At 28.3% G+C, this 115,343-nt stretch carries 132 protein-coding genes (1 of these 132 running past the window's edge); 122 read left to right on the top strand and 10 right to left on the bottom strand.

All coding sequences use genetic code 11. From position 1 onward, the window contains the following. From smc to BEE63_RS00535, 12 genes are all read left to right on the top strand, one after another. Window positions 1-2,090, top strand: the 3' portion of a protein-coding gene (gene smc, locus BEE63_RS00590; protein ID WP_066019533.1) for a chromosome segregation protein SMC. 1,486 nt of this gene lie to the left of the window's left edge; 2,090 of the gene's 3,576 nt are visible here — the last part of the coding sequence; its start codon lies beyond the left edge, outside the window; it ends in the stop codon at window positions 2,088-2,090. Between the two features lie 34 nt (window positions 2,091-2,124). Further along, window positions 2,125-3,036 (top strand): signal recognition particle-docking protein FtsY, encoded by a 912-nt coding sequence (ftsY, locus tag BEE63_RS00585; protein ID WP_066019532.1) that lies wholly within the window; start codon window positions 2,125-2,127, stop codon window positions 3,034-3,036. Window positions 3,037-3,634: 598 nt separating this feature from the next. Beyond that, window positions 3,635-3,985, top strand: a complete 351-nt coding sequence (locus BEE63_RS00580) for a putative DNA-binding protein (RefSeq protein WP_066019531.1) — start codon at window positions 3,635-3,637, stop codon at window positions 3,983-3,985. An 18-nt stretch (window positions 3,986-4,003) separates the two neighbouring features. After that, window positions 4,004-5,353, top strand: a complete 1,350-nt coding sequence (gene ffh, locus BEE63_RS00575) for a signal recognition particle protein (RefSeq protein WP_066019530.1) — start codon at window positions 4,004-4,006, stop codon at window positions 5,351-5,353. 74 nt (window positions 5,354-5,427) lie between these two features. Next, the gene (gene rpsP, locus BEE63_RS00570) at window positions 5,428-5,673 is read left to right on the top strand and encodes a 30S ribosomal protein S16 (protein ID WP_081312418.1); all 246 of its coding nucleotides are present in this window, start codon (window positions 5,428-5,430) and stop codon (window positions 5,671-5,673) included. A 21-nt stretch (window positions 5,674-5,694) separates the two neighbouring features. Next, window positions 5,695-5,922, top strand: coding sequence for a KH domain-containing protein (locus BEE63_RS00565; protein WP_066019528.1), 228 nt, complete (start codon window positions 5,695-5,697; stop codon window positions 5,920-5,922). Between the two features lie 162 nt (window positions 5,923-6,084). Beyond that, window positions 6,085-6,585: a ribosome maturation factor RimM gene (rimM, locus tag BEE63_RS00560; protein ID WP_066019527.1), complete on the top strand. Its 501-nt coding sequence runs from the start codon at window positions 6,085-6,087 to the stop codon at window positions 6,583-6,585. Beyond that, window positions 6,570-7,298, top strand: coding sequence for a tRNA (guanosine(37)-N1)-methyltransferase TrmD (gene trmD / locus BEE63_RS00555; protein ID WP_066019526.1), 729 nt, complete (start codon window positions 6,570-6,572; stop codon window positions 7,296-7,298). Before rimM ends, trmD begins: the two co-directional genes overlap by 16 nt. Before the next feature lie 124 nt (window positions 7,299-7,422). Then, entirely contained in the window at window positions 7,423-7,767 is a 345-nt protein-coding gene (gene rplS / locus BEE63_RS00550) for a 50S ribosomal protein L19 (protein ID WP_066019525.1), read from the top strand. 175 nt (window positions 7,768-7,942) lie between these two features. Next, on the top strand, window positions 7,943-8,482 hold the full coding sequence (lepB, locus tag BEE63_RS00545) for a signal peptidase I (RefSeq protein ID WP_066019524.1): 540 nt from the start codon (window positions 7,943-7,945) through the stop codon (window positions 8,480-8,482). A 2-nt stretch (window positions 8,483-8,484) separates the two neighbouring features. Further along, a complete protein-coding gene (gene ylqF / locus BEE63_RS00540; RefSeq protein ID WP_066019523.1) occupies window positions 8,485-9,333 on the top strand; it encodes a ribosome biogenesis GTPase YlqF in 849 nt (282 codons plus the stop codon). A 19-nt stretch (window positions 9,334-9,352) separates the two neighbouring features. Then, window positions 9,353-10,117 carry a ribonuclease HII gene (locus BEE63_RS00535; RefSeq protein ID WP_066019522.1) on the top strand — a complete coding sequence of 255 codons (765 nt, stop codon included), beginning with the start codon at window positions 9,353-9,355 and terminating at the stop codon, window positions 10,115-10,117. A gap of 5 nt (window positions 10,118-10,122) precedes the next feature. Here the strand turns inward: BEE63_RS00535 and BEE63_RS00530 are convergent, their stop codons facing one another. Genes BEE63_RS00530 through BEE63_RS00515 form a run of 4 tightly spaced genes read right to left on the bottom strand, consistent with a single transcriptional unit; the run spans window position 10,123 to window position 12,990 of the window. Continuing rightward, a complete protein-coding gene (locus BEE63_RS00530; RefSeq protein ID WP_066019521.1) occupies window positions 10,123-10,485 on the bottom strand; it encodes a YraN family protein in 363 nt (120 codons plus the stop codon). Between the two features lie 56 nt (window positions 10,486-10,541). After that, complete coding sequence (locus tag BEE63_RS21510; RefSeq protein WP_242874893.1) at window positions 10,542-11,027, bottom strand: ATP-binding protein; 486 nt, start codon at window positions 11,025-11,027, stop codon at window positions 10,542-10,544. Next, window positions 10,916-12,598 carry a recombinase family protein gene (locus BEE63_RS00520; RefSeq protein WP_066019519.1) on the bottom strand — a complete coding sequence of 561 codons (1,683 nt, stop codon included), beginning with the start codon at window positions 12,596-12,598 and terminating at the stop codon, window positions 10,916-10,918. The genes BEE63_RS21510 and BEE63_RS00520 overlap by 112 nt, the downstream gene beginning before the upstream one ends. Then, window positions 12,595-12,990: a helix-turn-helix domain-containing protein gene (locus tag BEE63_RS00515; RefSeq protein WP_066019518.1), complete on the bottom strand. Its 396-nt coding sequence runs from the start codon at window positions 12,988-12,990 to the stop codon at window positions 12,595-12,597. The genes BEE63_RS00520 and BEE63_RS00515 overlap by 4 nt, the downstream gene beginning before the upstream one ends. A 292-nt stretch (window positions 12,991-13,282) precedes the next feature. On the opposite strand from BEE63_RS00515, the gene BEE63_RS00510 reads away from it, so the two are divergent. The 60 genes from BEE63_RS00510 to BEE63_RS00255 all read left to right on the top strand — a co-directional run bounded on the left by BEE63_RS00510 (window position 13,283) and on the right by BEE63_RS00255 (window position 54,944). After that, window positions 13,283-13,513: a helix-turn-helix domain-containing protein gene (locus BEE63_RS00510; RefSeq protein WP_066019517.1), complete on the top strand. Its 231-nt coding sequence runs from the start codon at window positions 13,283-13,285 to the stop codon at window positions 13,511-13,513. After that, entirely contained in the window at window positions 13,488-13,646 is a 159-nt protein-coding gene (locus tag BEE63_RS21505) for a hypothetical protein (RefSeq protein WP_157797084.1), read from the top strand. The genes BEE63_RS00510 and BEE63_RS21505 overlap by 26 nt, the downstream gene beginning before the upstream one ends. A 231-nt stretch (window positions 13,647-13,877) precedes the next feature. Further along, the gene (locus BEE63_RS00505) at window positions 13,878-14,210 is read left to right on the top strand and encodes a hypothetical protein (protein WP_066019516.1); all 333 of its coding nucleotides are present in this window, start codon (window positions 13,878-13,880) and stop codon (window positions 14,208-14,210) included. Between the two features lie 15 nt (window positions 14,211-14,225). Next, complete coding sequence (locus tag BEE63_RS00500) at window positions 14,226-14,411, top strand: hypothetical protein (protein ID WP_066019515.1); 186 nt, start codon at window positions 14,226-14,228, stop codon at window positions 14,409-14,411. A gap of 169 nt (window positions 14,412-14,580) precedes the next feature. After that, on the top strand, window positions 14,581-14,748 hold the full coding sequence (locus tag BEE63_RS21500; RefSeq protein WP_157797083.1) for a hypothetical protein: 168 nt from the start codon (window positions 14,581-14,583) through the stop codon (window positions 14,746-14,748). After that, entirely contained in the window at window positions 14,711-14,917 is a 207-nt protein-coding gene (locus BEE63_RS21325; protein WP_139111550.1) for a hypothetical protein, read from the top strand. The genes BEE63_RS21500 and BEE63_RS21325 overlap by 38 nt, the downstream gene beginning before the upstream one ends. Window positions 14,918-14,931: 14 nt before the next feature. Then, entirely contained in the window at window positions 14,932-15,111 is a 180-nt protein-coding gene (locus tag BEE63_RS00495; protein WP_066019514.1) for a hypothetical protein, read from the top strand. Window positions 15,112-15,141: 30 nt separating this feature from the next. Beyond that, a complete protein-coding gene (locus BEE63_RS00490) occupies window positions 15,142-15,462 on the top strand; it encodes a hypothetical protein (protein ID WP_066019513.1) in 321 nt (106 codons plus the stop codon). Between the two features lie 17 nt (window positions 15,463-15,479). Further along, complete coding sequence (locus BEE63_RS21495; protein ID WP_066019512.1) at window positions 15,480-16,805, top strand: hypothetical protein; 1,326 nt, start codon at window positions 15,480-15,482, stop codon at window positions 16,803-16,805. Between the two features lie 19 nt (window positions 16,806-16,824). Continuing rightward, window positions 16,825-17,109: a hypothetical protein gene (locus BEE63_RS00480; protein ID WP_066019511.1), complete on the top strand. Its 285-nt coding sequence runs from the start codon at window positions 16,825-16,827 to the stop codon at window positions 17,107-17,109. Between the two features lie 6 nt (window positions 17,110-17,115). After that, window positions 17,116-17,304 carry a hypothetical protein gene (locus BEE63_RS00475; protein ID WP_066019510.1) on the top strand — a complete coding sequence of 63 codons (189 nt, stop codon included), beginning with the start codon at window positions 17,116-17,118 and terminating at the stop codon, window positions 17,302-17,304. Between the two features lie 75 nt (window positions 17,305-17,379). Next, window positions 17,380-17,766: a hypothetical protein gene (locus BEE63_RS00470; protein WP_066019509.1), complete on the top strand. Its 387-nt coding sequence runs from the start codon at window positions 17,380-17,382 to the stop codon at window positions 17,764-17,766. A 221-nt stretch (window positions 17,767-17,987) separates the two neighbouring features. Next, entirely contained in the window at window positions 17,988-18,632 is a 645-nt protein-coding gene (locus BEE63_RS00465; protein WP_066019508.1) for a hypothetical protein, read from the top strand. A 3-nt stretch (window positions 18,633-18,635) separates the two neighbouring features. Then, the gene (locus tag BEE63_RS00460) at window positions 18,636-19,256 is read left to right on the top strand and encodes a sigma-70 family RNA polymerase sigma factor (protein WP_066019507.1); all 621 of its coding nucleotides are present in this window, start codon (window positions 18,636-18,638) and stop codon (window positions 19,254-19,256) included. Between the two features lie 79 nt (window positions 19,257-19,335). After that, window positions 19,336-19,617 (top strand): hypothetical protein, encoded by a 282-nt coding sequence (locus BEE63_RS00455; RefSeq protein ID WP_066019506.1) that lies wholly within the window; start codon window positions 19,336-19,338, stop codon window positions 19,615-19,617. 24 nt (window positions 19,618-19,641) lie between these two features. Continuing rightward, window positions 19,642-20,016: a hypothetical protein gene (locus BEE63_RS00450; RefSeq protein ID WP_242874628.1), complete on the top strand. Its 375-nt coding sequence runs from the start codon at window positions 19,642-19,644 to the stop codon at window positions 20,014-20,016. A gap of 51 nt (window positions 20,017-20,067) precedes the next feature. Continuing rightward, entirely contained in the window at window positions 20,068-20,415 is a 348-nt protein-coding gene (locus BEE63_RS00445; protein ID WP_066019505.1) for a PrgI family mobile element protein, read from the top strand. A 19-nt stretch (window positions 20,416-20,434) separates the two neighbouring features. Continuing rightward, on the top strand, window positions 20,435-21,208 hold the full coding sequence (locus tag BEE63_RS00440; protein ID WP_066019504.1) for a hypothetical protein: 774 nt from the start codon (window positions 20,435-20,437) through the stop codon (window positions 21,206-21,208). Further along, complete coding sequence (locus tag BEE63_RS00435) at window positions 21,177-23,048, top strand: VirB4 family type IV secretion system protein (protein ID WP_066019503.1); 1,872 nt, start codon at window positions 21,177-21,179, stop codon at window positions 23,046-23,048. The genes BEE63_RS00440 and BEE63_RS00435 overlap by 32 nt, the downstream gene beginning before the upstream one ends. A gap of 15 nt (window positions 23,049-23,063) precedes the next feature. Next, window positions 23,064-25,133: a hypothetical protein gene (locus BEE63_RS00430; protein WP_066019502.1), complete on the top strand. Its 2,070-nt coding sequence runs from the start codon at window positions 23,064-23,066 to the stop codon at window positions 25,131-25,133. A gap of 84 nt (window positions 25,134-25,217) precedes the next feature. Then, window positions 25,218-27,113 (top strand): 3D domain-containing protein, encoded by a 1,896-nt coding sequence (locus BEE63_RS22245; RefSeq protein WP_066019501.1) that lies wholly within the window; start codon window positions 25,218-25,220, stop codon window positions 27,111-27,113. An 11-nt stretch (window positions 27,114-27,124) separates the two neighbouring features. Then, window positions 27,125-27,859 carry a hypothetical protein gene (locus tag BEE63_RS00420; RefSeq protein ID WP_066019500.1) on the top strand — a complete coding sequence of 245 codons (735 nt, stop codon included), beginning with the start codon at window positions 27,125-27,127 and terminating at the stop codon, window positions 27,857-27,859. A gap of 286 nt (window positions 27,860-28,145) precedes the next feature. Beyond that, window positions 28,146-29,492: a hypothetical protein gene (locus BEE63_RS00415; RefSeq protein ID WP_066019499.1), complete on the top strand. Its 1,347-nt coding sequence runs from the start codon at window positions 28,146-28,148 to the stop codon at window positions 29,490-29,492. Further along, the gene (locus tag BEE63_RS00410) at window positions 29,489-30,787 is read left to right on the top strand and encodes an ATPase, T2SS/T4P/T4SS family (RefSeq protein ID WP_066019498.1); all 1,299 of its coding nucleotides are present in this window, start codon (window positions 29,489-29,491) and stop codon (window positions 30,785-30,787) included. The genes BEE63_RS00415 and BEE63_RS00410 overlap by 4 nt, the downstream gene beginning before the upstream one ends. Beyond that, window positions 30,784-31,725 (top strand): type II secretion system F family protein, encoded by a 942-nt coding sequence (locus BEE63_RS00405; protein ID WP_066019497.1) that lies wholly within the window; start codon window positions 30,784-30,786, stop codon window positions 31,723-31,725. Before BEE63_RS00410 ends, BEE63_RS00405 begins: the two co-directional genes overlap by 4 nt. Window positions 31,726-31,743: 18 nt before the next feature. After that, window positions 31,744-32,586 carry a type II secretion system F family protein gene (locus BEE63_RS00400; protein ID WP_066019496.1) on the top strand — a complete coding sequence of 281 codons (843 nt, stop codon included), beginning with the start codon at window positions 31,744-31,746 and terminating at the stop codon, window positions 32,584-32,586. Window positions 32,587-32,662: 76 nt separating this feature from the next. Continuing rightward, window positions 32,663-32,890, top strand: coding sequence for a hypothetical protein (locus BEE63_RS00395; protein WP_242874626.1), 228 nt, complete (start codon window positions 32,663-32,665; stop codon window positions 32,888-32,890). Between the two features lie 29 nt (window positions 32,891-32,919). Beyond that, on the top strand, window positions 32,920-33,345 hold the full coding sequence (locus tag BEE63_RS00390) for a hypothetical protein (RefSeq protein ID WP_066019495.1): 426 nt from the start codon (window positions 32,920-32,922) through the stop codon (window positions 33,343-33,345). Window positions 33,346-33,357: 12 nt separating this feature from the next. Continuing rightward, window positions 33,358-33,930, top strand: a complete 573-nt coding sequence (locus BEE63_RS00385) for a hypothetical protein (protein ID WP_242874624.1) — start codon at window positions 33,358-33,360, stop codon at window positions 33,928-33,930. A gap of 36 nt (window positions 33,931-33,966) precedes the next feature. Beyond that, on the top strand, window positions 33,967-34,617 hold the full coding sequence (gene cpaB, locus BEE63_RS00380; protein ID WP_066019494.1) for a Flp pilus assembly protein CpaB: 651 nt from the start codon (window positions 33,967-33,969) through the stop codon (window positions 34,615-34,617). A gap of 131 nt (window positions 34,618-34,748) precedes the next feature. Further along, on the top strand, window positions 34,749-36,248 hold the full coding sequence (locus tag BEE63_RS22495; protein WP_066019493.1) for a hypothetical protein: 1,500 nt from the start codon (window positions 34,749-34,751) through the stop codon (window positions 36,246-36,248). Between the two features lie 79 nt (window positions 36,249-36,327). Beyond that, on the top strand, window positions 36,328-38,007 hold the full coding sequence (locus BEE63_RS00370; protein WP_066019492.1) for a hypothetical protein: 1,680 nt from the start codon (window positions 36,328-36,330) through the stop codon (window positions 38,005-38,007). A gap of 75 nt (window positions 38,008-38,082) precedes the next feature. Further along, complete coding sequence (locus BEE63_RS00365; protein WP_066019491.1) at window positions 38,083-38,724, top strand: prepilin peptidase; 642 nt, start codon at window positions 38,083-38,085, stop codon at window positions 38,722-38,724. Window positions 38,725-38,742: 18 nt separating this feature from the next. Continuing rightward, window positions 38,743-39,009: a SpoVG family protein gene (locus BEE63_RS00360; RefSeq protein WP_066019490.1), complete on the top strand. Its 267-nt coding sequence runs from the start codon at window positions 38,743-38,745 to the stop codon at window positions 39,007-39,009. A 147-nt stretch (window positions 39,010-39,156) separates the two neighbouring features. Beyond that, window positions 39,157-40,209 carry a ParM/StbA family protein gene (locus BEE63_RS00355; RefSeq protein WP_066019489.1) on the top strand — a complete coding sequence of 351 codons (1,053 nt, stop codon included), beginning with the start codon at window positions 39,157-39,159 and terminating at the stop codon, window positions 40,207-40,209. A gap of 23 nt (window positions 40,210-40,232) precedes the next feature. Beyond that, window positions 40,233-40,526, top strand: coding sequence for a hypothetical protein (locus BEE63_RS00350; RefSeq protein WP_066019488.1), 294 nt, complete (start codon window positions 40,233-40,235; stop codon window positions 40,524-40,526). Window positions 40,527-40,830: 304 nt separating this feature from the next. After that, entirely contained in the window at window positions 40,831-41,433 is a 603-nt protein-coding gene (locus tag BEE63_RS00345) for a hypothetical protein (protein WP_066019487.1), read from the top strand. 383 nt (window positions 41,434-41,816) lie between these two features. After that, window positions 41,817-42,779, top strand: a complete 963-nt coding sequence (locus tag BEE63_RS00340; protein ID WP_066019486.1) for a hypothetical protein — start codon at window positions 41,817-41,819, stop codon at window positions 42,777-42,779. After that, entirely contained in the window at window positions 42,780-43,520 is a 741-nt protein-coding gene (locus BEE63_RS00335; RefSeq protein ID WP_066019485.1) for a restriction endonuclease, read from the top strand. It abuts the gene before it with no gap. A gap of 5 nt (window positions 43,521-43,525) precedes the next feature. Further along, on the top strand, window positions 43,526-43,891 hold the full coding sequence (locus BEE63_RS00330; RefSeq protein ID WP_066019484.1) for a hypothetical protein: 366 nt from the start codon (window positions 43,526-43,528) through the stop codon (window positions 43,889-43,891). After that, window positions 43,888-44,151, top strand: a complete 264-nt coding sequence (locus tag BEE63_RS00325; protein ID WP_066019483.1) for a hypothetical protein — start codon at window positions 43,888-43,890, stop codon at window positions 44,149-44,151. Before BEE63_RS00330 ends, BEE63_RS00325 begins: the two co-directional genes overlap by 4 nt. 75 nt (window positions 44,152-44,226) lie before the next feature. After that, window positions 44,227-44,385: a hypothetical protein gene (locus BEE63_RS21490; protein ID WP_175400818.1), complete on the top strand. Its 159-nt coding sequence runs from the start codon at window positions 44,227-44,229 to the stop codon at window positions 44,383-44,385. 13 nt (window positions 44,386-44,398) lie between these two features. Then, the gene (locus BEE63_RS22240; protein WP_278286396.1) at window positions 44,399-44,524 is read left to right on the top strand and encodes a hypothetical protein; all 126 of its coding nucleotides are present in this window, start codon (window positions 44,399-44,401) and stop codon (window positions 44,522-44,524) included. Between the two features lie 4 nt (window positions 44,525-44,528). After that, complete coding sequence (locus tag BEE63_RS00320) at window positions 44,529-44,879, top strand: hypothetical protein (protein WP_066019482.1); 351 nt, start codon at window positions 44,529-44,531, stop codon at window positions 44,877-44,879. 33 nt (window positions 44,880-44,912) lie between these two features. After that, entirely contained in the window at window positions 44,913-45,509 is a 597-nt protein-coding gene (locus tag BEE63_RS00315; protein ID WP_066019481.1) for a hypothetical protein, read from the top strand. Window positions 45,510-45,530: 21 nt separating this feature from the next. Further along, window positions 45,531-45,734, top strand: a complete 204-nt coding sequence (locus tag BEE63_RS00310; RefSeq protein WP_066019480.1) for a hypothetical protein — start codon at window positions 45,531-45,533, stop codon at window positions 45,732-45,734. 166 nt (window positions 45,735-45,900) lie between these two features. Then, the gene (locus BEE63_RS22235) at window positions 45,901-46,035 is read left to right on the top strand and encodes a hypothetical protein (protein WP_278286395.1); all 135 of its coding nucleotides are present in this window, start codon (window positions 45,901-45,903) and stop codon (window positions 46,033-46,035) included. 433 nt (window positions 46,036-46,468) lie between these two features. Next, entirely contained in the window at window positions 46,469-47,407 is a 939-nt protein-coding gene (locus tag BEE63_RS00305) for a hypothetical protein (protein ID WP_066019479.1), read from the top strand. Window positions 47,408-47,429: 22 nt separating this feature from the next. Further along, the gene (locus BEE63_RS00300; protein WP_066019478.1) at window positions 47,430-47,768 is read left to right on the top strand and encodes a DUF3969 family protein; all 339 of its coding nucleotides are present in this window, start codon (window positions 47,430-47,432) and stop codon (window positions 47,766-47,768) included. A 33-nt stretch (window positions 47,769-47,801) separates the two neighbouring features. Beyond that, entirely contained in the window at window positions 47,802-48,329 is a 528-nt protein-coding gene (locus BEE63_RS00295; RefSeq protein ID WP_066019477.1) for a hypothetical protein, read from the top strand. Between the two features lie 303 nt (window positions 48,330-48,632). Next, window positions 48,633-50,402, top strand: coding sequence for a serine/threonine-protein kinase (locus BEE63_RS00290; protein ID WP_066019476.1), 1,770 nt, complete (start codon window positions 48,633-48,635; stop codon window positions 50,400-50,402). Window positions 50,403-50,699: 297 nt separating this feature from the next. Next, a complete protein-coding gene (locus BEE63_RS00285) occupies window positions 50,700-51,245 on the top strand; it encodes a hypothetical protein (RefSeq protein ID WP_066019475.1) in 546 nt (181 codons plus the stop codon). A 6-nt stretch (window positions 51,246-51,251) separates the two neighbouring features. Then, on the top strand, window positions 51,252-51,431 hold the full coding sequence (locus tag BEE63_RS21485; protein WP_207646927.1) for a hypothetical protein: 180 nt from the start codon (window positions 51,252-51,254) through the stop codon (window positions 51,429-51,431). Between the two features lie 79 nt (window positions 51,432-51,510). Continuing rightward, a complete protein-coding gene (locus BEE63_RS00280; protein ID WP_066019474.1) occupies window positions 51,511-51,801 on the top strand; it encodes a hypothetical protein in 291 nt (96 codons plus the stop codon). 15 nt (window positions 51,802-51,816) lie between these two features. Continuing rightward, on the top strand, window positions 51,817-51,948 hold the full coding sequence (locus BEE63_RS22230) for a hypothetical protein (RefSeq protein ID WP_278326925.1): 132 nt from the start codon (window positions 51,817-51,819) through the stop codon (window positions 51,946-51,948). Window positions 51,949-52,004: 56 nt separating this feature from the next. After that, window positions 52,005-52,697, top strand: coding sequence for a DUF2786 domain-containing protein (locus tag BEE63_RS00275; RefSeq protein ID WP_066019473.1), 693 nt, complete (start codon window positions 52,005-52,007; stop codon window positions 52,695-52,697). Window positions 52,698-52,717: 20 nt separating this feature from the next. Beyond that, window positions 52,718-52,927 carry a hypothetical protein gene (locus tag BEE63_RS00270; RefSeq protein ID WP_066019472.1) on the top strand — a complete coding sequence of 70 codons (210 nt, stop codon included), beginning with the start codon at window positions 52,718-52,720 and terminating at the stop codon, window positions 52,925-52,927. A 13-nt stretch (window positions 52,928-52,940) separates the two neighbouring features. Continuing rightward, window positions 52,941-53,144, top strand: coding sequence for a hypothetical protein (locus BEE63_RS00265; protein WP_066019471.1), 204 nt, complete (start codon window positions 52,941-52,943; stop codon window positions 53,142-53,144). Between the two features lie 90 nt (window positions 53,145-53,234). Continuing rightward, window positions 53,235-53,906, top strand: coding sequence for a hypothetical protein (locus tag BEE63_RS00260; RefSeq protein ID WP_066019470.1), 672 nt, complete (start codon window positions 53,235-53,237; stop codon window positions 53,904-53,906). A gap of 117 nt (window positions 53,907-54,023) precedes the next feature. Then, complete coding sequence (locus BEE63_RS00255; protein WP_066019469.1) at window positions 54,024-54,944, top strand: hypothetical protein; 921 nt, start codon at window positions 54,024-54,026, stop codon at window positions 54,942-54,944. 142 nt (window positions 54,945-55,086) lie between these two features. On the opposite strand, the gene BEE63_RS21480 is transcribed toward BEE63_RS00255, so the two are convergent. Continuing rightward, window positions 55,087-55,230: a hypothetical protein gene (locus BEE63_RS21480; RefSeq protein WP_157797081.1), complete on the bottom strand. Its 144-nt coding sequence runs from the start codon at window positions 55,228-55,230 to the stop codon at window positions 55,087-55,089. A 537-nt stretch (window positions 55,231-55,767) separates the two neighbouring features. On the opposite strand from BEE63_RS21480, the gene BEE63_RS00250 reads away from it, so the two are divergent. From BEE63_RS00250 to BEE63_RS00220, 7 genes are all read left to right on the top strand, one after another. Continuing rightward, complete coding sequence (locus tag BEE63_RS00250; RefSeq protein ID WP_066019468.1) at window positions 55,768-56,664, top strand: site-specific integrase; 897 nt, start codon at window positions 55,768-55,770, stop codon at window positions 56,662-56,664. After that, window positions 56,651-57,274 (top strand): DUF3883 domain-containing protein, encoded by a 624-nt coding sequence (locus BEE63_RS00245; protein WP_066019467.1) that lies wholly within the window; start codon window positions 56,651-56,653, stop codon window positions 57,272-57,274. The genes BEE63_RS00250 and BEE63_RS00245 overlap by 14 nt, the downstream gene beginning before the upstream one ends. Window positions 57,275-57,364: 90 nt before the next feature. Beyond that, complete coding sequence (locus BEE63_RS00240) at window positions 57,365-59,566, top strand: type IA DNA topoisomerase (protein WP_242874891.1); 2,202 nt, start codon at window positions 57,365-57,367, stop codon at window positions 59,564-59,566. Between the two features lie 23 nt (window positions 59,567-59,589). After that, window positions 59,590-60,087 carry a DUF5697 family protein gene (locus BEE63_RS00235; protein WP_066019465.1) on the top strand — a complete coding sequence of 166 codons (498 nt, stop codon included), beginning with the start codon at window positions 59,590-59,592 and terminating at the stop codon, window positions 60,085-60,087. A 25-nt stretch (window positions 60,088-60,112) separates the two neighbouring features. After that, window positions 60,113-60,352, top strand: coding sequence for a hypothetical protein (locus tag BEE63_RS00230; RefSeq protein WP_066019464.1), 240 nt, complete (start codon window positions 60,113-60,115; stop codon window positions 60,350-60,352). Next, window positions 60,339-62,297 carry a VirD4-like conjugal transfer protein, CD1115 family gene (locus BEE63_RS00225; protein WP_242874622.1) on the top strand — a complete coding sequence of 653 codons (1,959 nt, stop codon included), beginning with the start codon at window positions 60,339-60,341 and terminating at the stop codon, window positions 62,295-62,297. The genes BEE63_RS00230 and BEE63_RS00225 overlap by 14 nt, the downstream gene beginning before the upstream one ends. Before the next feature lie 96 nt (window positions 62,298-62,393). Next, complete coding sequence (locus BEE63_RS00220) at window positions 62,394-63,185, top strand: S1 RNA-binding domain-containing protein (RefSeq protein WP_066019463.1); 792 nt, start codon at window positions 62,394-62,396, stop codon at window positions 63,183-63,185. Window positions 63,186-63,300: 115 nt separating this feature from the next. On the opposite strand, the gene BEE63_RS22225 is transcribed toward BEE63_RS00220, so the two are convergent. Together BEE63_RS22225 and BEE63_RS00215 are read right to left on the bottom strand one after the other, a co-directional pair. Then, window positions 63,301-63,423: a hypothetical protein gene (locus BEE63_RS22225; protein WP_278286394.1), complete on the bottom strand. Its 123-nt coding sequence runs from the start codon at window positions 63,421-63,423 to the stop codon at window positions 63,301-63,303. A gap of 5 nt (window positions 63,424-63,428) precedes the next feature. After that, window positions 63,429-64,745 (bottom strand): helix-turn-helix domain-containing protein, encoded by a 1,317-nt coding sequence (locus tag BEE63_RS00215; protein WP_066019462.1) that lies wholly within the window; start codon window positions 64,743-64,745, stop codon window positions 63,429-63,431. 193 nt (window positions 64,746-64,938) lie between these two features. Between BEE63_RS00215 and BEE63_RS22220 the strand changes: the two genes are divergently transcribed. The 15 genes from BEE63_RS22220 (at window position 64,939) to BEE63_RS22390 (ending at window position 80,391) form a co-directional block, all read left to right on the top strand. Then, entirely contained in the window at window positions 64,939-65,070 is a 132-nt protein-coding gene (locus tag BEE63_RS22220; protein ID WP_278286393.1) for a hypothetical protein, read from the top strand. A gap of 170 nt (window positions 65,071-65,240) precedes the next feature. Continuing rightward, window positions 65,241-66,842: a hypothetical protein gene (locus BEE63_RS00210; RefSeq protein WP_066019461.1), complete on the top strand. Its 1,602-nt coding sequence runs from the start codon at window positions 65,241-65,243 to the stop codon at window positions 66,840-66,842. Further along, entirely contained in the window at window positions 66,823-67,461 is a 639-nt protein-coding gene (locus tag BEE63_RS00205) for a hypothetical protein (protein ID WP_066019460.1), read from the top strand. The genes BEE63_RS00210 and BEE63_RS00205 overlap by 20 nt, the downstream gene beginning before the upstream one ends. Continuing rightward, window positions 67,451-70,171: an AAA family ATPase gene (locus BEE63_RS00200; protein WP_066019459.1), complete on the top strand. Its 2,721-nt coding sequence runs from the start codon at window positions 67,451-67,453 to the stop codon at window positions 70,169-70,171. Before BEE63_RS00205 ends, BEE63_RS00200 begins: the two co-directional genes overlap by 11 nt. A gap of 921 nt (window positions 70,172-71,092) precedes the next feature. Further along, window positions 71,093-73,648, top strand: coding sequence for a type III-A CRISPR-associated protein Cas10/Csm1 (cas10, locus tag BEE63_RS00195; protein WP_066019458.1), 2,556 nt, complete (start codon window positions 71,093-71,095; stop codon window positions 73,646-73,648). After that, window positions 73,632-74,183: a type III-A CRISPR-associated protein Csm2 gene (gene csm2 / locus BEE63_RS00190; RefSeq protein ID WP_066019457.1), complete on the top strand. Its 552-nt coding sequence runs from the start codon at window positions 73,632-73,634 to the stop codon at window positions 74,181-74,183. The genes cas10 and csm2 overlap by 17 nt, the downstream gene beginning before the upstream one ends. Next, on the top strand, window positions 74,183-74,905 hold the full coding sequence (csm3, locus tag BEE63_RS00185) for a type III-A CRISPR-associated RAMP protein Csm3 (protein WP_066019456.1): 723 nt from the start codon (window positions 74,183-74,185) through the stop codon (window positions 74,903-74,905). Before csm2 ends, csm3 begins: the two co-directional genes overlap by 1 nt. Next, complete coding sequence (locus BEE63_RS00180) at window positions 74,895-75,788, top strand: hypothetical protein (RefSeq protein ID WP_066019455.1); 894 nt, start codon at window positions 74,895-74,897, stop codon at window positions 75,786-75,788. Before csm3 ends, BEE63_RS00180 begins: the two co-directional genes overlap by 11 nt. 12 nt (window positions 75,789-75,800) lie before the next feature. Continuing rightward, a complete protein-coding gene (locus BEE63_RS00175; protein WP_066019454.1) occupies window positions 75,801-76,940 on the top strand; it encodes a hypothetical protein in 1,140 nt (379 codons plus the stop codon). Beyond that, window positions 76,937-77,695 carry a CRISPR-associated endoribonuclease Cas6 gene (gene cas6, locus BEE63_RS00170; protein WP_066019453.1) on the top strand — a complete coding sequence of 253 codons (759 nt, stop codon included), beginning with the start codon at window positions 76,937-76,939 and terminating at the stop codon, window positions 77,693-77,695. The genes BEE63_RS00175 and cas6 overlap by 4 nt, the downstream gene beginning before the upstream one ends. A gap of 1,277 nt (window positions 77,696-78,972) precedes the next feature. Further along, window positions 78,973-79,125 carry an aspartyl-phosphate phosphatase Spo0E family protein gene (locus tag BEE63_RS21065; protein ID WP_081312414.1) on the top strand — a complete coding sequence of 51 codons (153 nt, stop codon included), beginning with the start codon at window positions 78,973-78,975 and terminating at the stop codon, window positions 79,123-79,125. Beyond that, window positions 79,122-79,322: a hypothetical protein gene (locus BEE63_RS00165; RefSeq protein ID WP_066019452.1), complete on the top strand. Its 201-nt coding sequence runs from the start codon at window positions 79,122-79,124 to the stop codon at window positions 79,320-79,322. Before BEE63_RS21065 ends, BEE63_RS00165 begins: the two co-directional genes overlap by 4 nt. Window positions 79,323-79,454: 132 nt before the next feature. Beyond that, window positions 79,455-79,610 carry a CHC2 zinc finger domain-containing protein gene (locus tag BEE63_RS21060; RefSeq protein WP_081312413.1) on the top strand — a complete coding sequence of 52 codons (156 nt, stop codon included), beginning with the start codon at window positions 79,455-79,457 and terminating at the stop codon, window positions 79,608-79,610. Between the two features lie 5 nt (window positions 79,611-79,615). After that, window positions 79,616-79,813, top strand: a complete 198-nt coding sequence (locus BEE63_RS22395) for a hypothetical protein (protein WP_066019451.1) — start codon at window positions 79,616-79,618, stop codon at window positions 79,811-79,813. A 344-nt stretch (window positions 79,814-80,157) separates the two neighbouring features. Then, window positions 80,158-80,391, top strand: coding sequence for a toxin-antitoxin system HicB family antitoxin (locus BEE63_RS22390; protein ID WP_347464705.1), 234 nt, complete (start codon window positions 80,158-80,160; stop codon window positions 80,389-80,391). 194 nt (window positions 80,392-80,585) lie between these two features. On the opposite strand, the gene BEE63_RS22490 is transcribed toward BEE63_RS22390, so the two are convergent. Then, entirely contained in the window at window positions 80,586-80,681 is a 96-nt protein-coding gene (locus BEE63_RS22490) for an IS3 family transposase (RefSeq protein WP_081312632.1), read from the bottom strand. A gap of 1,407 nt (window positions 80,682-82,088) precedes the next feature. Between BEE63_RS22490 and cbiM the strand changes: the two genes are divergently transcribed. The 6 genes from cbiM to larB are packed head-to-tail and all read left to right on the top strand — an operon-like array spanning window position 82,089 to window position 87,474. Further along, on the top strand, window positions 82,089-83,072 hold the full coding sequence (cbiM, locus tag BEE63_RS00150; protein ID WP_066019449.1) for a cobalt transporter CbiM: 984 nt from the start codon (window positions 82,089-82,091) through the stop codon (window positions 83,070-83,072). After that, on the top strand, window positions 83,069-83,863 hold the full coding sequence (locus BEE63_RS00145; protein WP_066019448.1) for an energy-coupling factor transporter transmembrane component T family protein: 795 nt from the start codon (window positions 83,069-83,071) through the stop codon (window positions 83,861-83,863). Before cbiM ends, BEE63_RS00145 begins: the two co-directional genes overlap by 4 nt. Window positions 83,864-83,884: 21 nt before the next feature. Continuing rightward, on the top strand, window positions 83,885-84,610 hold the full coding sequence (locus BEE63_RS00140) for an energy-coupling factor ABC transporter ATP-binding protein (RefSeq protein WP_066019447.1): 726 nt from the start codon (window positions 83,885-83,887) through the stop codon (window positions 84,608-84,610). A 33-nt stretch (window positions 84,611-84,643) separates the two neighbouring features. After that, complete coding sequence (gene larC / locus BEE63_RS00135) at window positions 84,644-85,852, top strand: nickel pincer cofactor biosynthesis protein LarC (protein WP_066019446.1); 1,209 nt, start codon at window positions 84,644-84,646, stop codon at window positions 85,850-85,852. 19 nt (window positions 85,853-85,871) lie between these two features. Beyond that, window positions 85,872-86,681 (top strand): ATP-dependent sacrificial sulfur transferase LarE, encoded by an 810-nt coding sequence (larE, locus tag BEE63_RS00130; RefSeq protein WP_066019445.1) that lies wholly within the window; start codon window positions 85,872-85,874, stop codon window positions 86,679-86,681. 46 nt (window positions 86,682-86,727) lie between these two features. Next, window positions 86,728-87,474, top strand: coding sequence for a nickel pincer cofactor biosynthesis protein LarB (larB, locus tag BEE63_RS00125; RefSeq protein ID WP_066023100.1), 747 nt, complete (start codon window positions 86,728-86,730; stop codon window positions 87,472-87,474). A 228-nt stretch (window positions 87,475-87,702) separates the two neighbouring features. Here the strand turns inward: larB and BEE63_RS00120 are convergent, their stop codons facing one another. Continuing rightward, a complete protein-coding gene (locus tag BEE63_RS00120; RefSeq protein ID WP_066019444.1) occupies window positions 87,703-88,287 on the bottom strand; it encodes a hypothetical protein in 585 nt (194 codons plus the stop codon). Window positions 88,288-88,498: 211 nt separating this feature from the next. Beyond that, entirely contained in the window at window positions 88,499-89,593 is a 1,095-nt protein-coding gene (locus tag BEE63_RS00115) for a DUF362 domain-containing protein (protein WP_100369853.1), read from the bottom strand. Window positions 89,594-90,035: 442 nt separating this feature from the next. Between BEE63_RS00115 and BEE63_RS00110 the strand changes: the two genes are divergently transcribed. The 22 genes from BEE63_RS00110 to BEE63_RS00005 all read left to right on the top strand — a co-directional run. After that, entirely contained in the window at window positions 90,036-90,734 is a 699-nt protein-coding gene (locus BEE63_RS00110) for a hypothetical protein (protein ID WP_066019443.1), read from the top strand. A 39-nt stretch (window positions 90,735-90,773) separates the two neighbouring features. Next, window positions 90,774-91,673, top strand: a complete 900-nt coding sequence (locus BEE63_RS00105) for a hypothetical protein (protein ID WP_066019442.1) — start codon at window positions 90,774-90,776, stop codon at window positions 91,671-91,673. Between the two features lie 25 nt (window positions 91,674-91,698). Further along, window positions 91,699-92,814, top strand: coding sequence for a DegT/DnrJ/EryC1/StrS family aminotransferase (locus tag BEE63_RS00100; protein WP_066023098.1), 1,116 nt, complete (start codon window positions 91,699-91,701; stop codon window positions 92,812-92,814). Window positions 92,815-92,839: 25 nt separating this feature from the next. Further along, entirely contained in the window at window positions 92,840-93,847 is a 1,008-nt protein-coding gene (locus BEE63_RS00095; protein ID WP_066019441.1) for an ABC transporter ATP-binding protein, read from the top strand. Continuing rightward, the gene (locus BEE63_RS00090) at window positions 93,844-94,635 is read left to right on the top strand and encodes an ABC transporter permease (protein WP_066019440.1); all 792 of its coding nucleotides are present in this window, start codon (window positions 93,844-93,846) and stop codon (window positions 94,633-94,635) included. The genes BEE63_RS00095 and BEE63_RS00090 overlap by 4 nt, the downstream gene beginning before the upstream one ends. 1 nt (window position 94,636) lies before the next feature. Next, complete coding sequence (locus tag BEE63_RS00085; protein ID WP_066019439.1) at window positions 94,637-95,440, top strand: ABC transporter permease; 804 nt, start codon at window positions 94,637-94,639, stop codon at window positions 95,438-95,440. 68 nt (window positions 95,441-95,508) lie between these two features. Next, a complete protein-coding gene (locus BEE63_RS00080; protein ID WP_066019438.1) occupies window positions 95,509-96,972 on the top strand; it encodes a class I adenylate-forming enzyme family protein in 1,464 nt (487 codons plus the stop codon). 76 nt (window positions 96,973-97,048) lie between these two features. Continuing rightward, window positions 97,049-98,674: a B12-binding domain-containing radical SAM protein gene (locus BEE63_RS00075; protein WP_066019437.1), complete on the top strand. Its 1,626-nt coding sequence runs from the start codon at window positions 97,049-97,051 to the stop codon at window positions 98,672-98,674. A gap of 48 nt (window positions 98,675-98,722) precedes the next feature. Further along, window positions 98,723-99,742 (top strand): class I SAM-dependent methyltransferase, encoded by a 1,020-nt coding sequence (locus BEE63_RS00070; RefSeq protein ID WP_066019436.1) that lies wholly within the window; start codon window positions 98,723-98,725, stop codon window positions 99,740-99,742. A 56-nt stretch (window positions 99,743-99,798) separates the two neighbouring features. Beyond that, on the top strand, window positions 99,799-101,457 hold the full coding sequence (locus BEE63_RS00065; protein ID WP_066019435.1) for a B12-binding domain-containing radical SAM protein: 1,659 nt from the start codon (window positions 99,799-99,801) through the stop codon (window positions 101,455-101,457). 37 nt (window positions 101,458-101,494) lie between these two features. Further along, the gene (locus BEE63_RS00060) at window positions 101,495-102,976 is read left to right on the top strand and encodes a class I adenylate-forming enzyme family protein (protein ID WP_066019434.1); all 1,482 of its coding nucleotides are present in this window, start codon (window positions 101,495-101,497) and stop codon (window positions 102,974-102,976) included. 12 nt (window positions 102,977-102,988) lie between these two features. Then, window positions 102,989-103,882 carry an NAD-dependent epimerase/dehydratase family protein gene (locus tag BEE63_RS00055; RefSeq protein WP_066019433.1) on the top strand — a complete coding sequence of 298 codons (894 nt, stop codon included), beginning with the start codon at window positions 102,989-102,991 and terminating at the stop codon, window positions 103,880-103,882. Between the two features lie 13 nt (window positions 103,883-103,895). After that, window positions 103,896-105,056 (top strand): U32 family peptidase, encoded by a 1,161-nt coding sequence (locus BEE63_RS00050; RefSeq protein ID WP_066019432.1) that lies wholly within the window; start codon window positions 103,896-103,898, stop codon window positions 105,054-105,056. 72 nt (window positions 105,057-105,128) lie between these two features. Beyond that, window positions 105,129-105,389, top strand: a complete 261-nt coding sequence (locus BEE63_RS00045; RefSeq protein WP_066019431.1) for a hypothetical protein — start codon at window positions 105,129-105,131, stop codon at window positions 105,387-105,389. Window positions 105,390-105,438: 49 nt separating this feature from the next. Beyond that, complete coding sequence (locus BEE63_RS00040; protein ID WP_066019430.1) at window positions 105,439-107,244, top strand: hypothetical protein; 1,806 nt, start codon at window positions 105,439-105,441, stop codon at window positions 107,242-107,244. A gap of 16 nt (window positions 107,245-107,260) precedes the next feature. After that, window positions 107,261-107,533, top strand: a complete 273-nt coding sequence (locus BEE63_RS00035; protein ID WP_066019429.1) for an acyl carrier protein — start codon at window positions 107,261-107,263, stop codon at window positions 107,531-107,533. Between the two features lie 21 nt (window positions 107,534-107,554). Beyond that, window positions 107,555-109,318: a hypothetical protein gene (locus BEE63_RS00030; protein WP_066019428.1), complete on the top strand. Its 1,764-nt coding sequence runs from the start codon at window positions 107,555-107,557 to the stop codon at window positions 109,316-109,318. 14 nt (window positions 109,319-109,332) lie between these two features. Then, window positions 109,333-111,855, top strand: coding sequence for an excinuclease ABC subunit UvrA (uvrA, locus tag BEE63_RS00025; RefSeq protein ID WP_066019427.1), 2,523 nt, complete (start codon window positions 109,333-109,335; stop codon window positions 111,853-111,855). Between the two features lie 22 nt (window positions 111,856-111,877). Continuing rightward, window positions 111,878-112,141, top strand: a complete 264-nt coding sequence (locus tag BEE63_RS00020; protein WP_066019426.1) for a phosphopantetheine-binding protein — start codon at window positions 111,878-111,880, stop codon at window positions 112,139-112,141. 165 nt (window positions 112,142-112,306) lie between these two features. Further along, window positions 112,307-113,467, top strand: a complete 1,161-nt coding sequence (locus tag BEE63_RS00015; RefSeq protein ID WP_066019425.1) for an NAD(P)/FAD-dependent oxidoreductase — start codon at window positions 112,307-112,309, stop codon at window positions 113,465-113,467. Between the two features lie 29 nt (window positions 113,468-113,496). After that, window positions 113,497-114,186, top strand: a complete 690-nt coding sequence (locus BEE63_RS00010) for a hypothetical protein (RefSeq protein WP_066019424.1) — start codon at window positions 113,497-113,499, stop codon at window positions 114,184-114,186. A 104-nt stretch (window positions 114,187-114,290) separates the two neighbouring features. Beyond that, window positions 114,291-115,343: B12-binding domain-containing radical SAM protein (locus BEE63_RS00005; RefSeq protein WP_139111547.1), on the top strand; the 1,053-nt coding region annotated here is incomplete at its 3' end.

Raw genomic sequence — 115,343 nt, 5'->3', positions numbered from 1 at the left:
TAATTAATCTTGAAAAGCAATATGAAGGTTATAATAAATCTGTTAGAAACTTAATGCAGCATGTTAATAGAGGTTTTATTGATATAAAAAACAACAGCTGCTTTGTACTTGGAGAAATTATAACTGTAAAAAAGGAATTTGAAATTGCTATAGAAATATCATTAGGAGCAGCTATTTCTAATATTATAACTTCAGAGGAAATTACAGCAAAAAAGCTTATAAATTATTTGAAAACAAAAAATCTTGGTAGAGCTACATTTTTACCTTTGAATATTATTAAGGATAGGAAATTAAAATTAGGAAATAATATCAGAAGCGAAAATGGATTTATTGGTATAGCAAGTGAACTTATAGATTATGATAAAATGTTTTTGCCAGCAATTAATTATGTTCTTGGTAGGACAGTTATTGTAGATAATATGGATAATGCGCTTAGAATAGCTAAAATTAATTCATATTCTTTTAAAATAGTTACTTTAACTGGAGAAGTTGTAAATCCTGGAGGCTCCCTTACAGGTGGAAGTGTGTATTCAAAAGCTGCAAGTATAATAGGTAGGAAAAGACAAATTGAAGAAATAAAATTACAAATCGAAAAAATTACAGTTGACATAAAAGATTCTTCGAGTATGATAGACAAGAACAAAAGGGAAGTAAAGAATTTAGATGATTTATGCCTTGATTTAACAGATTCAATTCATGGTGATAATATTGAGCTTGCGAAAATTAAAGAGCGACTTAACTCAATAACTTTTGAAAGTGAAAAATTAAATAGAAATTATAAGATATCTATTGAGGAAACTAATATAATAAAGCAGAAATTAGAAGAAAATTCAAAAGAACTTAAAGTTAAGCAAGAACAAAATGAAAGCTTAAAGTTAAAAGAAACAAATAATAATAAATTAATAGAAGATTTAGAAGCAAAGTTAAGTAGTGAAAGTGAAAGATTAATACTGATAAATGATGATATTACTTCTGTTAAAATTGAAAAGGCCAAAAATGACGAGATAGTATCATCTGTAGGGAAAGAAATTGAAAGATATAAATTTGAAATTAAAAATTCAGTAAGTAAAAAAGATACTTTAAAAAATGAAATAAATACTTATGAGGAACAGGTTTCAAATTTAAAGATTAAAATAAAGGACGATAATGCAAGGATTATTGAAGTAAATGCAATTATCGAAAATATTGAGAAATCTTTTAATAATAGTGAAGATAAAAGGTCAAAATTAAAAAGTGAAATAGAAAAAAGACAAAATGAACTTGAAGAGATAAACTTAGTTCTTGGAAAAATGGAAGGTGAAAATCACAGAAACGATATAAATTTGGCCAAAATGGAGACTGAAAGTGAAAATTTATATGAAAAATTAAATGGTGATTTTAAACTAACTTACTCCGAGGCTCTTGAACTTAAGGAAGATGTAGATAATTTAAATACTTATAAAGCTAAAATTGAAGCTTTAAAGAAAGAAATAAATGCAATGGGTGTAGTAAATGTATCCAGCATTGAAGAATACAAGGAAGTTAAAGAAAAGTATACATTTATGAATGCTCAAAAGGAAGATTTAGATAGTGCCAAGGCAGAGCTTCTCAGCGTTATAGATGAAATGACTTCAAAAATGAGAAGTGTATTTAGTGAAAACTTTAAAAAGCTTAATGAAAATTTTAAGATTACATTTAAGGATCTTTTTAAAGGTGGAAGTGCAGATTTAATATTAAATGGTGACGACGAGTTAAGTTGCAACATAGAAATAAATGTGCAGCCTCCAGGTAAAAAACTGCAGAATATTAATCTAATGTCCGGTGGTGAAAAGGGACTATCTGCTATAGCACTTTTATTTGCTATATTAAAGATGAAACCAACGCCGTTTTGTATATTAGATGAAATAGAGGCAGCACTAGATGATGCTAATGTAGCCCGCTATGCAGAATTTTTAAGAAGATTTTCAAAGAATACTCAATTTATAGTAATAACACATAGAAAAGGAACAATGGAAGCTAGCGATGTTTTATACGGCGTTACAATGCAGGAAAAAGGTGTTTCAAAAGTTATATCGCTTGACTTAGATAGCAGTAAAGAAAATATAAGTTAAAATAATTGTATTAGTACAGGAAGGTGAATAATATATGCTAGGAGATTTTTTTGATAAATTAAAAAGTGGTCTTTCTAAAACAAAAAATGGTTTTACAAATAAAATAACAGATATGTTAAGCTCTACAGTTCGTATAGATGATGATTTATATGATGAATTGGAAGAAATTTTAATAACTTCAGATATAGGTGTGGAAACGTCTTTATACATAATAGATAAGCTCAAGGAAAAAATAAAAGAGAAAAATTTAAAAGATCCTGCGCTTGTAAAAGACTGTTTGAAAGAGGTAATAGTCGATATACTTGGAAATCAAAAAGGGAGCTTAATGCCTAAAAAGCTTCCAGAAACGATTTTGGTTGTGGGAGTAAACGGTGTTGGTAAAACTACTTCTATAGGTAAGATTTCAGCTAGACTTAAATTAAAAAACTTAAAAGTTATAATGGCTGCAGCTGATACTTTTAGGGCAGCAGCTATAGATCAACTTGAAATATGGAGTAAAAGAGCAGATGTTGATATAATCAAACATCAGGAAGGATCAGATCCTGCAGCAGTAGTTTTTGATGCTATTGAAGCTGCTAAAGCAAGAAAAGGTGATGTATTAATATGTGATACAGCTGGAAGACTTCATAATAAGAAAAATCTTATGAATGAACTTGAAAAAATAAATAGAATTATAGATAGAGAATTCAGTGAGTGCGGCAGAAGGACACTTCTTGTACTTGATGCAACAACCGGACAAAATGCCGTAATTCAAGCAAAACAATTTATGGAGGTTTGTCATATAGATGGTATAGTTCTCACTAAGTTAGATGGTACGGCTAAAGGTGGAATTGTAATTTCAATAAAACATCAACTTAACATACCTGTTGAATTTATAGGAGTTGGAGAAGGAATTGATGACCTTCAAGAATTCAATCCTATAGAATTTGTTAATGCTCTGTTCTAAGTATAGTACAATAAACTTTATGAGGCTGTTGCACTAAATAAAAATATTGCGAACTAACATTGATTTGCAACATTAAAAAAATTGTATAAATCTAATGTTGAAAAATCATAAAATCCTAAGAGTTTTCAATAACTCACTAACGTTCAGACAAATTGAAAACTCTAAGTATTTTATGATTTTTCAACCAAGATTTATTAGAATTTTTTTAAATCGTTGCTTCATCAATGTTAATTCGCTTTTGGAGTAAAACAAGGGAAAAATTCCTCCGTACCTACGGAATTTTAGGCATAAATTACATAGATTAAATTAGTAAATTACTATTTAGACAAGTAAACTTTCAATAATTCTACGAAGCTTGCAAAATTTAAATAACCGATTTAGTTTAATATATATATTATTTTTCGCAGAAAAGCGGAGAAAAATTTACCTTGCTTTTATTTAATGTTTCAAAATACTATTACTTCGTAATATTTATAAACTACGAATTATTAATTTTTAATGTAAAATGAAATTTTAGTAATCTTAAGTGATGTTAAGTAAAAATACTTGACATCACTTTTTTTATTTGATATTATAATATCATTGGTCGGTGGTTTATATGGAAGAAAGAATATATTATTCAATACTTTTAAGTACATATGGCACTCTGCTTACAGAAAAGCAGCTGAATGTTATGAAATTATATTATGATGACGATTTATCTATGCCAGAAATAGCAGAATTAAATAATACCACAAGACAGGCTATATATGATTTGATTAAGAGATGTCATAAAGTACTTTTAAATTATGAGCATAAACTTAAACTTTTAGATAAATATCATGAGAATGAAACTATTAAAAAAAATGTGAAAATTAAATTTGACATTTTGAAAAATAAAATTCATGATAAAGACAATATTAAACTAATTAATGACATTGAAAATGAACTGGATTCTTTTAAGTTATAAAGCAAGGAGGGATTTTACTTGGCTTTCGAGGGATTATCTTCAAAATTACAGATGGCAATGAAAAAACTGAGAGGAAAAGGTAAACTTTCAGAAAAAGATATAAAAGATGCTATGAGAGAAGTAAAGCTTGCTCTTTTAGAAGCTGATGTTAATTATAAGATAGTTAAAAACTTCGTTAAAGTAGTAGGTGATAAATGCTTAGGTAATGAGGTTATGGAAAGTCTTACTCCTGCCCAACAAGTTATAAAAATAGTTAATGAAGAACTTACTAACTTAATGGGTAAAAGTGAGAGTAAATTAGAATTTGAGGAGAATGGTATTACAGTTTTAATGGCAGTTGGTCTTCAAGGTGCCGGAAAAACTACTATGTGTGGTAAGCTTGCGCTTAGCTTAAAGAAAAAAAATAAAAAGCCACTTCTTGTTGCATGCGATATATATAGGCCCGCAGCTATAAAACAGCTTCAAGTAGTTGGAAAATCTATAGATATACCGGTTTTTTCTATGGGTGATAAAGTAAGTCCTGTTGATATATCAAAAGCAGCAATAAGTCATGCCAAAGAAAATGGCTTAAATGTAGTTATAATTGATACAGCAGGAAGACTTCATATAGATGAAGAACTTATGAATGAACTTCAAAACATAAAGAAAGAAGTAAATCCAAAAGAAATTTTACTTGTTGTTGATTCTATGACAGGTCAGGATGCTGTAAATGTTGCACAAAGTTTTAATGATAAACTTGAACTTACTGGTGTAGTACTTACAAAGCTTGATGGAGATACAAGGGGCGGTGCCGCTCTTTCTATAAGAGAAATGACGGGAAAACCTATTAAATATGTTGGTATGGGTGAAAAAATGAATGACCTTGAGGTTTTTCATCCTGATAGAATGGCTTCTAGAATACTTGGAATGGGGGATGTACTTACACTTATTGAGAAAGCTCAATCTGCCATTGATGAGAAACAGGCAAAAGAACTTGGAACTAGAATGCTAAATCAGGAGTTTAATTTTGAGGATTTTCTTCAAAGCTTTGAGCAAATGAAGAAATTAGGCCCTATGGGAAAGCTTCTTGAGATGATTCCAGGTGTTAATAGCAGTATGCTTAAGGGTGTGGATATGTCTAAAGGCGAAAGCGAAATGAAAAAATATGAAGCGATTATACATTCTATGACTGTTAAGGAAAGAAGAAATCCGCCTCTAATTAGCTCAAATGCTTCTAGAAAGAGAAGAATAGCTTTAGGCTCAGGAACTACTGTTCAAGAAGTTAATAAGGTACTTAAGCAGTTTGATCAAATGAAAAAAATGATGAAGCAATTTAAGGGAAATAAATTTTCTAAAAAAGGTCTATTTGGTGGTAAAATGCCATTTTAGTATAGATAAAGATTTTTTCTAGTTGAATTTAACTGGAAATCTTATAATCATAACTTTGAAGGAGGTGAGACATAATGGTAAAAATAAGATTAAAGAGAATGGGTGCTAAAAAAGCTCCTTTTTACAGAATAGTTGTAGCTGATTCTAGAAGTCCTAGAGATGGAAAATTCATAGAAGAATTAGGATATTATAATCCAACTACAGATCCTGTTACTTTTAAAGTTGATGCTGATAAGGTGGCTACTTGGATAAAAAATGGAGCTCAACCATCAGAAACAATTAAAAAGCTTTTAAATAAAAGTGGAGTAACAACTAAATAGTAATTTTTGGGGGTGTTTAACATGAAGCAATTGCTAGAGACTATTGCTAGGTCATTAGTAGATTGTCCTGATGAAGTTCAAGTTAGTGAAGTTACTGGAGAACAGTCTATTATACTTGAATTAAAGGTTGCACCTGAAGATATGGGAAAAGTTATTGGAAAACAGGGAAGAATAGCTAAGGCTATTAGAACTGTAATAAAGGCAGCAGCTGTAAAAGAAAATAAAAGAGTTGTTGTGGAGATAATATAAGAGTTAGGGTTTTCTAACTCTTATATTTTTAATGTAATTTTGAAAAAAATGAGTCTAAATTGCATTAAATATTATTTATAGGATATAATTTTAAATATAATATAGATTTTTTATGAGCTGCATATATTAAAGAATCTTATTAGCAGTTCGGAGGTACTTTGAATGGAAGATTTTTTAAGTATTGGACAAATTATAAATACACATGGTGTTCGCGGTGAGCTTAAAATTTATCCTCTGACAGATGATATTAATCGCTTTGATGAATTGGATAATGTCTACATTGATAATCAAATTAGAAAAGTAATTTCGGTAAAAAAACAGCCTAATAAAGTTATATTAAAATTAGAAGGAATAGACAGCATAGATGATGCTGTTAAATATAAAAATAAGTTTATACAAATACCACGTAAGGATTCAATTGAACTTAAAGAAGGGCAATATTTTATTAGTGATATTATAGGATGCAGTGTTTTTGACGAAAATGGTAAATTCTTAGGAAAAGTATATGATGTTATAAGTACAAAAAATAATGATGTGTACTGCATAAAAAGGTCAGGACAGCAAGATTTATTAGTTCCAGCGCTTAAGGACTTTGTTCTCGAGGTTGACATACAAAATGAAAAAATAAAGATAAGGGCTGTTGAAGAATGGTTAGAAGATTAAAGATAGATATACTTACTTTATTTCCAGAAATGTTTGACTTATTCAACTATAGTATGATAGGAAGAGCACAGAAAAATGGTATAGTTGAAATTAATACTTATAATATTCGTGATTACACTTTGGATAAGCATAGAAAAACTGATGATTATCCTTATGGTGGAGGTGCAGGCATGGTTATGACACCACAGCCTGCTATTGATGCTATTAAAGCTTTAAAGAAATTAAATAATGGTAAAGTCATTTTCTTGGGACCAAGGGGTAAAAAGTTTAATCAAGAGACTGCAAAAAAACTTTCTAAGGACAAGGAGTTTATAATATTATGTGGTCATTATGAAGGTATTGATGAAAGAATTTATAAATATATTGACGAAGAATTTTCATTAGGAGACTTTGTATTAACAGGCGGCGAAATGGCATGCATACCAGTAGTTGATAGTATATGCAGAATGATTCCTGGAGTTTTAAAGAGCAGTGAAAGTTACACAGAAGAATCCTTTTATAATGGCCTTTTAGAGTATCCTCAATATACAAGACCTGAAGAATTTGAAGGTGAAAGAGTACCAGAAGTTCTCCTCTCAGGTCATCATGAAAATATTAGGAAATGGCGAAGAAAGCAGGCTTTAGTGATAACTAAAGTTAGAAGAAAAGATTTATTTGATAAGTTTAATATGACTGAAGAAGATAAAAAACTCATGGAATGTGATGAAATATAGAGTAATTTAAATATATTATTGCATTAGATGGAGTTTTATGATAGAATTTAAATGTTATTGTGCAGGCGGTCCTCTGTTTCGAATTGGAGCATGAACGTCAAATATTTATAGGAGGTAATTGCACATGTTAAATGTTATACAAGAAATAGAAGCAGAACAAATAAGAAAAGATCTTCCTAGTTTTAATGTTGGAGACACAGTTAAAGTTGATGTTAAAATTAAAGAAGGCGGAAAAGAAAGAATTCAGGCTTTTGAAGGAACTGTAATCAAAAGACAGAATGGCGGCCTTAGAGAGACTTTTACAGTAAGAAGAGTTGCATATGGAGTTGGAGTTGAAAGAACTTTTCCATTAAATGCACCTATAATTGCTGGAATTAAAGTTGTAAGAAAAGGTAAAGTAAGAAGAGCTAAACTTTACTACTTAAGAAGTAGAGTTGGTAAAGCTGCTAAAGTAAAAGAAGTAAGATAAAAACAGGGGCGTATAGTCCCTGTTTTATTTAAGTAATTTTGCAAAGAATACAGTTAAGTTGCAGCTAGACAGTTGTTCGCTGTGATTTTTTATTTAAGTGATTTTGGTAGAAATATATTTAAATTGTAGAGAGCTTATGTTCTCTACAATTTCATTATTATGGTGGTGATAAAATTTGGTTAAAAGCTTAATTGAGTTTGGAAAATCTATATTGGTAGCAGTTATTGCTGCAGCGTTTATAATTTTATTTGTTTTTGAAACTGTAAGTGTAGACGGAACATCAATGTATAGCACACTTCAAAATAATGATAGATTAATAATTGAGAAGGTTTCTTATCATTTCACTTTTCCCCAAAAAGGGGATATAATAGTATTTAAATGCCCTAGTGATACAAGCAAAAAATTCATAAAAAGAGTTATAGCCGTTCAAGGGGATAAAGTTAAAATTTTAGATGATAAAGTTTATGTTAATGGAACTCAGTTAAATGAAAAATATGCTTACTATATGAATAAGCAAGTTACAGATGATCTTAGAGTTCATAATTTTGATGAAAAGACAGTTCCGCAAAATACAGTTTTTGTACTTGGAGATAATAGATATAATAGTTTAGATAGTAGATTTGAAAATGAAGTTGGTTTTGTAAATAAAAAACTCATAATAGGAAAAGAAGCTTTGAGAATTTATCCTTTTAATAAAATAGGAAAGGTAAGGTAATTATGGTAAATTCAATAAATTGGTTTCCAGGCCATATGGCAAAAACAAGAAGAGAAATAAGAGAAAATTTAAAATTAGTTGATGTAGTAATTGAAATAAGAGATGCTAGAATCGTATATTCTAGTAGTAACCCTGATATAGATAATATATGCAAAGACAAACCTAGGATAATTCTTTTGAATAAATCTGATTTAGCAGAAAAGGCTGTAACAGATAAATGGATAAATTCTTTATCTAATAAAAATGTAAAAGCTATTCCTGTAAATTGCCTTCAAGGTAAAGGATTAAATAGCATAAAATCTGTTATTAACAGTTTACTTAAAGAAAAGCTTGAAAGAATGGCTTCAAAGGGTATTAAGGAGTACACTATACGTGCAATGGTTGTAGGTATACCTAATGTAGGAAAATCTTCATTTATAAACAAAATGGCTAAAAACAAGATTGCTAAAGTAGGCAATAAACCAGGGTTAACTAAAAGTAAGCAGTGGATAAAAACTAATCTAGGAATAGAGCTTATGGATACTCCTGGAGTATTATGGCCTAAATTCCAGGATGAAGTAGTAGGACTTAATCTTGCACTTACAGGAGCAATAAAAGATGAAATAATGGATATAGAAGAGCTTTCATTAAAGCTTATAAAGGTTCTGCAAAAAAATTGTCCTGAAAAACTTATAGAAAGATATAGGATTGATACTATAGATGATGATGCTCTTATCAATATGCAAAATATAGCAGCCAAAAGAGGAGCATTATTAAAAGGCGGAGAGACGGATTACAACAGAGTATCTATAATGCTTATTGATGAATTTAGATCAGGAAAAATAGGAAAAATTTCTTTAGAAAGGCCGTGAAAATTTGGACTTTTTACAAATGAGTTTTAAGGAAATAAAAAATACTTTGGATGATATGGAAGAAGAAAGAAGATTAAGTGCCGCACATTCAATATTAGACGACAGCAGAAAAAATGTTCAATCTTTAGGAAGAAAAATTATAAATGCATACAATAAAAAACAAAATGAAATTACAAGAGTTAGAAAGTTATATGAATTTGATAAAAGGTTTGGAAATATATTAATTGCCGGAGTAGATGAGGTTGGCAGAGGACCTCTTGCAGGTCCGATAGTTGGTGCTGCGGTAATACTTGATTTAAATGTAACAAATGATTCAGATCTTATTTTAGGTATAAATGATTCAAAAAAAGTAAGTGCAAAAAAAAGAGAAGAACTATCTAAAATTATAAAAGAAAAGGCACTTGCATATGAAATAGCTCTTCTGGATAATAACGAAATTGATGAAAAGGGAATAAGCTGGTGCAATAATGAAATATTTAGAATAGCATGCAGTAAACTTAAAGTTAAACCTGAACTTGTAATATCAGATGGATACTCTGTAAAAGGACTAAACATAAGAAATAACTATATTATAAAAGGTGATGCACAAAGTGCAAGTATAGCATGTGCTTCTATAATAGCTAAAGTATATAGAGATGATTTAATGCATAAATTGTCAAAATTATATCCTCAATATGGTTTTGAAAGTAATGTAGGGTATGGTTCCAGAGAACATATAGATGCAATTAAGGAATATGGCGTTTGTCCAATACATCGTATGAGTTTTTTGAAAAACATTATATAATTTATTTAAAAAGCATTTGGTATAAAGTTTAATTCATAAGAATCATCTTGATAATTAAATACTATTTCTATTACATCGAACCTAAAATTATAATTTGATAGTCTTTTATCTGAAATATAATATTTAGCTGTGTTGTAGATTTTTAGTCTTTTTCTGCGATTAACGGCTTCTACAGGAAATCCATATGTATCATTATACCGTGCTTTAACTTCTGTAAACATAATGCAACTTTTGTCTTGTGCAATTATATCTAATTCTCCTAATCTGCATCTATAATTTTTATTACGTATAATATAGCCTAATTTTTTTAAGTAAAGTACAGCAATTTTTTCGCCATAATCTCCCACTTTTTTATTTAAATTATGCATATTGAGCCTCACTTTTGCTTTTATTTTTATAGTAAACGTTTTTTACACTTTAAGCTTTACACTATTTTTCCACCTATAAATTTTCTATATTGTAAAGCTTCAATTACATCTTTTGAATCTATTTCACGTCTGTTATTCATATCTGCAATTGTTCGTGATACTTTTAATATCCTTGTATATGCCCTCGTGCTTATTTGAAAGTTTGAAAATAGTTTTTTCATTATATTTGTACCATTACTATTTAATTTGCAGTATTTGTCAATGTGCTTTTTTTGCATTTGCGAATTATACTGTATATTATCATTTTTAAATCGTTCTTCTTGTATTTTTCGTACTTTAATTACTCTGGTACGTATATCTTTTGAACTTTCTGACACAAATTTTTTTTCAATTTCTTCATATTTAATTGAATTAACTGAAGAAAATATATCTATTCTATCAATAATGGCACTTGATAATTTTGATAAATATCTTTTCCTTTGATATTCTGTACAGGTACATTCTCTATCCGAGCCATAGTTACCGCAAGGACATCCGTGCAGTTTGAAAATTTGACACTTTGACAATCATTTACTAAAGGTGATACAAGGTTATATTTTATAGTTGCTTTAGGAACTTTTTGACCATATTTAATAGTAGTATCTATAGTTATTTTTTTTACAAGTATATGAACTATATCATACTTGTCTTGGAATTCAAGTTTATCTAGTTTTGATTTATAGTATTCAAGTTTATCAGACATATTATGTATTAATTTATTTTCATTATTATTATGCCTCTTGTTTGTTTTCAAATTGTTGATTAAGTTTAACAATTTCTTTTCTTCTTCTTGAATATCAAGCAGTTGATTTTTAACATCTTCTTCATTAATGATGTTTTTTCTAAATAAACTCAATATTTTTTCCTTTTCGCTATTTTTATTAGCTAAATTAGAATTCAATTTATCTAACGCATTTTTTATATTATCATTGTTATTGTTTGATGATTTTTGTTTTAAATGTTTGATATACTTATTATAATTTTTAAGTATATCTAAACATGTTTGCCATACTTCATTTTCAAGGAGATTTGCATTTATATTAAGATTGTTACATTTTATATTTAGAATCTTTTTATTTTCTTTTCCTAGCTTTCCCCTACAGGCATATACAGAACTTTTATTTGTATAACTTATTCCATAATAATTATATCCACAAATACCACATGATATAAGGCCTCGCAAAAGATATTGTCTCCTTTTGATATTTCTTTTGGAAATTAATTTGTTCTTTTCTTTCACTATTTGTGCTTTATTCCAAATTTCTTCAGAAACGATGGCGGGTACTTTTCTTATAATAGTTTTTTTCCTTCTAGTAGCACGTTTGCCATATTCATGTATACCTTTATAGGTTGTACTATTCAAAATTCTATCTATTGAACTACATCGCCATTTACCACTCACTTTTTTTGTCCTTTTTCCTTTACCTTTTCCGCAACTAGATGGTATACCTAAATTGTTTAAGTATACAGCTATATCTATAGTACTAAATCTTTTATTTGTGTACATATCAAAAATTTCACGTATTATTTTAGCTTCATTATTATTGATTTCTAAAAAGCCATCATTATTTTTTTCGTATCCATATGGCACGATTCCTCCCATCCATTTACCTTTTTTAGCAGCTATGGTAGCACCAAGAAATAATCTGTCAAGTATATTATTGCGTTCTAATTCAGCCATATTTAGATATGTAATGAATTGAAATCGTCCTGCTGGAGTATTTAAATCAAATGGTTCAGTCATACTCATTATTTCAACATTATATTTCCGTAAAGATTCAACTGTTTTTAATCCAGTAAGTGTATCTCTGCCAAATCTATCTATTTTCCAAACTAAAACGATATTGAAAAGACCATCTGATGCATCTTTAACTAGTTTTGATCCAGCGGGTCTATTAACAAATTCAATGGCACCACTTACACCATCATCTAAGTATTGACCATATATGTCGATATCTTTATTTGTTTTAATATATTTAATGTATGAAACAAGAGTTTCAATTTGATTTTCTATGGTTCCACGTTCTTTCTGATCATCAGAACTTACTCTACAATAGAGTGCTACTTTTTTCATTTATTAGTTCTCTCCTCTACATTTTTTCTATTAAATCTAATGATATTTAGTGCAGATGTAATGGCAATTTTTAATTGTTGTTGTTCATTATCATTTAATTTAGTATCATCTAATTTTAATTCCTCGCTGTTTAATACCATTTCAAGGGCATCTTCAATATCTTCTATGACATATTCAGTATTAGTTTCTGCTTTATACAAATAGTCAAATGAAACTCCGAGTGCATTTGCAACTTTCATAACAGTTGAACTATTTAGGTTTTGCCTAATTCCGCTTTCTATCTCAGATATAGTTGATGCACCTACGTGCGCTTTTTTAGACAGTGTATATGCATTCATACCTTTTTTTTCTCTAATATTTTTAATGTTCTTCCCTAATATAGAAACTTCCATTTTAATTATTCTCCCTTAAGATATATTTCCGTTTACAGAAACATTATATATGTAACAACGCTTACAGTCAATACTTTTGTGTAAATAATTGTAAAAATATTACTAAATGTGCATAATTATTTCTGATAACAGAAAGGAAATAGTTGTAATGCTAAAGAATAATAAGAAATGATGACATAATTTATTTTAAAGTTAAAATAAAGGAATTTTTTAATGTTGATTTTTTCTACATTCGGAAAGATAATAATAATATATTTACTGTTAACGGAAAAAGGGGGGGCGAATATTATTAATGAAATTGTCTAAATTAGCAAGAGAAAAAGGGTTCACATCAATGTATCAATTATCAAAAAAAGCACATGTTGGTGTGTCAACATTATCTGAAATAGAAAATGGAATAAGAATGGATATAAGATTAAACACAGCAGTTAAAATTGCACATGCATTAGGTGTTTCGGTTGAAAAAATTAATTTATGTATTGGGGATGCAGTAGAAGATGAAAACAAAAAAAGTTATTATTAATGGAAAAAGAAGGATTGTAATTGTTAATGATGTTTCTGGTGTAGATAAAACGCTAGAAGCAGTTTTAAGAGTAATGGGCTCTAATTGGGAATATGATAGCAATGGAGATGTAAAGAGCAAAGGTAAGAATTGAAGTGAAAAAATATGGTATACGCAGTTATAAGTAAGTTGTGATTGAGACTCAAAATATGGACAAACTAATGTTAAAGATAGTGGAATTGGAAGAAATAAAATAACAAAACTTATATATAAAGAAAATAGTAATTTACCATATTTTTATGTTGGAACTAAAACTTTAGTTGACAGAGTTATGTTGAAAAATTGGCTTAGGAAAATATCGGAGGAAAAGCGAGTGATATAAGTAATGAATAAGTTAGTAATAAATCTTATAGAAGTATCACAGGAAGTTAATGAAAATTCAAAAATAATAATTGAAGGTTTAGAAGATATATTGTTTAAGTCACATGATAAATATAAGGTTCATGGAAAAAATTTTATTGAAACTATAACTAGGGATATTAAAGAAAGGAATAAAGTCATAGAAGAGCTTAAGGCAGTACAGCAGGCAAATAATTCTCAAAGATTATTTCAATTAATATGCAAGCTAAGAGTTCTTGATGATAGAGATTGTATGTCTTATAGATTATTTTTTAGTATGTATACTAATTCTTTGTTGATAGGAAAATTTATTGAATAGAGAGGGTGAATTAAGTTGTTAAGTGATAGAAGAATAGGTGAGCTAACAGTTTTATTTAAAAAACATGTACAGGCTACAGCAGAGCAGAAAATAGTAATAGAAAGGCAAATGAAAAGATATGGATGTAAAAATTCGATTGAAGCTTTCAAAAAAATAAGAGAGCACAGGAGAGATCAAATAAATAATTATAAGGATAATTAAAACATTAGTAATTCTTACAACTGTACTACATATGATATTGTTGAAAAAAATAAGTAATGAAGCAATGTCAAAATTTATTAAAAATGTTTTATATGATACTTTTATGTGCTTAGAAATTTTGATGTGAATAAAAAACCTAAACACTTTTTAGATAAAGGGGAGGGTGAAAATGATTGAAACAGTAAAACGTAATTATGAACTTGAAAGTGAAAATAAAGAGCTTAAGGAGCTTTTAGAAGAAGCATTACAATTACTTGAAATTTACAACTTTAAACTGAAAGAGAGGAATTGCAATAAGTATGAAAATAGCCCCTATTTCTGCGGCTACAGAAACTAGACAAGATTTGAAACATCATGGTAGAAATAATGATTTTCAGAATATTCTTAAAAAGTTAGAGGATGAAGTTGATATTGATGGTGACAATGTGTACAACGTGGAAACAAGTAATGTTGTGTGTGATTTGGATAATATCTACCATATTACATTAAAAAGATTATTGTATTAGAGAAGGTGTAAAAAATGAGAAAGCTAGATTCAATGGTACTGATTTTATTTGGTGTGTCAGCTTTACTGCAATTATTCTTTTTTAATTCAAATGACATTCTTAAATTTGCATATATACTTGCTGTGATTGGTTGGATATTAGTATTTGTGGCTTATAAAAGGCATAAGAGGTTGTCAAATAAGAAAGGTAATTAAGTTGAATTTACATAGAGAAGGTGAGTTTATATGAAAAATACATGTATAAATAAGCTTATAAAAGATGTTAAGTATACCAGTGAAATTATAGATGAAAATATAAAAACTTTAGAAATTATGTATAAAGAAAGTCCAGTTAGATACAAAAAGCATATAGAAACTTTTATCTTAAACTTAAAAAAGAATTTGTATGAAAGAAAAATGGTTATAACAAAGATTGATTCACTGGAGCAATCTGAAGATAACTTCAATAAAATTTTAGGTATAATTGCAAAATTAAAGTTGCTAGATGATAAATACAGAATGTCACATAAGATGTTTAAAAGCTTTATGAAGGAATGGAAAATCTAAATGAAAGGAGCGTTAATATGGCAAAATACAGGTATGTATATACAGTATTTTGGGATGATCCAGATGTAATGGAAAATTTCACACCAGAGGATAAGCTATTTTATTTATATTTACTTACAAATCCAAGAACAACTCAAATAGGAGTTTATAAGATAACTAAAAAGGAAATGGCTTTTGGTCTTGGTTACAGTATTGAATCAATTAATAGTCTTATATGTAGGTTCGTAGAGCATCACAAGCTCATTAAATATGATGAAGTTACTAGAGAACTAGCTATAAAGAACTGGGGGAAATATAATCTCAATAAAGGTGGAAAGCCTATTATAGACTGTATTACAAAAGAATTTAAGGAAGTTCAGAATATAGAGCTTGTAAAATATGTTGCTGAAAGTATAAGAAATGAGAGTATAAAAAATATCTATTACAGTTTTATAAAAAATTCAGTGAAAAATTTAAAATCACACGATACGTTGGACGAAACGAGGTGCGATACGTATAACGATACGTCGGCAGAACGTGAAGAAGGGAAAAATAAAATTACATTTTTAGGTAAACCATTTAATAATGCGGGTTTTGACGATACGTACCACGATACGTCAACGATAAGTGGACAAAAAGAAAACAAAAAACAAAAAGAAAAACAAAAAGAAAATAATAATACTACTTCTAAGAAAGATACTAACTTAAGTAATAAGGGACTAAATGATAGTTACATAAAAACTGATGGTGTGGAAGCTGATAATGATAAAGATATTTTTGTTAAAATACTGGATTATTATAAATTGAAAGCTTGTATAACAATGGAGAAGCCAGTTGATGTTGTATTAGCGAGACAATTTCAAGAAGAAAAGATACCTTTACACGTAATAAAAGATGGCATAAATCTAGCATTTGAAACTTTTAAACCTAAGTATAAGGGAGACAAGATAAGGTCTTTGAAGTTCTGTGAAGGTTTTATCAGAGATTTAGCAGCCAGTGAAAGAGCTAAAGAAAAGACCTTAAATAATAACTCTATGTCGGAAAGTGAAATAAGGTCAATTACAGCTATGCTAAAAAATAAAGTTTCTGATATGGAGATACCTAAGATAATAGTGTGTCTAAGTGAAAGTAGTACAGTCAGTATGAACAGGCTTGAGTACCTTAAAGAAAAAATAGATATAGTTGAAAGTTATGCAAAGGGTAAAAATATAAGCTATACAGGAGCTTTGATAAAAGCAATAAAAGAGAACTGGAGCAATATTAAGTATTCTGTAAAAGATAAGTTTAATAATTATGATCAGAGAAAATATGATTTTAAGGATTTGGAGCATAAGCTTTTAAAAGCTCAAGGGTTTTATGATTAGGAATGTGGGATGTTGAATCATGAAAGATGAAAAAAGATTTAAAACGGTATGTAGTGAATGTGGACATACATTTTATGCTTGTAAGTCAATTGCACAAGAATTAGGTTTACTGGATGCAGGTCATGGATCTTGTCCTGAATGCAAAACTTTTTTGAATTTAACTTTTGATAAAAATAACAATGAAACGAAAACAATAGCATGGAATAAATATTTAAAATCTGTTGGTATAAGTACATTTGATGAAAATGGGGTAGAAATTAAGAAGTATAAGGCTCCTAGATGGAATATAAAACGTAGAAGGTGAGTTTCAATGCTTAAAGGTCAGATTACAATGTTTGATGTCCTTAATTTCATTCAAGAGGAAAAGAAAAATAATATTGGAGAAAAAGTTAATGTAGGAGATCATGTAAAAGCTGAGGTTAATAGAGGATTTGTAGTAGGAATAATATCGAGAGTGTATGGATTAGGTGACTCCATATTAAATATAGATTTTGAATGAAATGGTGTAAAATATCAAACTGCTATTGGCAGATTTGCTGTGAAAGCTATTTTATAGAGAAAAGAGGTTGTGATATTGAAAAAAGATGACAAATTGGTTGAAGATAAATTAGTTGAATATTTTAATACGTTGGAAGAATTAGATTCATATAAAAGTAAATTAAAGTATTATGAAGAAAACATTAATATATTGAATATAGCAAATGTAAAAAAGGATAGTACGGACATTAAAAATGAAATAAATAAAGTTAAGTTAAAAATTGTAGAAAATGAATTTAAATATAAACATATAGAAAACTTTATAAATTCTTCACTTACGAAAGAAGAAAAGGAATTTATAGAGCTAAGGTATAGAAAAAAATTAACGGTAATAGGTGTTAGAAGTAAGTTATACATGTGCGAAAAAACCTACTATAAGGTTAAAAAAGAAATTTTAGAAAAATTAAAAGTTGTGGTGCTTTGAAAGATATTCAGGGCACTGCTTTTTTATTAAAAAATATAAATGTACAGTGTTTAGGTAGGGATTTAGGGTAGTAAAAGTTACTGTAAAAAAGATGAAAAGTGGGTGGGTTTTTAATTTTAGAGTTGATATATAATTACATTAGCCTTAGGAAAACTATGTAAAAAATCATGCTAGTGAAAATTTTACTCATGTAAACTTTTCTTTTATGAGGAGTGAAAAAAATGAATAAGCAGGAAATTATAAATATGTATTTTAACAAAAATATACCAGTTCAGGATATTGCTAATAAGTTTTCTAAAAGTAGAGCTGCAATATATAAAATTGTAAAGGCTGACATTAGGTATGAAGAAACTAAAAATTTTAGAGAACAGAAAAAAAATGAATTAGTTAAAGAAAATCAGAATTTAGTAAAAAAATTGTTCTTTGATGAACATAAGAAAGTATGTGAAATAGCAAGAGATTTAAATATAAGTAATACACTGGTAACTAAAATTATAAAATCAGATAATAGATATGAAAATGAAAAGAGTAGGAGAAAATTAGAGAGTAAAAAAAAGAATGTTGAAGCTACAAAAGAAATAGTGAATAAAAAAAGGCAGAGAATGAGAAGTTCATATGATAGTTCAATTGTTAGCGGAATGATGTTATTGCAAAAACAGAATGCAATTTCAATGTCAACCACAAGAAAAATTTCTACTACTGGAATTGTAACAGCTAACCTAAATCATTATGTCTATGATAGTAAAAGACAAAAATTAGTATTTGATAATTCATGCGGAGATAGACCAATAGATTTGCCTAAAAGTATTAAAATTCATACATGTGATTATATTCCATTCAAGGCTTATGAGGAAAGCAAGGTGTAGGCTATGGGAGAACAGGAATTAAAAGAGGTAATTGAAAGAGCTAAAAATGGAGATACAGAAGCTAAAGAAATTATAATAAACTTCAGCATGAAATACATTAAAAATGCAGCAAATAGATTTCATTTAAACAATAAAAAATTATCAGTAGATGATCTTGTTCAGGATGGTGTTATTGCTGTATTGGTGGCAATAAATTATTATGATATGAAACATGATGTTAAGTTTTCAACTTATGTTTATGAAATTATAAATTTAACAATTTTAAACAGTATAAAAAAAAGACATATGACAGTAAGAGTGCCACAGGGAGTTTTGATTCATAATTCGTTTGATATTTTATCATTAGATGAAAATATTAATAAAGTTGAAACTTTATTAGATAAAATTAAATATAAAGAAAATAAATTTGATTATATAGATGATTATGCAAAATGGCAAAGCATATTTGAAAAGAATCTAACACAGCTAGAAGAAAAAGTGATACTAAAATTTTATTTTGAAAATAAAACAATTGATTGTATAGCACATGAATTAAATGTGGATAAAAGAAAAGTATATGTATTGAAGCATAAAGCACTAAAAAAGTTAAAAAAATTGAAAAGGTATTATGAGGAGGAATTTTAGATTTCTCCTTTATTTATTTTTTGAGAAGGAAGTGATGCAAATGTTTTTAAGAAAAAAATTAGTGAAGGGAGGTTAATTTATGGATAATATACAGCCAGTTTCACCAGATGTTGTAAGCGGAAAACTTTCAACGGTGATCATGACTATATACAATACGATTGCACCTGTAATATATCCACTTGCATTACTAGGATTTATAGTTGCTTTGCTATTTTTACTAATAGGTGCAATTTTTCATTCGAAAGTATTAAAAAAAATGGGATCTGTTGATTTTGTTATTACAGCAGCGGCTCTTGTGTTGTATTCATTACTACCAACATTTCTTGGGCTGCTAAAAACAATTAGTAATATAGTTAAGTAGGTAAATAAGGAAAGGATGATTTTAGTGATTAAGAAATTAAAAGAAAATTTAACGAAAGTAAAGGACTTAAGCATAAAAACATACCTAAGTTTAATAGCAATTTTAGGTACTTTATATTCAACTACGATACCAGTACATGCAGATAGTCAAATAACATCTCATTCTGCGGGTGAAGTTGCAAGCCATATTTTTAAAGCTAATCAGGGTATAGCTGAGGCTTTTGGTGGTGCTCTGATAGGAATTGCAGTAGTCGTAATAGGTATAAAGATGCTAATGGCAAGTAAGAAGCAGGAAGCAAGAAGTGAGGCTATGGATTCAATTTTAACTGTTATAATAGCAAGTCTTTTAATAGGCGGATTTGCTATATTTGCAGGATTGTTTTTTGGCTTTGGACAATAAAAATTATGGGCGGAGAAATCTGCCCTTTAAAGGATAAAGGCAGGTGAATATATGAGATATTTTAAAGTACCATTTAACATAAATGAAGAGGACAAAGTAATAGGTGGATATGTTTCTTTAAGGCAGTTTGGATGGATAATCTTTGCTGCATTTTTTATTTCAATATTATTTCTTTTTAATAGAAATTATATGACTATACACAGAGTATTAGGGCATTCACCGGAGATAAATATTCATCCAATATCTCTTACTATAAGGATTATATTTGCATTTGGAATAGTTATTTTTTCAGCTTTATGTGCTTTTTATAAAGTAGATGATACCTATAATTTTGATAAATACTTATTCAAGATGATTAAGTTTAAATTTAGAAATAAAGTATTTAAATTTAGAAAATGAATAGAAGGAAGGTGTTTCGGTGATAGTTATATCTTTAGTGTTTCCAATTATGGCTTTTATTTTTTTAGGAATTGTAGTCATGTACACCAGAAAAAAGAATAAGCCTAAAAAGCAGAGAAATGCAAATACTCAAAATGATAATGATGGAAATAAGATAAGCAGCAGCGAATTAAAGAAATGTACTGGAATTAAAAAAATAAAAGGAAGCAAAATATATATGAGAAATGGAGCCATAAGGGTTAATTTAGGTATATCTTCTCCAGATTTTGAGCTTTTAACAGATGATGAACAGACAGCTTTTGAAGATTGTCTTATGATGTCAGCCCTATCGCTTAATTTTCCTGTGCAGTTTCATACGACTTTAAAAAAGATAGATATAAAAGAGCCGGCGGAGCTTGTTGAAAAAACCATGAATAGTTCAGATATTTTAATTTCGGATAATTTAAAGGATTACTGTTCTGAGCTTTATACATCGTATAGGAAGCTTGAAAATGAAAAGGGCATTTTTGTGAGAAAGAGTTTCTGTACTGTAGGTGCATATCTACCTGATAAGGATGAAAAAAAGGTTTTAAATGAGCTTCAATCAAGAGTAGATAATATAGCAGGAGGACTTTCAAGGGCAAGGATGAAAGTTAACCTTTTAAGTTCCGAAAGTACAGCACAGATTTTAACAGACCTGTTTAACAGGGGCAAAAATATAAAGATAGAGAGCTTAGAAAAAGAAGGAGCATTTGATTTATACAGTGAGGGGGTAGGACAGGTTGTGGAAGTCGAAGAAGAGCAAGAAAGTTGATAAAAAAAATTCAAATAAAGATAAGGAAGAAGATTTCTTTAAAAAAGGTACTATAGACATTATGGATTTAATTACGCCTGATGGAATAGTTGAGGGAAAGGAGTATATTTATCTTGGTCCAGGTAAATATGCAAGGGTTTATGCAATAATAGGTTTTCCACGCAATATGACTGTAGGATATTTAAATGAACTATTTCAAATGGGAGACATTGATGTTACAACTTATGTTGAAAATATACCTGACTCAACAGTTATAAGAAGACTCACAGGAAAATACAGTCAGTACATGAGTAATATAAATTTACAGTTAAAGCACGGTTATTCTATAGATTACGGCATGAAGCTTGCAGCAGAGGATTTAGATGAAACTAGAGCAAAGATACAGACCAATACTGAAAGAATGTTTTATGTGCAGCCAATAATATTCCTGTGGGGAAAAAACTTAAATGCACTAGGGGATAAAGCAGAAATGTTTGATACTATCTGTGCTAGAAAGTCTCTTGTTGCAAAATGCCTTGTAGGAGATCAACTAAAAGGTTTTTTAACTGGTGTTCCAAATCTCAATATAGAATACACAAATGGTTTTAGGAATATGATAACGGGTTCTGTTGCATGTCTTGTTCCTGTTGGAAATACTGAGCTGTGTCATAAAAATGGTATATTCTACGGAGAAAATATGTTTACTAAATCACCTATAGTTTATAACGAATTTATAGGAGCACCAACCTTAACTAATCCCCATACTTTTGTTTCAGGTACTACAGGAGCAGGGAAGTCAGTTTTCCTAAAATTAAAATCTGCACGTTCTGCGGCTGCGGGAAGATGGACAGTAATACTTGACCCTCAAGCAGAATACAAGCCGCTTATAAAAAAATTGGGTGGTCAGTATATAGAGCTTAGACCAGGTGTTAAATCAGGTATAAATCCATTTGAAATAGAAGTTGAAGAAGATGAAAGTGGCAAAAAGAAAATTGATATATACGGTAAGCGTTCTGAAATAATAGAGATGATTTCTATATTTTCAGAGAAATTCAGAAATGGCAGTCCACTTCAGGGAGAAGAAATAACGGCAGTTGATGAATGTACAGCAAAACTTTATGAAGATTTAGGTATTACCGAAAGACCTGAAAGCTTATATGAAGAAAAGACCTATGAAAAAGAAGGCAAATTTTATACAGGAAATATAAAAAAGGATCTACCGACTTTAACTGATTTAAGGAATGCTCTTATTGAGAAAAATGAAACCATAGAATCAGAAGGAATAAAAGATCTTATAGAAGTAATGAAGATGATAACAGGTGATGGCCCTATGGCAATGTTTGATTGTAAATCTTCAATAAATTTCAACAGTAAAATAATAGCTATAAGTTATAAACATTTAAATGATGAATTCACGAAATTTTATGCTATGATAAATAGCCTTTCATGGATATGGACAACTTTTTCAAATTACAAATACAAGGATATTGAAAAAGAAGTTATAGTTGATGAAGGGCATTTATTTGCTAAATTTGAAAGGTCACTTCATTTCTTAGAGCTTATAGCAAGACTCGGAAGAAAACTTAAGATAGCACTTACCTTAGCCACACAATTTATGCAGGATTTCATAGGCAGCAAGCAGACGGAAGCTATAATAAATCTCTGTGGTACTAAAATTTTATTAAAACAGGAATCATCGGTAGCCAAAAAGGTCTGTGAATTTTTAAGTTTATCATCAAGGTGCGAGCAGCTCATGACAACTTTTGTTTCTGGACAGGCAATACTTCTTTCAGAGCAGGAGCTTGTACTTATGCATGTTAAGCCCTTTGACTTTGAGTGGGATATGGTGAAAACTTCATAGGAAGGAGGTTTTAAATTGAATTTTATATCTTCAAATGCAGATGCACCAACTAAAATAATATATGAATATATAAGTGCCTTTGGCGGCATATCAATGGCGTTTGCAATAATTATGCTTGGTATAAAAATGCTTCTTACAGCACATAAAAAGGATGCTAGAGAAAAAGCCATGGAGTCACTTGGCAAAATAGCAGCAGGAGGTTTTATACTTGGAATAAGTTTAATACTTGCAGGTTTTTTAGGTTGGGTGGCAAACACTTCAGGAGCTGCACTTAACACGAAGAATTCCACCTTTAAGATTGACAGCAGTTCCAAAACTGAAACGGATAAAGATGGGACATTTATTGAAAGAGGTGTGGCAGATGTTATAGATGCGGTGCCTAAAGCACTTGATAATATTATAGATGACAAAATTGGATTTGAGCCTCTTGGTGATTTAATATTCAGCACCGATAAGCTTGATCTTGCACCATTTAAGTATGAAGAATGGCAGAATCTAAACTATCTATATACTCTTATCTGTACTTTAGTGTCACCGCTGTTTTTAATTATGATTGCAAAAACTGGTTTCAGTATGGTACTATTTTCGGATTCAGTTTCAAAGAAAATAGATTTAAAGGAAGAGTTAATGAATTGGTTTTTATGTGTATTTTTACTGGCAGCAGCACCAATTTTTATACAGGGGTTATTTGAGCTATTTAATGGTTTTACTGATGCATTAACAACAGCTACGAAATCTGTAATAGGCGACTATTCTAGCAGTCCTGCATTTAAATATTCTCTTGTTGATGCAATTAAGACGGGGTCTCCAATAACTACAGCGATAGTTCATTTACTTTATGCATGGCAGAATATAAGAATAAATATTATATTTTTAAGCAGAAAGGTAGTACTTTCAGTAATGTATGTATTTACACCGATAGCCATAGCGCTATGGGGCATAAATCATAGGGTACATGCAGCTTCAATATGGTTTGGAGAAATGATAACAAATGCTTCTATGCAGTTTTTTTATGCATTTACTTTCACGGTAATGATTGCGGCTTTAGGTGCCTCAACATGGCAGAACTGGCTCTTAGCTTTAATATGGATGACAGCTTTAACGAAAGTTGCTGAAATGCTTAGAAATTCACTTCAAGGTTTCTTTACAAAGGTTTCTGGATTAGATGAAACAACTCTTGCTGGTGGAGCTCTAGGAACAGTTGGGGGTATAGCAGGAGGCATGGCCGCAGCTTTTGGAATGACAACAGGTGGAAATCATGGAAGTGGGAATGGATTTAAAGATTTTAAAGCTTCAGATGTAACAAAGAAAGTTTTTGGAAATACACTGGGTAATGTCGGTGGAAGTTCTGGCAGAGGTGGAAATTCGGTGAAAGGTTCAAATTCAATAAATAAAAATGCCACTTCTTTTGGAGATAATCTGAAAGACTATGACAATTATAATATGGGTAATGGTTTTCCAGCAGGACATGATGAAGAATATACTCCAGAAAAGCCAGATTCAGTAATAGAACAATTTAAAGAAGACAGCGCAAAACAGAATTTAAATAATTCAATGCTTGCAGATAATTTAAATATGGGAATTTCAAAAAATAAGGCAGGATCAAGGGTTAATGGGTTATTAACAGCTATGACCGCAGGAGATCCTATGTTTAAAGGATTAGCTGAAGCAGGGGGGAGTTTAGCAGGAGGTATACAGAATAGAAGAACAGCATCAAAGGCTATATACAAAACAGCAGCACAAATGGAGAAACTTGGACTGGCTAAAAATAAGAAAGAAGCTATAAATACTTTATTTGGAGGAAACAATGATTTAAAGGCTAATTTTAAAAAGTTTAAAGTGCTAAACCGCCCTGCAAATGCAGTTTTAAAGCATACAGCTAATACTAATGTAGGGAAGTCATTAAGAACTTCTCACAATAAAAAAGCTTTTTCTAGAAATATAGCAGCTGGCAATAATACTGCGGCAGCTATGAATTTAGCAAAAGCACATCCTTTTAATAAGTTATCTGATAGTTATAAAACAAAAATCATAGCACAGACTAATTCTTATACCTCTATTGATGGATTTAACGGCTGGTCATAAATAAATATTAATTGTAAAAGTTGAGAAATTTAATTTATTTAAAATTTCTCGGCTTTTTTTATTTTTTGAAGGGAGGTATGATTTATGTCAAATAAGAAGTCAGGTTCATTTTTAAGAAATATGGTTAAGAACAAGTTCAAGAAAAAAGGAAAAAAAGTTTTGAAAGCTTTAATAAAAAAGATAATGTTTCCTTGGGGACTTATTTTTATTTGCTTTATATTTGTAGTTATTTTTGCTATATCGGTGGCAAAAACAGGGTTTATGGGAGATCAAACTTTTAGTGACAATCTAAATGAGTATCAGAATAAAGAACTCGCAGGTTTTCTTACTAAAAAAGTTAAAGATGCCAATGGTTCTATGGATGATATGTACGGTATGGCTAAAAAAGTAGCACTTACAGATGGCAATGTTGAAGGTTTTATATCACTTGTTGAAATGGAGCAAAATCAGGATATAGATAAAATGGTATCCCAAAGTGGACGGGCTGGGCTTTTAGGCTCTGAGGATATTATTTCAGAGTATGCAGAACTTTTAAAGCCTGATTTTTCCTATAAGGATGATTCTATAGTTACAACAGTTACAGTTAATACAAAGGATTCAACAGGGCAGAATGTTACATCATCACCTATTGTTACTAAAGAAAAGGTAAAGTTGTTAACCAGTGCAGATGCTTTAAAAGGTAAAGTAGATATAACCTATAAAGTGCAGTCTCAGACTAAAACAGATGTTAAAACGAGAACATATGAGAAGCCTAAAGCTAATCAGCCGCCGGCTGCCGCTAATAATCCAAATTCAAAACCAGAAATGGAAACAGTAACAGAAACTACAACCACTACAACTAAGGTTGATACTCCAGTAATAGATAAGGTTACAGAAAGTGGAAAGAGCATGGAAAGATTAAAGAGCATAATAAAACAGCAGTTTCCAAATGAAGATACAGAGGACAAGCTTAAAATGGCAGCACACTTTGTTATAGCAGGAGCTAGTAATGACTACGATACAAAACAGCAGAATGGTGACTGGATGAATAAAGATCCAAATGACGATAGTATAGTAAATGACATATTAGATGCTGGAGCCGATAATGGGTTTAGTGGTGAAATACCGCTTTTTAGGCAGACAGATGCAAGATGGGCTAGTCAGCCATATGGTCAGGGGAATATAGGTACAAGCGGATGTGGTCCGACTTCATTTGCTATGATAATTTCAGGACTTAGTGGAAAACTAGGTTCATGGGATAAAAATGGTGATGGAATGTTAGATCCAGGAGAAGCCGCAACCTATGCCATAGCTTCAGGGTATAACAGTTCTACAGGAGAGGGTACTTCATGGGGCTTATTTGACAATAGTTCTACATCACAATTTGGAATAAACAGCAGTAATGAAATAGAACCTTCAAATTATAGTTATGTATATGACCAGCTTAAAGAAGGTAATCCAGTAGTTGCAAGTATGCACGCAGGACACTTTACTAAAGGTGGTCATTTTATTGTTTTAACTGGTGTTGATACAGATGGACAGGTACTTATAAATGATCCTAACCCCAAAACTGGAATAAATAAATTTCCAATAGAAGGTATAGCTTCAGAAGCTAATTTATTCTGGGTGTTCAATAATCCTAATATTAAATATGATAGTTTTATATGTACTGCATACGGCGGTGTACATGATGGTATGGAAGGCGGCGGAACTACGGCAGATGGAACAAATCTTGACGGAAAGGATTTTACAGCAAGAGTAATAGCAGTAGATCCAAGCGTAATTAAATTAGGAAGTCGTGTATATATTCAGTTCCCTGATAATAAAAGGTATCAGAATAAAAATGGACAAAGATACGATTTAAATGGCTGGTATACTGCGAGAGATACAGGAGGAGCTATAAAAGGAAATCATATAGACTTATTTATGGGCTTCGGTGGAGCTGATGATACTGCAAGATGTGATGATTTTGGAACAGTAAATATTAAGGTAAGACGTTAGGAGGGTTAAACTTGAATAGAAAACTTAAATTTATAATTGCTGGAAGTGTTGTAACGGCGTTATTTATAGGGATGGCTGTATTTTTAATATGTAAACTTACCTACAGTGACAACTATGAGCTAAATCCTAAAAAAAATATACAAGCAAAAGTTAGAAATACTAAATATAATGCAGAAGATGAAAAGGAAAATAAAATAAATGTTGAAGTGAGAAAAGAAAATAAAAATGCAGATAAGCTTAAAAAGTTTCAGAGTGACGACAGCAATAATGTAAATGAACAGGCTAATACATCCTGTGAAAGACAGAGTGATGGAAACTTCTATATAGATAATATAAATGACCTTTATAATAATAAACTTGTATCACTGGATGAAATGTTTTGGGTACAGAAAAGATTAAAAGAAGCAGCTAATGATATGCCAAAGTTCTATAAAGAAACTTTGAGTATTAAAAATAATGATAGAGCTTTAAAAAAGTATATGTTAAAAGGAGATAACAAAGATAGATTAAATTATCTGTATGGTGCAGAGAATGTAAATTCTATTAAAACATTAATAAATAAACTTAGTTTTATAAAAGATAATTCTAAATTAACCCATGGTGCTATAAGTAATATAACCAAGCAAGATGATAATCATATAGGGTTTAATATAAGTATATATTCTAGTGATAATAAAGAACAAACATTCAATGTAACCCTAGAGTTCAAGAGCGATAGAGCGGTATTAAATATAAAAATAGAATAAATAGTGAGAAGTATATTGTACCGTGTTTGGGTAGGGATTTAGGTATGGAAATGTTACTGTGAAAAGGAGGAAAAGTGGGTGGGTTTTCTCTTTGAAATATAGTATATAATAAGGTTGTCTTTAGAGAAACTATATAAAAATAGGTGCTAGTAAAAATTTTACTCATGTAAACTTTTTAGTTATCTAAGGCTATTCCTCCTTTATTTTAAGAAGCAGTTGCTTATTAATTTAAGCAGCTGCTTTTTTTATTGTATGAAAAAATAAAATATGAGGAGGTAAATGTAAAGTGAAAATTGCAATAGCAACAGGAATGACCGAGCTTGATGAAAAGATATGTAGCAGATTAAAAGATAATAAAGATATGATAATTAACGTGGTAAACTACAGAGAATTCTTTGACAAGCAGAATTTCAATATTGCTGTTATCTCAGAAAGACTTTTAGGAGACATGAACTTAGAGCAATTATTCTTCGTACTAAAGTCTAAAAATACCAGGATAATATACCTTACAAATGCAGATGATGTAAATGGTATTAAAAGATGTTTTAAATATTCTATAAATGATATATTGTTTGATCCTGTAAAGCCAGAGGATATTATTAAGTTAATTTTAGAGCCTAATTCTTTTGCAGATATTTCAGATATTTATTTGAAATATAGTAATATGCAATTAAAATCAGGTGAAGCTGGCACACCAATTAAGGTTATAAAGGAGAGTGGAGGCAAACCTAAGGTTGTAGAGAAAGTAGTTGAAAAGATTATTGAAAAGCCTGTAACTGTAAAAGAAACAATATATAAGACTAAAATATTGAAGAAGAAAATAATAACATTTTATGCTACAGATAACGCACTTTTACCGGCAAATTTAATTACACAATTAGGGGTGCTTTTGTCAAAGAGAACTAATCAAAAAATATTGATTTTAGATTTCAATACTTTATTTCCAATTGTAGATGATTTCTTTGGAGTTAAAAAAGAAATTAGTATTGAAAGTAAATATGATATTGGAAGTAGTACAAGTTTAGTTTTAATGTATAATGCCTTGGAAAGAGGAAACCTAAATGAAGGTAGTTTTTTCAAGTTTGTGCAGAAGACAAAGTTTAAGAATTTGCATGTTGCAACAGGCCTTTATGATTTAGCACTTTTTGAGAAAATGCCTGAAGAGTATTTTTCTAAGATAATTGAAATAGCATATAAGATTTATGACACTATATTAGTAAATACAAATCCTGATATAGGTCTTGCGAGCACGTTTATTCCAATGTTGGATTCCACGGATGATGTATTCATTATTGAACCTAATTACACAAGCATAAAAAATATGCTTTTTGTGTTTAGTAATCTTAATAATAGAATTTCAAAGGGAAAAATAAAAGTTATTGTTGACAACTATTCTAATAGTGGGCTTGATAGTGAAACTATAGAAAAACTTTTGGGTGACTACAAAATTATAGGGTATTTGCCGGAGGATCATAGAAGAGAAGAATTTTTGAATAGGCAGAAGCCTTTTATAGCAAGTACGAGTTTGAAGAAAAGTGATGTTAAACCTTATTTGAAATTATTAGAAGCTTTTGATTATATAAAAGAGCCTACATTTTTGGATAAATTCTTTAAAAGAGGTGGTGTTAGATGAATAGAATTAATTTAGTAGAAGAACTTAATTATAAGAATAATGTTAGTAATGTAAAAGATATAGGGAATACTGAAGTCGAGCTTATAACATTGGTAGATAATATAATAAAAGAATTTACGGAGAAAAGATCATACCTTATAAATGATACAGAGAATGGCAAGCTTCCAGAAAAATCCCTGGAAAATGAAATCATGAACTTCGTTGATAAAAATGGTATAAAGCTTAATGAAACTAGCAGAGATAAACTCATAAAAAAGGTTAAAGATTATCTTTTTGGATATTACATTCTTCAGGATTTAATAGATGATGATGAAATTTCTGATATAAGAGTGCTTTCTTATGATAATGTACAGATAAAAACACATGGAAATAGACTTCCATCAAGTGTAAAATTTCCGTCTAAAGAGTCTTTTGATATATTCTATAATTACATTGTTATAAAACTTGGAGGAGTTTTAGATAAAAAGAATGCTCTACAAGTTTTGTCGGATAGTACAGATAAATTTCTCTTAAGAATAAATGTGAGTTCATCTTTTGTAAATTCAGTTGATAATTCTTATATATCTATAAGAAAGATACCTAAGAATAAACTTGAATTGGAAGAACTAATGATTAAAAAAAATATGCTTGATAGAAAAATATATGATTATTTTGTAGAACGTGTTAAAGCAGGAGTTAATATACTTTTATGCGGCAAAGGAGGCAGCGGAAAAACTACACTTATAAATGCTTTTTTAGAAAAAGTGCCATATGATAGGGCTGCACTTATTATTCAGGAGTCTGAAGAGCTTCACTCCAAACATCCTAATATGATGTTTCAAAAAGAAAAGTCCACAGTAGGATATAGTGATGCCGAATATTCTTTAAATGATTTTTCAAGATTTGCCATGACAGAGGATCTTGACATGATTGTCATAGGTGAAATTAAAGGAAAAGAAGCTTTAAGTTTATCGAAAGTAATAGGCACAGGACACGACGGTTGGGCTTCTGTTCATGCTAATAGTTCAAGAGAAGCAGTAGAAAAGATGGTTGATTATATGCTGGAAGGTAATAATAATTTGAGTAGATACGCTATATTAAAACTTTTAGCAGCTATAGATATAATAATATTCATGAAGGATTTCAAAGTTATGGAAGTGACAGAAATAGCAGGATTTGATGAGGCTAATAAGGAACCGATTTTTAATCCTGTGTTTAACTTTAATAATGGAAATTTTGAAAAGTTAAATAACAGTTGCCATAAAGTACAAGAGAAAATTGATTATTTCAATTATACGAATGGCGGTGATAAATGATGATTATTGCCTTACATTTAGTTTTATTCCTAGCTGTTATTGTAATGTCTTATGGTATTACAAAGTTTTTTATAAATAAAAATAAAATAGAGAATATACTTTACTATTTTGATGAAAAATATAAAAAAAGGCTACTTGATAAAAAAATAGATAAAGCCTATAGAAAAAAGAGAATAAATGTCTTTGGAAAATTTGATTCTCTTATATATTCATCTGGTATAAGAAAACATTTTAAATACATGACTTCGGAATTGTTTATCTTTGTAGTGTTGATTTTAGCATCTCTTGTATCTGCCGTTGTTTACACGCTCTTCAGCAGTATAATTTTTTCAATAGTAGCTTTTGTTGGTGTTATATTTATTTCTTATGGCATTCTCAAAGAGCTTGCAAGAGTGAATTTTGATAAAGTTGACAATAGTATTATGTTTTTTATAAACTCTTTAAAAAATAATGCTGCGATAGAAAATAATATAGCTTTTATGATGGAGCAAACTACAAAGAGGCTTAAAGAACCACTTAAAACTTATAATATGGATTTTGTAAGTGACGTTAAAATGGGTATTTCGCTTCAAAAAGCTTTTGATAACTATATAAATAAAGTTGAAAATATAAGACTTAAAAATATATTGAAAAACTTGTATATATGTTCTATAAATAATGCTAATTATTCTAAATTGCTTGATAAAACTAGAATAGTTATAAAAAACTATTATGAAAACAAAGAGAAACGCAGAAGGAAGGTAATAGGTGCTCAAATAAGTATTGCTGTTATTATCTTTGTGGCAGGTATTATATTAAATGCACTATCTGGAATTACAAATAATTTTTATGATCTTTTAATGAAAACAACTATAGGACAAATTCTTATTGGTTATATGTTAATTGTAATTTTAATTGCGGTATATAGATGCATAACTCTTAAGGAGTTTAATTACTAAGAAGGGAGAGTTTAAAAAATGGAATATATTATTTTAAATGTTGCTCTTCTTATATGCATATTAATAATAGCTTATTATCTTAGAAGAGCAATTAAATTTGGATTTAGCAAGCAATATAAGAACATTAAAAGCAGCTTTAAAGTTAAAAAAAATACTAATTTTTCAATGGATAAATATTTTAATACTAATATACTAGAAGAAAAACTTATTAAGTGTGGTAATCCACTAAAATTAAAGCCTACTACATATATACTGTTAAAGATTTTATTAGGAGTTCTTCTTTTTATAACAGGTTTTGGGTATGTAGGTGTTACGACAGTAGGATTTATAGTGTCTATATTAGCAGGCATTCTCGGATTCTTTCTAGTGGATATTATAAATTATATAAGTAATGAAGACGATAAAAACAAGATAAGAATGGATTTAGCAGATGTATATGATTTAGTAACACTTCAGACGGTTGCAGGAGTAAGCATAGGACATGCACTTCTTGAAGCTTATACAGTTTGTAAAAGTAAGAGATTAAAAAAAAGCCTTATAAGATTGGCAGCTAAAATAAATTTATCTAAAAATATAGAAAAAGCACTGGACGATTTTAGTGAAGAATATGATATGCCTGAAATAGATTCTTTTGTTGCTCTTATTAAGGAAAGTGTATCAAGTGGTGTGTCTGAAGATGCTCTGGATGATCAAGGTACCTCATTAAAGGCTGTCAATTCATTCTATGCAGAAAGTCAGACTGAGAAAATAGATATGCACGTGCTTGTAATTTCCATGATGCTTTTAGGTGGAATTGTAGCAATTGTTTACTATGTTATAGGGATTAATATGATGCAAAGTGCACATAGTATTTTTAGTTAATTTAATGTTTTAAATGGTCACAGGAAACTGTGACCATTTTTTATGGAAACAAAATTTAAAAAGGAGTGTTGTCAAAATGAAAAATTTAGGATTAATGTTGACTACAAAAGCAATAGCCGCAGAAGAGGGAGTTAAAAACAAGGTACTCAAGAATAGGAAAGGGGAGGTTAATACTGTTGCAGTTTTAGTTATAATAGCAGTTTTTTTAATTATAACTTATCCAATATATAAGAGCCTTATAAATGATTTTATGACAAGTGTACAAACTTGGTTCCAGACTACTGAAAAAAGTATTTTTAAATAAAATACAATGTGTGCTTAGGAAGTGGTGAGGTGAAGATTAACAAAAAAAGTGAAGGCGGTATTGAGGTTGTGGTTGCAACATTAGTTGCTGTGCTTGCTTTAGGATTTACTATGGTATATTTTATATCAAATATGATCCCAGTTATAAATAAATATAAAGTTGAAACAGTTGTAAGAAAATATGCATTGAAAGAAGAACAGGAAGGATATCTAAGCCCTAGTAATGTATCATCTATGGAGTCTGAACTTAAGAATATTGGTATAAGTAATATAAATATTTCAGGTACAACATTGTCACCTGTTGAGTACGGTGAAGATGTATTGATAAATATAAGTTATAAGGATAATATAAAGAGTTTAACAGTTAAGGATGGAATAATACCGATGCTTTCAAATGAAGCAAAAACAATTACTATAAATAAAAGTTCTACTAGTAAGAAAGCGATTGAACCGTAAGAGGTGGTGATATTGAAAATAAAAAAAATTTTGAACAGTAAGGCCGACGGAAATGCAGGGGTTGTAATATGCGGAATGTTTACACTTATTATAGTTGTATTGTTTGGAGTTTTTGTTATGTTTACAAAAGTTATTACAACAGAAGCAGAAAGTGTGCAAGATGATGTAACACTGTCGAATCTTGCAGTTTATAAAAACGTGGATTTAAATTATCTAGCTATAGACGATAGAGATTTAAGGATTGATCCTAATGCAGCTCTTGAAACTTTCAAAGAACATTTAAAAATAAACATGGAGCTTGATGATAATTTTAATGGGCTTGAAGGGAGTGTTGCAGTTGGAAAAGTTACTGTAAATGAATTTACTATATACAATGTAAATAGTAATAGTGTTGATATATATAAGTATACTGATTCTTGTCGTACTTTCGTTCATAGCACTGGAATAAGGAATATAACAAAAACATCTGATAACTCTGTGGTTAAGAATACAAGTGTACATGCAACTATAGAGTATAAAGTGAATTTGATTTTCGGTGGAAGTCAAATGGTTACAACTTCTGTCGATACGGATATAGTTAAATAAATAAAATTTGAAATATTAAGAAAGGAATGATAAAATTTGCATTTCAATTTTAGACCTAAAGTTCTTATAAGTACAACATTAATAGCAGCTGTTTTATTTGGCGGACTGATTTATATTGAGGATAAAGCTGTAAATTCCGTACCTAAACAAAAAATATTAGTAGCAACAAAAGATATAGATCAGGGAAGCAAACTTAAAGAAAGCGATTTTGTGAGTGTAGATTATAATTTAGTTAATGTTAATAATAATGACATTAAGAACGTAAGCGATTTAAGAGATAAATATGTTGTAGAAGATATATATAAAGGGGAAGCTTTAAATAAGCAGAGAATAGCAGATAAAAATGATAATTCAAAAATATTTCTCAAGAAAAATGAAAAAGAAATTTCAATACCTGTTAGTAAAGTTAATAATGATGCGTTTGCTGGAACTCTGCGTAAAGGTGATGTTATTGATATAACACATACTGTATCTCAAAGTGATAATAGCGATAATAATACTGAGTTTGATATGAAGAAAGCAGAAGTTATCGGAGCTGTTGATTCTCAAGGAAAATTTTTGGGGAGCAATGATAAAAATGTTTTAGCTTCATCAATTATGGTTAGGGGATCACAGGATGATTTTATAAAAATATCTAAAGATTTATCGAATGGATATTTCAGTATAGCAAAGAGTTCATTGAAATAATTTCTCCATAAAATTTCAAGAAAGTACTTGAAAACTTTTATTTCGTTTGCCAAGTTATATGATTAATTGTAATATATAACTATAAAGAGAATTAAATATAAAGGATGAAATTTGAGGGGGAAAATGAATAAATGAAAAGAAAATTTTTAGCTGGATTAATAGCTGTTGCTTTAACGACAGCAGTTATAGGAATAAGTAAAAATGAAAATATTGCGAAAGCAGATACAAATATAGCAAATGTAGGAGTTAGTTACTCAGGACATGTACAAAATATAGGCTGGCAAACTCCGGTAAGTGATGGACAAGAAGCCGGTACAGACGGTAAAGGTCTTAGGGTTGAAGCATTAAAATTAAATTTGACCAATGCACCTAAAGGAGCTGCTATAGAATATCAAGCACATGTACAGAATATAGGTTGGCAGGACTGGAAACAAGATGGACAGGAAGCTGGTACGGATGGTAAAGGTCTTAGAGTTGAAGCTCTAAAAATAAAACTTAAAAACATGCCTGGATACAGCATTCAATATAAAGCACATGTAGAAAATGTTGGATGGCAGGACTGGGTAAGTGATGGACAGGAAGCCGGCACAGATGGAAAGGGCCTTAGAGTTGAAGCTTTAGAAATTAGGATTGTTAAAACATCCGATACAACTGTAGGTGTAAATTATTCAGGACATGTACAAAATATAGGCTGGCAGAATGCAGTAGAAAATGGACAAATCGCTGGAACAGAGGGACAAGGCTTAAGAGTTGAAGCTTTAAAACTTAATCTTGAAAATGCACCAGCAGATGCACATATAAAATATCAAACTCACGTTCAGAACATAGGTTGGCAAACTCCAGTAAGTGATGGACAAGAAGGCGGTACAGATGGTAAAAGTTATAGGGTTGAAGCTATAAAGATAGCACTTGAAGGTATGCCAGGATATTCAGTTCAGTATAGAGCACATGTACAAAATATTGGATGGCAGAACTGGGTGAGTGATGGACAGGAAGCTGGTACAGATGGTAAAGGTCTTAGAGTTGAAGCTATTGAAGTAAGAATTGTGTTGACAGGACATGATACTACACCAGTTGATTTTATACCAGTAAATAATAATCCAGAACCTACACCATCCCAACCAAAAGATGATGGAGATCATGCAGTATTACCCACAGGCATCAATGGTGGTGGTTATGAATATAAGGGTACTCCTCTTAATAATTATACATTATCAAATGAAGTAAATGATGCTATTGGAAAAACTAAAAATCCTAATGTACAATTTATGGATGACCATGGTAATAAAGGAAACACATTTGAAGGAATAAATCTTGATGCACAGTCAGTTTCTACAGGTGAAATGACAAAAGATTATATGGAAAAAGATATAGAAAATAGTTATAAAGATAACAATGGTGGTTTATACACTTATAATGGCAAAGTTTATAAACTGGCAGGTATATATACTGAAAGTACCAAACTTGATAGTAACAATGCAGATAAACTTGCAAATGCCGCTAAAACTTTAAATACACAATTTGTAAGTAATGCAGATCCACAACAAACATACGATAGAGTATTTGTAAACTACGAAGGAAATACAAACGAAATTGTTAGGATTGTAACATATTTCACACCTGCTAATTAGAAATAAAAATATATTTAAAAATCTAAAACTCATGGATATTAATTATCCGTGAGTTTTTTTTATGAGAGGAGACAAAAAAATGAATAAAAAATTTATTGTTTTTATAATTGGTTGTTTAATTCTAGTTGGAATATTTGCAAGCACTAAAGTGTATGCAATTGGTGGACAAGTATATCCAGAAATAGATGGATGGAAAAATTGGAGTAGTCCTAATGTAAATGGTTCAGCTGTTGAACATGGAGGGCTTAGGATAAGAAATACTGTTTGGTGCAAGCCTAAAGATGTACTTGGAGTCACCGCATGGGGAAAAGTAAGATGGAAACAATCAGGCGATTGGAATGATATAATTAGCAATTCGTATTTAACTTTAGATGGTACTGATAATTTTAGTAAATGGTATATCTATGGTAAGGATGCAAGAAATTCAGATTCAAATAGAGCTGGATTGGTTGCTGATAGCTCAACAGATGATGTAATTCCAGTAGATGCTGAAATAGGACATACTCCAGCTAATGTATCAGATGGATGTTGGCACTGCGGCAATTTATTTTGGCTAAAATTTAATGACGATAATGATAGAACGTATTACCCGCGATGTAACTTTGTTACATTTAATGGTAATTGGTTAGCTGATGAACATAATGTATCTTCTTGGCCGCAGTCCATAGAAACTATTAAAACAGATGGAAAAGCTCCTATTGTTACTATTGATCCAATGTCACATAACTGGACAAACCAAAGTATAAATATTGGTGTTAATATACTTGACAGCGGCTGTGGTGTGCAGAAATATAGGTATTCAGTATGTACGAATGGAGTTTGGAAAGATTGTGATTGGATATATGCTAAGGATCACTCAGACTTAAGTAATGCTCAATTTGTCACGGGTGAAAGTAATGCACCAGAACAAATGTCTAGTTCAGAGAATAATATAAATGACAGTATTACCTTATCAGGACAAGGAATATATCAAGTTAAAGTTCAAGCTGTGGACAATTTAGGAAATACTTCTGATTGGCAGACAAGTCAGAACTACTACATTGATACAATTGCTCCTACAGGAACTTATACACCTAATTCAGCAGATTTAAAAACGTATGGATTTAATGTAAATTTTAAACCTACGGATCAAGGCGGCAGCGGTGTGAAATCGTGGAAATATAGATTGTCACAAGACAACGGAAATACTTGGCAGCAGTGGAATACAGACATAAGTGGAAATGCTGGACAGGATATACAACTACAGGGCAGCGGAAAATGGAAAGTAGATTCTCAAATTTGGGATAATGCAGGAAATGAAAGTGACATTTGCAGCGGAACATATAATATTACAATGCCTATTGAGCTTCAGGCTCAAATTGTTCCATATAATAATCAAAATTTTGTAGGTGTCCCAACGCTTAAGAGAGGACAGCTTGCTATTTTAAAAGTGCATACGAAATCGTATGCTAAACATTTAGAAATCAAATTTCCTTTTGATGTTTTAGCTGACACTCAAGCGTTAGAAGATTATTATAACAACAAAGCATACAATAGCTTTATAAATAAAGCTGTGGATTTAATTCCACGTGAGGAAGACGAGCGTGACATAGAATTTGTAATACCACTGCGTGATGTAAAGAACGGAACTTATAGTGTTAAAGTACAAGCAACTTATCAAGATAATAGTACTTTGACAGCTGAACCGAAGTTTAATATTTTGGGTAGTGTGCTAGATGGAATAAAAACAGAGATAATAGGTACTGGACAGGATAAATAATTAGAAGGTGAATAGGTAGAAATACTTATTCGCCTTTTCTTTTTTATGTAAGGTGAAATCGAAAGGAGATGAAATATGTTAATAGTATTAATTTTCATATGTGGGTTATTCTGTGGAAGTATTATCGAATGGATTGCATGGAAAGTTCCCAAAGAAGAAAAGGGGGATAAATTAAGAAAAGGTATTTTTAAGTATATTAAGAAATTAATTAATAAGCGTACGATTGTAATTGCTTTAATTGGGGTCATTTATTGTATTTTTTACTTAAAGTATGGAATATCAATTGATTTTTTCAAGTATTGCACTGAGTGTTCTGTACTACTGTTAATTGCGTTTATAGATTACAGAACTAAGTATGTTTACTTTTCAACAATACTTACGGCTGCTGTTCTTAATTTTATGTTTATAGGTTTAGAGTTCCTTTATAGAGTGGATGTAAAGACATATATTATGGGGGCTGTATTTGCATTGGTAGTCTCAATAATATTGTCGTCTTTAAAAGTTTTCGGTTGGGGTGATGTTGAAATATTCTTTGTGTGTGGTTTACTCACTGGACTTAATAAGACAGTAATTATTATGCTAACCTCAATAGTTATTTGTGGTCTTTACGGAATATATCTAATGATTAAAGAAAGAAAAATATTAAAAAAAATGCGAGTAGCTTTTGGACCATATATAGTTGCTACATTATTATTCACAATTATATTTTTAAAATAAGAAAGGAAGAGATTTAAAATGGAAATAACGAATATAAAAATTATAAAAAATGAGTCAATATTAAAAAATACAAATTTAAAAGGATTTGCAGCAATAACAATTGATGGCGAATTTGTTGTTAATGGAATAAGAATAATTGAAGGTAAGAGGGGAATATTTCTTGATTTCCCAAGCAGAAAAAATAAGGTAGGGAGATATATAAACGTGGCATTTCCCATAAGCAATGAAGCAAGAAAAAAAATAGAGGATGCTGTAATGAAAGTTTATAATGATAAAAAAGAATAGATGATCTTAAAAACCCTTTTGCTTTTTAGTAGAAGGGTTTTTAATTCTAAAAATATTTTAGAAAAACTGGCGAAAGCCCTTGTATTTTCTGAAATAGAAATATGTACATAGTAAAATATAAGTAAGGAATAAATTGGAGGGATTAGAATGTTTAAGATAGGATTAGACCTTGGATATGGATATACTAAGGGCATTAATGATAATAATAAAGAAATACTTTTTCCATCCATAATTAGTATGGATATGGGGTTTTCTCCACTGGATAGCTCTTCTGATATATTTAAAAAGCATAAAGAATTTAATATAAGAACTGTACAGGAAAATTTAAAAATTTCTATTTCAAATTGTATAGATAGAAGAGAATTTTTAGTTGGAGAAAATGCAAGAAATGAAAGCAATTCTAGCAATCTTCTTGATAATAATAAAATAAAAAGTATTGAAACTAAGGTGCTTTTAGCTGCAAGTTCGGTATTGCTGTTTCCACATGATAAAGTACCTGTGAATTTAATTACAGGACTTCCTATAAATCAAATTAGAAGTCAGAAGCAGGAATTTAAGGATATGCTTATGAAATATAAAGCAGTTGTAAGCTTACCGGAATATAATATTGAAAAGTTAATAAAATTTGATAAAGTTGATATTTTGCCACAAGGAACTGGAGCTGTGTATGCATCCATATGGAATGATATTAAGAAATATACTATTCCTAATACTTACATACTGTTTATTGATTGGGGATATAAAACAATTGATTATATTGTTTTTTCGATTAATTCCAATGGTGTTCCAAAGCTTGCAGGTAATTTCTCAGGAAGTTTAAATAATGGAATGTTTCAGATAGGCAATGATGCAAATATGGCATTTCAAAGTAAGACAGGTCAAATGTTAGAAGTAGGATTCCTTAATCAATTAGTAGCTGATGGTAAGACGTGGTTTGATGGCAGTTGGGTCGATATAAGTAAAGAACTTAATCTTATAGAAGATGATAGAGCTAGAAAAGTAAAAGCAGCCTTAAAATCTAAGTTAGCAGATATAATAGACAAGATAGCTGTAACATTTATTGGCGGAGGTGGCGGAATTACAATGTATCCTTATTTAAAAGATTTTTCAAGTAATACTCAATTAGTAGATGATGCTCAAATGGGTAATGCAAAAGGATACAAGCTTATAGCAGATATTAGAGATAAAATGCAAAAGTAACTTAACATTTTAGAGGTGTTAATATGGTTGTAAATCTGCGGTTAAGAAAAGAAGATAAAGACATTGAAGTGGAACTTGAAAAATTAAAAGATAATAAGGAAAGGTCAGAATTTACAAGAGAAGCCCTTAGATTTTACTTAAAAAATAAAGATGCAATTACATCATTGGATAAAAATATTATGGAAATAAATAATACCTTGAACGAAATAAAAGACTCTGGAATAAAAGCTGTTAATATTGAAGAAAATGCTAAAAATAAACAAAATAATGACGTAGGAAAATGGGGCGAAAACGTTGGAGATTTATTTAATTTCTAATAAAAAAGTGTAACATATTTCAAGATAGCTTTAATAAAGGCTCATGTAGGTATAAAAACGTAAAAATGTAACATTTAAATGTAACACAACTTGAAGACACAAATATCAACATATTAGAGCACATTAAAATTAAAAAATGTAACATCATAAAGTATGTGAATATATTAAAATGTAACACTTTTAATAAAAAAGCCTCTTAGAGTTAGATATATCAAGGCGATAAGAGTGTAACAGTTAAAAGACTTGTTCTTAAATTAGAGCAGGTCTTTTTTTATGTAAAGAAAAGTTAGAGAGGACTGATTTAATGAAAGAAGATAGAATAATGTACCAAGATACCACGTTCGCTAAAACTAAAAAGAATGAAGAAATAATTCATATGATTAAATGTTTTGAAGATTTAAGAATGAGCTTGTACAAGCTTGCACAGGAGAAAATAGAAGTACTTAAAATAAATCCTGAAACATATGAATTAGCTGAAAAAATGGAAAAGGAGTTAGAAATTAAATATGAAATTGAGTGCAGTAAGAATAGAATAAAACTTACTATATTTGATTTTCTACCAACAGTTTATGTAAAAACAACTAATAAAGGTACAGGGTACTTTGTTGAAAAATGGAAAAGCACAATAAGCAAGGCTATAAGAACTCTCAATATTAAATCTGTTAATGAGGTTTTTGTATGGACCAAGATGTTTATTCCAGTTCAAAGCAGAACTTGTGATATGGATAACAAGTATTTTAAACCTATTTTCGATGGAATTGGACGGAGTGGTTTAGTTCCTGACGACTGCATAAAATACATTAAAAGTTTTGGATTTGAAATTGAGAAAGATGATAAAAAACCTAGAACAGAAGTTTATATTTATCTTGATAATACAAAAAAGAAGATATTAAATTTAATAAAATAACCTATGGCAATTCACCTTAAAAAGTGCAACGGTAAAATGCGGGGTTGAAGGGTATAAAATATATGGCAAAGTTCTAGTTTTGCCATAGGGCAGTGAATGCCATAGTGGCAAAACAAAAAGAAACATAGTGAAAATGGGGATTTGAGGTATGCGAAAATTTTAAAAATTAGACAGCTTACCGGCACTCTCTGTCTAAATGGCACTAAGGAATACTTTACTGTATAGATAAAATAAAAATATTATGCAAAAACATGATTTCTCATGATAAAAAATCCAGTAAAAAAATAAAAACAAGAAGCTAAAATACGTAGAAAACTAAATTATAAGTATACATTTTAGACTATAAATATACAACAAATTAAAATGTCAAAGAAGGTGAAGTGATGATTAGATTACAGGAAAGGGATAAAAAATATCTTAAACTATTAGCTCGTTATGGAGTGCTAAGTAAATTAACAGTAGATAAAATATATGGAATGAAAATGAGATATGCAAGATATAGGAGAAAAAATTTAGCAGATGCAGGATATATTTTAAAAAACAATAGTTTTAGCTATATAGGCAGTGAAGGAAAAAAATATGTTAATAGCATTGGAATGTCTGTAAGAAATATAAATGGGGATAGAAGAACAAGGAATAGAATAGCAAAAATAGCTGAAATACTAATACCACTTGAGAAAGTATATAAAATATATCCAAGCTGGGAACTAAAAAAAGAATATGCAGATATGAAACTGATGTACTATGGAAAAATAATAAATCCTCTTACTTTCAGTGAGTATTATATATATAATCTTGGAAGATTAAGCGAAAATCCTTCAAAGGGAGCTGTTACTCTTAAAAAAAGACTTATAAAAAATATTAGAGAAGAAATAATTCAAAAGTCAAGAGAAGGTCTGTTTGATAGAATAATAGTATTTGCTGAAAATGGTTTAACTATGCAGCTGTATAAAGAGGAACTGAGAACTCTTGAAGTTAAAGAACAATTGTTATTGCCATTAACTGATTATGGTCTTAATCTTCTTAACCTCTACGGAGTAAAAAATGTTAATGCTATGGCTACTGAATTAGTTTATGGTGATGTTAACTTTTCTAAATCAAACCTTGTCTTTGCTGACTATGTTACATCAGACGGTGTTAATGTCGTTACAATGATAAATAATGATATGGAGAAACTCGTTAAATTAAAGCAGTATAGAACAATGTTTGAATATAATTCTACGTCTGTGAGAGCAAAAATAGAGGTAGTGTGCTTGGAGGAGCAGAAAGATACATTAGAAAGAGAATTACCAGGAATAAAAATAAGAACTGTAAATTTGGAAGATTTAAAAGAAGGTGATAATTAAGTGTCAAGAATAAAAAGAAGAATGGCAGCTAAACGAAGAAAATTATATGTAGAATTATTCATAAGTTCTGTGGGGTTGATTACGTGTTACTTAAAAGTGAATAGAATTGATGTTGCAAATGTAAGAAATGTCATGTTAATAATAATGGCATTTTTATTTTTTATACTTTTAATAAGATTTCTATATACACAATTCTTTAATAATAGAATATCATCTAAATACCTAAATAGCAGCATAGGCATTGTTGATAAAATGACAGGAGAGGAGTTTGAGGAATTTCTAAAAGCTCATTTTGAAAAACTGGGATATAAAGTTGAGTTGACACCAACAACAGGAGATTATGGAGCGGATCTTGTGTTAAATAAAAGTGGATACAGAATTGTTGTACAAGCTAAACGCTGGATAAGCAAAGTTGGAATTGAAGCAGTGCAGCAAGTTATTGCTTCAAAAAGTTACTATAAGGCAGATAAATGTCTAGTTGTAACGAATAACTATTTTACACCTAATGCAATTAATTTAGCTGACACTAATAAGAATGTAGAGTTGTGGGATAGGAGAGACCTTATAAAAATGATGAATAAAAATAATCCAACAATAAAGAGTTCCAGTGAAATAAGTAAGAGAGTTATATGCCCTAAGTGTGGGAAAGAAATGAAGCTGAGACATGGAAGAAATGGTGACTTTTATGGATGTAGTAATTATCCTAAGTGTAAGTGTACAAGGGCTGTAAGAAGAAGGTGATGTTTATGATTTCGGTGAAAAAATTGCTTGGATTTACACCTGAAGAAAAGATATTGTATGAGAGGTATATAAGAAAGTCACAAAAAAATAATAATATAACTTTTGTAAAAGTACCTGTGTTTTGGATGGATGAGATTTGTGATTCATTTAATCTTGTAAAATACAGACTTATATACAGTAATGGAATTGAAGTAAAAAGTGAAATATTTGAGATAGATAATTCTTATGATGTTATAGATTATAAGGATACAGGCTTAAGTTTTGCTGTTATATACAAGAAAAAGACAAGCGGAATAATCTTTGAAAATGAAATAAATCAGCTGTTTAAATTATCCTTCAATCCTCATTGTCAGTGGATGTATTTTCAGTGAAAAATAATGAGATAAGGGTAAAAGATGAAAAGACAGATAGATTTAAAAGAAAAATAGAAACACTCAAAATGATTTCAAATGTAGTATGCCTTATAGGGGCAGTATTAGTAACGATTTTTATAAAATTAAACTTTATGACATTGGCTGTTATTATAGCAGTAATTACCTTTGGTGGTTCACTTGGCTTTGATGTGGTTAGAAAAATATTAAATATGATGGCTAGTAAATCTAATAAGAATAAAGATAAAAGTACTAATTAATGATTCCAGTGATAAATTTAATTGATAGTCCGTAAGGGCTTATTTTTTTATGTAAAAATTAATTAGGAGGCAGTTATGAAGGTTATTATAATGTCTTGTTCAAAAGATAACTATTGGTATAAAGATAAGATAGGTAAAACATACGATTTTATCAAAAAAGATAATTATTTCTGCTATGTGACTGTTAAGGGAGACATAAGAAAAATACTTATAAATGATTGTCAGATATATTGAGGAAGTGTAGATTGTGTTAATTAAGTGTGTTGGTACTGCTGTTTTAATTATGATGGTTACAGTTCTTTTGACTATAATTGCCTGTATTAGAGCAGCTGGAAGAGCTGATAAATTAATAGAAAGAATGAAGTGGAGATGAACTGATGGAAAGTTGTGAAAAAATAATGGATGATTTAAGTAATAACAAAAGAATTGTTGTTGTAACTTATGATGTTGATAGATTGAAGAACATAGATTTAAAAGATAAAAAAGTAAAGGTGTATGACAATCTCAAAAGAATGTATAGTTTTAGGAATGATTTAACAATAGTTAAAATTCACCAGAATACTGATAGTAAATTTAATGAAATAGAAGTAAAAATACTTCTAATATTATTTAAATCTGCACTAAGGCAGAAAGTAGATTATGTTTATATGTCACAAAAATTCAAAGCAATGCTTAATGATCCACAATTTGAAGAATATAAGAAATTCATAAAATACATTGGAAAATAGAAAATTTAATAAAAGAGAAGAGAGGGTGATGTTATGGCAGAACTAACGGTAGAGGAAATGGCACAGAGACTTATAGATGCACAAAATGATAGACAAAAGGCCGTTGAAAAAGCCAAGGAAGATGAAAGGACTAAGGTAGAGCTAGAAAAAAATGAAGAAATTCAGAAACTTAAAAACGAACTTGAAGTTGCAAGCTCAAATATAAATTTACTTACCAGTGATAAAAAAGAATTAAAAAAACAACTAAAATTTGTAGAGGTAAAGGTTCAGGATAAAATCAATGAAGGTATAACGGAAAAACTGGCACAGCTGGATTTTGCACCATCTATTTTAAAAATTTGCAATATGATTGATGAAACTGTTGGTGGACAGGTTACTAAACTCAATGGTATATATGAAGCTCTTGGAAGTTTTGATGATATAAGTAAGCAGAGACTTTATAGTACTTTAATGAACTTAGAAAACAATACCGTATTAATAAAAAAGTTTCTTGGAGTTAAGCTTGAAGAAAATATTGTATTGCCGATAGATGATTCAGAAGAAATTATTAAGGAAAATGGAGAGGATATTGATAGTATAAATGATGGCAGCAGTGATTTGAATAATACGGGGTTAAGCATGAATTTTTAATGTAAATAGAGGTGTAAAACTTTGGAGAAGATGTTAAAAAAGATAGAAAATGTGTTTTTTGTTTTTATCACTGTCACTGGACATATATATTTAATCAAGGTACTTAAAGAATTAAATATTTCGCTGGATCAATTAAGACTTTTCCTTGAATGTTATTTAATTATGTTTTTGGTAGTTACTTTGGGCTTTTATATGATTTTGAAGAGTGTTGGACCAATAACGTAAAAGAAAATATCTATAATAGTATTCTTTTCTTCGGAGTAATAGCAGGACAATTTTTCTTGATGCAATATTTTAATTATATAATAGCAGCTGAAATCTGTTTATTTGCAGCACATGTAATTGTTAAGTTGATAAATTTCATTAGTGGCAGTGAATGGGGTGAGATTAAATGTGTATTAAAAAAGATGATTCGAAAAAAGAAAATATAGGTATGAGCTATATTTCATATGAAAAAGTAAAAAAATCCTCTTCGGATAAAAATATGTTATTTATAGATCCTCAAATTGAGATAGATTTAAATTAAGTAATTTTTTTGAAAGAAATAAAAATATTATAGGTATTAACCCCTTTCAATCAAAAGCATTAATGAAAGATGGGAAAATTATAAGAAAAAGTTTTTATTAAAAACGAATTTATAAACTTAATAAGGAATAAATGGGTATAAGTAAATTTAAATTATCATAATATATATTGTTACTATATAAATACACCGCATCAGAATATCAATGTGAAAGCAGTCAGTTTATCGTTTATTACTGACTGTTTTTGTTTCTATAAAAATATGATTATAAATAGAAAATGCAAGATTAATTTTTATGGCCTTAAGTATATTCTTTTAAAAGTATGTAATTCTATACAAATAAGTTTAATTAATAATTTAATTAAACTTAAATATTATTGATTCTTAAGACATATAAAGGTATAATATCCATGAGATACAATAATGGAGTGATTGTATGGCAGAGATAAAAATGGTAACAGACGAGCTTGAAGTTCTTGCTAAACAGTTTTTATGGGGAAATAATATTCTTAGTAAGCAAATTAAAGCAATAGACAATTATAATAACGAATTAAGGAATAATTTTGCAGCTTTCAGTATGAATAAAATATATAATATGGTAGAAGAAGCGAACATAGAAGGATACAAGCTCTTAGGTAAACTGAAAGAACTTCATGACAAATTAATTAAAGTAAAAGGTGATTTTGAAAAAGCAGATAATGAAAATAGTGCTCAATATAGTTCAAATGATAGTGATAGTTTATCATTTACAGTGAAGAAAGACAGTGGCCTTATGCGGTTAAAAAAGGAAAGGGATAATTTAAGAGATAAACTATTTAATAAGGACAATGTATTTGATGGAACCTTAGACTTTTTTAAACTTGCAGGGATTGATTGGAAAATAAGATTTGGGTTATTTAATTCAAGTGAAAAAAATGCTATGATAGCAACAGGAATAAATCCTAATTTAGCAGAAGCAGGTTCGGATATGGTGACATGTGAACTAGGTGGAGTTTTTTTAGGTTCAGGAATTGCAGGAGCAAGGTCAACATTCAAATGTTTTAAACCTGGTATAAGCATAGGAGGTAAATCTTTCATAGCTGCTTCTGGGTTTGGAAGTGCTGGTAGTACAAGCATTAAAAATGTATATGAATCTATTAAAAAAGCGCCTGAATATCCAGATGGATTTAAAGATGTAGTTAATGGAATGAAAAAAGTCAATATAAAAAATGGAAGTGTATTGGAAGAATTAAGAAAAGTTGAGCATGGGCAATGGAAAAAAGTATATAAAGATGGATATGATGCAGTTGGGAAAAAGGTATCAATTCACTATTTTCAAAGTCAATCAGGAAAAGTTTTTAATGTCAAGGTTAAAAATGGATGGAGCAATAAATAAGCTTAATTAAAGGAGAGTCATTATGGATAAATTAGAAGTAAGCATATTAGATAAAGTGGAAATTGAAAAATTCATATTAATAAATATGGTTGGGTTAATGGAATCATTAAATGAGGGTGCAATAAAAATAGAAGATTGTGAGCAATGTTTATGTAGTCCATATTCGGTAGAAAAATTAAATACTTTAGGAATAAATACAGAGGTAGTAGATTTAATTGAACAGGGATGTGAATTGGAAGATGTTGAGTCACTTGTTCCCCAAAAATTGAAAGATGAGATTAATAAAATTAAAGTAAAAGCTATTAAGTTATTATCACAATTTCCTAATAAAACAGATGCAATGAAAAAGTGGATTGATTAATAGTGTACATTTACAATAATAGGTGGCGAAAAATTGTTTATATGTAAATCATATATAAATAGACCTGAAATGATAATAAATAATCTAAATACCATTAATAATGAGTGGAAAAAATATTTTATTGAAGTTTCAGATAAAAATAGTATTTTAGAAATAGCTGATGATTTAGATTTAAATTATCTAGAAGGCGTTATTTATTTAAAATATGGAGATAAGATAATATTAGATTTTAAATTATGGGACTATGTAGATCAGTTATGGGCTTATATTTTTAATATGCTGGAAGAGTTTATGTCTAGTGGTTGTGCAGAAATGTTATTTCCTGATCAACCAGTGAAAATTAAGTTAAAAAGTATATCTGAAGAAAACATTATAATGACTTTAGAAGAAAATATTTGTTCTTCATGGACTTTACCTAAAAATGAATTTATAAGTACGTTACTTAATGCAGGTGAAATATTTTTTAAAGATGTTACTAAAAATTTGAATTTAGACGAAAAACATTATGAAGCTGAATTAAGTCAAATACAAGAATTGAAATTAGAGTTGGGTAAGGTTTAAAAGGTTATAACAAGGGAATATAATTTAAATTAACATATTATACTTATTGTTGTAACGTAATTGTCACAATAAGAAATTATTATATAAACATAGATAGAAAACGATAAATCGAATTATTAATATGCAAGCAGTCAGTTTGTCCCCCCTTACTGGCTGCTTTTTTATATTTGAAAACTGTATTTTAGAATAATAAATATTTTATTATAATTCAGTGATATAATAATTTATGTACTTATTAAATAATTAAGAAATAAATTGGTTTTTATTATTAATATGCTTATATGGTAAATAGCGGGGGATACTATGAAAATACTTTTGGATGATATTAACATAATGATATCAAATATCGAAGAATATATTGAAAATCAAGATATATATAAATCACATTATGTGATAGAGACTTACAAGAAATTAGCTAAACGGTCAATTGATTTTGGAATAGACTATATTAGCATTGAAAACACTATTCCTGATTATCCGTCTGATACATATGAAATTATTCTAAGTGAATTAAAAATGTTAAGAAATGAAATTAGTGGCAAAATGGAGAATTATAAAAAAATTAGAAGTTCTATTAGCATTAAAGAATTGGCTGATTATATAAAGAAACATAATGGCATAGAATGTGAATTTGGTAAGATAAACATTAAGACCTCTGATATAATTGGGCAAGGTGGAAATGGGTGTGTGTATTCTGGAAAAATAAATAATAACGAAGTGGCAGTTAAATTTTTAATTAAGTATAATAATGATAAATGTAATAGATTTAAATCTGAATATTTTAATGTTAATTTAGTAAGAGATAAATTAATAAACATTGTTAATTGCATACATTATGAAGAGTTAAAAACTGACTATGGTTTAATACCTTACATTATAATGGAAAGATATGTTGATTCATTAAGAAATTATAGAAAAAAGATTGAAAACATAAAGTGGCAAGATGTTAAAAAAGTATTTGAATTTTTATTAGAAACTCTTATGGCACTGCATAAACAAAATATTATTCATAGAGATATAAAACCTGAAAATATTTTAATTGATAAAAATGCCAACTATGTATTAGCTGATTTTGGCATAGCACATTTTGAAAATGATAAATTTCCTATAAATAATAATACTAAAAATGGTGATAGATTAGCTAATTTTGAATTTTCTGCCCCTGAACAAATTAGAGGTAAAAATAAAATAACGTTTGCTTCAGATATTTATTCTATGGCACAGGTTATTTATTGGTTTGTTTTTGGACGAGTACATAAAGGAACTGGATTTGAAAATTTTGAAATGAAATTCAAACAACCAGAAGCTAAAATTATGAGTGATATTATATATAAATGCTTACAAAATAAGCCGGAAAATCGATATCAGTCAATTGATGAAATAAAAAATGATATAAGTTATCATATAGATCAAATGAATCATATAAAAAATTATAATCCTTTTGATGATATGTATATGTTTAGTGATATTATAAGAAGTATTAATCCTGATTTTTACAATAACGTATCATATATTGAAGATAAAAAACAAATTAATAAATTACTTTCTAAAATTAGTAAAGCTAAATTTAATAGAAGAATTGAATTCAATACAGGAATTGGAAATGATACCATTGAAAAAATTCAATTGCTTAGTAATGGTAATTTTTTGATCAATGGTAACGAAATAAAAATAAAAAGAGTTTGGGGAAGCTTATCATCTAATTTCTATGATGATATTCTTATATTGGAATTGGATAAAATTTTACCATATAAAATCAATGGGAATGAATGTTATGGGGTTGCTGTAATTGAAAATAAAGAGATTATACCAATTGATAAAATTGAATCGGGATATGTAAAGATAGACAATAAAGTCTATAAGAGAGAGGATTTAAAAATAGAAGAACGATATATAAATACGTCATATAAAAAAATTCTCATTGGTACTTTTGGGCAATGCACAATTTTTTATAAAAATGATGAGTATATTGAAGAAATTCAAAATGTTCCATGTTTGAATAAAGAAATAATTATTAATCTTAAGAATAAAATTTCTAGAAATAAAGCTGAAGATGTTAGTATGAATTTATAACCCAAAAATGTATAGTAAATATTATACATAAAAAATTTATTATGTGATATGTGTACTGTTATTAATTTAGAAATAAAAAATATATAAATACAATTATTTTTAATCCAACTTTTTTAAATCCTCTTGTGATAAAATCAAAAAAATAGTGTATAAGAATAGTAGAGACATTTAGTCTTTGCTATTTTTTATTGGCAACATTTATTTTTATTAGGTCTTGTGACTAACAAAACTGTACGTAGGTATTTTATGTCTGTGTGCGGTTTTTTGTTTTATCTAAATTTAAAGGAGGAGAAGAAAATGGGACAGTATTTTATAGCAGTAAATATTTCAAAAGGAGAATTTTTAGAACCACATGATTATGATTCATTTTCAAAATTAATGGAGCATTCATACAGACCAAATGATTTTATGTGTGCAGTTGAGGGATTACTTCAACCTAATGGTACATGGTATAAAGATAAAGTTGTATGGGCTGGAGATTATTCAGAAAATGGCTTATATACACCAGAAGGATATAAAGGAAATCTTTATGATTGTGCTAGTGATGGTATGTTTAAAAAAATTAAACCTAAGAGTGCAGCACATTTATCTGAATATCTATTAAATCATAACAAGAAACAATTCATTAATATGGAGACTTTACCTTCGTATGATGATGGTTGGATTATACATCCTTTATCACTGCTGACAGCTACAGGCAATGGACAAGGTGGAGGAGATTTCTATACCAGTGATAAAAAAATGCTTTCATATGTTGGAACTTGGGCAGGAAATAGTATAAGTGCTGAAGATTCCGTTCCAGCTGACTATGAAGAAATTAAACCTGATTTTGTAGAAAAGTAAGGTGTAATGAAAATGGTAAGAGAAAAGCTGTATCCTAATTATATTAACCGATATTACTATGAAAAAGGTGATAATATAATCTACTTAAAAAGGTATCGAGCAGACACGGTAATTTATTCTTTACCTATGATATTTGATACACCAGAGGAAGCAGAAAAATATTTTAAAAAGAATTGTGGAGCTTAAAGGTAGAGGATGAATAATAAAAATGGTAATGAGGGTTAACTTTTAATAAGCTGATCTTTTTTATTTTGGAGGTAAACATATGTTGACTAAAAGTGATATCCCGTTTTATGAAGAATGTTCATTTGGATATTATGAATGGTTTGTTATAAAAGAAGATGATGAAATAGTTATTTGCAAAGTAGCTACATTAGCACCGTTTAAACAAATTATTACTGATAAAAGTTATGAACTTGATATTGAGTATTCAGTTATGGGAAAAAAGCATAAAGGAAAATTTGCAAGTAGATATGATGCCTATGCATTGGTTAGAAAGTATTGGATAAATAATGCTTCTAATAACCATTTAGGATATTTAAAAATAAGAATTTAGTTTTATAGCAAAAATATGAGAGATAGTTTTAAAGGAAAATATAAAAGTATAGAAAGCAGCTGGCTAAAATTATTATTAGGTTGGCTGCTTATTAAAGCAAAATATAAGATTATGTATAGGATAAAAAAAGAGAATATGTTAATATAAAAGCGGCTATCGGTATAAAATTGAGAAGATAGTCGCTTTTTTTATAGGAGGGCAATATGGACACTAAAATAATTGAAAAAATACAGAAACTTTTGAGTTTGAGTGAAAGTAGTAACGAACATGAAGCAGAAGTTGCTATGCTTAAGGCTCAAGAACTTCTTGCAAAATATAAATTGTCAATTAAAGAAGTAAAAGAATATAAGAGATATAATAGTAAAATACAAGAAAAGACTACGGACGTTACATTTACTAAAGCTAAATGGAAAGCTCAACTTGCAGGAGTTATTTCAGATAATTTTGGATGCTATCGTTACTTTAAAACAAGAGGAACTAATACTATAGTTTTCTTTGGTAGAGAAGAGGATGTTATAGTCTGTAATTTAGTTTTAAATTATGCGGTAGATTCCATATATAGTGTAGTCAAAAAATTAAAATATCAGTATTCAAAGAATGGATATAGGACTAGAGGTATTGAAAATGATTATGCTTTAGGTTTTATATATGGACTTCAAGAGAAGTTTGAGGAACAGAAAAGAAATAATCAGGAATGGGGACTTGTACTGGTTAAAGATAAAGAAGTTGTTGAGGCACATGAGAAAATAAAGTTTAATAAGAAGGTGAATATGAGCACTAAATATAAAGGACACAGTGATGTTTATTATAAAGGCTGTGAGGATGGCAAGAAATTTAGTGTGTCAGATAGAATTACTGAAGGTGAAAAGGAAGATGTTATTCATATAGGAAGATAGAATAATTTTTATTTTGGAATTTGGTTAATATTGAAATAATAAACTTGTTATTTGCAATAGCCTGTGAAGAAAGCTTTAAACGCAAGTATGGAGGATTTGTTTATTTAGATGCCAAAACTAATTTAATTAAATATTATGAAGAAGCATTTCACGCTGTACCAACTGGTTTTAATAGAAGAATGTTTATTGATACCGAGGCAGCCATGTTTATTTTAAATAGATACGAATAAGGAGGGATTTATAATGGAATTATGTTCTAAGAAAATAGATCCATCTATAGATATAGATGAAATAGTATATAATGAAACAGGCAAAGGATGTTTTACAGATCCAGATGCAACAGTGCCTAAATTTAATTTAAGAGGTTTAATAGAATACAGTAAGAAAAAAGGTGTTAAGCCATATCAATTGAGTGAAAAAGAAAGAAATAAATTTTTAATAAAATAAATAGAAATTGTCAAAGGCAGTTACTTATTAATTTAAGTAGCTGCTTTTTTTATGTAAAGAATTTTTGAAATTTGAGAGGAGAAATATAATATGTTTGATGATGAAATCGAAGAAGAAAAAACTAAAGAAAGGAAAATACCTAAAATAGATATCGGGGGATCAGAAGGAGATGAACATAAATTTTTCACCGGTAATAAATTTAGAAATAAGAAAATCTTAACTGCTGGCTTCATTGGTATTTGTATTATGTTTGTTATTGTATCAATAATTATGTATGCGCATAGTAAAAGTGTTAGTAGGGAGAATCTAAAACACCTTAATTCAGTGGAAATAGCAAGTCCAGATGTAGTAAATAAACAGTATATTAAAGACAGTGTTAATAAATTAAATCCATATGAAACCAAAATCATGAATAGAGTCGTTGAGAAAAATAAGAAAACTGATTCTTTCAATAAAAAAGATTTAGGAATAAATGATTACCTTGATGATTTACAGGATTATAAGAAAAAGAGCAGTAATGAATTAGGAAAGCTTCAAGGTGTGAATTCTTCTACAGAAACTAATAATTATAAGAACAATGTTATAAAGGAGTACCAGGTATTTATTGATGGATTAAATCATGAAATAAATTATATAGATGAGAAATTAAAGGGTAATAATTCGCCTGAAATTGATGCTGCTGAAGAAGATTACAAAGATTTAATTAATATTTACAAAGACAACAGTAAAGAGCTTGATAAGGTTCAGGAGATGTCTAAATAAAAAATAAAGCAGATTAGATAAAAAGAATTGTAAATATGGTATAATATAGATGAAAAATTATATAGTACACAGGTAAATAGTAATTTGTAGATCATATTGAAAGGGGCTTTAATATATATGAAATGTGCATATTGTGGAAGAAACGCAAAAGGAACTAAAGAACATATTATTTCATGTGCAATTCTCGATTTGTTTCCAGAATGCTATATAACATTTGATGATGCGAGACATGCTATTTACGAGGCAGATCCTATGATCAAGGATGTTTGTGCAGATTGTAATAATAATAGAATATCTTATATTGATAGTTACGCCAAAAAAATTATCAGCAAGTATTTCACTAAAAAATATAGCGAAAATGATACTGTTGAAATTGAATATGACTATGTGATGATTCAGAAGATGTTATTAAAATATGCATTTAATGATATGCGTTCCAATAAAGAAGATTGCTCGTTTTTTGATCAAGAAATACTTCATTACCTTATGAACATATGCGATAATCTTCCGAAGGAAAATATAACAGTATTATGTGGATTGGCGATTAATGTATCTCCTATTACTGATGCAATGTTTGGAAATCAGAAATTGAGATGGTGCAAAGATCCTTTCTTTTATTCTAATAGTACAATAAGAAATATAGATTACGAAACAGGTCAGGTTTTTCTTAATGAAAATGTAGAAAAACAGGAATTTCCTGATTTGAAAATTTCATATTTATTTAGATTTAATAGTGTACAGTTTTTGCTGATGTGTTGGGATAAAAATTCGGAGAAAATTGAACAGAATAATATTGTTTTAGAGTACCAATACCCATATTATTTAATGAAAGCAAACGATAAAAAAGCAGTTCTACCACTATGTACAGATGAACTAAATTATCATAAATATGAACATATACATGTTCGCTGGGATGGTCTGTTTGAAGTGGGTTTAATGAGAAAATATGCGAGTGGTGGCACATATGAATATAAAGAATTATATGAAAAAGAATGGAAAAGAGAAGAAAAAAGAATAATGGAAAAACACCCACGATAAAAGAGTTTTATATTGTGAATGACATAATATTTTAAGTTAACAAATACTAATTTAAGGTTGAGTGTTATAAATAGTAATTTTTTCATACTAACAAGTAGACAACTTTCAGCGTATCACTTATAGGAAAAGTAAAAATACAAATTTATTTTGAAGGATAGGCTTGAGGGGAATTGCCCCCCCGGTGTCCAAACATTACTTGCCTTTGTTCCTCATTTAATAGTTCTATGCAAAGCCTACACGCACCTGCACCTACCAAAATGTTTTTAAATAGTTCAATTATTGACATAAACGTACCTCCTGAAAAGATAAATCTAAATGTAAAGTTTCTTTTTGGGCTGGTAGCATAGAGGACGGAACAACAAGAAAATATAATTCCAAGTAATGCATTAACTGGCATTACTATCACAAGATTATTATATATGTAGTTAGTGATAAAATCAATATTTGAAACTAGGGGCTCATATTACAGTAATTAAGAGAACTATTTTATATGAATTAGAAAAAACAAATCCTAATTTGTAGAGTGAATTATAATTATTTAATTATTTATGTTTTGATAAATTTCCGTTAAAAATAAGACAAGCATAAAAGGTGTTGTTAATTTTGAAACTGAAATTACGGCAGAAAAGAAAAACTCAAAAAAACTAAAATGCGTCAAGCCCAATAAGTGCATTCTAATTTAAATTTTATATAATAACCTAAAACTCAGCAACTTTATTTATATAATAATACATGTAGATTTAAAATAAACTTAAAAACTTATAAATTATTATAGATTTGATAATTTGTTTTTATACTAAATTTATAAGAAGAGGGCGATAATATGAATTGGGAAGAAATATATAATCAATGGATGGTACAAAGAATAGATGACAAACCGATTATCAGTGAAAGATTAATTAAAAAATTCAGAAAAATAAATGAGCATAATCGTAATCTTTACCTTGAATATCATAATCATTTTTTTAAAAATAATAAATTAAAGTTAAGTTCATATAGAAATTATAGAAGCAAGATAGTTGATTTTTTAACTTATAGACCAATAATAAATAAAAAATTAGAGGATATAACTCAAGAAAATATTGATGATTATTTTTACAAATTTATAGATAGAGATAAAGCTACTTCATTTAATAATAGAGTTTCCTACATTAAAGATTTTTTCGATTTCCATAAAAGTAAACTAAAAATAAAATTAGAATTTAAAATTCGTTCAACTAAAAATGAAATTGATAATGATAAGGATAATCAGGCGGTTGCATTAAGAAGTGATCAAATAGAATTTTATAGGCAACAATATTATACTCAACCTGCAAAATTATTTCTATTTGAAATGGTTTATTATGACATAATGAATTTAAATGAGTTAAAAATGTTAAAGAAATATTCATTTGATAAAGAAAATAGAGAAATTATCTTAAAAAATAAAAAGATTAAAATTCCATCTCATTTAATTTCACTTGCAGAAAGATTACAAAAAGGATTTAATGTTGATGAGCTGATAAAAGAAATAAAAAAAGAGTTAAGAGAAAAAAATATGGTTGAAAATTTTAAATATATAGATATTACTAAGACTAGAGATTTTGCGTTCATAACATGCCCTGAGTGTGGTAAAAAGTATGAAGCTATAGCTGAAAATTGGTGTGTAAAACAATATTATAATGGCGGTAATCATTGGATTGTATGTAGAAAATGTGGTGATTTAGATGAAAGAAAATAATATAAAAGCGGTATCATTAATGGATTTTTTGCCAAAGTCGCAAATTAAAGGGTTTAAGCCTAGAATATTTGAGACCAAGAAATGTGCTATTAATAATAACTTTCAAAATAACAGTTTATATGAACATAAAGATAATGTTAACTTTCTTGAGAATGAGTTTCCAAGTGATAATTGGATTAAAGAAAATAAATTAAGAGGTAATGAAGGAGAAGAATTCGTAAAAAATTTATTAATTAAAATTTATGGTGAAAAAAATGTTAAAAAACAGCCAGATTATGCTGGTTATGATTTTCTTGTTAGAGTAGAAAAAAGTTTTAAAATGATAGAGGTTAAAACTACAATTGATGAAAAATATCCTTTTTTTATTAGTATAAATGAGCTAAAAAAAGCTATTGAGAATATGAACAATTACTTTATATATTGGGTTATTATAAAAGATACTGAAAAAACTAAAGTATATATATTAAATAATCCTGTAGATATTCTTAATCTTAATAAGAATTATATATTAAGATCATTAGATTCAAAAATGTATGAAATTACAACTGAAGAATTTAGAATAAAACTTAAAGATGATTTAATAAAAAACTTAGAATTACTCCTTTATTGATCAATCTAAAGTTATTATTGCTTAAAACATAAAAGTCGTCTAATTGATTTAGGCGGCCTTTTTTACGTGGGGGTGATTAAATTGATTGTCATGTATGCAGAGAAACCGGATATAGCCGAAAAGCTTGTAGCTATACTTGGTAAGTGCTTTATTAATGATATAGAGCTTACACTTGATATTCTTTTTAACTCTGAATTTAAGAAAAAACTAACTGCTTATGAAAATGAAAGAGGCTTTCTTAGGTGTGTATTTGAAGAAAAAGAATACTTAATCACATGGGGTTTTGGACATATGGCAGAGCTTAAGTCAGCTAAAGAATACAATCAAAAGTATAAGGTATGGAAAGAAGAAAACTTTCCTTTTGTTCCTGAACATTTTCAGATACGAATTAAAAAAGACTTGAATGTAAGAAAGCAGTTTCAAGTGATTAAAAAATTATTCAATGATACTAAAGCAGAAATGATTATTAATGCTACAGACAGTGACAGGGAAGGGCAGCTTATATTTGATTGGGTAAGAAGTTTAAGTAAAACGAAAAAGCCTTGTATGAGATTGTGGCTTAATTCTTATACAAAAGAAGAAGTTATTAATGCACTGCATGAGCTAAAAAGCAATGATAAATATATTAATCTTACTAGAGCTGCAAGATGTAGAAGCATAGCAGACTGGCTTGTCGGAATAAACCTCACTGCTGTAGGTACTCTTAAATATGGTACAAGTAAGAATATGTTTCCCATAGGAAGAGTTCAGACAGCAGTACTTTATATGATAGTTGAGAAAGAAATAGAAGTAAGGAAGTTTAAAAAAGAAACTTATTATGTTATTGAGGCTTTATGCAGGACCAAAGATAATAAAGAATTTGTTTCTACATGGTTTAATGAGGATGGTAATAAACTCTCTGATAAGGAAGAATCAGAGGAAATAGTTAAATCAGTTAAAGGCTTAAAAGGTAAAGTATTAGATTTTGCTGATAATGAAACTAAAAAAAGACCGCCACTTCTTTATGATCTTACAAGTTTACAGATGGATGCCAATATAAAGTATGGACTTACGGCAAAAGAAACTCTTAAAATAGCACAAAAACTTTATCAAGAGCAGCTGCTTACTTATCCAAGGACAGATTCAAGGTATCTTCCTAAATCTAAAAAGGTTGAAATTGAAAAGCTCATAAAGAGTTTACCTTGTGTATATAATGATTTAAAAAATAATGTGTTAACTCATTTAATACTGGAAAATAACAGAGTATTTGATGATAGTAAAGTGAATAGTCACTATGCTATTATACCAACTTATAAAATTGCTACAGAGGATTTAAACGAAAAAGAGATAATGGTATATGGTCTTGTTGCAAGAAGTATTTTAAAGGTTTTTATGGGTGATGCAGTATATAGCAACAAGAAGATCCTACTTGAAATTAGAGAGGAAACATTTGTTGCTAGAAGCAGGAAGCTTATAGAGGATGGATGGAGAAAGGCAGAAAAGAAGCTTGATAATATTGAATTTGATGATGAAGAGGAGAGTGATAATGAAGAAAATACGGCTAATATGTCCACTGATTTAGAGGTTAATGTGGATGATGAAATAGAAATAAGAGAAATTAATATAGTTCAAAAGACAAGTAGAGCACCGGCTAGATTTACAGAAAGAAGTATATTGAGGAACATGGAAACCTGCGGTAAGAAAGTGGTTAAAGAAGAACTTAGGGAAGCCTTAAGGGAGCATGGTATAGGTACTCCTGCAACTAGAGCTGATATTATAGAAAAGCTTATATCCAGTGATTATATAACTAGAAAAGATAGATATTTAATACCTACAGAAAAAGGTATAAAGCTTATTGAAAAACTTCCAATAGAAAAAATTAAATCCCCTGATTTTACTGGTGAATGGGAATATAAATTATCACTGGTGGAAAAAGGGAAACTTTCATCTGAAGATTTTTTTAAGGAAAGTATGAATGCAGCAGTAAGTATGACTGAAGAATTAAAAACCACTAAAAGAGAAATTATAGGTTGTAATATATTTGGGAAGTGTCCTGAATGTTCGGATGGTCAGATTATGGAAGGTAAAAAAGGATATGGATGTTCTAATTATGTTAATGGTTGTAAGTTTGTTATATGGAAGAATGCCTATGGTGCTAAAATTACTCCAAGTATAGCAAGAATATTATTGAATGGTGGAATTACAGGTAAGATAACATGCAGAAAAAAAGATGGCAGTACATACACTGCAAAATTAAAACTTATAAAAGAAAAAGATAATGAACACTATAAAGTAATTGCAATAAAAGCATAGAGAATAGAAAGGTTGGAGATAAAATGTATTATATAAATTCAAAACAAGAAAAGATACTTGAAAGCATCAATAAATTTGGCTGCATGACGTACGATCAGATAAAAAAACTTAATAAAATATCTGATTTAGACAAGCAGATTAAAACTCTTATAAGACAGAGAAAGTTAAAAGTAATACAGGATAACATTTATGTACCTATAGGCATTAGAGAAGTAAATAGAAAGATTCTTAAAGCCATTGATATATATATATATTTAATTAGTGCTGATAAAGAAATATCTATAGAATGGTGTACACTTAATAAGTTTCCATTTGAAATGTCGTTTTTCAGGAATGGTAAAGTTTTTGATGTGGCAGTTATAGAAAGTGGTGAGGAGCTTATATATTCGGCAGCAATAAATAGAAGTACCGCTGAAAGAATAATAATTGTTATAGATAATGAGGATCAGATTGAAAAAATAAAAATAAATGAAAAAGTAAAGTACTGCACAGTAAAAGATGGTGCGGTTATTTTTTTATAAATTAAAAGATAGGAGACGAAAGAACATGGCATTTTTTAGATACAGTGATTCGGAAATAATAGATAAGATGCCCCATATTGGGGATGTTGTAGTTAAAAATAGGGGAGAAGTTAAAGATAACTTTTTAATAATAAAAGAATATGAATGTTTCTTTTTAGGAGTTGCACAAAGACTTGGATTTAGGGAATGTTTCAGTAAGGCAAGTTTTGCACTTTCTGAATTTAAAATAGAAAGAAAGGAGATGCTCATAAATGCAAATGCATGAAAAACATAATTATAAACTACTATTATATGTATTTCCATTGTATTTTATAGCATGTATATATTTATTAACCCCACTAGTTGTATTAAAGCAGCAGCTAAATAGAGCAGGAATAATGAATAGTTCTACAATTGATTTATCAGCAATAGGAGATATGTATAAAAATCCACTTGAAAGCTTCAGTATGATTATAAGTGACTGTACAGTACGTAAAGGCTTTTTATTGGGATTTTTACTGTTTACAATTATTCTTGTTATACTGTATTTCTTATTTAGAAATATGGAAACAGGAGAGGAGCAGAATGGTGTAAATTATTTAAAAGATAATGGAACGCAGGGAACCGCTAACTGGATGGATAATGAAAAAACAAAAAAGGTACTCGGTGTTGGAACTGAAAATGGTATGGTATTTGGAACTATAAAAGACGGTATTAAAAATAAAATGGTTACTCTGCCGCCGGACACTTTCTTTAATAAAAATATAGCTGTGTTTGGAGCTTCTGGCAGCATGAAAAGTAGAAGCTTTGTAAGACCTAATATAATGCAGATAGCTGAACTTGGTGAGTCTATGATTTTAACAGATCCTAAGGCTGAAATTTTTGAATCCATGTCTCAGTTTTTAAAGGATAAAGGTTACAATGTTAAAGCTTTAAACTTAGTCAATATGGTAAATTCCGATAGATGGAATCCATTAAATGAAATAACAGACGATATTTCAGCTCAAAGTTTTGCCGAAACTGTTATGGCAAATACAAAAGCACCGGGAGCAAGACAGGATGAATTCTGGGACAAAACAGAAATGAATTTACTTAAAGCTTTAGTTCTATATGTAGTTAAGGAAAATCCAGAGGAAGAGAGAAATTTATCGGCAGTTTATTCAATGCTTGCTTTAAATGATCCTTCAACCATAGATGCAGTATTTAGAGCTTTACCTCCATCACATGCAGCTAAAATGCCGTACAATATATATTCACAGGCTAGTGAGAATGTAAGAACAGGAGTTGTCATAGGTCTTGGCTCAAAGCTTCAGGTATTTCAAAATAAATTAGTGCAGGATTTAACTTCTACAAGTGATATTGATTTAACGATGCCTAAAAAAGAAAAGTGTGCATACTTCTGCATAACCTCTGATATGGAATCAACATTTGATTTTATAGCAGGGTTATTTTTTTCGTTCCTTTTTATAAAGCTTGTTAAATATGCTGATTATGAAGTGAAGGAAGGGCAGAAAGATGTATATTTCATATTAGACGAGTTCCCTAATATCGGTGCTATTCCTGATTTTACAAAGAAAATATCAACTATGCGTTCAAGGGGAATTTCAAGCTGTGTAATATTTCAGAATATAGCACAATTACAAAATAGGTATCCTAACAACGGCTGGTCCGAAATTATAGGGAACTGTGACAGCAGATTATTTTTAGGAGCTACGGACATAATTACAGCAGAGTTTGTATCAAAGCTTTTAGGTACTGCTACGGTAAATGATGTTAGTTTAAGTAAATCAGCAGGTTTTGAGGGTATGATTGATTTTGGAAAAATAACTAATAGAGCTGTTAAGCGAAATCTCATGAATCCAGATGAAATATTAAGACTTCCTAACGAAAAGGAAATACTTATTTTAAGAGGTCAGAAACCCTTAATACTAGACAAGATGGATTACACAAAGCACAGGCTTTCAAAGTTTATGAGACCTATAAAGGTAAGTGATTATAAACCAGACTGGACACAGGAGTATTTTAATGAAACTAATAAAAAATCACTGGCAAAGGAAGTTAAAGATAAGACCAGTGAAAGTAGTAATAATTTAGAAAATAGTAATTCTGCTGCTAAAGAATTTCAAGTAAAAGAAAGTAAAAATACAAAGCATTCATTTAGTAATAGCAAAAGTAGTTCAAATATCAAAAATACTAAAAATAAGACAACTAGAAAATCTGATTTCTGGTAGATGTGATTTATTAAATACAAATATTAATGTCCCTTATTTAAGGGATTATTTTTATATAGAAAAATAAAATATTAAAATTTTAAGGAGATGTTTTTTATGTTAACAAATATTAATCCAAAAGCTTATGATATTATGGCATCACGTCAGAGTAGAAAGATACTTACAGGAACTTTATCAGCTGTGGAGACTTTTAAAAATGCAGATGGAAAAGAAATTGATTGTGCTGTGGTTTTCTATGATGTATTTAAGGTACTTATACCTTTAAAACATATGAGCATATCAAGGGAAGATAAAAAGATTGTAAGAAGTATGATAGGTGCAGAAATTGATTTTATAGTCAAAGAAATTGATGAAAAAAATAAGGTTGCAGCTGCATCACGAACTGAAGCTATGGAGCTTAGAAAATCACTGGAATTAAAAAAGCATAAGGTAGGAGATAAAATTTCTGTAAGAATTACATCAGTTGGCAGGGATAACTGTCGTGTTGACTGCTATGGATTAGAAACTAAGGTACCTATAGATGAAATAGACTACGGATATATAGATGATATAAGTAAATTTGTTAGGATAGGTACAAAGGTACAGGCTGTTATAAAAGAACTTGATTTAGAAAAGGATAAAATAAAGGTTTCAATTAAGGAAGCAAAGGAAGATCCATATGAGCAGCTGATAAAATCAATAACTAAAGGTGGAGAATATTTAGGAATAGTTACAGGTATTCAGGAATACGGAGTATTCTTTAACATTAGAAAAGGCGTAGACTGTCTTTGTCCTTTCCCTAACTGGACAAACTTTACTCCCAATATCGGTGAAAAATATGTAGTTAGAATTAAAAATATTGATTATAAAGAAAGAAAAATTGATGCCAATATAATAAGAACTATATAATAATATAGAATTAGCCAGGTAATATTAAGTAACTGATTACCTGGCACTCTTATGTAGAAATAAAGAGACAAATAAATAGAAATTTTAATAATTCAGAAGAGTAACATTATCTTTTTTACCATGGTATATCAGGAAAATATGATAATAGTGATGAACCAGTATTTAGAGATATAGTTATAACTACAAATAAAACTAAAATTAATAATGATAAAAGTGTCTTATGTCTTTTAAAAAACATAGTTATCACATCCTTTTTAATGAAAGTCTTTTTTTAAAAGCATATAGTTCTTTGAGCGATTGTATATCTTCTGTATCTAAATAAAATTCTATTAACTTATCTTCAAGAGGTTCAATTACTTTCCCTATTTTTCCTGAAAGTATAAAAAATTCATTTTTTATGGTTATAACTTTTCTATTATCTTTTGAAAACTTGCATGTATCCATTAGATTTAATAGTATATCTTTTACTAGAGAATTACGGTTAAGTTTTTTGGCATAGGTTAAGGCTGTACAATAAAAATTTTCAGCTTTTTCTGTTTCATTTAATCGTTTATATATTTTTCCTATTTCAAAGTATGTATCAGGTAAATATTTACTATCATGAGTTAAGTTGTTTATGGTTTCATCTATAGTATTTAAAACTTTTTTTGCTTCTATGTTGTTATTAATATCTATGTAATTATATGTTAAGTTAATTAATGCTACTAGATAACTTTGATAATTAGTTTTATTTATATTTGCAAGTATATAATTGTTTAGTTCTAAACTTTTTTCATATTCATGCATTTCTCCAAAGCAACAAGCTTCTTGATTTAGTACGGAGTAGTATTTTTCAATATTTATTTCTTTTACTATATTTTCAATTTTAATAAATCTTTTAAGTGCTATAGAGTAATTTTTTAACTTGATATAGCAAAGAGCACTGTTGTAAATAAATATGCAATAATAATCTTTACTCATATTTTTAAAATTTTTTATTGCAAAATTACAACATTTTATATTATCTTCATACTTATCCATATAAAAGTATATCATTGATAATTTTCTTAAAATTGATACAAAATTATCAGTATAGTTATTTATATCAATTAAAGTTCTAGCTTTTTCATAGTATAATAAACTTTTTTCAAGGTTGTTTATAGCACAATAATAATCGCCTGCCAATTCAAAGATAGAAATTTTTTTATCTTTAATATCCCAATTTATCAAAAAACTTTCTACTTCGGATAACTTATTGTCAAATGCATTATCTTTATATATGCTTAAATCCTTAAGTTCTTTTATGTATTTATCAAGTATTTTATTAGCCTGAGATTTTTCATCTTCCATTAAGTATTCTATATCTTCATCAACAGAAATATGTCTTTTATCACAAATTATCTTTAAGTTTTTTAATATAATTTCAGCAGCATTTTTAGTCAAATTTGCTTTATCATGTTCTATTTGACTTATAAGATTTCTAGTTATTTCTTTACCTGATATGTCTTCCTGATTTACATTATATTTTTCTCTTAAGTTTTTAAGTTTTGTACCAATAGACAGTATCTCATAACTTCCCATACTTAAAACTCCCCACCTATAAGTAATTTTTATTACTTACATCATACCACTAATTGGTTAATATGTTAACAATTTTATGTAAATATTGAAAAATCACATTTAATATAGAAAGTAATGGATCTATTGATTCAGTAATAATGTTACAAAAATCAGCTTACAAATGTAGCAGCTACTACGTGGAACAAATTATAAGATGAAAGATGTTGGGATTACAAGAGGAAATATGACTATTTTATTTAAAATGAAATTTTGGGATGGCTGGGAAATGAAGGAATTGATTATAAATCAAATTGTGATATCTATATTAGTAGTTGTTGAAGGATAATAGAAACTTATTTTATATTAAAACAAGTAATATTTGAAATATAATACAAGTAAAATAAGTATTAATTCGTCTTTATTAGGAGGATATTATAATTATATGTTGAATATATTGTTTTATGGTGTAAAATTTTACAGCTAATATATTTAATTGTATAAAGAGGTGAATGCTAAATGTGTAAATCAACTGATGTTAGTGGTTCTATAGCAGGCTATTATTACCAAATCTTATTAGCATGTAAAGAGTTGACATCTAATATAGATGAAATAAAGGAAATAGGTATTGAAACTGGTGCGGATGTAAGAGTAATCAAATACAAAAATGAAAAACAGTCAATTGAAGCCAAATTCCATAAGTTAAATATTGGTATGTATAATAAAGATATTATCAAAACGATTTACAATTTTTATAGATATTCATCAGATGATAGTAAGTTAACTTTATCTACAAATGTAACATCTACTAAAAAAGATAGGGATTTTTTTAGAAAATGGATAAATGGCGGATTAGATGAAAAGCAGAAAATAATTTATATAAAAAAATGTATTTTAAGACACTGTAAATCAAATGTTAATTCATTTAGTAGTTATTATGAAAAGTATAAAAAGAGTATTAATGATAAGTACAATATAAAAAATGGCAAGGAACCATATTATATAAACAAGTTAGAAGAAGCTATATTTAAAGATAATTTTGATATGAAATTATACAAAAAATATGCATATGTAGATGAAAATGTTGATTACAATGAATTTGCAACAAAATTAAATTTTGAATTTAGAAATGATTATAGCAAACCGGATTCAATATTAAAATTAAAAAAAGAAATTACATTAAATTTACAAAACATATGTACTAAAATTGGAAAAAATGTAGAAGAAAATGATTATATAAAAATAGTTAATCTAATGATAGATAAATTTTTAGGAATTATTGTTGAAAATTCTGCTTTGGAGGAAAATCCAAAGTTTGAAAATATGAAAAAATTTTCCACTGATAAATTAATTGAATGCATTAATACATATAAAGAAGAACAACTCCAATGGCTTAATAATAATAAGATAAAAAATATAATAGATCAAATTAATGAAGATGAAATAATATTTAATGAATTGATTAATGAAAATCCTAATCTAAGTAAAAAAGAAGAATTAATTCAAAATCATAATTTGATAAAACAAGAATTTTTAAGAAAAATTACTGATAAAAACTTTTGTGAAAATTTTACGAAAATGTATGCACTATCATATAAAAAATTTTCAAACGATATTATTAATAAATTAATGTTTCACTTGACAGTTATATCTGTTTATGAAAATAAAAAAGTAGAAGATATAAATTTTTTACAATGTAATAAAACAATTGAAAATATAGATATTAAAGGAACTATAAAATATATGTATAAGGTGTGCCCATGTCAATATAGAAATATTTCAACTGATTTGGAAAAGTTAATGCATGATCTTAAGGAAGAGTACGGAAACTCGTATATAAATAAATTGAGTAGGAATTCAATAGTCGTATTTAATGGCGAGTTTAGTCGTAAAGGTAAACCATGTGAAAAAAAGGCAAAGGATTCTTTTAAATTTTTAGACAATATAGCTGGAGCTGATAAAGACATGATTTATAAAACGCAAACCATATATAGAAACATTGATTATAGATGCGACAATTGTGTCGTTGTGGATGATGATGAGGATATAATAAAGGATAACTTGAATATGTTTTTTAATTGTAAGGAGGAAAAAAATAAAAATGGAGTATATAAAGAATGAGTTAAATAAAAAAGGGATAAAATTTAAAGAAGTTGAGATAGGGGACGAATTATTATATATTGTTATATACTATAATGGAAGAATATTTTTTATTAAAAACTTGAATGGATTGTATCCAGATTCTTTATTAGATGATAGCATTTTTATATCGGATTATGTTTCTTCTGAAAAAATTGAAAAACAATTGAATGACAAAGATAAAAAAAATATTTTTAGTGACATAAATTTGATGGCTATATTATGGGAGTTGTATATAGTTGGAATTCATTTGTTAGATGATAAAAATACTAAGTATAGGCAGGAAGAAATAAGTAAAGTAGAAAAGGATAAATTTATAGCTAGAAAAATAATAATAGAGAATTCGGATAAGACTAAAATTATACAAGAGTTAATAGATATTCTTGAACCATCTAAAAAATTAGAAGAAATTATCACAGTTAATGAAGAATTATCGCCACAGGGCATTTGGAATAATATATCCAAAATAGATGATATAAACTCTATAAAAATTAAAAATGTAAATGATTTAAATAGTTTAGAGAAATACTTGGACAAGGTAAAAACAAATGTAGATGAATTAAATAAGAAGCTAGATGGAGGTGAGTATTTTGAGAATTAAGGAGGTATGGATTAAAAATTTCAGAGGATATGGTGAAAATCCAAATGATTTAGAAGGTTTTTATAAATTCAAAGATTTGAATAATAAGTTGATACTATTAAGTGGTTATAATGGATTTGGCAAAACTAGTTTTTTTGATGCTATTGAGTGGGGGATGACTGATAGGTTAAGTAGAATACAAGATTTAAAAGATATTGTTAAGACAACAAATTTAAAGAAAAGTAATTATTTGAAATTTCATAATAAAACACCAAAGGATAATAATCGTATAGTTGAAGTTGCTATTTATTTTGAAGATGGAAGTATGATAAGAAGGAGTTCAAAGTATGATTCAATTGATAAAAGTGGATACAAATCTAATTTGACAGAAGATAGTGTAAATACGAAGGAATTGAAAAAAATTTTACTTAATTATAATGATAATAATTTGTCAGATATATTTGATATTAATTTTTTAAGCCAAGAGAATATAAATGCAATATTAAGAGCTAAAGATCCATTACAAAGAACAGAAGAATTTTTAAAACTTTTAGGTCTAAAAACCATTAAAAATATTGTAGATAAGTCTCAAATAAAAAATTTGTCCATTGTTGTAAATAAAATGAGCAAAGAATTAGAAAATATAGATACAAAGAAAAAGAAGCTAGATGATATATTTAGTTCTAATGGATGGGGAAACTTTGAACAATATAAAATAAAAGTTAAGAAAGTTATTATTGAGATTAGCAATGTTCAAAAAAATCATGTGTATATAGACAAACAAATAGTACAAGAAGACAAATTTGAGTCGTATGATATAGGTGACTTTATAGATGAAGTAAACAATTGTACTGTAAAATTAGATAAATTTAAAGGTGAAAATATTAAATGTGATAAAAGGTTAGAACTACTAATTAATAAGTTTTTAATAGAAAAAATATTGAATTTAAATTTATATATTAAAAATGTTATGTTTCTACAAGAAAATAATATTAATGACTTAATGAAATCTAGTTATAACAATAGAATTAATTATTATAACAGTAATCTAAAAAAATTAAGAGAAGATCTTGAGAAAGTTACAGTATGTAGCATTGAATGGGAAAATGTTAAAAAAACAATGAAAAATAATAAAATATCTGATAAAACATTAGATGAAATTATAAATAAGTGTAAAACTACTTATAAATTTATAGCATTGTTTAAAAAATATTCAAATAGCTGTAATGATTTAGAAAAATTATTTGAATTGATAAAGTTAGGCAAGTGGCATAAAATTTTAAAAAGAAACAGAAAATATGTATGTAATATTAAGAATTTAAGTAATATTATTAAAGCTGAAGAAGAGAAAATAAAAGAAAGTTCAGAAATAAGTAAAAGGTATGAAAGTATACTATCTAATGTTAGACAATATGTATTGGATGAGAATTTAGAATACTGTCCTGTATGCTTTAATAATGATTTTTCAAAATTTAATAAAAAAAATGATAGTATGAATTATAATAAATTAAGTAATAAAGAAAAATTAGTATGTATAATAGATGATACAATAATTGGTTCAAATAAGGAAATTAAAACATTGCAGAATAACTTAGATAAGAAGAAAAATATATTAAAATATTTAAAAGGAAAATATAGTAAAGCAATAGTTGAAAAAGTGATAAATAAATATAAAGTAATAAATGATTTGTATAATGTACTATTTGATCAGGTAACATCAAATTTGCAAAAAATTATAGAGTGTAATGATAAACATGTTAAGGTACTTAATAATCGTAATAGTAAAATAAGTGAATCAATAGATAATTACAAAAGAATTTATAAGAAAGTGTTTAATAAAGAATTTAGTGATTTTAATGAACAGGAGATAAAAAAAATAGATATTGCAAAAAGTAAAATTATACTTGGGAGGATGAAAAAAAATTATGGCGAAAAATATAAGATATATGACATTACAATTGATGCGCTAATAGAAAAGTTAAATAGTATAAAAAAATCATTAGAGCAATCTGATGAGGAAAATAATATGTCTATTTTAAAGAAAAAGATTAATGAATTAGATGGAATTATAAATATATTGAATAAAATAGTACCATATAAATTTAAGAAAGAAAATAGAGAATTGCTTGATGGATATATAAAATACTCTAAAAAAGAAAATATCTTAAAAGAGGACTTTAATAAATTTGATCAATGTAAAAAAGATATTGAAATAATTAGTACTAATGCAATTGAATATCAAAGAACAATGATAGAAAAAAGATTAAATAGTAATCAATTAATTCAATTTATATATGAAAAGATTAACCCTCATCCCTTTTTTAGAAGAATAGGAATTGATTATAGGGATGCAAAGGGTGGAGGCAAATGGATAAATATAATGGACAAAGATGGTGAAAACATATTCTTAGATCATATTTTTAGTTTAGCACAACTTAATACCTTATCATTAAGCATATTTTTGGGACTTTCCCTTAATCAAAGGATTAGTAAATTAAATCAGTTTTTTTTGGATGATCCAATACAAAGTATGGACGATATAAATATTTTGTCATTTATAGATTTATTGAGAGCTATATTAGATTCTAAAAAAATCGATTCGAATATTGTCTTATCTACTCATGATAGTAATTTTGCTCAATTATTGGCTATTAAAATGAGAGGAAGAAAAATTAAAACTTTTGAATTTATTGGTTATGGAGATGAGGGACCTGAAATAAGAATCCAATAAATAAATTATTAATAAAAAATATTAAAGTTAAGTATGCCTTGTATTGACAAAAAAGTATAACTTAAAAAAGTACTTGCTTTTTAGGTGATTTTTTTCTGTTATTAATTTGTTCTGATTTTGAAAACGTGATATTTTATAGATAATATATCTATTCTTAAAAAACGTACTTATATTTTTATAAACTATTTAAAATCTAATATTTTTAATAGTTTATGTATAATAAAAGCACGGGGTATTAACGGGTGACACATCGTATTAAAATATATAGATTGAGTGGGAGTTGTAGCATAAATACAAGTTATTCAAATTAGAAAAACAAGAGTATGGCAAAAAAAGATTTGCCATACTAAAAATGAAAACCCCATTTTTACATAGTTTAATTGTATTTTTATAATAAACCTGTAAGTCAAGTAATACCAATGCTTACAAGACCTTTATTTTAATTGAAAACCATTTATTTTTATGATTGATTTTTAATACAGAATTCAGCTTATAGATTTAATTATAATAGGTATGTTAACAATTTGAACATTTTGCATCTGTAGCATTGAAAATTACTAATTTAGACAGTTATAAAGAAATTATTTGCTTTTGAGTATTCATTAAAAAATTCAAATTTTCTATCCAATCCTTATTAGTAAATTACATACGGCTTACAAAAGGATAGAAGGAAGCATAAATATTAAAAAAATTTAGAAATTAAATTAAAAAAAGTTACTCTTAAAAGAAGAAAATAAAGTAGGATGAAGAGTGCTGGGTAATATTAATATTGCCCAGCACTTTTTTTGTGTGAAATAATCAGAATTTTTTGCCACTATCAGCAATAATTTAAATAATAATGGTATAATTGGATATGAAGTAATTAAGTATAATAATTAGATTTTATTATATTAATATAAATATATTAGGTGGTGATTAATTTTGGATAAAGATGAAACCTATTATAGAAATATAACAGCGGCAGCAGCTCTTCTTCATGATTTAGGTAAATTTATAAGGAGAGCCAAAGAGGACAGAAAAAGTTGGACTCATTGGGAATTTTCCTACAAATATATAAATAAATATTTTAAAGGTTTTAGCTGTATAGATGATGAAATGTTAGATGCAATAGCAAGTATAGCAGCATTACATCATTATGATTCTAAGCAGTATAAGAAAATAAAGGGATACAAGGATGAAAAAAGAAAAGATGAATTAATAGAGATTGAAGATTTTTATGAAGATACAGTAAAGAAAGATAAAAATTATAAATGCATACTTAATAAGGTGATAATAGGCGACATACAATCAAGCTGTGAAAGAAAAATACATAAATATAAATATAGTGAAATGAGAGAGTGGAATTCTGATTGTAAGTATAAAGGTAATTATAAATCAAAAAATAATATTGCATATAATGGAACAGAAGAAAGTCCGATTAAAAATATATTTACAACTTTAAATAATATCTTGAATGATAATGAAAACCAAAAAAAATATAATAAATATATGTACTTTGAACCTAATTCTCTTCTTGAAATGGGATATAGAGAAATTTATTTAAGAGATAAAAAGGAAACTATTATTCCTAAAATCAAAGAAGATTTAGATGGATTTAAAAGTGATTTAGAAATTATTAAGGGGTTTAAAAAGCTTAAAATTGAAGATTGCATAAATTCATGGAATTTTCTATTAAAAAAATATACATCTTTTATATGTTCAAGTAAGTGGGAAACAATTAAGGATATATCACTGTACAATCATTCTCAAACAACTGCGGCTATAGCAGTATCAACACCACTAAAGAAGGACGAAGAGTTCTATGCTGTCCACGGAAAAATTTATGATATTCAAAAGTACATATATAATGGGATAAATTCCAATATAGAAAAGCCTATGAAAAGAATATATGTAAGATCATTTTTAATTTCTTTAATAAATATATTAATTCCCAATATACTTGTTAGAGAACTTGGTCTATATACATTTAATATATTGTTTTGCGGCGGTGGTACTTTTACAATTATTATGCCTAATGATGAAGAACATATAGATATGGCAAGAGGTTTAATGAACAAGCTTACAAAAAAAATAGAAGATATATTTGAAAATAAAATCTTTATAGAATATGAAATAGGAGAAATTAAAGTTAAGTTAAAAAGCGATAGAATGTACTATGAAAAATGCTTCAAACCAATAAGTACTAGACTGTATGAGAAAAAGTATAACAGAAATATTAAAAATTTAGTATATGATGACTCTAAACAATATGAAAAATGTAAAAATTGCAATATAAATTATAAATTAAATGAAGAGAACAGTAAAGAATGTGGGATTTGCAGTATTGAAGATAAGTGGATAAAAGATGGATTTAATATAGAAAAATTATGTATAGATTATAACAAGGTTTCTATAGAGGATATAGCTGATCCAGATAAATTTATGATTGGAAATATTGAAGATGAAACGCCTATAATATGTTTTAGTCAACAGGAGGCTGAAAAATTAAAAACTAAATATCCTATAGTTGATGTATATGATATAGGTAAAACATATGTGAAAAAAAGTTATGAAAAATGCAAAAACTGTTTAGGAAAAGATATATGTGATGGGCCTATTACTGAAGATAAGATTTCAAATGAATTTTACAGTTTGGATTGTTTTGCTAACAAAAGTGAAAATGATAAAATAGTTGCTACAGCGAAAATTGATGTGGATGATTTTGAATTTTTACTTTATTTTGTATACCCAAGACAGATTTTCAACGAGATATATAATTTTTCAATTTCGAGACTTGCAAATACATCTATGCTATTTAATTTGTTTTTTGCTATGCAGCTAAAAAAGCTTATTGAAGAAAAATTCAAGGATAAGGTTATGATATTGTATGCTGGTGGCGATGATATTATGTTTACAGGGAACTGGGAAAGTGTTGTGGAAGCAGTTGAAGCCATAAAAAAAGAATTTAGAAAGTATACTAATGCTGAGAATACTGGAAGCGACAATGTAACTATTACATCATCAATAAAATTTCATAATTCTAAAAGACCATTTAACTTAATTGCTTACGATATTGAAAAACAACTCACTGAAGCTAAAGATAATGGTAAAAATTGTGTTAATTTGAACGGAAAATTATTAACATATGAGAAACTGGAAGAAGTAATAAAAGTAAGTGATATTTTAAAAGGATATGTTGAAAAAGAATATATAACTAGGGCAATTTTGTACAAATTAAATGAAATACTTAAAATGTGTTCGTCTGAGGATGAAATAGATAGAATGCGTTCAAGATCTATTTATCATTATCTAATAGAAAGTGAAATTGAAGGAAACAAAAATCTTACAGGAGAAATTAAAAACAAAGTTAAAAAGCAGCTGGATACTTTAGTAGAACCAAGGCAAGGTGAAAATGAATATACAAAGGAAAAATTAATTATAGAATTTGCCATAAGAAAAACTAGAAGAAGGGGTGAAGTCAATGATAAAAGGATATAAAAAAGGCATTGGGAGAAATGTTAATAAAGAATTATATAATATAATAGATATACTCAGTGGAGAAAATGGAAGCTTTTTAAGAGAAAATGGTAAGATAAATATGGATATTGTTAATAATATTGAAAAAGCTGCAAGTAACTTAAGTTATAAAAGGGTTACAGGGACAAGCATCAGAAATATTTACAATGCTTTTAAGAATATTGAAATGAAAATTAATCAAAATTATTTGAATTTAGATGATTTAAATAATGAAGAAAATTTAGAAGAAGTTATTAACAGTAAATTAAATGAAAGTTTTTTAAGTAACAAACCTATAATAAAACTTCTGAATAGTAAAATTAATTATTTAATAGCACGAAAGGTGTCAAATACTAGAGATTACGATATTAAGAAAGCTTATTATGGACTGTATGAATTTATAGAAACTTCAATAAATGTGATTTGTTCACCTAAAAATGATGTTAGAGAATTCACAGCATTTTTAAAAGTGTTTGAAGCTATGTATGGTTATCTTGATAAGGGAGTGGAAAAATAATGGAAGAGTATAAATTGAAACTAACTAATATTATTACTTTGACAACAACCATGAGAGTGCTTACAGGACTTAGAATAGGTGGCAGCAATGAAGAACTGAATATTGGAGATATAGATAATCCTATACTTAGAGATCCGTTAACTAAAGAACCATATATACCAGGTTCAAGTATTAAGGGATCATTAAGGAGCATTTTGGAGATTGTAAGAGGAGTAAATGATATAAATAATGGTGTTTGCAATTGTGGAAAATGTGATATTTGCAAACTTTTTGGAACTGCTTATAATGGTAGAATTAGTAGTATAAAGGGAACTCCAGCTAGACTCATATTTAGAGATGCTAAATTAAATAATAAAAGCAGAGTACTTCTAAGAAAATTTAATCCTTCAATGGTAGAGATAAAAAAAGAAAACACTATTAACAGAATAACAGGAGGGGCAATTCCAAGAACTCTTGATAGAATTCCAGCAGGTACAGAATTTTCAATAGAAATGCAGCTTAAAATTTTTGAAGGCGATAATAAAGATAAATACATAGATTATATAAATAGTGGATTTAAACTTCTTGAGTACAATTATATCGGAGGTTCTGGAAGTAGGGGATATGGTAAGGTTAAATTTGATGAGCTAAAATATGATGAAGATAAGTGCTTAGACATAATAAAAAGATTAAATGAGATAGAAGAAAAATCTAAAGAGGAAAACAGCAAAAATGATTTATAAGGCTGAATTTACAGCGGAAAATTTAAAATCAAGATTAATATCCCCTGCTATATTTGGAAACATTGCCAAGGTGTTTTATGATATATTGCCATATGAAAAAGCAAATGAATTAGTTAAAAAACTTGGAAAAACTTTAATTAGCGATATGATTGGTGGTAAAAAGTTAGAAGATGCTATAACTAAGGTGAAGGAAGATAAAAAGAAATTATATTTAGATGAATTGTATGGAAAAAGTTCTGATGAAATGAAAAAAATAGATAAAAATCATAGAAATTTTACAGAAGATTTAAAGGAAAAGAGAAGTGTATTTAGAGACTATAAAATTGCAACAAGAAATCTTCAAATTGATAGTGGAATCAAAACAGCTAGACTTAGGAGCAGCATAAATAGATTTAATGGAAAAGCTGAAGATGGAAAATTGTTTTGTAGTGAAGAAAACAAGTACAGTCAAGAAGATATATTTTGTATTTATATAAAATGTGATGATCTTAAAATTATGGGTTATATTGAACTTGCCTTTGATATAATTGAGAAGGTAGGAATTGGTACAGATACGTCTATAGGGAATGGTGTTATAAGATTTATAAGAAATAATGATAAGATATTTGAAGAGACTGAGGATATAAGGTTATATAAAAACGGAAATAAGGCTTTAAATATTGCATCTACAATAATAACTTCGGAGTTAATAGATAAAGATTATAAATTTGTTGATTATATAGTTAAAAGGTATGATTCTAAAACTCCTAATATGGTAAAACCATTTTATCACTATATTGAGGCTGGAAGTACACTTGAAGAAAAGGCAGAACCTATTGGAAATATAATAAGTGATATTAATGGAATAAAGACATATTCATGTGTATTTCCAATAGAAATTTAGGGGGTGTACTTTATGAGTGAAATTAAACCTAATTTAAAAGAAGTTAATTTAACTATAGAAGCATTATCTGGAATATGTGTTGGCGGCGGTGAAAATGAAAAGTATTCCAGTGATGAATATGTTAATGATAAAGGAAAAATATATTTTTTAAATTTAATGGATATACATGATTTAGTTCAAAAAGGTAAACTTACGGATAATTTGGCTTGTAAACTATATGGAAGTGGTAATTTAAATGGAATATTTAAAGGTGAAATACCAGAGGAAATTAAAAGTGTAGAATTGAAAGGAAATTACGAAAACAACCTTGAAATATATAGATTTGCATACAACAAAAAATTAACGGAGACTGGCATAGTAGAAGTAAAAACAATTATGGGAAGTACTATTAAAGGTCTCATAAGGCACGGATTTGAAATTTATAATGTAGAAAATGTTAAATATGATTTTAGAAGAAATACTAAGGATAATAAACTTTTAATTAAGGGCTTAAAAAGTATTAATAATAAAGAGGAAAAAACTTCTTTAAGAAAATTTCCTAAGGGTGGTTTTGCTTTAAGGAGTTATAAATGTAAAGATGAATTTAAATACAGCGTGGATAAGAATTTCACTGATATCATATTTAGAAATTCGATCTTTTCAGATTGTGAATTAATTTCAGGAGATTTTGTAATTGAAAAAGTAGAAAGTTTTAGCAGAACAACAGATGCATTTGTAATTCCTGCTTATTATGAAATAGCTGAAGAGGGCAGCGTCTTTAAATGCAAAGTTCAAAATAAAAACATTTTTAATGGTAAAAAAGAAGGTAATTTAAGCGTTATACAGGTGTGGTATGATGATAAAACTTTTATAGAGCTTTCAATGGAATCTCTTAAAAAATACTATTCAAGAGTTATTGATTTAGAGGAGGAATATTATAAAATTCCTTATGATGATGGTAGAATTAAAAGTTTTTATATTAAATTAAGAGAAGAAAATGATAAGCCCAATCAGTTTGTATGTAAACTAGGATATAGTGGTGCTGTTAGTAAAACACTTATGGGATATGAAAGTGAAAATAAGGATGCTTTATTACCATATAATTTAAAATATATGTCCAGCAGTAAACTTCCATTTGGATGGGTTAAAATTAAATTAGGAGAAAAATTATGAGAATAAAAGTACGTATGACAGTGGATAAAGATATAATATTTCCGATAGCATATAGTCATCTTATACAAAAACTTATTTATAATATTTTAGAAGATAACTATTCATCAAGACTTCATGATGGTGGTTATAAATATAAAAATAAAAAATTTAAGCTATTTAATTATTCTAAAATGATGATAGAAAATAAAACCATTGAAAAGGGAAAAATAATAATACATAAGGGGAGAGTGGAACTTACAATTTCAAGTATAGATGAAATTTTTATTATGAAAATAATTGATGCACTTTTAAGTATAAAAAGACTTGAATTTAATGAGGGTACATTTAATATTGATTCTATATATTCAAAGAAGCAGCTTAATAGTGGTAAAATTAAAGTGCTTACAATATCTCCGGTAGTAGTTACTAAGCCTGGCAATTTTGAAAAGACTGAATTTTATACTCCTGATGATAGGGAATTTATTGAGAGTTTAAAGAATAATATTATTTCAAAATACAATGCCTTTTATAAAAAAGCCTATAGCGGTAGATTTAACATAAGTATATCTGATAGAAGTAAAGTAAGAAAGAAAATAGACAAGTATAAAAATTGGATATACGAAGGATATCTGAGCGGTTTTGTAATAGAGGGTGAAAATGATATAGTGAATTTAGCATACAGTACTGGTCTTGGAAGTAAAAATTCTCAAGGTTTTGGATGTGTAGAACTTTTCCGTGATGTAAATAATCTCAGGGACTATAGAAGAATATACTAATATATTTTGCAGTGAATCTATTTTTTTCAAAAATACAGTTTAAGCCTTGAGAATTAAGGCTTTGAATGGTACTTTTAGAAAATCAAAAAAACACTACTATAGGTTCACTGCAAAAAGTATTGATTTATTGTGATTATTAAAATGGTAAAGGCTTATAAATAGCCTATTAGAAGAAATTGTGATTTTGGGGTTTATAGTTCTTATTAAAGAAGTGAAAAACTTTAAGATGTTCTGTTTCATTTGCTAATTTTTCTAGGTTTATAGTTCTTATTAAAGAAGTGAAATAAATCTTTTTTTGAATACATCTCATCAAATATACTCGTTTATAGTTCTTATAGAAGATGTTAAATTTATGCATAAGTATAAACTTAAAAATAGAGGTGATAAAAGCGAAAAAAAGTATATAAGAATAGTAGAGATATTACTATAGGTTCACTGCAAAAAGTATTGATTTATCATGATTATTAAAACGGTAAAGGCTTATAAATAGCCTATTAGAAGAAATTATGATTTTGAGGTTTATAGCTCTTATAGAAGAAGTGAAACTGACTATCATAAGGCTTGATTTGAAAATTGCTTTCACGTTTATAGCTCTTATAGAAGAAGTGAAATGTGCCACCTCGACCTTTTATGGCGAATATTCTTTTGGTTTATAGTTCCTATATAAGAATTGAAACTTTAATTTTTCTAAATTTGAAACATGTCCTAATTTGGTTTATAGTTCTTATTAAAGAAGTGAAACCTTGATTTTCTTTTACCCATCATAACCACCTCTATCGTTTATAATTCTTATGGAAGAAGTGAAACATCTTTTTGACTAACTTTTGAAGTTCATCACATTCAGTTTATAGTTCTTACGGAAGAAGTGAAACGTCCATATTAGCACCTCACAATATTAGTGAGTTTAAGTCTATAGTTCTTATTAAAGAAGTGAAACTGTAGTTGCATAAGAAGGTTACTATAGTATATAATAAGTTTATAGTTCTTATTAAAGAAGTGAAACGCTTGCATACATGCTTCGCTCCATGAACCAAACAAGTTTATAGTTCTTATAGAAGAAGTTAAGTTTATGCATAAGTATAAACTTAAAAATAGAAGTGATAAAAACAAAAAAATAGTGTATAAGAATAGTAGAGACATTTTTAGTCTTTGCTATTTTTTTATTGGCAACAATTTTTTAGGTCAATCAAGACTAACAAACTGTGTATAGGCAAATTCTGCTTATATGCAGTTTTTTTTATATTTAAAATTAAAAATTTGAAAGGTGGAAGATTTTTATGGAAAACAGAATTGAGAAACTAAGACAGGAACTTTATGTACTTATTAAAGATAATAAATTAACAGACAGTAGTGTGATAATGAAATCACAGGAACTCCAAAACGAGATAAACAATTTTATGAAAGAAGAATTAGAGGTGAAAGCTTCATGAGGGGATATATTAACAAAAAATCTGTATGTTTACAGTATAAGAATTACATTGTTATCTATAGAGATAACATAATGATTGTAGGTATACCCATAGATAGATTTATTGTTTGCTTTAAAAGAATAAAGAAAGTGTTTATTAATTTAAATGAAACTTTAAATGCTATGGAATTAGAGCTAAGAGAAAGAAGAAAGTGTTAGATTACATGTCTAGCACTTTTATTTTACATATAAGAAATTGAAGGGAGCTGTATTCAATGTATGATATAAATAAAATAAAAAATATTCCATGTGAAGAAATAGCTTTGAGATGTAATATTACTTTAAAAAAAATTGTGGGGAAAATTGAGAGAAGAAAAGACTGCTTCTTTCAACATAAGTTTAGAAAAAAATCTTTGGTACGACTTTGGAATATCAAAAGGTGGAAGCGACATAGATCTTATAATGGAAATAGAACATTGTGATGAAAAGGAAGCAATAAAAAAATAGCTGAAATGTTTGGAATAAGAAATGAGAAAAGTACAATTAAATGGAACAGAATAACGGATAATCAATACAGGCAATTAGTAATTCAACCAGAGAGGGCAACTATGAATTTTAATATAGAAGGAAAAAAATTTATAATGTCAAAGTTTGATAAATTATTGAAAAAGATAAAAACCTATTTGGTGATAGAAGGTTTGAAGAATTAAAAAAGGTGCTTGAAGTCTATGGATATATTGGAAAACTGTCGAAGTCAGAGAGCAGTCATTGGACATTTAGAAAAAGCGGTAAATAGCCAATAATAATCCTTTATAAAGTACCAGTTAAAATTACATATATTAAATTGGTAAAGGATATAGTAGAATCGGAAGAGGTTAAAATTAATGATTAGTATAAAGAGTATTTTAGGAAGATTTTATATGAAGGATTTAAATTATTACATGAATCTTAATTATAAAATTGAAATAAAGGAAGATAGAGAATAAATAGAGAATAAGATGAATATGTTTTACAGTATCATGAATTAAAGGGATGTGTAACACGTGCTGACACAATAGAAAATGAAATTAAACTTTTAAAAGATGATAGAATAAACTGGCTTAAAGCTGCTATTGAAGAAAAAATTGAAATTCATGAACCACTTAATGAAGAAGATTTTTCAGGAAAAATTAAATTAAGATTACCAAAATCTCTTCATAAGTACTTAATAGAAAAATCAAAAGCAGAGGGAATAAGTATGAACCAATATTGTGTTTATGCTTTAAGTAAAACTTTAGTGAATAAATAATTAGCGAAATAATAATTAAATATTTGAATTAGAACTGTTTGTATATTGGTGTACTTCCATTTCAAAAAGACCGTGAAAAGCAATAAAATTTTTGTATTGTCAGACATATTAGGTTGGCGATATTTTTATGTTGCCAAATTATATTTATTGTGATATGCCATTGACGTTATTATATTTAACTTGTGTTGAAAGCGTCAATTATTGTAGTAATCAATGCAATCGGTTATTGTTTTTGCCCAATCATCGTTATTTGTAAAGTGATGACCATAATATATTTCACATTTTAATATTTCCTATAATACTTCTATTATCTATGAAATGTACAATTCTAGACATGCTTTGCTTTATGTAATGTTTTTTTAGTTAGTAAGTAATTGAGCACTTATGCATTGAAATTATTGATCAATATGAATAATGGATGAGTTTCTGATTCCAAACAAACTTCTTCATCAAAGCTATTCATTACCTATGAATTAGCATTATGATCGCTAATCTTGCAAGTTACAATTTCATGTGTATATAAAACAAAAATAGACCTTAGATATATTTTATGAACTTCAATGCCTGGATAATATTTGAATTTTGAAACATCAGTAAGCCATTTTCATTAGGTTATTCTGCGTAAAACTTACAATACATACAATTCTTGGCGATATGATCTGGATTTCTATCCCATATGGTACAACTCTTTGGATTCCACTTGCTTAGTAGGTTGAATTACTTGTTTTCTATGAATAAGAAGGACATGCTTGTTATCTACTTCAATATTATGATTTACATCTAATTCATCATGAATACTTTGATATCTCCATATTAGGATGATCCTCATGAATCTTACGAATTTCATCGAAAATACATTCATTTTTCAGTTAACTAGCACTCTTTGGATGGTTGAGTTAATTTTTATATTAAAAAAGTAGACAATTATTGGTAAAATTCAATGCCTACTTTTATCTTACAGCTTCATACAACAGATGGTTTTCATGGATATCAAAAAAATATATATATGCAAATAGTAAATATATATAAATAGTAGAAATATAAAGAAAAAATGCATATTGTAGTGATTTATTAAGCTATATTAATAGTTGTTCTTTTGCAAACAAAAAACTATAAGTGTAATATATTGTATAAAGATAAACATACTGGTATCTTATAATCTAAAGATTTGTTAATCTGATTCATTTTAAGAAATATTATTTTGTTCAAACTTTGATTATTATGTGGGTGAGATTAAATGTTTAAGCCAAAATAGAGCAATATCTTTCTTATATAATAATGAATGTTTAAGTAAAATATAAGGGTGGAAACAAAGATTTTTTGCAAAATATTATTATGCCAATACTGTTACAATTAATGAAAAAACAATAGCTCAATATATTAGAGAGCAGGAAAACATAATTAAATCCATAATTAAATTATGGATTTAATTGCAACTAAAAAGATATAAAAGTCTTTTAAGATATTATAGTTAAACAATCAACTCACAGTGGATTAAACAAAAATGAAAGCTGCATTTTTAGATGTTGGTTATACTATGAACTTATGGGACTTAAGAAATAATCCCTTTAAAGGGTGGTAATTATTATTTTAAATTATAAAAAATATTTTAACTTAGAATTAACTTTAAGATTTATAACAGTAGCATTCAGATAAATATGTAGCATTTAAATTATTAATATAGGAGGCTTATATGTATGCATATACCTGATAATTATTTAAGTCCTTCAACTTGCGCTGCTTTTGCAGTTGTAATGGTACCTATATGGAGAAGAGCAAGTGTAAAGGTAAAGAATGAAATGAGCAAGAAAAAAATGCCATTACTTGGAGTTGCAGCAGCTTTTTCATTTTTAGTTATGATGTTTAATGCGCCAATTCCAGGAGGAACTACTGCACATGCTATAGGAGGAGCACTTATAGCTATATTACTTGGACCGTATGCCGCGGTACTTGCGATTACAGTAGCGCTTGTGATACAGGCTATATTTTTTGGAGATGGTGGTATTCTGGCAATAGGAGTAAACTGCTTTAATATGGCGTTTGTAATTCCTTTTGTGGCGTTTAATTTATTTAATCTTTTTAAGAAGATTTCAAATAGCAAAAAAGGTGAATATTTTGGAGTGTTTTTATCAGGATATATTTCTATAAATGTAGCGGCCTTTTTTGCAGCAATTGAATTTGGAATTCAACCTTTACTATTTAAAGATGCTTTAGGACGACCATTATACAGCCCATATAGTTTGAATGTTTCTATTCCAGCTATGTTAATACCGCATTTGTTGGTTGCTGGAGTTATAGAAGGAGTAATAGCTGTGGGTGTATATAGCTATGTGAAGAAAGCAGCACCAGATATAATATACAAAGGTAAAGAAATAAAAAATAAGTTTTTATATGCTATATTGGGAATTCTTATTTTAGCTGTACCTTTAGGGCTTTTAGCAGATGGAACTGCATGGGGAGAATGGAATCTAGATGACATGAAGAAGCTTATAGGGTATGTTCCCAAGGGAATGAGTAAAGGCTTTAAATTTAATTCTCCATTTAAAGATTATAGCTTTGGATTTTTAAATCAGTATTTTGGGTATGTTTTATCAGCATTAGTTGGTGTAGTACTAATTTTGATTATCTTTAAATTTGTAGAAAGAATAAATTTAAGGAAAAATAAAAAGGAGATTAGATGATTCCAGAATGGCTTAAGGTGAAAGATGATTATGCTCCAAGAGAAGAAAAAAGTTCATATATTGAAAAGAGTATTTTTTCTTTCATTAAAATAACTTCTATAATTAGACAAAATAAAAATCAAGATAAATTAATTTACTCAATAAATTCAACTTTCAAACTTATATGTGTCATAATAATGATACTATGTGTGTCTATTTCAAGAAGTTTTATTTATCTAATGGTAATAGATTTATATGTGTTAATTAATCTTTTTCTTATGGAAAAAAAGTTAGTTAAAAGAATTTTATTAAAAAGTATTCCGTTTCCGTTTATAACGTTAATAGCTTTAATACCATCCATGCTTTGTGGAAATGTTAATAATAGTTTATTGCTTTTTCAAAAATTAATTATAACAATATTACTTATGAATTTATTATCTCATAATACTAAATGGAACGAAATCAGCAGATCACTAAAACTACTATTTATACCAGACATGTTTATATGGATTATGGACATAACAATAAAATACATCCTTCTTCTAGGTGAACATTCTCTTAATCTATTATATGCATTGAGACTTAGATCAATTGGTGTAACTAGTAATAAATATAAGTCTCTCACAGGAATTATAGGAAATTTATTTATAAAGTCTTACAAAATGAGTGAAGAGATGTTTCATGCCATGGAATGCAGGGGTTTTGTAGGTGAATACACCACAAAGGTAAATTTAAAATTAAAGAAAATCGATTATATATATTTAGCAATAAATATAGTTTCACTTAGTTTGTTTTTTTATATAGCTTACTAAAAAAATCGAGGAGAATTATTTATGATAGAACTAGAAAATATTTCATTTACGTATAAGAATAAAATAGCTCTTGATAATGTAAATGTCCATATAAAAGAAGGAGAGTCTGTAGCCATTATAGGACCTAATGGAAGTGGAAAATCAACTTTCTTGAAGCTTCTAAATGGCATTATTTTTGGGGGTCATGGCAAATATATATTTGATAATAGTGAAATAAATGAGAGTGCGTTAAAGGATAGCAAAGTCTTAAAATTATTTCATAAAAGATTGGGATTTGTATTTCAAAATTCTGATGCTCAGTTATTTTGCCCTACAGTTTTTGAAGAAGTAGCATTTGGGCTTATGCAAATGGAGCTGCCAGAGGAAGAAGTAAATAAAAGAACTTCAGATTGCCTTAAACTTCTTAATGTGGATAAATTAAAAGATGAACATCCATATAATTTAAGCGGGGGAGAAAAGAAGAGAGTTGCAATTGCCAGTGTGCTTGCTATGAATCCAGAAGTAATAGCTTTAGATGAGCCAATGAATGGAATAGATCCAAAGGGAAAAAGATTTTTAAAAGAGTTATTGGTGGATTTAAATAAAAGTGGCAAGACTATAATCTGCGCAACTCATGACTTTGAATACATAAAGGGCGTCTTTCATAGAGCTATTGTGTTTTCAGAAGACCATAAAATAATAAGAGATGGCGAATACGAAAATATAATAAATGATAAAGAATTTTTAAGAAAGTGCAACATCATTTAAAGTCTAGTGGAATAAATTTAGGGAGTGAATCAAATGAAAGTATTATATTATGATTGTTTTTGCGGAATAAGTGGCGATATGAATTTAGCGGCATTAATAGATATTGGAGTTCCTAAGGAATATTTAATTGAAGAACTTTCAAAGCTCAATTTGAATTCTGAATATGGAATAAAAATTGAAAGTTCTATGAAACTTGGGATAACAGGAACTAGAGTGGATGTTACATTAAAAAATAATGTACATGAGCATGATCATGAAGAACACCATCACCACAGTCATGAGCATCATCATAGAAACTTAAAGAATATAGAAGAAATAATAAATTCAAGTGATTTGAGTGATAAAGTTAAAAAGATCAGTTTAGATATATTTATGAAGGTTGCAGAGGCAGAAGCTAAAGTTCATGGAAAAGACTTATATGAAGTACATTTTCATGAGGTAGGAGCTATTGATTCAATTGTGGATATAGTTGGAGCAGCTATTTGTTTAGATTACTTAAAGGTTGATAAAATTATTGCATCTCCAGTTCAGGTTGGAGGAGGATTTGTTAACTGTGCGCATGGTATTATGCCAGTACCGGCTCCTGCAACAGCAGAAATACTAAAGAATATTCCTATGAATACTGGAATCGTACAATTTGAAACAACTACACCTACAGGCGCTGCAATATTGGCGGCAAATGCCAAGGAATTTACTAAAAATATTGATTTTAAAGTTCAGAAGATAGCTTATGGAATAGGACATATAGATTTAGAAATTCCAAATGTTTTAAGAGTATATTTAGGTGAAAAAGAAAGTAATAGAAAAAATGAAGAACAATACATACTAGAAACGAATATAGATGATATGAATCCAGAACTTTACGGATATGTGGAAGAAAAGCTTTTTGAAGCTGGAGCTTTAGATGTATTAAAAATACCTGTATATATGAAAAAAGGAAGACCGGGCATAAAGCTAAGTGTACTGATTAATCCGGAAAAAGAGGAAGATATTTTGAATATTATTTTTAAGGAAACAACTTCATTAGGTGTTAGAAAACTTAAAGTGGAAAAAATAATGCTTGATAGGGAGTTTTCAAAAGTAAAAACAGAGTATGGAGATATTACAGTAAAGAAAGCTTATTATAAAGGCAAGCTATTAAAATACAAACCAGAATATGAAGAATGTAAGACTATAGCAGAAGAAAAAAATGTAACCATAGATAAAATATATAAAGCAGTATATAAACAAGATTTAAATTGATTGTGAGGTTGAAGTATATATGATAAATAATGAAAAATATAATGAATTAATAAAATATCTTAGAAGTCTCGGAAAAGTAGTTCTAGCATTTTCAGGTGGAGTGGATAGTACCTTTTTACTTAGAGCAGCAAAGGAAGCACTTCAGGATAATTTAAAAGCGGTTACAATTATGTCTCCATATATTCCAAGATGGGAAATAAGAGAAGCGAAGGAATTAGTTAAAGAGTTAGGAATAGATCACGAAATTATAGAAGCTCCAATTATTGATTCAATTAAATTTAATCCAGAGGATAGATGTTATCATTGTAAAACAGCAGTATTCAGTATGATAATAGATGCTGCTAAAAAGCAGGGATATGACTGTGTAATTGATGGAACTAATTTTGATGATATAAAAGATTACAGACCAGGACTTAAAGCTTTAAAAGAGTTAGATATAAAAAGTCCACTTTTAGAATGCAAATTAACTAAAGCGGAAATAAGAGCATTTTCTAAGGAATTAGGACTGAAAACTTGGGACAAGCCAGCTTATGCCTGCCTTTTGACGAGAATACCTTATGGAAATGAATTAAAGGTAGAGGACTTTGAAAAGATTGAAAAAGCAGAAAGATATATGATGAGCATAGGTTTTAGAGCTATTAGAGTAAGATGTCATGGAGATTTAGCGAGAGTTGAAGTTGCGAGAGAAGACAGAAGCAAGTTATTTGATGAAGAACTTTTGGATACTATTGCTGAGAATATAAAAAAATGCGGTTTTAAGTATGCAGCATTAGATTTTCAGGGATATAGAGTAGGAAGCTTTAATGAAACAATTAAAAATAAGAATTAAGAATTTTAGAGTCGAAATTATAGTTTAAAGTGGGACGGTGAATATATTGGATAAAGAAGAAATTAGAGTCCTATTAGAAGAGGTTAAAAATAACAAAATAAATATAGAAGAAGCTTCTAAAAAATTAGAGGATCTTCCCTTTAAGGATTTAGGCTTTGCAAAAATAGATAATCATAGAGAAATTAGAGTTGGTTATCCAGAAGTAATATATTGTGAAGGAAAGACAGTAGAGCAAGTCAGGGACATTGTTAAATTCATGCTTACAAAAAATAATAATATATTAGGAACTAGAGCTACTGAAGAAATGTATAATGCAGTAAAAGAAATAAGCTCTGATGCAGAATATAATAAGCTTGGAAAGACTATTACTATAAAGAAAAAAGAACAAATTATTACAGATAATTATATAGCTATTGTTGCGGCAGGAACTTCTGATTTACCGGTAGTAGAAGAAGCCTATGAAACAGCCAAAATACTAGGAAATAGAGTGGAAAAAGTAATTGATGTAGGGGTTGCAGGAATACATAGACTTTTTGCAAAATTAGATATTATTAGAGGAGCTAAGGTTGTTATAGTAGTTGCAGGAATGGAAGGAGCATTAGCTAGTGTTGTAGGTGGTCTTGTAGATAAGCCTGTTATAGCAGTTCCAACTAGCGTTGGTTATGGAGCAAATTTTGGAGGAATATCAGCCCTATTATCAATGTTAAATAGCTGTGCTAGCGGCGTGAGTGTAGTGAATATAGATAATGGATTTGGTGCAGCTTATAATGCCAGCATGATTAATAGATTGTAATCCTAAATAATTTACTGAATAAAAATCTTAATATGCCAAAAACGCCTTTTTTTAAGGCGTTTTTGGTATACATATTTTTAAAATGTATATTTAAAGCAAGACAGAAAGTCACTTTTCCTATAACCTTGTCTTTTTAAACTTACCATAGAAAGTTATTTGCAGAAAGAATTTTATACTCTCTTCTTATCCTTGTTAAAATGTAGCTGTTATGTTATTTTTTAAAATTATCTATATAATGTCATACTGCTTTGAGGAACCTTGTAATTTGTATTTACTGTAAAAATATTCTATATCTAAAAAATTCACTGAAATGTCCGCCCTAAATAATTTAGAAACTATGGTCGTCAAATTAACTATATTGTTTATTTCATCAATAGTAAAAGGATAATTTTCACTTACTATTGGAATTATTTTGTTTTTAATTAATATGTCAAAAGTATTGCATATATTAATTCTTGCATGAGTATTTTTTAGTACATCTCCTGTTAGTAATACCTGTCCAATTGTATAATTATATTCTTCAAAAAATTTGCTATACATACTTATAAGTTCACATTGTCCAACAGCAGCAGCAGTATGTTGGATTTTTATAGATTTTAGATTTTCATTTAAGTTTAATTTATTTATACCAATACCAATTGCACCTGATGATACAATGATGATTTTTTTACCGCAGCTCTCCATATTAGATAAAATTTTTGCTATTTTTTCAATTTTACTTAAATTTATACTTCCATTTTTATAAGTTATAGAGTGGGGGGTTACATTAACAACTATTCTTATAGCATGATCTAAATCTTTAAAAAAATTCATTAATAGCTCACCCTTAATTCTATTTTTTATATACACATAAAATTATATATTATTAAAGATTTTCAATATTTTAACTATCTTATCTTTAAGTTGAATTTTAATTATTATAATAAACATATAAATACTTTGTCTAAATGAATAATTAACATGTTAAGTACATAATTACCAATAATAAGGTTACTTAAAAATTAAATAAAAGTTGTTTAGAGTTTTATTTATTAAAATTCCATTCATAAAATTTCTCTATATAGACAGCTTTCGAGGGGCATAATTCATGACAGCAAAAACAACGAATACACTTATTCAAATCTATGACTGGTTTATGATCGATCATATCAATAGCTTTGGCAGGACAAGTATTTTTACATGCTCCGCATGATTTACATAAGTTTGCATTAATTGCAGGTATAGAACTGGAATTCTTTGAGGTATCAGGTAATCTAAAAGGTGGTATATTTATATCGCTAAATCTAATATTTGTAGTAACAATATCATTTATATCACCAGTGAATAGATTCCTTTTTATTGCCGATGAAATTGTAGGAACTTCAAATGGATTTATTCCTATGATATGAGTTGCTGCTAAATCTAAGGCATATGGATTTTCAGAAGCCATAATAAGACCAACTTTACGTATGTCTCCTGCAGATGGACCATTTCCTTCCATTCCATCAATAGCATCAATTATAGATAATACTGGTTTTACATATTCACATATATCAACTAAGTGATTAGCAAAGTCGGTAGCATTATTTAATGTGAAATGATACTTCATTTTTACTATTCCAGGAATTACACCAAATAAATTTTTTACAGCACCAGTATACATCATCATGGTATGTGTTTTCAATTTAGCAACTGATATGACAAAATCAACATCGTTAATTATTTTTATAACACTCATTTTTTTTAGAGATACACCATTAGTGTTATCTACACTAGCAATTGATGTATCAAAATTTAATTTACACCCTGTATTTTCTGCCACAGCAGTCATGCCTGTTGTTGAATATACAGATTTTAATGTGTTTATATTATATCCAAGAGGAGCACCAGGACTATCTGCAATTATTACTTGGCACTCTAAAAACTGAAAGTATTTTACAACGGCTTGAACAATTGCTGGATGTGTAGTAATGGCCTCTTCTGGAGTCTTTTTACTAAGTAAATTTACTTTTAGTAGAACTTTTGAACCAGGTTTAATGATTTCATTAATTTTGGGTAATTTATCAAGACATAAAAATACACTTTTTTCCACATTTTTATAGTTATAATTCATACATCTAGTTATGCTAACATTATACAATTTTAAATTCCCCCTCATGTGGTACAAATGTTTTCATCATTTATGCATAAATACATTTATTACATTATAATACAGATGAGATATAAATTTCAAGTAAAATAAGTAGTTTTGATAAAATTTTACTTTACTTAAATACATAATAGTACTATAATGTAATTAAATAACATATAAGTTATACATTTATAAAATTATTTAAAAAACATTGGAATCTTTATGCCAATATTATACAATTTTAAACTCTTCTTCATGTCATACATGTATTTTCACTATTTACATATAAATACATTTACTTGATTTTGGTACAAATAAGTTACAATTTAATAATAAAATAAGTAATTTTTGATAAAATTTTGCTTTATATAATTACATAATAGTACTATAATGTAATTACATAACATATAAGTTATATATTTATAAAATTATTCGAGAGGAAGGATTCGGGTTGATAAATAAAAAAAATTCTTTAGTAAATGGTGTGTTAGATACTATTGAAGCAATGATTGATGAAGGTATTATTTTAAAAGACGATTTAATTAGATTTACAAATAAAAAGTTAGATAATACAAATCCAGAATATATTAGATTTGAAATGGAAAATTGGTATAAAACACTGGGAATAGAAAATATTTTAGGTAGAAAATTTAATTTAAAATTGCCATATTTTACACAAGAGGAAATTAAAGATATTTATGACAGTAATGAAATTTTATTATGCGTACCTAAAGGAATTACAAGAAAAGAATTAGGACAACTTTTTAATTTTAATAGTTGGGCATTAGATGATGAGTTGGTAAGTGATACATCAGAAGTGGAGGATTTTTGGTTTACAACAAAGTGTTCTTTGATACCTGAAAATTTTGATAAACCTGGGAGAGAAATTCAAAGGACATATAAAAATGAAGGAAAGTTAGGAATGAGTTTAGAACGATATATGGTATTTATAGCGCGTATGAGATATTTAACAGGGAAAACACCAGATACTAAATATAAGATATGGTTAACACATGGTAAGTATGAAGGAAACGCTATGCTTATAGCAGGTTTTGATTCTAAAGGTAAATTCTCTGTACATGGTTGGTTACCTCACTTTCACACACCATTAATTGGAGGCAGATATGTATCGATAGCAGATCACATATAAACTGAACAATTAAAAATTTATTAAGTTGGTGATGATAATTTGGAAGATAAATATGAAAATATTTCAATAAAAGTTAAAGATGGTATACCTGATTGTTATGTGGAGTTATGTTCCAGAAAAATAATGTCAGATGAAGTTTTATTGAGAAATTTATTTACTTTAGTGGGTACTAATACTTATAAATTATCAAGTAATATATCTAAGGAAATTATTCCTAATCACAACGCATATTCATCTGTAGCTATTGTTGAAGAAGTAGGGGATGACTATAAAAATATTGATATTGGATCAGTTGTTTTAATATCTCCATATATGAATAAATATATTAAGTTAAAAAAATTACAAAAGTTAAAAAAAGAATGTATAATGTTTGATGAAATTTCAAAAAATATTGATTTAGTTGATGCTACTTTTATTCCTTTAATATGTAAAGCTATAGATATATGTAACGATATTTCTATGTCAGATAGCAAAGAATTAATTGTTTTAGGATGTGATTTACTAGGGGTAATTATAGTAAGGTTATTAAAACGTATAGATATTCATCCTATAATCATAATTGATAACAATGATATTAAACAAGAAATATTAAAAAAGAGTGGAGCTAAGTATATAATTTACAAGAATCAATATAAATTAAAAAGTATTAATAAAAATGTTAAAAATATAATTAATTTAACTTCAGAAAAATGGGCTCAAGAAATTCAAAGAAATATTCAAAATAATATTGATCAAGTTAAATATTATAATTGCAATTCTGAAATAAATCGTTCTTTATCTCATGATAATAAAATTAATGCAGTTTCTTTATTAGCTAGTGGTGAGTTAAATGTAACTGATCTGATTGGTCAGCATGTTCATGCAGAGCATATATCAGATACAATTAAAGCAATAAGAAATAATGATTTTTTAGGAAGAGCATTAGTATATGATTGGTAAAAATAATATGTTGGGAGGACTAAAAATGGACATACGATCATTAAAAATATCGTTTGGAAAAGAAGAAAGAAAATCAATACTTAATAAAATCGATGAATGTTTATCAACAGGACAAATAAGTCAAGGTAAGAATGTAGAAAAGTTTGAAAATGAGGTTGCAAAATATATTGGCGTAAAGCATGCGATAGCAGTAAATTCGGGAAGTGGTGCTATAGAGGTAGTAATGAGGGTATTAGGAGTCAAAGGAAAAGAAGTATTAATTCCAACTAATACTTTTATGGCAACTGCTACAGGCGTAATGTTTGCAGGTGGAAAAGTAAAGTTATTGGATGCTGATCCTAAAACTTTTTCTGTTACTTTAAATGAAATAAAAAGAAAAGTTACAAAAAATACTGCTGGAGTCATAATTGTTCACATAGGTGGAATAGTAACACCAGAAATCATAAAAATTAGAAATTGGTGTGAAAAACAAGGGCTGTGGCTTTATGAAGATGCTGCTCATGCGATTGGTAGTTCATTAAATGGCAAATTTGCTGGAACCTTTGGAGTTGCTGGAAGTTTTTCTCTATTTGCAACTAAAGTTATAACAAGTGGAGAAGGAGGTGTGATTGTAACTAATGATGATAAAATAGCTGAACAAATTAAGCTTTTTCGTAATCATGGGAAACCTAAACCATGGGAGACATATCATACTCAATTAGGATCAAATTATAGGATGAATGAACTAACATCTGTAATTGCTTTATCACAATTTGAAAGATTAGATGAAATAATTAATATTAGACAAAAAATAGCAGATAGGTATACAGAAATGATTGAAAAGTTAATTCCAGAAGTTACAATAGTAAAACCTAATGATAGATGTAATTGGTATAAATATATTGTTTTATTACCCAAAGGAGTTAATCGTGAAATTATAAAAGAAAAGATGAAGGACAGAGGAATTTCTTTACAAGGTGAGGTTTATGCAATTCCATTACATAAACAGCCAATAGCTAAAGAACTTGGATTTAAGGGCGATTTCCCTAATGCAAACGATATTTGTAGTAGGCATATATGCTTACCAATATACCCTAGTTTAACCAATGATGAAATAGAATTTATAGTTAATACATTAAGTATAATAATACATGAAATATAATTTGCTTTAAAGTGGAGGAACAATAATGAATTCTCAAATAAAAGTTAAGAATCTAAAAAAAAAATATAAGGTTCCAGTTCGAAAGCATGGACTAATAGAATCTTTTAAAAGTCTAGTTCATCCTGTATATAATTATATTACAGCAGTTGACAATATTAGTTTTAAAATTGATGAAGGTGAAATTGTTGGATTTATAGGTCCCAATGGTGCTGGAAAAACAACTACATTAAAGATGCTTGCTGGTTTACTTTATCCTACAGCAGGAAATATAAAAGTAGCAGGATTTAAACCATATGAAAAAAAATCAAAATACCTAAAACAGGTCAGCATGATTATGGGAAACAAGTCACAATTAAACCAAAATATAACTGTATTAGATTCTTTTTATGTAACTAAAGAGATCTATGGAATTTCAACGAAAGACTACAATGAAAGACTTGAAGAGTTAGTTAATTTATTAGACATTAAAGAATTATTACCTAAGCTTCCTAGAAATTTATCGCTTGGAGAACGAGCAAAATGTGAATTTGCAGCAGCATTACTTTATAAACCTAAAATTATATTTCTTGATGAGCCAACATTAGGGATGGATGTGTCAATACGATTTAGATTACACAATTTTATTAAAGAATATAACAAGAAATATAATACAACCATTATTTTAACCAGTCACTATATGGGGGATATTACTTCATTATGTTCTAGAGTTATTCTGATTAATAAAGGAAATTTACTTTATGATGGAGGGTTAAAAGATTTAGGAACAAAATTATTACCTTTTAAATTAGTAAAGATAACATCAAGTGAAGAGAAATTAAATATTGAAAGTATCAAAAAGTGTATAAATTCTGACGCTAAAGTAATAAGCAAAGATGAACAAACTTGTATAGTTAGAGTAAAAAAAGAAGATGTATTAACAGTTACAACATCCTTATTACATTCAGATAGATTAGTTCTATCTGACTTGACAATAGAAGACCCTTCAATAGAAGCTGTTATTGATCAGATATACAGAGAAGGGGTGATAAAATGAATTTGAGAGGTGGAATAGCACTAATAAAGAAATCTTTTTTTAGTTATATGGCCTCTAGAGGATTTTATTGGACATTAATGTTTGGTTGGATGATGACTCCATTAATATATATGCTAGTATGGGTTGTTGCTGTTGGACAAGGAAATATATCAGGATTCGCAAGAAATGATTTTATTTCATATTATACTGTATTAATATTTGTAAATCAATTAACTTATCCAATCTCCAATTGGACAGTTGGAGATAATATTTTTAATGGTACATTTTCACAGTGGCTATTACGACCATTGCCACCAATATATGAGCCGATAGCAGCGGACATAGCAATGAAAGTTGCATGTGCTCCGTTTGTAATAATATTTATAAGTATAATTGTATTAATATTTGGTTTTAATGTACAGTTAACAACAACAAATATTATATGTTTTATTATATGTTTAATTATGGCTCAGGTTATTCGATTTATGTTTGCATACACTTTATCTTTATTTGCTTTAGTAACAGATAAGATTAATTCTCTTTTAAGTATAAACGATACATTGATATTTTTATTTGCGGGACAAGTAATTCCTACAATACTTTTACCTGGTTTTGTAAAATCATTATCTTTGTTTTTACCATTTAGATATATGTTAGGTTTTCCAGTTGAAGTTTTACTAGGGAAGTTGGATCACAATCAAATAATTAATGGAATTATATATCAATTAATATGTATTGTAGTTGTTATTATTTTAAATAAAATTGTATGGAAAAAAGGTATAAAACACTATACATCAATAGGAGGATGATATGCGTTATATAAAAATATTTATTAGTATGGCTAAAGTGTTTTTTAAAACATCGATTCAACAAGAAATAGCATTTAGGTTTGATTTCTTTGTAAAAGTATTAAACTCCTTACTGGTAATTGTAGGAAGCATAGGAGGAATACTTATATTGTTCACAAAAGTACCCAATATAAACGGGTGGAGCTTTTATGAAATATTAGCAGTAACCGGAATGTTTATGTTTATGCAGAGTTTTAAAAACTTATTTATTGCTCCAAGCCTTTCATCGATATCTGGATTAGGAGGCGAGTTATGGACGGGTAGTTTTGACTTCACTTTATTAAAACCAATTCCAATACAGATGTATATCAGTATTAAGAATTGGGCTCCTTTAACACTAATTGATTTAGTGATTAGTATTATAGTTTTAGCTATAGCTATATTTAATATGTCAAAAGTTATTATTTTAAAGAATGTAATACTGTTAATTGTGGCATTATTTATTGCATTAGTAGTTTTATATTCTGTCATGTTGATTTTAACATCAGCTGCTTTTTGGTATTTAGGAACTCCACTTTTATGGATTTTTGATAGTTTAATGGAGTTAGGTAGATATCCAGTAAATATATATCCAATAGTATTTAAAAATATACTTACATGGATAATACCAGTAGGAATAATTACTACTATGCCAGTAGAAGCGCTTTTAGGGAAAATTTATTCGGCGGATATACTATTAGAATTAATATTTTCAATTACCATTTATGTTGTTTCGGTATACTTTTTTAAGCAAAGTATCAAAAAATATTCAAGTGCTTCAAGTTAATCTATTAATAAGAAATAAAACTTAAGTAATTTTAATGTAATATAAAATTCAAAGAAAGGATGATTATTATGAGTAATGAAAATAAGCTTTATAAGCTTTTTGAGGATAATTTTAAAAGATATCCAGAGAAAATAGGGATAATAATAACAGAAAAAAAAATATCATATAAAGAATTAAGTGAAAGAGTTTTAAGTTGGTCGAACTTTTTTAATTCAATAGGAGTAAGAGAAGGGGATAGATTAGTATTAAGTACAGATGATAGATTAGATTTTATATCGTCTTGGCTAGCTTTATGGAAGTTGGGAGCCATTCCAATACCGACAGAACCAACTTCAGGAGTTGCAGAGATAAGTCGTGCGCTAGAATCAGGAAAACCACAGTGGATATGCAGTGAAAATCCTGAACACTTAAAAGCGTTAACCGGTAAATTAGAGGAATTCAGTTTTGAATTAAGACCTAATTGGATTATTAGAAAAATATACTGTAATGATAATATTGAGTCTATAAAAAATAGTGCATTCTATACATATACATCAGGGACAACAGGTGCACCTAAATGTGTTATGTATAATGTCGATGCAACAATAGCTATAATAACATCATTAATAGATGCATTTAAGTTAACAAGTAGCGATACTTTTATGACTCCTTTAACACCATCATTACCATCAGTAATTTTCACGGCTATTTTACCATCATTAGCTAGTGGAGCTACTTTAGTTTTAATTGATGAACCAATTCCTTCAACAGCATTAAGAGTACTGAGGGAAACAAATACAACTGTATTTTTTACTGTACCATACTTCTACAGACTTATGATAAATGCAATGAAGGTACGTAAAATAAATAAATTTACCAATTTAAGATTATGTGTTGCCACTTCTGCATATTTAGATGAAGATACATTTAATGAATTTTATAAATTAACTAGTGTACCTATAAGATCAATATTTTGTTCATCAGAAGCTTTTTATTGTACATTCAATCCTAATAACGACATAGAAAAATTACGCAAATCAGTAGGCATTTGTCAGAAAGGAGTTAAGCTTAAAATAGTTGATAAAATAGGAAAAGATGTAGCACCCTTTAATGAAGGAGAAATTGTAGTGTCAGGAACTCATAAATCAAGTGGGTATTTTTGTAAACCTGAATTAGAAAAGATGGTTTTTAGAGATGGTTGGGTTTACACTGGTGATTTAGGTTATATGGATGAAGAAGGATATTTGTATATTACTGGAAGAGTATCGGATACAGTTAATGTAGGAGGACATTTAGTAAATCCACAAGAGGTAGAAAGTGTTCTCATTTCATATCCAGGAATTTCAGAGGCTATGATGGTTGGTGAAAAAGATGAAGAAATTGGGGAGATAGTAGTTGCTAAAGTAGTACTAAAAAGTGGAGTGGAAATAGATACAAAGAATGTAATTCAATATTGCAAGAAAATGTTATTGCCATATAAAGTACCTAGTAGAATTGAGGTAATAGATAATATTCCTAAAAGTCGTTATGGTAAAATTCGTAGATTAAGTTAATTAAAATAATTACTTACTAATATAATAACTATTAGTGGTAAATTGAATTAGGTCTGGAAGTAGAAAGGAGAAAAATATGAATGTTGTATTATTGGAATGGAGACCATATTCTTCATTATTCCAAAGAAATAATTTGGGATTGCAATATATAGCAGCTTCGTTACGGTCAAGTGGCCACAATACTAGTATATATGTATTTCAAGGAGATACGTTGGATGAAGTATGTAATAAAATAATTTCCCATAATCCTCATATGGTGGCTATTACTTTATTTCCTGAAACAAAAGATATGGTTTATTCTATATTTCAAAAAATTAAGGAAATAGACCCTAATATTGTTACAGTAACAGGAGGACATACAGCAACACTTTATGCATCAAAAGTTTTAAGGCAAGAGGATCATATTGACATAATTACTTATGGTGAAAGTGAATTAACTTACGTAGAATTATGTAATAGAATTGACGAAAATGAAAGTATAGAAACTTGTAGAGGTATTTTCTATAGAAAAGATGGTTATATAATGAAAACAAAACCTAGGGAAGAAGTAAAAGATTTAGATGCATTACCTTTTCCAGTAATTGATGTAACTAGAGACTTAAATGATAGAAGATCACCTACAGTTTTCACATCAATTTCTACATCTAGAGGATGTTTGGGAAATTGTGCTTTCTGTGTATCTCATCGCGTAAGTAAAGTAGTTAAGTACTCTCGATGGAGAGGAAAATCAGCAAAAGGGATTATAGATGAATTGAAATATATTAGAGATAATTTCCCAGATAAAAGACTTGTTGTAGAATTTGTTGACAGTTCTTTTGAAGATAATGATCCTAGAGAAAAGAAAAGAATAAAAAAGTTTTTAGATTTATTAGAAGCAAGTAATATTAAAATGGCCTTTTCATTTTTAACAAGGGCTGAATCATGGTCAGATAATGATAATGAATTAATTGCGAGGATGAAAAAGTTAGGTCTTTTTAGTGTTTCACCAGGATTTGAAAGTGGAGCAGATGATTCGTTAATGACATTTGGAAAAAGAGCAACTGTAGCAAATAATTATAAAACTTTTGAGATGTTTTCTAAAAACGGAGTAGATGTGTGTGGGATGATAATAATGTTTCATCCATATGTTACGTTTAAGGATTTAAGAAGTAATGCTGAATTTCTCTTAAATGTGGGGTTAGGATATAGCCCTCAAAATTGGATTCATTCATTATATGTTTTTCCAGATACGAGAATTTTTCAAAGGATAGTTAGTGATGGTTTATTAATTAATGATAACAAAAATGAATTCACATATTCATATTCATTCAAAAATGGGAAAATAGAAAAAATGTTTAGGATTATAGAGAAAATTGGTAAGCTTGATAGTGTAAAGCGTTTTGATAATACTTGTGAAAAAATTTTATATGAATTAAGACTTTATGAGGTCTGGAAACATCAAAGTGATGAGTTTGAAAATGTAGAAATAGAAATGAGTGAGTATAAAAAGTCGTATAAAGATACGGCAGCCTACGTTAGTAATAAATTATACGAAATGTTTCTTGAAATGATTGAAAAAGCTGAAAAAGGTGATATAAATGATATTGAAAATGAAATGGTTGTAAAATGGGATAGACTGCTTACAGATAAACAAGCATTTTTAGAACATGAATGGATGCGTTATAGAATTAAATTACTAAGAAAGGATATTCAATTATTATAATTACTTTTAAGAATTTTTTATAATGAATGGAAAATGAAGGTGAATTATGTGGGAAGATTTGAAAAAAAATTACAATGTTTAAAAGGTGATGTTAAGATTGCGATTGCCAATATCAATAAAGAGAAATATTTAGGCGTAAAAATGCTTTTAAGTTTTTCCAATGCTAATATTTCTATAGTTGGAGGATGGAATTTTAAAAATAGTAATAAAGCAATATTAGTTAAAAAAAATAGTATACCTGTATTTAAGGATATAATCGAATTCATGAGTAATATTTCAATAGATAAACAGCCTAATACTATAGTATTTTTACCTGAATCTAATAATATTTATGAAGAAATAAGAAAAGTATCACTTAAAAATATTGAAACTATAATTATAGTGTGGGGATTTAAAAATGAAATATCGTTAAGTGAGATGAAAAAAATCGCTTCTATATCTGAGGAAAATAAAGTAAAAGTAATAACCATGCATATTAAAGATATTGGATATAATATTGGATACTTATTAGATAATGTGAAAAATATGCCTTGGACAATTAATAGACTAGATTCTGATTTATTAGAGTATTTGAAGCAATTTAATATTAATAAGGGAACGTTTTTAGACTTAGGAACAGGTTCTGGAAATCAAGCAGTTGAATTAAGTAAATTGGGATTTAAAGTAACTGCAACAGATTTAGTAAGGTATGCATTTATAGAAAATCAATCAAAAGAAAAAGATGTGGAATTCATAGAAGATGATCTTCTTAATTCAAAATTAGATAGAAAGTTTGATTATATTTTTGATCGCGGATGTTTACATGCTCTTGGAAAATCTAATTATAAGAAATATGTATTACAAATAAGAAAACTTCTAAATGATGGTGGAAAATTATTTCTAAAATATGTTACAAATGAAAATAAGCAGCTGACAGCTGATGTACTTGAATATTATTTGTCAAAAGAAGATTTATATAATTTTATTAAAAAAAATTTTATTGTTGAACAGATAAAAGATGCAGTGTATGAACAATCATATGAAAAAGTACCACTTAAATCAACTTTTGCTGTGTTAAGTAATAAATAGGGTAAGAGTATATCTGTAATATAATGAAGTTCAAAAATAAGAGGAAGTGAGAAATAGTGCCAATAAATAGTAAAAACAAGTTTAATGTTGTACTTTTAGAAATACGTAACAATGTAACATTATATAAATTTACATTAGGACTCGATTATTTGACTGCTGTATTACGTGATAAAAACTATTCTGCTTGGGATTTTATGTTTGAAAGTGAAGATATAGAAACTATGAAACAAAAAATTTTGAGCGTTGAACCTAATATAATTGGAATTAGTTTTTACCGTGAAACAGAAGAAACAGTTTTTGAATTAACGAGAGCTATAAAAAAGGTGTCACCTGATATAAAAATATATTTAGGTGGACATACAGCAACTTTGTATGCTGCACAGATTTTAAAAAAAGAATCAACAATTGATTTTATTATAAATGGTGAAGGAGAATTAACTACTCTTGAGGTATGTAAATTATTAAGTAATAAGGAAGATTTAACTACATGTAAAGGTGTTACATATAGAAAAGATAAAATAATAATGCGCAATGAAAATCGAGAGTTTATTAAAAGTCTTGATGATTTACCATTTCCTGCATTGGATACCATTAAAGAAAAAGGTATTACTAGTAACTACATTTTTGCTGGAATATCTACATCAAGGGGATGTCTCGGTAAATGTGGCTTTTGTGTAGCAAATAGGTATTATAAAGATTCTAAGAATCTAGGATGGAGAGGGAGATCTCCTAAAAGTATAGTTAATGAAATAAAGCATATAAAAAATGTATTCCCTAATAAGCGTATTTTTTATACGATTGTTGATAGTTCAATTGAAGATCCTTGTCCAAAGTCAAAGGAAAGACTTAAAGAATTTGTTACATTATTAGAAGAAAATAATCTATTTGTCCCTTTCAATTGTTTTACAAGGGCTGAATCCTGGAGTGAAGATGATTCAGAGCTTATTCAAAGACTTAAAAATGTTGGATTATTCGAAGTAAGTATAGGGTATGAATCTAGTAATGCAAAAACATTAGCTATATTTAATAAAAGAGCAGCAGTTGAAGACAATTATAGAGCATGTAGAGTTTTTAAAAAAAATAATGTTAATGTATTTGGTTTTTTAATTATGTTTCATCCATATACAACATTAGAAGAATTAAGATCAAATGCAGACTTGTTAATAAATGTTAATATGGCATATCATCCACAGTCATGGTGGCAGACTCTTGATCTATGGCCAGATTCAAGAATGTTTTTAGGGGTTGCTATGGATGGATTATTAATTGGTCCTGAAGAAAAAGGTTATCTTTTTAAATATGCATTTGAAGATGGCCGTGTTGAAAAAATAAATGAAGCAATGAAATTAATTCAAAATAGTAAAAGTAGTTTAGATTATATTAATACAAATGAAAAAATCAAATTGGAGTGTTTATTATATAATGCGTGGAAGGTTACAGATAATAGTTTAACCTGTGTCAAACAGGAGATGGATGAATATGAGGATTTATATGAAAAAAATAAGGAATATATGTCATTAAGACAGTATGAATTATTTATGTCGTTAATTAAATATGTAGAAAGTGGGAGAGATAATAGTTTAATAAATCAAGCAGTTAATGATTGGATAGAACTTTTAAAAAGTAATCAAATTGAACTTGAAAAAATGTGGATGAAGTTCACCATGAGATTAAGGCGTAAAAATGTTGATATATTAGGCAAGGGATATAAGTAAATTATTCTATGGTATATAGAATTAAGGAGGATAAGCAATGTCTTATAACCATTTATTAAAAAAAATCGAAAGAACGTTTAAAAAAAATCCCAATAAAGTTGCAATATACTACAATGATATTGTAATTACATACAAAGAATTAGCAGAAAGAGTGGATAAATGTATAGATGAAATAGTTGGCCTAAAAAGTAATATAAGATATAAAACTAAAGTTTTATTATCTATAAATAATCCAATTCAATTTATTATTATATGGCTTTCATTGTGGAAATTAGACTGTATTATAATACCATTTCAGCCCAAAGGCCAAAATTCAGCAGAATTAAAACGTGCTATTGAAGCAAGTGAATGTAATATTGTTATAAAAGAATCAGATATAAATATAGATGATATTAATGTTATTAGTGTTGAAAAATCCAAAAACTTTTCATCACTAGTATATGTGGAAGTTAATAGGGATATTATCGATGATAAATATAATGATTTATCAGTATTTTTTTATACTTCTGGAACAACTGGATTACCAAAATGTGTAGGATTTACTGAAGAATCTATGCTTGAAAATATAAAATCTGTAGCAGAAGTAATAGATCTTTCTGAAATAGATGTGTTTTTTACACCATTATCACCAGTGCTTACAGCTACAATTACTACAGCAGTATTGCCTTCATTATATGTGGGAGCTTCATTAGTTATAACAAATTGTGTATTACCAGCAAATATATTAAAAAATATAGAAGAAAAAAAGGTTACAATATTTTTTGCAGTTCCATACATTTATGAGTTATTAAATTCAACTATGAATCTACATAAATTGGATGTATGGAATAGTGTAAGAATTTGCTTAACAAGTTCAGCATTTTTAAAGAAAAGTACTTTTGATGAATTTTATGAAAAAACATCAATACCTATGAGGTCTATATATTGTTCATCAGAAGCTGGTGCAATTACTTATAACAATAGTAATGATATCAAGTTAATTCGGAATTCTGTAGGATTACCGTTACCAGGAGTAAAAGTAAAGATTTTTGATGGAAAAATGAATGAACTAAAACAAAATCAGGTGGGTGAATTATATATTGGAGGAAGTCATTTAGCATCAGGTTATTACAATAAATTGGAATTAGGGAAAAAGGTTTTTAAAAACAACTTAGTAAGAACTGGAGATATAGGATTCATTAACGAAAAAGGATTCATTGTATTAAAAGGAAGAGCTTCAGATACCATAAATGTAAGTGGCTTTTTAGTAAATCCAGAAGAAATAGAGCAAGTTATTATTAGGCATCATGATGTAAAAGATGCTTTAGTATATGGAATTAATGATGATAAAACTGGAGAACGAGTAGCTGCTAAAATTATTTTAAAAGATGAAGCATGTAAGTTAGCTGAGGATGATATATATAACTTTTGTATTAAACAATTAGAACAGTATAAAATACCAAGACATATTGAAATTGTAGATGATATTCCTAAAAGTCGTTACGGAAAAAAAATACGTGTAAAAAGAGAATTAAATTAATGGAGGTTATAAATGATATTGATAACAGGGTGTACAGGTTATATAGGTAAGAGATTAACTAGTGCTATGTTAAAACGTGGTTTTAAGGTGAGGGGATTAGTTCCTAAAAGTGAATTGAATAAAGCAAAACCTCTTGTAAATAAAGGAATGGAACTATGGAAGGGAGATCTGTTTGATTCTAATACATTACATGGAATAGGTAAAAATGTAAAAGTTGTATATCATCTTGCGGGCCTGCATTCTTCAGTTGAAAAGATGAATAAGCTATATGTTGAAGGAACAAAATCTCTTGTAAATCAACTAAACAACTCATCTATTGAAGAATTTTATTTTTCAAGTAGTGGAGCGGTGTATGGTGATTATGGAGATAAACTACTTACAGAGAATTATCCTCCAGAACCAATTCATCCATTTGGAGTGATTTCTGCAAATGTAGAAAAATTTCTTTTGCAATTATTTAATGAAAAAAGATTTCCATGTATAATTTTTAGAATTGGTGAAGTATATGGACCTGGAGAATATAATCCATTAAAGAAAGCAAGTTATAGTGGACTAAGGGGATTAGGTAATGGATTAAACTATACATCCAAGATTCATATAGAAGATTTAATATCAATTTTGACAACATCACCTAAAAAATTAAAAGTGGGGAAGATTTATAACCTTGTTGATGATATTCCAGTACTTCAAAAGGATTTCTATAATGAAATAGTTAAAATATCAGGATGTCCTTCACCTATATGGATACCAAAGGATACAGTACCTGAAAGAATCAAACTAAGTATACATGGTTTGCGCATGTTATCTATTCGTATGTCAAATGCATCAATTAAAAAAAATTTAAATTATAAATTTATTTTTCCATCATATCACGAAGGATTAAATAATTTAATAGAAAATAAATAAAGGGGTGGGCAATATGGAACTTTCGGTAGCTTATAATGGTGATCTGAATTTTATAGAAAAATTATCAAATTATAAATCAGTTGTTAATGTATTTGGAACTATAACTAATAGTACTGTTGGTGGCGGAAGAAATCCAGATGGATTAACAACTATAACTAAAAGTGACATAGAAGAAGCTGTACAAAAATCACATGAAAATAATATAGAGTTTAATTATCTTATGAATAGCTCATGCATGGGGAATAGAGAATTCACACATGATACTTATATGAAAATTATTGAATGCTTAGATTGGTTAGATTCTATAGGAGTTGATTGGGTAACAATAGCTAATCCATATATAATAGATATATGTAAAAATAGACATCCTAGAATAAAAGTTAGTTTATCTTCTTTTGCTATGGTTGAAAGTGTTCAAAGAGCTAAGTTTTATGACGAGATAGGAGTTGATGAAATTAGTGTACGTGAAAATATTAATAGAAATTTCAAGTTGCTTAAAGAGATGCAATCAAATGTAGAGTGTAAAATTCAAGTTATTGCTAATCAAACATGCTTATTTCAATGTCCATATCAATTTTATCATGATAATGTAATGAGTCATTCTTCTCAGAAAAATGAGTTCTTAAATTCGCATATTATAGATTATTGTATTTTAAAATGTATTTATAAGAAATTTAACAAACCAGAAGAAATTATTAAGTCACGTTGGATAAGACCTGAAGATATCAAAGAATATGAGAGTATAGGAATAAAAAAATTTAAGATAACTGATAGAGTAAAGTCTAGTGAGTGGTTACTGAGAGCAGTTAAAAGTTATGAAGAAAAAAAGTACATTGGAAATTTAGCTGATATTTTAAATATTGTTCAAATACAAAATAAGAGAAGCAATGGAAATATAGTTAGTATAGAAAGCTCGAAAGTTTCTGATAATTTAAAGAAAATTAGAAAGATGATTAAAAATTTTATGATGTTAGATGTAAAAATTAGTAATAAAAAATTAGAGGGATTTATTGGACATTTTAAAAACTTAGATTGTAATTCAATTTCATGTGATAAATGTGGGTATTGTAAAAAAATAGCGAATGAGGTAATTGAGTTTTCTAATAAGGAAGCTATTTGCAAAGCATTGAATGAGATTAAAAAATTAAGTAATGATATTGTTGTAAATAGATAAGTGAAGTAAAAATATAGCGAAAGGGAAAGTATAGTAAAATTTTTACGAATATTTACTATAAAAGGTTTTATTATGATTTTAAGTAAAAAGATTGATAACCAGATATTAGAATTAGTATCCAAAAAATTTAATATAAGTGATTTAAAATTTGATGAGGAAATACAATTAAGTTCAATTGAAATTTTAAAAATGGTAACTTTAATAGAAAAAAAATATGGAATTGAAGTAGAAGATAAATTTATTTTCCATGGGTTATTTTCAAGTTGTAAAACAATAAGCTCATATATATACAATAAGATTAAATTAAGTGATGAGAATAATAGTTTAAAGTGATTTTTATAGAATTAATAATAAAATATTGAACTTATAATGGAGGTGCAAAATGAGTGAATTAAAAAAATATATCTCAACAGAAGATATTAAAAAGTTATTAGCTGATATGGTTAATGATCAGATTATATCATTAAAAAGTGGTTCAATAGAGGAGTTTATGAAGTGGTTTAAGCTTAATAATTATGATGATTATTATGTAAGAAGATGGTTTAATGGTTATGCTGTAAGATTAGCTCAACCTGAAGATTGTAAATTTAAATTTACTAAAATTGAATGTGAAACTAATAATATTATTTATTTACAAGTAATTATTAAGTTGAATTACAAGTCATTTGATGATGAAACGATAACTTTTGATTACAAAGTTAACTATGACATTAAAAAAAGTATTTTGCAAATAGTAGATTATTCCATTAAAGTAAAAAATGGTAAATGGGCTGATGCTCCACAACCTACTAGTGAAAGTTTGAGCAAATTGCCAATTAATTACTTTTCTTTAAATATGGAATTTTTAAAGAATAAATATGCTTATTTTAATGATGAAGAGTGGTGGGAAGATAAAGAAATCACTGAAATTTGTAAGCATTCAAAAGAGTATTTAAAAGCTAATTTCTATTGTAGAGCCATTCCTAAGTCTGTAAGATTTAGAAATACACATCCTGAAATTGATTGTGCAGGACTATTGTCAGATATTATGACAATGACAACAGCGAGGTTAGCATTTTATATTGGAAATGAAGATTTAGTAAGTACAGCTCAAAAGATTAATCTTATTAGTAAAAAGAATTTTATTCCAAGAACCAATAATGAAAAAGACTTGAAAATTTCTGTAAGGGAGTTATCATTACTCCCATTATATAATATAGATGAGCTATTGGCATTTAAAAAAAATGATGATGTTATTCAGGCTAGTTGTGCAGAAATGACGTCATTTTATGCAACACTTCTTAGGCATGCAGGAATGTCTTCAAAAAATGTGTTTGTAGTTGCACAACCCTTTCATTATTTAACTATGTTTAAATTAGACAGAGGATATTATATAGAACATGTAAATGAAATTATGCCAATGAGTAAAACTCGTTTGTATGAAGATACTGAAGTGACAAGAATATTTTCTCCAATATATTATTTAGATGAGTCTGGACAAACTAACATGCCTATTGAGGTTGAGAATTATGTAAAAAAATATTTTAGGGAAAGTGTTCCTATATTTTCAATACCAAAAGTAACAAATAGAACTAATGTATTGCCAATAGATTTAGAATCTAAAATATCTATAAAAAATTGTGCTAATCCTATTGAACTTCACAAGAGAATTAAAAAATATGTTTATATGATGAGTATGAAATATCCAGATTCAACTTTTACATGGGCCAAATATTCATATCAAACTTTGTTTGTATGTCAACCAGAAGTATACTTAATTTGGTCATTGAAGTCACAGTATTCTCAAAGATTTTCTAAAAAGTTTACTTGTTTAAATCAAATATTTGAATGGATAAAAACAGAGTTAGAAATGAAATCTATTTTTGAAGAGAATGAGAGAATTATGACAGCTGATCAAGTTATACGACATAAAAAAGGAAATATAAAAGATAGAGCTTTATTTATTGCAACAATTTCAACATTATGTTCTTGCAGCATATATTCTGGAATAGTAATTACTAGTGAGAGTTCATATGCAGTTTTATATGATGAAATCGAGAAATTAAGGATATATGATTCAGAAAATCTTAAATTAGTATCAAAAATTAAAGGTAATATTGTAGTTGCTTTTGATGATAAAAATAGTTATTCAATATTTCAAAGTAGTAAAGATGAAGCGCCTAGGTGGTTAAAAAAAATATATAAATAAGGAGAAGTTTATAATTATGATTAAAGAAAAAGAAAAAATAAGGAAACAGATAATTAATATTTATAAAGAAGTAACTGAAAAAGATATAGAAGAAGAAAAAATACAGGACGGTTTGTTGGAGCAACTTCATATTGATTCACTGATAGCATTACAAATAATAGTAAAGATGGAGCAAGATTTTAAAATTGTTATAGAAGATGATGATGTTGCAATTAAAATGTTAGATTCAATAGAAAATGCAACAGATTTTATTATGAAAAATAGTAAAGATATAGTGAACAATAATTAATTTCATTAGAAGGTGAAAATAATGAATTGTATTCTTAATAAGAATCAAAATATAGGTTTTAATAAATATGATATAGTAAATAAAATTATATATACTATTAGAAAAGCAATAAGTGAACAAAACGTGAATATCTGGATGAGCGTTTTTTATTCCGAAGATGATATTGCAAATGAGGCTCAAAAATCATGGTTTCATAAATATTTTATAGAATTAAATGTTTATGAATATAAAATTGAGATATTAAATACAGATATTAAAGATTGTAGTATAAATTTAAAAGTTAGAGTATTAATTAAATATAGATATTTTGATGATTTAGATGAAATTCATATATATAAAATTAAGTATGTAGACTTAGTAAAAAGATGGTGTGTAGTATGGGCCGAAAAAGTAAGGAAACCATTTATGAAGGAATTAGGCGAAGTAAATTCTGTTAATTTTAATGAAGATATGGACACCTCCCATTCAAAGTGGTGGGAAAATAAGATTTTGGTAGAAGCAGCAAGGGGATCAAAAGATTTTCTTTCATCCAAGATATATGCGAGAGCTATAACAAGAAATATACGCTTTAGAGAGGCACATCCTGCATTAGAATCTGTTTCAATACTCTCTAACATTATGTCCATTAGGGTAAATAATCTTGCCTTAGAAACTTTTAATGAGAATAAATTGAAATTTTTAAGTAATGTATATAATTCTTTCAAGGATACTGTTCTTGTAAAATTAATTAGGAAAGATAGAAATAATACATGGTCAAGTAAATTTGTAGTGCCTTGGTATGGGTTTGATGAAATGTATATGTTAAGAGATAAAAATGGAATAATATCCTGCAGTTGCTCATCTTATATGTCATTTTTAGCTTCAATCTTAAGGTTAGGTGGAATAGATTCAAATGATGTAATACAAATTCGGTTGGATAATCAGGATGTACTTATTGTATCAATTAACTTGGAGAATTATTTAATTACTTCTGAGAAAATATCTAAATTAACAAATAAAACTCTTTATCATAAGTATTTAATTAATAAAGCGTTTTCTGATTCTTGGTTTATTGGAGATGATGGAAGAAGTAATTTAGGTGATCATAATAGAGAAAATTTTAGAGAGAAAATTGAAAATAAGTCATGTATATTTAAATTTAAGTTCAAAAAAAATATTAGTAGCAATAATGAGAAGCCCATTATACCACTTAATATATCTAATTTAACTAATGTTAGTAATGTATATCAACTTAATACAATTATTAAACAACATATATTTGAACTTAGTAGAAGATATCCAGAATCATTATATACATGGGCAAAATATGCATATCAAACTCTACTTGTTTCTAAGCCTGAATCTTATGTTATCTGGTCACTTCAAAACAATATTGTAAAAGATACTTTTAGCAAGATGTATTCTACAGAAAAGTTTTTTAATTATGTTTACAATATTAAAACAAGTTCTATTTTTATTGAAAGCGATAGAATAATGACTTCAGATCAAGTAATAAGACATAATATGGGAGATGAAAAATCTAAGTCAATATTATTATTCATATGGTTTAAATTAAAAGAAAGTAAGAACGTATTTATGATTTTCACCAATAAAGAACATTATTGTATTTGGAAAAATGACTATGACTGGGTTATATGGAGCATTGAATTGTGGAAGAGAGTATCATCGACTGAAGGAAAAATTTTATTGGCATTTGATGATAAATATAGCTATTTTCCATTACTAAATAAAATAGAAAATAATAAGAATAAACCAATATGGTGGAATATACTTGATAAAATTTAAGGAGAAAATGTAAAATGAAAGATTATATTTGGGTGGAGGGTGCTAGAGAACATAACTTAAAAAATATATCATTAAAGATACCTAAAAATAAGCTTATAGTACTTACAGGATTATCAGGTTCTGGAAAGTCATCTCTTGCATTTGATACATTACAAAAAGAATGTCAAAGACAATATATGGAGTCTTTAGGCATGATTACTGAAAATATTAATAAACCTAATGTAAGATTAATAAAAGGATTATCACCATCTATTAGTGTTAATCAAAGAGTACTTAACTGCAGCCCAAGGTCGACAGTAGGAACGGTTACAGAAATTTTCACATATTTGCGTGTACTTTATGCTAGATTTGGAGAAAGATATTGTAGTAATTGTGGTGAGAAGATTACTCCATCATTCAACCAAAGTGGGGAAGATTATAATGATAGTGATAACAATGGAGATGGATTAGAAAAGAAATTCATTTTATGTCCTAATTGTAAAAATAAGATATTCGAATTGGGGATGTCTAATTTTTCATTTAATAAACCTGAAGGAGCTTGCCCTAAATGTATGGGATTGGGAAAGATAAGTAAAGTGAATATGAAAACACTTTTAAATGAAGAATTAAGTGTGCTAGATGGTGCAGTTAGTATTTGGTGTAGTGCTGAAATAAAAAGGTTTTCGTCTACATTGGTAAATGCCGGAAAATATTTTGGGTTTCCATTTGATCCATCAATACCAGTAAAAGATTATAATAATATACAAAAAAATTTATTATTATACGGAATATATGATATTAGGTTTAAAAAAAATTTCCCTAATATTGATTTCCCTAAGTCTGTTGATAATGGAAGATTTGATGGAATCGTAAATATTGTTCTACGGCGTTATGAGGAAAGAGGAGATGACATTAATTATAGAAAAAAAATAAGTAAATTAATAATTGAGGATGTATGCCCAGACTGTAAGGGAAGTCGCTTGCGTAAGGAAAGTAGAGAGGTTATACTGGGTGACAAATCTATAACTGAAGTTTCAAAAATGTCGTTATATGAATTGATGGATTGGATTAATGAACTTCCTAATAAAGTTATACCTAAATGTAGATTAATTATAGAGCAAACATTATCAAATTTAAGAGAAAGAGTAAGAAGACTTATAGATGTCGGCCTCGGCTATTTGACAATGGGAAGGGCTTCCTTAACTTTATCAGCTGGCGAATACCAAAGGTTAAGGCTAGCTTCTCTATTGGGATCAGGTTTAACTGGGGTACTTTATGTGCTTGATGAGCCTACGACTGGACTTCATCAACGAGATACAGATAGATTAATTAAGGTATTAAAGCAATTAAGAGATTTAGGAAATACAGTAATGGTTATAGAACATGATACAGAAATGATGAAGGCAGCAGATTATATTATAGATATTGGTCCTGGAGCTGGTAAAAAAGGCGGAAATGTTATTATAGCAGGAACGTTAAATGATGTCTTAAATTGTAATGAATCAATAACTGGAAGATTTCTTTCAGGAAAAGAGTTAATTGAGATACCCAAAAAACGTTTGTTAGGTAATGGTAAGTTTATAAGAATTAAAGGTGCAAGAGAAAATAATTTAAAAAACATAAATGTTAATATTCCATTAGGAGTATTTGTTGCTATAACTGGAGTTTCAGGATCTGGGAAATCTACACTTATGTTTGATATTTTAGCTAAGTTTGCACAAAATAGTTCGAGTCAAATAGGCAATAAATGTGATAGCATTACCGGATTAGAATATATAGATAAAGTAATAACAATTAATCAAACTGCGATTGGAAGAACTCCACGCTCAAATGCTGCTACTTATACAGAAGTTTTTAATCTTATTAGGGATTTATTTTCAAAACTAGAGTATTCAAGAAAAAACAATTTAAAACCAAAACATTTTTCTTTTAATGTTAGTGGGGGAAGATGTGAAAAATGTCAAGGAGCAGGTGTATTAATGATTCCAATGCATTTTCTACCTGATGAACAAGTTTTATGTCCTGAGTGCCATGGAAAGAGGTTCCAAAAGAAGATATTAGGAGCAAAATATAAAGATAAAACTATTTCAGATGTATTGAATATGACAATAGATGAAGCTATATTACTATTTGAAAATGAAAATAAAATTAAAACAAAATTATTATTAATGAAAAAAGTGGGAATAGGATATCTACAACTTGGTCAACCTGCAACTACTTTATCAGGGGGTGAAGCACAGAGAATTAAATTAGCTAAGGAACTTGGAAAAAGTTCGAAAGGACATACTCTATATATTATTGATGAACCTACTACAGGTTTGCATCCTCAAGATGTAAAACAATTAATATTAGTTTTACAAAAATTAGTTAGTAATAATAATACTGTTATTGTAATCGAACATAATTTAGAGGTAATTAAGGTCGCAGATTGGATTATAGATCTTGGACCAGAAGGTGGTGATAAAGGTGGCGAAATTGTGGCAGAAGGAACACCGGAAGAAATCATGCATTCACCAAAATCAATAACAGGAATGTGTTTACGAAAAAAAATATTTTAATCTAAGTATTAGGAGGAGCATTATGAAAAAATTAACTAATAGTCAAATAGAAAAAAGTGTTTTTGACATATTAAGAGAAAAAGCTGAAATTGACAAAAGTATAGAAATATCAATAGATAGCAAACTTATAGATTTAGGAATAGACTCATTCGTTGCAATTCAAGTATTAGTTGGATTAGAACAGATATTTGATTTTCAATTTCCTGATAATATGTTAACACCTGAGATTTTTGCAACTGCACAATCTTTAATAGAAGCTATAGAGATTTCAATGAATAATAACTAATTTATTACGCTTATTTAAATATGTTTATTATAGAAAACTTAATGTCAACTAGAAGAGTTAAAGGTATTTAATATTTTTAAATTATGTAGGTCTTGCTAATTTTAAATTAGTAAAACGTATCATATAAAAAAAGTACTATTAAATGTTATAGAGAGGGATGATATTATGATACCAGATGCAGCACAAATTATTATAATTGGAGCTGGAGCTATGGGGGCAAGTACAGCATATTATTTAGCACAAAAAGGATATTCAAATATTGTGGTATTGGAAAAAGAAAATTATTTAGGAGGACATACTACAAGTAGATGTGCTGGTGGATTTAGATATCAGTTTTCTAATGAAATAAATGTACAATTATCCAAGTTGAATATACAGGAGTTAGAATTATTTAAAAGAGAACATAAGTGTAAATATGAATTAAATAAATGTGGATATCTATTCTTATTAACTAAAGATGATAATATTGATAAATTTAAATCTTCAGTAAAAATGCAAAACAAGTTGGGAATAGATACTAAATGGTTAGAATCAGACGATATTAGGAAAATGATTCCTATGATGAATACTGATGATGTAGTTTCAGGAACATTTTATGAAGGTGATGGTTTAGTAGATCCTAGTGATGTAGTAAATGCATATATTGAAGAATCAAAAAAACTAGGTGTAAAGTATTTTAATGATGTGAAAGTAACATCAATAGAATTGTACAAAGATAGTGCTAAACGTGTTATTACTAATAAAGGTTCTATAAACTGTTCTATAATTGTTAATGCTGCAGGACCATGGGCATCCGAAATTGGAAAAATGGTTGGAGTATATATACCAATAAAGCCTGTTAAACAACAATTATTCTTTACTTCTAAGGTTTCGTGGATGTCAAAAAAGTTTCCAGTAGTTATTTTCCAAAATGAAGGATTAGGATTTCATAGAGAAGGGAATGGGATATTAACTGGTTTAAATAAGCCACAAGAAGAATCTATAAATTATAACTTAGATGTTGATGAAGAATGGAAGATTAGACATTGTGAAAAAGCAATAAAACGTATACCAACAATGGAGAATTTATCTATAGTATCAGAATGGGCTGGATTCTATGAAGTTACCGAAGATGATCTGCCCATATTGGGAAGAATACCACAAGTCGAAGGTTTCTATTGTATAGCAGGATTTAGTGGGCATGGTTTTATGCATAGTTCAATATGTGGAAAACTTTTAAGTGAAGAAATTATTTATGGAACTACAAGAAGTTTAGATATAACATCTTTAAGAATAAATAGGTTTGATGAGTCACAATGTAATATGCCAGAATATTATAAAATTTAAAAATAGTTTTAATAATAAGGAGATTGATTATGAATAATACAAAACAAAAAATTTTAGGTCTTATTGAAGAGTTAGTAGAAGAAAAAGTATTAAATTCATTTGATTTTGAGAGATATGTAAAAGGTGCTGTTGATTCTAATGACCCCTCATATATTACACATGAAATGGAAGAATGGTATAAAGATATGGGACTAGAATATATAACTGGAAAAAGACTTTCTTTATCTGAATGTCCATTTACTCGAGAAGAGATAGAAGAAACTCAAAAAAATGGGGAAACAATATTATGTGTTCCTAAAGGAATATCTCGTGAAGATTTAGGAAAACTTTTTAGAATAGATAGTTGGGCGTTACATGATCAAGTGGTTACAAGAGCTCCAGAAACAGAGGATTGTTGGTTTAGAACTAGTATGAGCTTGATTCCAAGGCATATTAGAACTACAGGAGTAGAAAATGCACATAGAGCTGAGGATGAAAATAAATTAAATTTTAGTTTGGAAAGATATTTAGTTTTTATAGGACGTGTCAGATACTTAACAGGAAAAAATCCTGATTCACAATATTGGATTTGGCTTCCTCGTGGTAGGTATGACCGATCAGGAATGCTTATAGCAGGATTTGATAGAACAGGTAGTTTTAATGTTCATGGATGGATGCCTCAATTTTCATCAGGTTTTGTGGGAGCAAGATTTGGAATACCACATAGAGATAATAAATAATTATCAATTAAATTCACATGATATTAAAAATAAAAATATAGATAAACAAAAATAAGAATTATTAGTTTTTTGTATATGTAAAGAATAGAATAGGAGGGCGAAAATTGTATTATTACAAGGAAAGGAAAAGAGTAGCTTGTGTTATTCCACCGTTTTATAGACTTATTGAATCTAAAAATAATAGACTTCCACCAGCAATGCACTATATTGCTGAAATTCTTCATAGAAGGGGACATGAGGTAATATTTATAAATGGTGATTATGTTGATGATTCATTTGATTATGCTGATCGTTTTAGTATGACTGCGAACAGTTGGTTATTTAATGAAAGATATAAAAATGGACATGAGTCATTTTATAATATAATTAATATATTATCTGATTTTAAGCCAGATGTTGTTTTTTTAAGCGCTGGGGATGTATTGATACCAACAGTTGAATTAGGTAGCACGCAATCATGTGCATGTTTAGCTAAAATGATAAAGGAAATTATAGGGCCTAATGTTACATGTGTTGGATATGGACATTTACTTAGATATGCAAAGGAAAAAGATTTAAAAGATTTAGATGTTATTATAGCAGGTGAAGGAGAAGAATTTGCAACAGAAATTGTAGAAGATAATTTTAGGGGAAAAACTAAGATATCATGGTGCAATGATATGAATTCATTGCCAATATTGTCTGATAGATACATATATTACAAACCCAAACCTGAAGATTGGGATTATATTATGTCTATGAGAGGATGTCCAAATAGATGTACATTTTGTCATCAACCATCATTAAGGGGTTATAACATATCAATGATGTCACCTGTACGTTTTTTAAGAGAATTGCGATATAGAATTGACAAAATAGGAACAAAAGGATTTTATTTTTCGGATATGATATTTGCTCCGGGTGCAGGGCCAAGAACTATAGAAATGTTAGATCGTCTAACACTTTTAAAAAGTGAGTATCCTGAATTTAATTGGTGGGCAGAATCTAGAGTTGATAGCATTACAAGTAATGATATTGTTAAGAAAATGAAAAAGGCAGGATGTAGGCATTTAAAGTTTGGTGTAGAAATGGCAAATCAAGACATGTTAAACACTGTAAGAAAAGGAATAAGTTTAAGTGAGATAAAAAATGCTTTTTCATTAACTCAAAATTATGGT

Origin of the sequence: Clostridium pasteurianum, assembly GCF_001705235.1 — a bacterium.
Taxonomy (GTDB): domain Bacteria; phylum Bacillota; class Clostridia; order Clostridiales; family Clostridiaceae; genus Clostridium_S; species Clostridium_S pasteurianum_A.
This window is presented reverse-complemented; position numbering and strand designations above follow the sequence as displayed.

Bases quoted from the DNA above. Each gene is read 5' to 3' on its own strand.
- ftsY (WP_066019532.1), top strand. From the start codon at position 2,125: ATGCTAGGAGATTTTTTTGATAAATTAAAAAGTGGTCTTTCTAAAACA.
- BEE63_RS00580 (WP_066019531.1), top strand. From the start codon at position 3,635: ATGGAAGAAAGAATATATTATTCAATACTTTTAAGTACATATGGCACT.
- rpsP (WP_081312418.1), top strand. From the start codon at position 5,428: ATGGTAAAAATAAGATTAAAGAGAATGGGTGCTAAAAAAGCTCCTTTT.
- BEE63_RS00565 (WP_066019528.1), top strand. From the start codon at position 5,695: ATGAAGCAATTGCTAGAGACTATTGCTAGGTCATTAGTAGATTGTCCT.
- rimM (WP_066019527.1), top strand. From the start codon at position 6,085: ATGGAAGATTTTTTAAGTATTGGACAAATTATAAATACACATGGTGTT.
- trmD (WP_066019526.1), top strand. From the start codon at position 6,570: ATGGTTAGAAGATTAAAGATAGATATACTTACTTTATTTCCAGAAATG.
- rplS (WP_066019525.1), top strand. From the start codon at position 7,423: ATGTTAAATGTTATACAAGAAATAGAAGCAGAACAAATAAGAAAAGAT.
- ylqF (WP_066019523.1), top strand. From the start codon at position 8,485: ATGGTAAATTCAATAAATTGGTTTCCAGGCCATATGGCAAAAACAAGA.
- BEE63_RS00535 (WP_066019522.1), top strand. From the start codon at position 9,353: ATGAGTTTTAAGGAAATAAAAAATACTTTGGATGATATGGAAGAAGAA.
- BEE63_RS00530 (WP_066019521.1), bottom strand. From the start codon at position 10,485: ATGCATAATTTAAATAAAAAAGTGGGAGATTATGGCGAAAAAATTGCT.
- BEE63_RS00520 (WP_066019519.1), bottom strand. From the start codon at position 12,598: ATGAAAAAAGTAGCACTCTATTGTAGAGTAAGTTCTGATGATCAGAAA.
- BEE63_RS00515 (WP_066019518.1), bottom strand. From the start codon at position 12,990: ATGGAAGTTTCTATATTAGGGAAGAACATTAAAAATATTAGAGAAAAA.
- BEE63_RS00510 (WP_066019517.1), top strand. From the start codon at position 13,283: ATGAAATTGTCTAAATTAGCAAGAGAAAAAGGGTTCACATCAATGTAT.
- BEE63_RS21505 (WP_157797084.1), top strand. From the start codon at position 13,488: ATGAAAACAAAAAAAGTTATTATTAATGGAAAAAGAAGGATTGTAATT.
- BEE63_RS00505 (WP_066019516.1), top strand. From the start codon at position 13,878: ATGAATAAGTTAGTAATAAATCTTATAGAAGTATCACAGGAAGTTAAT.
- BEE63_RS21500 (WP_157797083.1), top strand. From the start codon at position 14,581: ATGATTGAAACAGTAAAACGTAATTATGAACTTGAAAGTGAAAATAAA.
- BEE63_RS21325 (WP_139111550.1), top strand. From the start codon at position 14,711: ATGAAAATAGCCCCTATTTCTGCGGCTACAGAAACTAGACAAGATTTG.
- BEE63_RS00495 (WP_066019514.1), top strand. From the start codon at position 14,932: ATGAGAAAGCTAGATTCAATGGTACTGATTTTATTTGGTGTGTCAGCT.
- BEE63_RS00490 (WP_066019513.1), top strand. From the start codon at position 15,142: ATGAAAAATACATGTATAAATAAGCTTATAAAAGATGTTAAGTATACC.
- BEE63_RS21495 (WP_066019512.1), top strand. From the start codon at position 15,480: ATGGCAAAATACAGGTATGTATATACAGTATTTTGGGATGATCCAGAT.
- BEE63_RS00480 (WP_066019511.1), top strand. From the start codon at position 16,825: ATGAAAGATGAAAAAAGATTTAAAACGGTATGTAGTGAATGTGGACAT.
- BEE63_RS00475 (WP_066019510.1), top strand. From the start codon at position 17,116: ATGCTTAAAGGTCAGATTACAATGTTTGATGTCCTTAATTTCATTCAA.
- BEE63_RS00465 (WP_066019508.1), top strand. From the start codon at position 17,988: ATGAATAAGCAGGAAATTATAAATATGTATTTTAACAAAAATATACCA.
- BEE63_RS00460 (WP_066019507.1), top strand. From the start codon at position 18,636: ATGGGAGAACAGGAATTAAAAGAGGTAATTGAAAGAGCTAAAAATGGA.
- BEE63_RS00455 (WP_066019506.1), top strand. From the start codon at position 19,336: ATGGATAATATACAGCCAGTTTCACCAGATGTTGTAAGCGGAAAACTT.
- BEE63_RS00445 (WP_066019505.1), top strand. From the start codon at position 20,068: ATGAGATATTTTAAAGTACCATTTAACATAAATGAAGAGGACAAAGTA.
- BEE63_RS22245 (WP_066019501.1), top strand. From the start codon at position 25,218: ATGTCAAATAAGAAGTCAGGTTCATTTTTAAGAAATATGGTTAAGAAC.
- BEE63_RS00410 (WP_066019498.1), top strand. From the start codon at position 29,489: ATGAATAGAATTAATTTAGTAGAAGAACTTAATTATAAGAATAATGTT.
- BEE63_RS00405 (WP_066019497.1), top strand. From the start codon at position 30,784: ATGATGATTATTGCCTTACATTTAGTTTTATTCCTAGCTGTTATTGTA.
- BEE63_RS00400 (WP_066019496.1), top strand. From the start codon at position 31,744: ATGGAATATATTATTTTAAATGTTGCTCTTCTTATATGCATATTAATA.
- BEE63_RS00395 (WP_242874626.1), top strand. From the start codon at position 32,663: ATGAAAAATTTAGGATTAATGTTGACTACAAAAGCAATAGCCGCAGAA.
- BEE63_RS22495 (WP_066019493.1), top strand. From the start codon at position 34,749: ATGAAAAGAAAATTTTTAGCTGGATTAATAGCTGTTGCTTTAACGACA.
- BEE63_RS00370 (WP_066019492.1), top strand. From the start codon at position 36,328: ATGAATAAAAAATTTATTGTTTTTATAATTGGTTGTTTAATTCTAGTT.
- BEE63_RS00365 (WP_066019491.1), top strand. From the start codon at position 38,083: ATGTTAATAGTATTAATTTTCATATGTGGGTTATTCTGTGGAAGTATT.
- BEE63_RS00360 (WP_066019490.1), top strand. From the start codon at position 38,743: ATGGAAATAACGAATATAAAAATTATAAAAAATGAGTCAATATTAAAA.
- BEE63_RS00355 (WP_066019489.1), top strand. From the start codon at position 39,157: ATGTTTAAGATAGGATTAGACCTTGGATATGGATATACTAAGGGCATT.
- BEE63_RS00350 (WP_066019488.1), top strand. From the start codon at position 40,233: ATGGTTGTAAATCTGCGGTTAAGAAAAGAAGATAAAGACATTGAAGTG.
- BEE63_RS00345 (WP_066019487.1), top strand. From the start codon at position 40,831: ATGAAAGAAGATAGAATAATGTACCAAGATACCACGTTCGCTAAAACT.
- BEE63_RS00340 (WP_066019486.1), top strand. From the start codon at position 41,817: ATGATTAGATTACAGGAAAGGGATAAAAAATATCTTAAACTATTAGCT.
- BEE63_RS00330 (WP_066019484.1), top strand. From the start codon at position 43,526: ATGATTTCGGTGAAAAAATTGCTTGGATTTACACCTGAAGAAAAGATA.
- BEE63_RS21490 (WP_175400818.1), top strand. From the start codon at position 44,227: ATGAAGGTTATTATAATGTCTTGTTCAAAAGATAACTATTGGTATAAA.
- BEE63_RS00320 (WP_066019482.1), top strand. From the start codon at position 44,529: ATGGAAAGTTGTGAAAAAATAATGGATGATTTAAGTAATAACAAAAGA.
- BEE63_RS00315 (WP_066019481.1), top strand. From the start codon at position 44,913: ATGGCAGAACTAACGGTAGAGGAAATGGCACAGAGACTTATAGATGCA.
- BEE63_RS22235 (WP_278286395.1), top strand. From the start codon at position 45,901: ATGTGTATTAAAAAAGATGATTCGAAAAAAGAAAATATAGGTATGAGC.
- BEE63_RS00305 (WP_066019479.1), top strand. From the start codon at position 46,469: ATGGCAGAGATAAAAATGGTAACAGACGAGCTTGAAGTTCTTGCTAAA.
- BEE63_RS00300 (WP_066019478.1), top strand. From the start codon at position 47,430: ATGGATAAATTAGAAGTAAGCATATTAGATAAAGTGGAAATTGAAAAA.
- BEE63_RS00290 (WP_066019476.1), top strand. From the start codon at position 48,633: ATGAAAATACTTTTGGATGATATTAACATAATGATATCAAATATCGAA.
- BEE63_RS00285 (WP_066019475.1), top strand. From the start codon at position 50,700: ATGGGACAGTATTTTATAGCAGTAAATATTTCAAAAGGAGAATTTTTA.
- BEE63_RS21485 (WP_207646927.1), top strand. From the start codon at position 51,252: ATGAAAATGGTAAGAGAAAAGCTGTATCCTAATTATATTAACCGATAT.
- BEE63_RS00280 (WP_066019474.1), top strand. From the start codon at position 51,511: ATGTTGACTAAAAGTGATATCCCGTTTTATGAAGAATGTTCATTTGGA.
- BEE63_RS22230 (WP_278326925.1), top strand. From the start codon at position 51,817: ATGAGAGATAGTTTTAAAGGAAAATATAAAAGTATAGAAAGCAGCTGG.
- BEE63_RS00275 (WP_066019473.1), top strand. From the start codon at position 52,005: ATGGACACTAAAATAATTGAAAAAATACAGAAACTTTTGAGTTTGAGT.
- BEE63_RS00265 (WP_066019471.1), top strand. From the start codon at position 52,941: ATGGAATTATGTTCTAAGAAAATAGATCCATCTATAGATATAGATGAA.
- BEE63_RS00260 (WP_066019470.1), top strand. From the start codon at position 53,235: ATGTTTGATGATGAAATCGAAGAAGAAAAAACTAAAGAAAGGAAAATA.
- BEE63_RS00255 (WP_066019469.1), top strand. From the start codon at position 54,024: ATGAAATGTGCATATTGTGGAAGAAACGCAAAAGGAACTAAAGAACAT.
- BEE63_RS21480 (WP_157797081.1), bottom strand. From the start codon at position 55,230: ATGTCAATAATTGAACTATTTAAAAACATTTTGGTAGGTGCAGGTGCG.
- BEE63_RS00250 (WP_066019468.1), top strand. From the start codon at position 55,768: ATGAATTGGGAAGAAATATATAATCAATGGATGGTACAAAGAATAGAT.
- BEE63_RS00245 (WP_066019467.1), top strand. From the start codon at position 56,651: ATGAAAGAAAATAATATAAAAGCGGTATCATTAATGGATTTTTTGCCA.
- BEE63_RS00240 (WP_242874891.1), top strand. From the start codon at position 57,365: ATGTATGCAGAGAAACCGGATATAGCCGAAAAGCTTGTAGCTATACTT.
- BEE63_RS00235 (WP_066019465.1), top strand. From the start codon at position 59,590: ATGTATTATATAAATTCAAAACAAGAAAAGATACTTGAAAGCATCAAT.
- BEE63_RS00230 (WP_066019464.1), top strand. From the start codon at position 60,113: ATGGCATTTTTTAGATACAGTGATTCGGAAATAATAGATAAGATGCCC.
- BEE63_RS00225 (WP_242874622.1), top strand. From the start codon at position 60,339: ATGCAAATGCATGAAAAACATAATTATAAACTACTATTATATGTATTT.
- BEE63_RS00220 (WP_066019463.1), top strand. From the start codon at position 62,394: ATGTTAACAAATATTAATCCAAAAGCTTATGATATTATGGCATCACGT.
- BEE63_RS22225 (WP_278286394.1), bottom strand. From the start codon at position 63,423: ATGTTTTTTAAAAGACATAAGACACTTTTATCATTATTAATTTTAGTT.
- BEE63_RS00215 (WP_066019462.1), bottom strand. From the start codon at position 64,745: ATGGGAAGTTATGAGATACTGTCTATTGGTACAAAACTTAAAAACTTA.
- BEE63_RS22220 (WP_278286393.1), top strand. From the start codon at position 64,939: ATGAAAGATGTTGGGATTACAAGAGGAAATATGACTATTTTATTTAAA.
- BEE63_RS00210 (WP_066019461.1), top strand. From the start codon at position 65,241: ATGTGTAAATCAACTGATGTTAGTGGTTCTATAGCAGGCTATTATTAC.
- BEE63_RS00205 (WP_066019460.1), top strand. From the start codon at position 66,823: ATGGAGTATATAAAGAATGAGTTAAATAAAAAAGGGATAAAATTTAAA.
- csm2 (WP_066019457.1), top strand. From the start codon at position 73,632: ATGATAAAAGGATATAAAAAAGGCATTGGGAGAAATGTTAATAAAGAA.
- csm3 (WP_066019456.1), top strand. From the start codon at position 74,183: ATGGAAGAGTATAAATTGAAACTAACTAATATTATTACTTTGACAACA.
- BEE63_RS00180 (WP_066019455.1), top strand. From the start codon at position 74,895: ATGATTTATAAGGCTGAATTTACAGCGGAAAATTTAAAATCAAGATTA.
- BEE63_RS00175 (WP_066019454.1), top strand. From the start codon at position 75,801: ATGAGTGAAATTAAACCTAATTTAAAAGAAGTTAATTTAACTATAGAA.
- cas6 (WP_066019453.1), top strand. From the start codon at position 76,937: ATGAGAATAAAAGTACGTATGACAGTGGATAAAGATATAATATTTCCG.
- BEE63_RS21065 (WP_081312414.1), top strand. From the start codon at position 78,973: ATGGAAAACAGAATTGAGAAACTAAGACAGGAACTTTATGTACTTATT.
- BEE63_RS00165 (WP_066019452.1), top strand. From the start codon at position 79,122: ATGAGGGGATATATTAACAAAAAATCTGTATGTTTACAGTATAAGAAT.
- BEE63_RS22395 (WP_066019451.1), top strand. From the start codon at position 79,616: ATGTTTGGAATAAGAAATGAGAAAAGTACAATTAAATGGAACAGAATA.
- cbiM (WP_066019449.1), top strand. From the start codon at position 82,089: ATGCATATACCTGATAATTATTTAAGTCCTTCAACTTGCGCTGCTTTT.
- BEE63_RS00145 (WP_066019448.1), top strand. From the start codon at position 83,069: ATGATTCCAGAATGGCTTAAGGTGAAAGATGATTATGCTCCAAGAGAA.
- BEE63_RS00140 (WP_066019447.1), top strand. From the start codon at position 83,885: ATGATAGAACTAGAAAATATTTCATTTACGTATAAGAATAAAATAGCT.
- larC (WP_066019446.1), top strand. From the start codon at position 84,644: ATGAAAGTATTATATTATGATTGTTTTTGCGGAATAAGTGGCGATATG.
- larE (WP_066019445.1), top strand. From the start codon at position 85,872: ATGATAAATAATGAAAAATATAATGAATTAATAAAATATCTTAGAAGT.
- BEE63_RS00120 (WP_066019444.1), bottom strand. From the start codon at position 88,287: ATGAATTTTTTTAAAGATTTAGATCATGCTATAAGAATAGTTGTTAAT.
- BEE63_RS00100 (WP_066023098.1), top strand. From the start codon at position 91,699: ATGGACATACGATCATTAAAAATATCGTTTGGAAAAGAAGAAAGAAAA.
- BEE63_RS00095 (WP_066019441.1), top strand. From the start codon at position 92,840: ATGAATTCTCAAATAAAAGTTAAGAATCTAAAAAAAAAATATAAGGTT.
- BEE63_RS00090 (WP_066019440.1), top strand. From the start codon at position 93,844: ATGAATTTGAGAGGTGGAATAGCACTAATAAAGAAATCTTTTTTTAGT.
- BEE63_RS00085 (WP_066019439.1), top strand. From the start codon at position 94,637: ATGCGTTATATAAAAATATTTATTAGTATGGCTAAAGTGTTTTTTAAA.
- BEE63_RS00080 (WP_066019438.1), top strand. From the start codon at position 95,509: ATGAGTAATGAAAATAAGCTTTATAAGCTTTTTGAGGATAATTTTAAA.
- BEE63_RS00075 (WP_066019437.1), top strand. From the start codon at position 97,049: ATGAATGTTGTATTATTGGAATGGAGACCATATTCTTCATTATTCCAA.
- BEE63_RS00060 (WP_066019434.1), top strand. From the start codon at position 101,495: ATGTCTTATAACCATTTATTAAAAAAAATCGAAAGAACGTTTAAAAAA.
- BEE63_RS00055 (WP_066019433.1), top strand. From the start codon at position 102,989: ATGATATTGATAACAGGGTGTACAGGTTATATAGGTAAGAGATTAACT.
- BEE63_RS00050 (WP_066019432.1), top strand. From the start codon at position 103,896: ATGGAACTTTCGGTAGCTTATAATGGTGATCTGAATTTTATAGAAAAA.
- BEE63_RS00045 (WP_066019431.1), top strand. From the start codon at position 105,129: ATGATTTTAAGTAAAAAGATTGATAACCAGATATTAGAATTAGTATCC.
- BEE63_RS00040 (WP_066019430.1), top strand. From the start codon at position 105,439: ATGAGTGAATTAAAAAAATATATCTCAACAGAAGATATTAAAAAGTTA.
- BEE63_RS00035 (WP_066019429.1), top strand. From the start codon at position 107,261: ATGATTAAAGAAAAAGAAAAAATAAGGAAACAGATAATTAATATTTAT.
- BEE63_RS00030 (WP_066019428.1), top strand. From the start codon at position 107,555: ATGAATTGTATTCTTAATAAGAATCAAAATATAGGTTTTAATAAATAT.
- uvrA (WP_066019427.1), top strand. From the start codon at position 109,333: ATGAAAGATTATATTTGGGTGGAGGGTGCTAGAGAACATAACTTAAAA.
- BEE63_RS00020 (WP_066019426.1), top strand. From the start codon at position 111,878: ATGAAAAAATTAACTAATAGTCAAATAGAAAAAAGTGTTTTTGACATA.
- BEE63_RS00015 (WP_066019425.1), top strand. From the start codon at position 112,307: ATGATACCAGATGCAGCACAAATTATTATAATTGGAGCTGGAGCTATG.
- BEE63_RS00010 (WP_066019424.1), top strand. From the start codon at position 113,497: ATGAATAATACAAAACAAAAAATTTTAGGTCTTATTGAAGAGTTAGTA.